The sequence below is a fragment of the Polaribacter sp. M10 genome (genome assembly GCF_054968445.1).
Genome location: NZ_JBSSBG010000006.1, coordinates 1 through 115,343, shown reverse-complemented (window position 1 = coordinate 115,343; position 115,343 = coordinate 1). Strand labels below are relative to the sequence as shown.

Here is a 115,343-nt window from a genome sequence, read left to right as displayed (position 1 = left end):
AAGCGCAATTAAAGACACTACAAAACCTGCAAATAAGTTTTTAGGAATTTCTGATACAAATGTTTTAAACGAACTTTGTTTTTTCATCTATTTTACAATTAAAACATCAGTTGGTAATTCCGATAAAATATATTCGATATCGTGTGGAAAAATTCGATCTAATAAACTTAGTTTTTTTGATGCGTTCATCACCAATAAATCTGCTCTTTTTACTTTGGCATAATGCCCAATGGAATATCCTCTTTTGCCGAAAATACTCTGAATTTTAACTGAAAAATGCTGACATTCAATTTCATTTAAAATTTTATTGACACGTCTGTTTTCTCTGGTTTCTATTCTTTCTTTGGCAATATTTACTCTTCGTAAAGATCTGTCGTCGTTAACCTTAACTTGTAATTCATCTTGTTTTATCTCTTCTACAATTGTGATTTTATTACAGTTTAAATAATTTGCGATTACAAAGGATGTTTTTATAGTTTCTTCGGTTTTTTTATCTTCTAAACCATTCACAACAATGTGTTTGCAAGGTACTCTTGTTATGGCAGGTTTTATCAACAATAATACAGAACAAGGCGCTTTTCTTGTAATTTTTCTGGCAATAGAACCTACATAATACCTGTATAAATTTTCTTGTTGTAAAGCACCTAATATTAATAAATCGATTTGTTGCTTTTTGCAAGTGTTTAGAATTACATCAACAGGATTTCCATCTTGCCAAATTGTAGTAAATTTATTGTTTAAAACGTCTGCTTCTTCTAAAACAGCTTGAATGTTCTTTTCTTTTTCTTCGGATTTTTCTCCTACATGTACACCTACTAATTCCGCATTAAACATATTCGCTAATCGAACAGCTTCAAATAAGTTAGGTTTTAAGTTGGGTGAAAAAGCAATTCCTATGAGGAGTTTATCAAAATTTTGCAAAAAAATTATTTGATTTTGTAGTTATTGGCACAATATACCAAACTTTAAAAGAAAGAAAAAAACTATAGATTTTATTTTTATGATAAATAAACATTCTTAAATTTACTAATTAATCATAGGCACAAAATATGTTAGAATTAGCAGGGATAATTATTTTAGGAATATTGGCACAATGGGTGGCTTGGAAATTTAAAATTCCCGCAATTTTACCTTTAATATTAATTGGTTTATTAGTAGGGCCAATTGCTGCAGAATACCTTAGTGAAGATGGTACAAAATGGATAGAACCCATATGGAATGGCGAAAAAGGACTTTTTCCTGGTGAGAGTTTGTACTACTTTGTGTCTCTTGCAATTAGTATTATTCTTTTTGAAGGTGGGTTAACACTAAAAAGAAGTGAAATAAAAAATGTAGGCCCTGTTATTACAAAATTAATTACTTTAGGTTCTGCCATTACATTTTTTGGAGCAGGTGTGGTTGCCCATTATATTTTTGGTTTAGGTTGGGATTTATCTTACCTATTTGCTGGTTTAATTATAGTTACTGGGCCAACCGTAATTACGCCAATTTTACGAAACATTCCGTTAAAAAAAGACATTTCAACGGTTTTAAAATGGGAAGGAATTTTAATCGATCCAATTGGGGCTTTAGTAGCTGTATTGGTTTTTGAATTTATTAGTGTTGGTGGAGGTGGAGGTTTTACCAAAACTGCTCTAATTGAATTTGGTAAAATATTATTATTTGGTACAACTTTCGGATTCACTTTTGCACATGCTTTGGCTTATGCTGTAAATAAAAAATTAATTCCCCATTATTTATTAAATGTGGTTTCTTTATCTACAGTGCTTTTGGTTTTTGTAGAATCAGAAATATTTGCACACGAATCAGGACTTTTAGCGGTAGTTGTTATGGGAATGGTTTTAGGAAATGGTAAATTAAAAAACTTAAAAGAATTATTGTATTTTAAAGAATCTTTAAGTGTTTTATTAATTTCTATTCTTTTCATATTGTTAGCGGCTAACATCGACATGAAAGATTTATTGCTACTATACACCTGGAAAACTGCCTCGTTATTTGCTATTGTAGTTTTTATTGTAAGGCCTTTAGCTGTTTTTGTAAGTACGTATAAATCAAAATTAAAATTAAACGAAAAACTTTTTATCAGTTGGGTAGGGCCAAGAGGTATTGTAGCTGCAGGTATTGCTTCTTTATTTGGTAGTAAATTGTTAAAACAAGGTGTAGAAGGTGCAGAATATATTACGCCTTTAGTGTTTATGATTGTTCTTGGAACCGTACTTCTAAACGCAACAACAGCAAGGTTATTTGCTAAAATGGTGGGCGTTTTTCTAAAAAGATCGAATGGTATTTTAATAGTAGGTGCTTCTAAACCCGCAAGATTAATTGCTACTTTTTTAAGTAAAAAAGGAAAAAGAGTGGTATTAATAGATTCTAATAAAAACTTTATCGAAAAAGCGACTGAAAATGATTTAGAAGCATTTAACGTAAATATTTATGATGATGAATTAACAGATAATATTGAGTTGAATGATGTTGGTTATTTAATTGCGTTAACAGGTAACGATTCTGTAAACAGATATGCATTAAGTAATTTTTCGAAAGTTTTTGGAGAACATGGTGCGTTTCGATTGGCTTCTTCTACAGAAGTTAAAAAGGCTACTTTAGAAGAAACTTATGGCTTTTTTACTCCCAAAGATGATTATATTAACCTAAGTGAGGCTTTTAGAGAAAATCCAAATATAACAGAAGTTAAAGTTCGTAATGAAGAAGAATATGATAATATTATAGAGATTTTATCGAAAGAAGAAAAGGCAGTTCCTCTATTTATACAAAACAAAAAAGGAATATATTTAATTGCAGAATTCGAAAAAGCCAAGCAAGAAAAGAAAGATTTAATGTTTTCTTATTTGGGTAAAGATATTGGTGATAGCTATAAAATTAAAGAAGAAGAATTAGAAGTCTAATTCAAAAGCCTGACGTAATTTTTCTAGTAAAGGATTTTTTTCTTTCAGTTTATTAAACTTTTCTTGACTTGTGTAAGCAAATTTTTTCTGAATCGTTTCGTTTACAATAGCTTCTATAGAAATTCCGTAATTATTAAGTTTTTCTCTTAAAAAAGCCAATAATTTTGGTCGTCCTTTTAAAAACTCATCTCGCATTAAATTGCTGGGTACAGCATAAATAATTTCGAAATTATTAGACAATTTGGGTGTACCAGATGCAATAATAGAAGCCAAATTATTTTCACCTTTTTTACGCAATAATACAGGATATTCTTTCCAAAGATTGATTAAAGCTTCTTCAGTAAAAACATCTTTTGGATGATTGTCGTAATTTTCTTCAGCTATCGATTTTTTTACTTCCTTTTTCTGATGGATACTTTTTAAAGAAAGTGAAGAAGTACGTCTTTTAACCGATTTTAAAATTGGTTTTACTGGCTTAGGCTCTACAACTTTTTTAGGTTGCTGAGGAGCTACCTGATTTACAATTGGTGGTTTTACTTTTTTAGGAGCAGGAGAAAGTGCCTGAAAAAACGTAGCTGGTATTATGTAGTTAGCTGGCTTTTTTTTTTCTCCATCAAAAGTGATAGAGGCAATCTGCATTAAAGTTAATTCCACCAGCAATCGTTGATTTTTACTAGCTCTATAATTTAAATCGCAGTCATTTGCTTTGTTAATGGCTTGCATTAAAAAAGGAATACTTGCTTTTGTAGATTGCTCTAAATATTTCTTTTTAGCAGCATCACCAACCTCTAGTAAATCTAAAGTTACTTTGTCTTTAGCAACCAATAAATCTCTAAAATGACTTGCCAATCCATTAATAAAATGATGCCCTTCAAAACCTTTACCTAAAATTGTATTGAAGGCATTTAATACATCAGGAATTTTGTTATTTAGCAACAAATCTGTCATATTAAAATAGGTGTCGTAATCTAAAACATTTAAGTTTTCAGTTACTGCTGCACGTGTAAGTTCTTTTCCAGAAAAGCTTACAACTCTATCAAAAATAGACAAAGCATCACGCATTGCACCATCCGCTTTTTGTGCAATTATATGCAAAGCATCATCTTCTGCGGTTATATTTTCTTTTTCGCAAATGGTTTTTAGATAATTTTTGGCATCTAAAACACCAATTCTTTTAAAATCGAAAATTTGACAACGAGATAAAATTGTTGGTATAATTTTATGCTTTTCTGTTGTTGCTAAAATAAAAATAGCATGAGCAGGTGGTTCTTCTAAAGTTTTTAAAAAGGCATTAAATGCAGCTTGAGATAACATGTGTACCTCATCTATAATGTAAACTTTGTATTTTCCTGTTTGTGGAGGTATACGTACTTGGTCTGTTAAACTACGAATATCATCAACAGAATTGTTAGAAGCAGCATCTAATTCAAAAATATTAAAAGCAAAATCTTCATCATCAGAAACCTCAACATCTTGCTGATTTATTTTTTTAGCCAAAATACGAGCACAAGAGGTTTTACCCACTCCACGTGGACCTGTAAACAATAAAGCTTGGGCTAAGTGATTGTTTTTTATAGCGTTCTCTAACGTGTTTGTTATGGCTTGTTGCCCAACAACATCCTCAAAATTTTGTGGTCTGTATTTACGTGCAGAAACGATAAAGTGCTCCATTAATACTTTTAATTTATCTCACAAAAATAGGTATCTCTTCTATTTTTGGCAACTAGGTTTCTTAACAAAATGCTAAAGTTGTAAACAAATTGTATGAAGTTTGGTATAACTACGACTTATAAAACAATTCGAGTTTTTTTATCGAGTTAAAAGTTCAGAAATTTGTACCAAGGAATTTGTTTTTCTTGGTGCAAATTTTATTTATAATTTTTAAGACCATTCATCCAAATAAAAATATATCATATGAAATTATTAAAACCCTTTTTGCCCATTTGTTTTTCATTAGTATTAATTTCTTGTTTAGGCTTTTCTAAAAAGGAAGAAAATAAAGAAAAATTAGCGACTTACAAACCAATGAAAGATACAAAAGTAGCCTATTTTGCAAGTGGTTGTTTTTGGTGTGTTGAGGCTATTTTTGAGAGTGTTAGTGGGGTAGAAGAAGCTGTTTCTGGTTATGCTGGTGGTCATACCAAAAATCCAACTTATCAATCTATTGGTACTGGTAGAACAGATCATGCAGAAACTGTGGCTGTGTATTATAATCCTAAAAAAGTAAGTTTTGAAACTTTGGTAACTGTTTTTTTTGGTTCTCATGATCCTACTACAAAAAATGGGCAACACCCAGATTATGGTTCTCAATATCGATCAATTGCATTTTATCAAACAGAAAAAGAAAAACAAATAATTGAGACTAAAATAGCCAAATTAAACAAAAAGGTTTACAATGGTAACATTGTTACAGAAGTTACCAAACACACTAAGTTTTATGAAGCTGAAGAATATCATCAAGATTTTGAAAAAAGAAATCCCAATCAGAGTTATGTAAAAGCAGTTTCGATTCCTAGATTAAACAAGTTTAAAAAGAAGTTTCCTGAGTTATTAAAGGCAAGCGAACAATTATCACATTAATTTTTGTTTGATAAATATTAAGGCAATATTAGTAATTCATCAACAGTAGAATCTGAAAAAAAAATATAAAATACTTTCGGTTTTTAGAGATAAGGTTGATATTGTAATGCTAATTTTGTTTCTTATGATTAGAACATCAACCTAAAAAAAGGAAATAAAAAAAACTCGAACAAAATGAATTTGTCGAGTTTTTTTATTTTAAAAGTACATCTAAATTTTAGAATTTAAATTCTAAACCACCATAGATTCCAAAAGGATGTCCAGGTCTTAATCCTGCAGGAACTCTAGATACAGCGTAAGTATCATTGAATAAGTTTATAATATTAGCGGTTAAACTTAATGCATCAGTAATAAAATATTTACCAGAAGCATCAACAATAAAATTGCTGTCTACTTTTTCGTTATCAGGAATTTCTCCAGAACCAGCAAGGGTTCTAAATACGCCATTAAAACGTGCATTTAAGTTAATTTCAAAATCAGAATGTTCTACAGAAAAACCGATATTAAATTGGTGTTTAGGGATGTATGGCATTTCATCGCCAGTGGTAACTGTGCCCCATAAATCATTAGAACTACCAAAACTATTTTTAAATTCTGTGTTTGTAAGCGTATATCCAAAAGAAAGTGGTAAGCTTACTGTGGCGTCTTTTTTAGCAAAATTGTAGTTTAATAACAGCTCAAATCCGTTTACATTTACTTCGCCAGCATTAAATTGATCTAAAGAACCAGTTCCACCAGAAGCTGCTAAATCACTACCTAAAAGATTGGAATAATCGTTAAAGAAACCTACAAATTCACCAGTAATACCACCAATATTAAAACGTGTACCAATTTCGTAATTGATACTTTCTTCCGGTTCTTGCCCTTCTTGATTTCCTGGAGGAGAAAATCCTTTGTGTACGCCACCAAAAACTGAAAAATCGTTATTAAATTTATAATTTGCGCCCAAACCAGGTATAAAAACATCTACACTATTTTCTCTTTCAGACAGATTTATACCCGTTCTATTTACATCGCTAGTACCATAATCTTCTCTTTTAAGAGTGATGTTTTCGTAACGAATACCAGGAGTAAATGTCCATTGTTTATACTTTAGTTTATAAGTAATAAAAGAAGCAAAAGCAGTAGCACTAGAAATTCTATTGGCATCTGTACCAGCAACTCCAGCAGTAGTTAAAGCCAAGTTACCTGTATTAGAAATGCTGTATTTATCTACCCACTGAAAACGATCTTCTTCATCATAATGATAACGTAAACCCACTTCTAAATCGTGATAAAAATCGCCTTTAAACCAATGATAATCTAATTTTGTTTGTATTCCTGTAGAATAATATTCTCTATTATTTGCTTTTACACCTAAAGCATCAGCATCAGAATTTACAGAACCATTAGCAATGGCAAAATGATCTGAAAATGTTGTAGGATTATTGATAACATTTGCAATAGACTGTTTATCGCCGTTAAAAGTAATGTCATTTAATTTATACCAATTTCTAGAAAAATTATTCTGATAAGCAGTTGTTGTAACTCTTAGATTATCAGAAAAATCAATTTTATAAGTAAGTGCATATTGCGTATGATCTGTAGTCATTTTGTCTTCGTTAGAAGAAGCGTATCTGGCAAAAGGATCTGTATTAAAATCAGTTTCAGTTAAACCTAAATAAGTCTCATTACTAATTTCATCAGAATATTGAAATTTAAATTCTAACGATTGTTGAATAGTTGCATTCGGAAAAAGATTTGCTTTAATTTTTGCAACCACATCATTTTTATTAAAGCCAGTATCTTTTCCACTTGGTAAGGTTTTAAAACCATCAGAACCATAATTTAAATATTCAATTAGATAACCAAAAGTAGTGTTACCTCCACCAATTTTTGCATGCAATTGATTAGAGTTAAAACTACCATAACTTGCCCTAACTTTACCTCTAAATTCAGTTGGAATTTGAGAAGAAATCATATTAATAGCACCACCAGTAGTAAAAGGGCCATATTGTATTTGGCTACTTCCTTTTAAAACTTCTATAGCTTCCATTCTTGCAATTGTAGGAAAATAATAAGCAGAAGAAGCACTGTAAGGAGCAGGAGCAATTAGAATACCATCTTCCATAAGCGTAATTTTAGCACTTCTTTCTGGCGATGTACCTCTTAAACTAATGTTAGGACGTAAACCAAAACCATCTTCTTCGTAAATACTTACTCCAGGAACACTTCTTAGCGCTTTATTAATGTCTGTAAAACTAAATTTTTGCAATTCTTTTGGCGATAAATAATACGCAGAACCTGTTCTGTTTTTTGCTACATATTTATTGCCAAAAATTGTTGCTGATGAAATAATGATTTGATCTAGTTGTTGCACTGAATCTAAAGAAATAGATTCTTTCTTTTTTTCTTGAGCATTAATTAATATTGTAAATAATAGTGTAGTGAAAACTAAAGTAATTTTCTTCATTTTATTTAGATTAATTATAAATTGGTTTTTTGTCAGATGCAAATATACAACCACACTTTAGTTTTACAAGTTTTATTTAGAATAAATAAAAATAAATTTGAGGTGATGTTAGGACAATATCCTTATTTTTTTAAATTATTTTTTCAACTTACAGCGTAACTTAATTGTTAAGTTTTTTAAAGGAATCTAAATTAATTAGTATAGCTGTAATATAAATCGTAAATTTGCACGCAATTATATCTTAATTGCAAAATGATAGCACACGAAAACAAAATTTTAGGAGAAGGTCTTACTTATGATGACGTTCTTTTAGTACCCGCTTTTTCTCAAGTTCTTCCAAGAGAAGTAAGTATACAAACCAAATTTACTAGAAACATTACCATTAATGTACCTATAGTTTCAGCAGCTATGGACACTGTTACAGAATCTTCTTTAGCTATTGCTATGGCAAGAGAGGGTGGTATTGGAGTTTTACATAAAAACATGACGATTGAGCAACAAGCCCAAGAAGTTAGAAAAGTAAAACGTGCAGAAAGTGGTATGATTTTAGACCCTGTTACGTTACCTTTAACTGCTGTTGTTGCAGATGCCAAAAATAACATGCGCGAGCATAGTATTGGAGGTATACCTGTTGTTGATGAAGATGGAAAATTAGAAGGTATTGTAACCAACAGAGATTTACGTTTTGAGCATAATAACAATAGACCCATAGTAGAAGTAATGACAAGTGAAAACTTGATTACTGCAGATGTTGGAACTTCTTTAAAAGATGCTGAAGCAATTCTTCAAAAAAATAAAATCGAAAAACTTTTAATTGTAGACAAAGACTATGTTTTAAAAGGTTTAATTACGTTTAGAGACATTACTAAAGTTACTCAAAAACCAATTGCTAACAAAGATACTTTTGGTAGATTAAGAGTAGCTGCTGCTTTGGGTGTTACGCCAGATGCTGTAGATAGAGCTGCTGCTTTGGTAAACGCTGGGGTAGATGCTGTAATTATAGATACTGCTCATGGCCATACAGAAGGTGTTGTAAGAGTTTTAAGAAGTTTAAAAGAAAAGTTTCCGAATTTAGATGTAGTTGTAGGTAATATTGCAACTCCAGAAGCTGCACAATATTTAGTAGCTGCTGGTGCAGATGCTGTTAAAGTAGGTATTGGTCCAGGTTCTATTTGTACAACAAGAGTTGTTGCAGGTGTTGGTTTTCCTCAGTTTTCTGCAGTTTTAGAAGTTGCAAACGCTATAAAAGGAAGTGGAGTTCCTGTAATTGCTGATGGTGGAATTCGTTATACAGGAGATATTCCTAAAGCAATTGCTGCAGGTGCAGATACAGTAATGTTGGGTTCTTTGTTGGCAGGTACAAAAGAATCTCCAGGAGAAACGATTATTTACGAAGGAAGAAAATTTAAATCATACAGAGGTATGGGTTCTGTAGAAGCTATGAAACAAGGTTCAAAAGACAGGTACTTTCAAGATGTAGAAGATGATATTAAAAAATTAGTTCCAGAAGGTATTGTAGGTCGTGTGCCATATAAAGGTGAATTGTTTGAAAGTATTCATCAATTTGTTGGTGGTTTACGTGCAGGTATGGGATATTGTGGAGCAAAAGATATCGAAACTTTAAAAGAAACTGGTCAGTTTGTAAGAATTACAGCAAGTGGAATTAACGAAAGTCATCCTCATGATGTAGCTATTACAAAAGAATCACCAAATTATAGTAGAAGATAAAATTGGTTTAAAAATTGCTTTGAAAACAGAATAAATGGAAGTACAAAATTTTGTGAATTTTAAAAAAGTTAGAGGTTTAGGTGATATGCTTTCTGACACTATTAAATTTTTAAGTGTAGAATGGAAACCTTTTTTTGGTACAATTATTAAAATTTCTATAATTCCTGTTTTAATTGCTGTTGGTTTTGCTTTGTATTTTGTAATGAATTTTATGCCATTATATGGAGATTTGTTGCAATTTAATCAATATGAAAACGACATTAATTTTAATTTTTCACAATTATTAATACCTTTTATAGGTTTTATTTTTGCTTATTTAGTAGCTTATGCATTAGTAACAGTGGCTTCTTTATCATACATAAAATCTTACATAGAAAATAAAGGAGTAGTTAATTATAAAGAAATACAAAACATATCTAAAGATAATTTTTGGTCTTATGTAGGCTTGTTTTTTCTAGTTAGTATAATAGTTGGTTTTGGACTATTATTTTGTTTTGTACCAGGTATATATTTAGGTGTAGTTTTATCTTTATCTATCTGCTTACTTATTTTTGAAAACAAAGGTGTTTTCGATGCAATAAATGATTCCTTTGGATTTATAAAAGAACACTGGTGGGAAACTTTCGGAATTTTAATTGTAGTACAAATATTAATTGGAGTTGCAGGTTATATTGTAAATCTACCAGCCACTTTGTACATGGGAATAGATATGACAGCTATGATTCAAAATCAAGAAGCTACTGAATTGATTAGCATATTTTCAGACCCAGTATATTTAGGTTTTCTTGGCTTTGCTTATTTTGCTAAATTTATACTTTATATATTTTCAGTAGTAGTTACCGTTTTTATTTATTTTGATATTAAAGAACAAAAAAATCCTTCTTCTGATATGATTAATGAGATTGGAGTTGGATAATTCAATTAGAGTTTACTCAATATTTTATTTAAATTAAAATTATAACCTTCTCTTTCAAGATAATAATTTCCATTTGGTTTTAGGATTACAAATCCATTTGAACGAATTTTTTTAAACAAAGTTTTAGTTAAATATGAATTATTATCATTAAAGTAATCTAAACCAATGTTAATTTCACTAGGATTAACAGCTATAAAAAGTTGTTGAATATTATCTTTTCTATCGACCTTTTTTAAATACTTCTTGTACCTTTTCTTAAAGTAAATTGCATGTTCATTATTAGGACAATCACAACTTAAATTAATAAAATTTAGTATTATAGTTTTGTTTTGATCAATAGATTTTTTAGTAATATTTTCAATATGATTTTTTATTTTATCAAATTCATTTATACTAAATCTACCAGATTTTATCTTTTTTAATGCAAGTTTAAAAATGATGCTATCATTAGTTTCATCAAATAAAATAGTTGAATCATCTTCTGCTAATTTTTTATAAACTTCAAAGCTAATTTGTTTTAAATCATCATTAAAATATTTTTCTTTCTTGATTACGAAAGGTTTAAAAATATAAGTTTTATTTATTTTATAACTTTTAATGATTTCATTTTTATGATCGTATGTGTTTTTTTCTGTTAAAGTAAAACTATTTTCATCATTAAAAACTCCTTTATAACGAATTGACTTGATGTTATTTTTTTTGATAGGTTCATTTATATATGGAACTATTTTAAATGTAAACACACTATCTTTTATGGTATAAAAAGAGTTGGATTTGAATTTGGAATAATAGTTTAAATACGTTTCTAAAAAATTGATAGAAGCTTCGTAATTATTTTTATTGGATTCAAACAATCCGTAAAAATCATCACTAACACTTATTTTATTGTGTTCCTTAAAAAGTATGGCTTTAACGCTAAAAATATATCCTTTACTATCTAAATTTTTATGATAATTGGTATTTATAAAATCTTTTGTAGCTGTTTTGTTTTTCGTAAAATAGTAACCATTCTGTTTAAATGAATATTCTTGTGAAAATAGACTGAATGAGAATAATAAACATAGGTTTAAGGTCAAGAAAAGTTTCATAGCTTTTTTTTATAATTTTAATTTTTACATATAAATATAAAAATTAAAAATTACTTTCTTCAGCCATTTTAACAACTCCAACTGTAAGTATTAAGTTGGCGAATCTTCTTTGTTCTCCTGTTTGAATGATTAAAGTAGTTAAAGGATCTCTAATTTTATCATAAAATGACCAACGTTCCATTTCATCCCAAGAAACATCACCTAGAAGCTTTTTATAAGAATCATGAATTTCTGCATTTGCTTCAGCTAGTTTCTGCATAACAATTGCACCTTGCATTGGGCAAACCTATAAAATGCCTTCTAAAACTGTTAATGCATCTAATAGACCTGGTTTAAAATTAAGATGAACAGTTGTAGAATTTGGTCCATTCATAGCACCAACAGGCAAATTACCATCTGCAATTACTACTTGAGCAAAATGACCTGAACGTGCCAAAACTGCCATAATTGTTGGATGTATTACTAAGTTTTTAAAATATTGTATAACCAAATATAATAGACATCGTTTTATATTCAGAAAAATTATTTAAATAATTATTAAAAAGGTCTCTATTGGTATGATATCTAAATTCTAAAGAATATTTTTCATGACTTTTATAACCGATTCCAAAACCAAAATTAGAACTAGATTGTATTTCTTGACTTAGGAGTTCTCCATTACTAAAATCAATAATTATAGAACCATTAGCATAAAGTTTAGAGGTTTTATTAAGAAAGAAATAATGTCTTACTCCAATTGGTAATTCAATTGAACTATAATCTACAGAAGTAGAGTTTTTTTGATCAACATCTGCCTTAAAAGATTGGTAAGTTGGCTCTATTATAATACCCCATTTATTTTTATTAAATGGCATAATAAATTCTAATTCAACTCCTAATCTAAGACCTAATTGATTTCCAAAATCAGGAAAATATGGGCTATCAGCATCAAAAGCAGTATTACCAGTTGATAAAGAAGAACTGTTAAGGCCTGCTCTAAGTGTAAGATTAAATAAATCTTGGTTTTTATTCTTTTTAAAAGAAATGTATTCAGATTGTATACAGTTGTAATATCTTTCAAAAAAATGAATAAGATCGTTCTCTTTGTAATCTAAATTTTTAAATGTTTTAAATGAAATATTTTTACATTTTAAACTACCCCACAACTGTTGCTTAAATTTATCATTTACAGCAATTTTATCTTCTATAGTTTTATATTTTTTAAAAATTAATTGCTCTATTTCAGAATTATTTTTGTTGAAAAAGAATCTTACTAAATTTCCGTTCTTATAAGAAAACAAATTGGCATCACCTTCAATTAATACTTTTAAAAAGATTTCTTCTTTTTCGAATTTAGGTTCTTTAAACTCAGTTAATTCTTTTAATAGGTTACTAGATTTATCAATATTAACAATGGCTTTAATATATTTTGACGAATCATAAACACCAAAGCCCTTAACTTCTTTAAGCGTTAATTTTTTTTGTTCAGCATCAATTGTTTTTTTATAAATAAGATAATTAGGGTTTTGTAGCCAGTCATTATTCTTAATAAGTCCTTCTACTTTTTGTCCGTCATTAGTTATAAAATAGCCTTTTTCAAATTTAATTTGTGCTAAAGAATTTAACCCTAAGAATAGGATGATCATAGTAATTTTTAATTTCATAGTTTGTTAAAGATTTGGTTTAATAGTTATGTTTTGTGTTTTAAATTTTTGCTAAGGTTAAATTAGTTTAAATTTTCTCCTTTAACACAGCAATTTCATCACGTAATTTTGCAGCAATAATAAAATCTAAATTTTTGGCTGCAGTTTCCATTGCTTTGCGTTTTTCTCTTATGCGTTTTTCTATTTCTTCTTTTGGTAAATATTGTAAATCTTGTTCTGCAGCAACTTGTTTGGCATTGTCATAATGATAACTAGAAATGGCAGATTTAGATAAGGTATTATCAATTTTTTTGTTAATTTGTGTAGGAGTTATGTTATTTGCAGTATTGTAAGCAATCTGTTTTTCACGTCTACGTTCAGTTTCATCAATGGTTTTTTGCATGCTATTGGTTATTTTATCAGCATACATAATGGCCAAACCATTTACGTTTCTTGCAGCTCTACCTATGGTTTGGGTTAAAGAACGATGACTTCTTAAAAAACCTTCTTTATCAGCATCTAAAATAGCTACTAAAGAAACTTCGGGTAAATCTAAACCTTCTCTTAATAAATTTACTCCGATTAAAACATCAAACAAACCTTTACGCAAATCTTGCATAATTTCTACACGTTCTAAAGTATCTACATCAGAATGTATGTATCTACAACGAATATCAACTCCTGTTAAGTATTTTGTTAGTTCTTCTGCCATTCTTTTGGTTAAAGTAGTTACTAATGTACGTTCGTCTTTTTCTACTCTAACCTGAATTTCTTCAATCAAATCATCAATTTGATTAATGCTTGGTCTAATTTCAATTATTGGATCTAATAAACCTGTTGGCCTTATTACTTGCTCTACAAAAACACCTTCCGTTTTTTCTAATTCGTAATCTGCAGGAGTTGCAGAAACAAAAATGGTTTGATTTTGTAAGGCTTCGAACTCATCGAATTTTAAAGGTCGATTATCCATTGCAGCTGGCAATCGAAAACCATATTCAACTAAGTTTTCTTTTCTACTTCTATCTCCACCATACATTGCGTGAGTTTGTGGCACAGTTACATGACTTTCATCAATCACCATTAAATAATCATCAGGAAAATAATCTAACAAACAGAAAGGTCTTGTACCTGGTTCTCTGCCATCTAAATATCTTGAATAGTTCTCAATACCAGAACAATACCCCAATTCTCGAATCATTTCTAAGTCGAATTCTGTACGTTCTTTTAAACGTTTTGCTTCTAAATGTTTGCCAATTTCTTTAAAATAATCTACCTGTTTCATCATATCTTCTTGAATTTGATGAATGGCATTTTGTAAAACATCTGGAGAGGTTACAAATAAGTTTGCAGGATAAATATTCAGTTCATCAAAGTTTTCTAATACAGTTTGACTTTCTAAATCAAAAGATTCGATTTCTTCAATTTCATCACCAAAAAAATGAATTCTATAACCATTATCGCCATAAGATGGATAAATCGTTACAACATCACCCTTAACCTTAAAAGTTCCGCTTTTTATTTCTATTTCTGTTCTCGAGTATAAACTTTGTACTAATTGATGTAAAAATTTAGTTCTAGAAATTTGCTGATCTCTATGAATAGGAATTACGTTTTTCTTAAATTCTGTAGGATTTCCAATACCATATAAACAAGAAACTGAAGCTACAACCAAAACATCTCGTCTGCCAGAAAGTAGGGAAGAGGTTGTGCTTAAACGCAATCTTTCTATATCATCATTTATAGATAAATCTTTTTCTATATATGTTCCTGTTACTGGAATGTATGCTTCTGGTTGATAATAATCGTAGTAAGAAACAAAATATTCTACAGCATTTTCTGGAAAAAACTGTTTAAACTCAGAATATAATTGGGCAGCTAAGGTTTTGTTATGTGCCAAGACCAAGGTAGGTTTTTTTACTTCTTTTACCACATTTGCCACCGAAAAAGTTTTACCAGAACCAGTAACACCTAACAATGTTTGATATTTTTCTCCTGCTAAAATTCCTGCAGAAAGTTCTTTTATAGCATCAGGTTGATCTCCTGTTGGCGAAAATTCAGATACAAGTTTAAATTCCATCTTGTAAAAATACACAACCTATTCAAAAATTCTATCAATTCGTATGGATTTTACAACTAAAAATAAGTGAAATTTCTATAAAGCACATCAACATTATGTTATAAGTAAAGTATTTTGATAATTACAAATAGTTCTCGATAAAATTTCTCTTAAAATCGAAATCACTCGAACTGACATTTCTTAATTTTGATTATTTTTATACTATGGATTTATTTTCTTCGGATGCAATTACCAATATTTTACCTTTTGATGGTGTTACCAATTATCATGGAATTGTATTGAATAAGCAACAGTGTGATTTGTATTATCATCAATTACTAGATAAAATAAATTGGAAAAATGATGAAGCGATTATTTTCGGTAAAAAAATAATCACCAAAAGAAAAGTAGCTTGGTATGGAGCATCAAAATACTCTTATACCTATTCTAAAGTTACAAAAACAGCAAATCTCTGGATTCCAGAATTGTTAGTACTTAAAGAAATTGTAGAGCAAGAATCTAATGAAACCTATAATTCTTGTTTGTTAAATTTATATCATTCAGGAGATGAAGGCATGGCTTATCATTCTGATGGCGAAAAAATGATGAAAAAAAATGGAGCAATTGCCTCTTTATCTTTAGGGGCAGAACGTAAATTTTCTTTTAAACATAAAGAAAAAAAGCAAAGAATAGATATTGTTTTAGAAAGAGGTAGTTTATTGGTTATGAAAGAAGATACACAAACCCATTGGTTGCATAGATTACCACCTACAAAAAAAGTAAATTCGCCAAGAATTAATTTAACCTTTAGAACTATAGAATTGTAGTTTAATTATCGATCTTTTTAATAAAATCTTCTCTATAATTTAAGCCAATTGGTATCCATTTATCATCTATAATTATTCTGTTACGTTGTACAGAATAGATGTGTTTTAAGCCTACAATATAAGATTTATGAACTCTTAAAAAGTTGGTTTTACCAAGTCTTTCTTCAAAGCTTTTTAAACTACTTAAAGTTAAAATTGGTTTTTCTTTATTGGTGTAAATTTTAATATAATCTTTTAAAGATTCTATGTATTTAATGTCTGATAAATTAATTTTTATGTTTTCGTATTCCGATTTTACAAAAATAAAATCGCTAGGTTCTTTAGGTATTTCTAAAGGCGCAGTATTGGTTTTAGATAATAATAAATTGTTGGCTCTAGTTGCTGCTTTTAAAAATCGATGAAAAGGAATAGGTTTTACCAAATAATCTATTGCATTTAAATTGAAACCTTCTACAGCATAATGAGAATAGGCTGTTGTAAAAATAAACATCGGTTTCTGATCTAACGATTTTATAAAATCGATACCAGAAAAATCTGGCATTTCTATATCTGTAAAAATAAGATCTATTTTTTGATTTTGTAACACAGACATAGCTTCAATTCCACTTGAGCAAGAAGCAACTAATTCTAAAAAATCGATCTTTGAAATAAAATCTTCTAACAATTCTAAAGCTAAAGGCTCATCATCTATAACAATACATTTCATCTATTTTTTTAGTTTTAAGGTTAAGTTGACTTCAAATGATTTTTTTTCATTTTTTATCTCAAGCGTATGCAATTTTGGGTACAATAAATTTAGTCTGTTTTTAATGTTTTCTAAACCAATACCAGAGTTTTTATCGTTGGTTTTTGTTATAAAACAAGCATTGTATACATAAAGATGTAACTTGTCATCATTTACATTGATTACAATTCTAATGTTGGTATCACCCTTATAACTTGTACCGTATTTAAAAGCGTTTTCTATAAAAGAAATCAACAAAAGTGGTTCTATTTTATAGTTTAAATCACCATGAACATTTACGCGAACTCCACTAGAATCTTTTAATCTTAAAAGGTGTAAAGAGATGTAATTTTTAATGTATTCTATTTCTTTTGTTAATGAAATATATTCTTGATTAGTTTCGTAAATCATATAACGCATTAATTCAGATAGTGTTACAATAGCCACTGTAGTGTCTTCGGATTTTTTATTAGCCAAAGAATAAATACTATTTAAAGTGTTGAATAAAAAATGCGGATTTAACTGTGCTTTTAAAAAGGATAGTTCAGAATTCACTTTTTCAGATGCTACTAAAGCTCTTTCTTTTTCGGTTTTATACCATTCAGAAACTAATTTTATAGAGGTACTTAAACCAAAAAATAAAATGACCATAATTGGTGGTCTAAACCCAAATCTTGGACCATTTTCTTTACGATTCAGAATTTTTTCTTCTAAAATTTCATTTGGAGGTTGAAATTCCTTAGACATTAAAATTATTGGACCTAAAACGTATATAAAGAATAAAAAGAAAGCTACAAATGTAATTAGGTATAGGCCAATTTTTTTATTCAGTAATAATTTTGGTACTAAAAAAGAGTAGTTTACATAAAAAACGGTAATTAATACAGCATTTAAAATATAAAACATTGCTGGTATTGCATTGAACCTGTAAAAAAATTGAATGGCAGTTATTAAGATAAAAAACAGCCATAGCAATATGTGTATAATTACTGTGGTAAAAGATTTTTGTTTAATAAAGTTCAATTTATGGTATGTTTAATTGCAAATCTATATAAGATTGTTCTTAAAAACTTACAAAAGGTTGTTGTAATTATCATAAAAAATGTAGAAAAATTAAATAAATTAACCTTTCTACATTTTTGCATTTAGCGAATATGTTGTTGAAGATTAATCATCTTCATTTTCTAATTCGTAAGGTTTAAACTCCCAAACATCATCAAAATAATAACTTCCACTTCTACCCATTAAAACGTATGCAGTAGATCCAAAAGAAAAAGCAGAAGCATCTTGTCTTGCTGTTCCTTCAAAATCAGGAATTTCATCCCAAGTATCTGTAGAAGGGTCGTAAGAATAAGTTGCAGAAGTTACTGCTCCATACACTCCTGTGCTTACATACCCTAAACCATCTAAAGAAAAAGCAACAGCAGAACTTACTAAAATTTCATAGTCATCATCATCATCATCGTCATCATCTAAATCTGTTAATCTTGTCCAGTTTGTACCATCAAATGAATAAAAATCTTCTTCGTAAGTACCATTATGAATTCCTAAACCTAAATAAGCAACATCGTTAATGGTAAATACAGAAGCGTTCTGACGCTTTTCTCCACCAAAACCAACAGATTGTTCCCAAGTATCAGTAGCTACATCGTATTTCCAAAAATCTTTTTGCTCACTACCATCATAACCAGTACCAATATAACCAGAATTACCAATTGCAAAACCAATTGCTCCATATCTTGCAGTACCTCCAAAATCTGCTTTTTGTTGCCAAGTATCTGTAGTAGAATCGTAAGCCCAAAAGTCTTTTAATTCATTATTACCATCATAACCAGTACCAATATAACCAGTTGTACCTATAGAAAAACCAACGGCTCCACTTCTTGGAGTTCCAGGAAAAGGAGCTCTTTGTATCCAGTAATCTCCTTCAGAATCGTACTCCCAGGTATCAGATAAATAATCATCTCCATCATAACCTGTTACCAAATATCCTTTATCTCCAATAGTAAAACTTACTGAGTTTGCTCTAGAATTTCCATCAAAAGTAGAACTTTCAACCCAGTTTCCATATTCATCATCATCATCATCATCACTACCACAGCCTATAAAAAATGTAGAGGTAAATAGAATTGCCATTATATAAAGGACAGCTCTTTTTTGTGTAAAAATTGTTTTTTTCATTCGTTTTAGTTTATTCATTTCAGTATTTATTGGCAAAACTAGAAGCATATAATTGGGTGTAACTATGAAATAGACAAACACGGGTATTTTATAGATGAACGTGTAAAACAAGTGTTAATTTTCTTAAAAGCTGTTAAATAAAGGGTTAAGAGGCGTTTTTTTGTAGTAAATCTATAAAAAAGGGCAGTTTATATATTTTGTGATTTTTTGTGATATTGTCTCTAATACTTTTGCTCTAAAAAGTAAAATGAGGTATTTAATTATAGGTTTTTTAAGTATTGTTTATCTAACATCTTGCACTGAAGATGGAACAACTTATGAAGTTGGTAGTGATTTTATTGATAATAATATACAGATTAGAGTTATAGATACGTTTACCGTAAAAACAGGAACTTTTAAACTAGATTCTTTACAAACAGCGGGTTCTGGTAGAATTCTGTTAGGGAGTTTAAAAGACAGCAATTTTGGTAATACAACTGCAAAATCTTACTTAGAATTGGTGGCGTCTACTTATGATATTAGCAATGATGCTATTTACGATTCTATTGGTATGATTTTAAATTATGATACCTATTATTATGGTGATACTACAAAAGTACAAACTTATAAATTGCACAGAATAACCGAAACTTTTGAGCCCGAAGACAGCGAAAATTTTTACAATAGTTCTTCTTTAGATTACGATACTGAAACTTTAGGCGAAACTACTTTTACGCCAAGACCAAACAGATCTACAGATTCTCTTTTTATTAAAATGGATGATGTTTTAGGTGAAGAGATTTTTGATAAAATTGTAGATAATGATATTAATAATTCTGATGATTTTCTGCAATATTTTAAAGGTTTAGCAATTGTACCAGATGCAACTGTAGATAGCCATATACTAGGTTTTGGGGTTAATCCATCTACCACTTCTACAGAAAAGAATTCGAGCATGCGACTTTATTATACAATTAAAGACGATGATAATGAAGATAATAGTTATTATGTAGATTTTTTAATATCGAGTGCAACACAACAATTTAATCAAATAGAAACAGATTTTTCTAGTTCTGTTTTAGGTGGTTTCGAAGATGTAGAAGAAATAAAATCTAGCGAAGATACCAACAATGCAACTTACATTCAAGCTGGTGTAGGTATAGCATCAAGAGTAGAAATACCATCAATAAAAAAACTTTTAGAATTTTCTAACGAAGCCACTTCATTAAGTGCCACCTTAACTTTTTCGCCATTATTGGGTAGTTATGATAGTGATAATCCATTACCAGAATCGTTGTTAGTTTACGTTGTAGATCATAAAAATAGATTTGTAAAACAACTGGCAGATATTAATGAAACTGCAGCTTATGCTTATTTAAATGACAATCAAGACGAGTTTAGCCAAAACACTTTTTATTCTGTTGATTTAAGCGGATATGTAGAAGAAATTTTACAAACAGAAAGCGATTTAAACTATGCGTTAATGTTCATTTACGAAAGTTACGATCAAAATGTAAGTAATCTAATTATAGAAGATAATCCTGCAACAGATAATCAGGTAAAATTAACCGTAAAATATTTAAACTATTAAGATGCAAAAAAATATATTATTAATAGTATTCATTGCTGCTACACATACTCTATTTGCTCAAAATAATGCCAATACACCATATTCTTTATTTGGTTTAGGAGTAGAAAATAAAATAGCAACAGGTGGTTTAACTGGTTTAGGAAACACAGGTATTGCACAATCAAATCCGTTTGAAATAAATATTTTTAACCCTGCAAATCTTGGTAATTTGCTAGAACAATCCTTTTTATATGAGTTTGGTTTAAATGGTACTTATTCAACCCTAAAAACAGATACTAAAACAGAAACAAGTAACAATGGTAATATTTCTCATATTGCTATTGCATTTCCAATTCGTAAAAGTTTAGGGATGAGCATAGGGCTTTTGCCTTATACGAAAACGGGATATAATATAGATATAGTAGGCCCTGTAGAAGGTTCTTTAGATACTTTTATTACAAGAATAACAGGAGTAGGAGGGTTAAATAAATTTTATATTGCTTCAGGTTTTCAACCGTTAAAAAACTTATCTGTTGGTGTAGATTTTTCTTTTCTTTTCGGATCAATAGAACAAGAAAGTCAAATTTCTACAGACGCTTATGTTTCAATTTTAGATCAAAATTATTACAATGGTGTAAAATTAAAAACAGGTTTTCAGTACAAATTACCGAGTATAAAAAATGTAGAAACTACTATTGGTGGTACTTTTGAGCTGCCTACTTCTTTGTCTGGTAAACAAACAAGAACTTCCACAAAAACAACAAGTACAGGTGCCCAAATTATTATTGAAGATGGTGTAGAAAATGATTTAGATAATTTTGAATTGCCAACAAGTTTTGGTTTAGGAATTACTTCTAAAATTAATAAAACGCTTACCACGAGTATCGATTATAGAAAATTATTATGGAATGATACCAATCAGCAAACGAATAACGAACGTTATACAGACGAATCTATTTATGCATTTGGTGTAGAGTTTTTGCCAAATAAAAACAAATACAATTATTGGTCTAACGTAAAATATAGACTTGGTTTAAATTACAATACTGGTTTTTTAAAAATATCGAATCAACAGATAGATAGTTATTTTATTTCGGCTGGTTTAGGCTTACCAATGAAAAAGAATAGTTTAAATAATTTTAATATTTCTTATTCTTATGGTAAAGAAGGTACTTTAGATAACAACTTAATTCAAGAAAATTTTCATAAAATAACACTGAATTTAAACTTTGTAGGCAGTTGGTTTAGCCAAAAAAGAATTGACTAGTACTGCAATTAAAAAATCTTTAAAGCGTAAAATTATAATCTTATTTTTACTTTTGTTGAAAATATTTTTCTTTGGATCATAAAAATCAACAATCAACTAATCTTAATAAATTTATAAGTTCTACCGGAATTTGTTCGCGTAGAGAAGCCGAAAAATTAATTGTAGAAGGTAGGGTTACCATCAACGGAAAACCGACACAATTAGGAAATCGTGTTTTTAAAAACGATGTAGTTAAGGTAGATGGTAGATTGTTAAAACCAAAACCAAAAACGCTTTATATTGCTTTAAACAAACCTATAGGTATTGTTTCTACAACAGATTCTAGAGAAAGAGACAATATTGTAAGACATATCAATCATCCAGAAAGATTATTTCCAATTGGACGTTTAGACAAACCTTCTGAAGGATTAATTTTTTTAACCAACGATGGTGATATTGTTAATAAAATTTTAAGAGCTGGTAATAATCACGAAAAAGAATATATTGTTTCTGTAGATAAAACAATTGATGATGATTTTATCAGAAAAATGAGCAATGGTATACCTATTTTAGGCACTGTTACCAAAAAGTGTAAAGTAGAAAAAGTATCAGAAAAGGTTTTTAAAATTATATTAGTTCAGGGTTTAAATCGTCAGATTAGAAGAATGTGCGAGTATTTGGGTTACGAAGTTACCAAGCTAAAACGCACAAGAATTATGAATGTAACCCTTGGCAATTTAAAGCAAGGAGATTGGCGAGAACTTACAGAAGAAGAACTTAAAGAAATTAATAAAATGATTGCTTCATCGTCTAAAACCGAAGAAGCTTCTGTGGTTAAAGAAAAGCCAAAAACTACAAAACCGAAAAGAAAATCAGCTCCTACAAAAAATGATTTTAATAGAAAAAGTGCTTCTTTTAGAAAATCATCACCAAAAAATAAAAAGAGAAATGCTGGTTCTTCATCAAAAAAGAAAAGAAGATTTTAAAATCTAATCTTTAAGAATGTTTTAATTTTTCAATTCTTAAATAGTCTTATCTTTGCCGACAATGAAATTCGATTTAAAACTTACAGACCCAAAAAGCAAAGCGAGAGCAGGTTCAATTACAACAGATCATGGAGTTATAGAAACTCCCATCTTTATGCCTGTAGGTACTGTAGGTACTGTAAAAGGCGTACATCAATCAGAACTTAAAACAGAAGTAAATCCAGATATTATTTTAGGAAATACCTATCATTTATATTTAAGACCTGGTTTAGATATTTTAGAGCAAGCAGGTGGTTTGCATAAATTTATGAATTGGGATAGAAATATTCTTACAGATTCTGGTGGTTATCAAGTCTACTCTTTGTCCGGAAGAAGAAAAATTAACGAAGAAGGTGTAAAATTTAAAAGTCATATAGATGGTTCTATGCACTTTTTTACGCCAGAAAATGTTATGGAAACCCAACGTACAATTGGTGCAGATATTATTATGGCGTTTGATGAATGTACTCCTTATCCTTGCGATTATAATTATGCAAAACGTTCTATGCACATGACACATAGATGGTTAGATAGATGTATAAACCACTTAGAAAAATTGCCATACAAATACGGTTTTGAGCAAACTTTTATGCCAATTGTTCAAGGTAGTACTTATAAAGATTTAAGAAGGCAATCTGCAGAATATATTGCAAACTCAAACCAAAAAGCCAACGCTATTGGAGGTCTTTCAGTAGGTGAACCTGCAGAAGAAATGTATGCGATGACAGAGGTTGTTACCGAAATTTTACCAGAAGATAAACCTCGTTATTTAATGGGGGTAGGTACACCCATAAATATTTTAGAAAATATTGCTTTGGGTATAGATATGTTCGATTGTGTAATGCCAACCAGAAATGCCAGAAATGGAATGCTATTTACAGCACATGGAACCATAAATATTAAAAATAAAAAGTGGGAAAATGATTTTACACCTATAGATGATATGGGTATTACAGGTGTAGATACTTATTATACAAAAGCTTATTTACGTCATTTATTTGCTGCTAAAGAAATGTTGGGAAAACAAATTGCTTCTATTCATAATTTAGGATTTTATGTTTGGCTAACTAGAGAAGCTAGAAAACATATTTTAGCTGGCGATTTTAGAGAATGGAAAGATAAAATGGTTGTGCAAATGGATAAAAGATTATAGTTAATAGTTTTTGGCTGATGGTTTTTTTAGTTGATAAAAATAAACCTGAAATTACAAACTACAAAGCACTTACAAAGGTTTGAAAATAATTGATTGGTACATATTAAAACGTTTTTTGGTAACTTTTTTGTTTACCTTACTTATTTTAATACCTATTGCAGTAGCCATAGATATTGCAGAAAAAATTGATAATTTTTTAGAGCATGCAGATTTAGGCTTTTATCAAATTGTAGATGAATATTATAAAAATTTTATCATCTATTACGCCAATACTTTTATGCCTTTGGCATTATTTATAGCTGTAATTTTATTTACTTCTAAACTATCTAACAACACCGAAATTATTGCAATAAATAATGCAAAAGTTTCGTTTACACGTTTTTTATATCCGTATTTTATTGGTGCTACTTTAATTACAGTATTGTCTTTGGTAATGAATCATTTTGTTGTTCCAAACAGTAGTTCTACCAGAAAACAGTTCGAAAAAGAATACATAAATAGCGATAGAAAAAAACACGAGTTCAAATACATTAACGATTTTAGTTTACAGCTAACAGATAGCACGTATATTTTTATCAGAAATTTTAATACAGAAAATAATAGGGGGTATGATTTTTCTTCTGAATTATATGATGGTATTGAGTTAAAAACCAAATTGTTTGCAGATAACATTAAATATTCTGAGAAAGATTCTTCATTTAGAATTCAAAATTGGCGATTAAGAAAAATTTATGAAGGTAGAGATAGTATTTATTCTGGTAATAAAATAGATACAGTGTTTAACTTTACACCTAGAGATTTAATATACAAATCAGCACTGTCTCAAGAAATGCCTTCAGACGAATTGTATAAATTTATAAAAGTCTCAGAAAAAAGAGGTGTTAAAAATTTAAATGCATATTTGGTAGAGTTTCATAAAAGAACCAGTTTACCATTGGCATCTTATATTTTAACTATCATAGCAGTAGCATTAGCCTTTAGAAAAAGAAGAGGAGGTACAGGAGTTAATTTAGCTATAGGTGTTGGTATGATGTTTATGTACGTATTTTTATTGAAAATTTCTGAAGTTTTAGGTGCAGTAGCAGGTGTAAATTCGCTTTTATATGTTTGGATGCCCAACTTCCTATTTGGATGTGTAGCTATATATCTTTACTTTAATGCAAGAAAGTAGATTAAAAAACTATTTGCTCTTACACCTCATTGTTTTTATCTGGGGTTTTACAGCCATTTTAGGAGCATTAATTACCATTGATGCAATTCCGTTAGTTTTCTTTAGAATGATATTAGCAGTTGCTTTTATTGCCATGTATTTTATTGTAAAAAAGAAATCTTTTAGGGTTGATAAAAAAGGATTAACCAAGTTTTTGTTTACAGGTATTATCATTGCTTTGCACTGGATTTTTTTCTTCAAAGCCATAAAAGTATCTAATGTTTCTGTGGCTCTAGTAACCATGAGTACAGCCGCTTTTTTTACATCGTTAATAGAACCCATTTTTTTTAAAAGAAAAGTAAAAGCCATTGAAATACTTTTAGGTGTATTGGTAATTTTAGGCCTTTACATTATTTTTAACTTTGAAAGCGCATATAAATTAGGGATAATTTACGCCTTAATTTCTTCGTTTTTAGGAGCTTTATTTTCTGTTTTAAATGGCTTATTTATAGAAACTTACGACGCCGATCGAATTTCTTTTTATCAATTGCTATCTGGTGCTGTCTTCGTAACTTTATATCTATTGGTAAATCATCAATTTTCGATATCTTTTTTCAATTTGCAGCAATCAGATTGGATTTACCTTTTTATACTAAGTAGTGTTTGTACTGCTTATGCATTTATAATTTCTGTTAAAGTGATGAAACATTTATCACCCTACACTGTAATTATCACTAATAATTTAGAACCTATTTATGCCATTGTTTTGGCCTTGTTTATTTTTGGTGATAAAGAAAAAATGAATCCTGAATTTTATTTTGGAGCAAGTTTAGTATTAGGAGTGGTTTTATTAAACGGTATTATTAAGAATAAATCAGCAATTAAACAAAAAGCCAAATTAAAGTTAAAGGCAAAAAAGTAAAATGAATTTGTTATAAAAGTAATTTTTATAGTATGTTTGTTAATCGAAATAGTATAATCAAAGTAACTACAAAATGGAATATTTAGATTTTGAAATGCCAATAAAAGAGCTTGAAGATCAGCTTCAAAAATGTCAGATTATTGGTGAAGAAAGCGATGTAGATGTTACAGCTACTTGTAAAAAAATTGAAAAGAAATTAGCTGCTGCTAAAAAAGATATTTATAAAAACTTAACGCCTTGGCAAAGAGTTCAATTATCTAGACATCCAAGCAGACCTTATACTTTAGATTATATCAATGCAATTTGTAGAGATACTTTTATGGAGTTGCATGGAGATAGAAATGTAAAAGATGATAAAGCCATGATTGGTGGTTTGGGTAAAATTGGCGATCAATCTTTTATGTTTATTGGTCAACAAAAAGGTTACAATACCAAAACTCGCCAGTATAGAAACTTTGGAATGGCAAATCCTGAAGGGTATAGAAAAGCCTTACGTTTAATGAAAATGGCAGAAAAATTCGGTATACCAGTGGTTACTCTTTTAGATACTCCAGGTGCTTATCCAGGTTTAGAAGCAGAAGAACGTGGACAAGGTGAAGCTATTGCCAGAAACATTTTAGAAATGACTCGTTTAAAAACACCAATTATTACAATAGTTATTGGTGAAGGTGCTTCTGGTGGAGCAGTGGGTATTGGAGTAGGAGATAGAGTATATATGATGGAAAATACTTGGTATACTGTTATTTCTCCAGAATCTTGTTCTTCTATTTTATGGCGTAGTTGGGAGTATAAAGAACAAGCTGCTGCTGCTTTAAAATTAACTGGTACTGATATGAAAAAGTTAAAGTTAATAGATGGAATTATAAAAGAACCAATTGGTGGTGCACACGCAGATAGAGAAGGAGCTTTTGCAAAAGTAAAAGAACAAATTGTCTTAGCTTTCGACGAATTAAAAGATTTATCAGAAACTGATTTGGTGATGCAAAGAATGGATAAATATGCAAATATGGGTGTATATAAAGAGTAAATCTAGTATTAACAATTAAAAAAAAAGCGAAATTCTAATTTGAATTTCGCTTTTTTTTATGTTTCCTCTAAGCTAGTCTTTAGTCGATGATTTTTCGACGACACTAAATTACGGCTTAACTACATTTGTCTATTTAATTCAGAGTAAAATGTGAAATTTGTTTTGTAATACTCTAATAGTTAGAGAATAATACTTAACTTTTAAATCCTGAGTAATGTTTAAAACTACCTTACAACAAATTTTCCTTTTCTTAGTAACAGCAGTATTAATCTACAAAACAGGTCAATATATGATAAAACTAAATGACATTAATTCATTTTTAGATTTTGGTATAATTGCTGTCTTTTTCTTTTCGTTTATTTTATTTATGAATTATTTTGTACGATTAGCAAACAAACTTTTTAGAGGGTTTAGCTTCTAAAAACAAAGTTTATTAAATACCCAAAGACGTAAATAAGGTTCTTAAACTAGGATCTGAAGGTCTAGGTGCATTAGCATCTACAATATTACCCTGTGGATCGATTAAGATAAATCTTGGTATTCCGTTAATTTGATAATCTCTTTGAAAAGTAAAATCTTGTCCAGACCATAATTGTACACCAGACATATTTCTTTTCTTAACAAAATCGCGCCATTTTTTTTCTGCAGCTTCCCAAGAACCACCACTTCTTCTAGATTCATCAGTAGAAATACTTACAAAAGTGATGTTTTTATTATGATACTCTTTCTCTAAATTTTGTAGATAAGGAATTTGTTGTATACAAGGTCCACACCAAGTTGCCCAAACATCAATATAAACGTATTTACCTTTAAAAGAACTTAAAGATTTTGTACCTCCTTTAATGTCTACATAATTTTCGAATGTTGGTGATGGTCTACCTTTAGCCATCATTTTATTTTGCGCGTATGCATTATCAAAATAAGTAACAATTTGTTGATTCTGTTGCTTCATAGAACTATATAAAGCACTATCAATATTGTTATAAGAGTTTAATATACTATCAAAATCAGCTTTAATTTTATCTACTTTTTTTCTGTATTCTTCTTGTTCTAAATCTAAAATTAACTGTGGATTCCCCATTTTTTGACTTCTTTCTATCTGAGCCAAAATAAAGTTACTGTTAGATGCGCCTTCGCCAGAAAATGTAATGCTTTTTAAAAAATCGTTTATATCGCTTTGTAAAGAAATATTAAATCCGTTTTTTAGGTAAATAGGAGCTCTATTGTTAGCGTTGGTAAGTATGGTATAAATTTCTCCTTTATCGTTTTTAAGTTTTAATGTGTCTTTAAAAGTACCATCAGCATTAATTTTTATTGTTTTAATAATACCTTTTCTGTCTGCAATAGAAAAAATAGAATCTATATTATTTTCTAATTTTCCTGATATTGTAAGATACTTTTTAGAGTGTTCTTGGCTACATGCCACCATAATTATTAAACCAAAAAGTATTGTGCTTAGTTTTTTCATTTTTTATTTTAAAATTAGATGCAAATATAAAACAATAAGAAACATAAATACTGTTAAAATAAATGATGTATTTCGTTAATATATTTAAGTTTAACGCCTAGATTTTATGCTAAAAAAAATCCTGATTATGTTATCAGCATTTTTTAAGTTTAATATTCAATTTTGTCTTGTTTTTCGCTCCATTTTTTAAAAGGCTCTAAGGCAATTTCTCTACCTATTTGCTCAAACTTGATGCTTCTTTTATCGTAAGGCAAAGGAATTTCTTTGTAGATAAATTCATCATCAAAACCAATATTTGCTGCATCTTTTTGGTTGCTACCATAATAAACTTTATCGGGTCTTGCCCAATAAATTGCACCTAAACACATGGGGCAAGGCTCGCAAGAAGTATAAATTATACAACCATCTAACTGAAAAGAGCCTAGTTTTTTGCAAGCATCTCTTATGGCAGTAACTTCTGCATGTGCAGTTGGATCATTAGTTGAGGTAACTTTGTTATTACCATAACCAACAATTTTATCATCTTTAACAACAATACATCCAAAAGGGCCACCTTCATTATTTTGCATTCCTTTTAAAGCTGCTTTTACAGCTTCACTCATAAATTCTTCGTGTTTGTTCATCTTCATTATCTAAAATTATGATTTTATTTTTAAAGCCAAAAAAAAGCTGCATTATAATGCAGCTTTTAATATTTGGTAAAATTAATACTTTTATTTTAAACTACCAGTCATAGCAGCAGGTTTAACCCACTCATCATATTGTTCTGAAGTTACATAACCCAAACGTACAGCTTCTTCTTTTAAAGTTGTTCCATTTGCGTGAGCTGTGTTTGCAATTTCTGCAGCTTTATAGTATCCTATTTTAGTATTTAATGCTGTAACCAACATTAAAGAATTGTTTACTAATTCTGTAATTCTTGAGTGATTTGGTTCTATACCAGCAGCACAATTTACATCAAAAGAAACACAAGCATCTCCAATTAATTGAGCAGATTGTAACACATTTGCAGCCATCATTGGTTTAAAAACGTTTAACTCATAATGTCCTTGAGTTCCACCTACAGTAACAGCAACATCATTTCCCATAACTTGTGCGCAAACCATTGTCATAGCTTCGCATTGTGTTGGGTTTACTTTACCTGGCATAATAGAAGAACCTGGCTCGTTTGCAGGTATAATAATTTCTCCAATTCCAGATCTTGGTCCTGAAGCCATTAAACGAATATCGTTGGCAATTTTATTTAAAGAAACAGCAACTTGCTTTAAAGCTCCATGTGTTTCTACTAAAGCATCGTGTGCAGCTAAAGCTTCGAATTTATTTTCTGCAGTTACAAAAGGTAATTCTGTAAATTCTGCAATATATTTTGCTACTAAAACATCATAACCAGCAGGGGTATTTAAACCTGTACCAACAGCTGTACCTCCTAAAGCTAATTGTGATAAATGTTCTAATGTATTATTTAATGCTTTTAAACCAAAGTTTAATTGGGCAACATAACCCGAAAATTCTTGACCTAATGTTAGAGGAGTAGCATCCATTAAATGCGTTCTACCAATTTTTACAACATCTTTAAAAGCTTCTGATTTAGCTTGTAAAGTATCTCTAAGTTGCGTAATTCCAGGAATTGTAGTTTCTACAATTTTTTTATAAGCAGCAATGTGCATTCCTGTTGGAAAAGTATCGTTAGAAGATTGCGACTTGTTTACATCGTCATTGGGTTGAATGGTTTTATCACCTTCACCAATAACTTTACCAGCAATTTCATGAGCTCTGTTTGCAATAACTTCGTTCACATTCATGTTAGATTGTGTACCAGAACCCGTTTGCCAAATTACTAACGGAAATTGATCATCGTGTTTACCTTCTAAAATTTCATCACAAACCTGAGCAATTAAATCTCTTTTTTCTGAGGATAAAACACCAAGTTCTGTATTTGTATAAGCTGCCGCTTTTTTAAGATATGCAAAACCATAAACAACCTCTAAAGGCATTGATGCAGCAGGACCAATTTTAAAGTTATTTCTAGAACGTTCAGTTTGTGCTCCCCAATATTTATCTGCAGGAACATTTACTTTACCCATGGTATCTTTTTCTACTCTATATTTTGTCATTTTAAATGTAATTTATGATGAAACAAATTTACAAAAAACAATTAGCTCCTTTACTTGATAAATATCATTTTTAGATTGTAAAAAAAAATATTTTTTTAATATGAAATTTTAAAAATTAGTATTATTTTTGATGAATTAAAATTTCAAAGTATACCAATGTTAGATTTTTCAGAATTTTCAGGATTAGTTTTATTTATGTTCATTTTTACAGCTGGTTTTTGGTTGTTAATATTTTTATTGACATTCGTGGTTCCTTACTGGATTGGAGGTACTATTTGGGAAAACATGAAATTAAAAAAAGAAGCTAAAAAAGCTGCTGAAGGTAAGTAGTTCTTATACAACATATATATTTTAAAAAAATGCTCGCAATTTGCGGGCATTTTTTTGTGCTAAATTTAAATTTGTAAATACAATTAAATTTTTTTAAAAATAAAATAGATTATAGTACTTCTAAATTTTTATCAAAAAAAAGAGCTTACTTTTTTATTCGTAAACTCTTTTTTAAATTTTATGTTGATGAAAATAGTCTATCCTTCAAATTCTTCTCCACCCATTTCTTCTCTGTTACCACCTCTTTCATTTTTCTTCTTCTGATTGAATCTGTAAACAAAGCTAACTGTAACTTGACGTTCTCTCCACTGAAACTCACTATACTGCTCAAAAACATCTGCAACTGTAGTTGTACTTTGTCTTCTTCGTCCGTTAAAAACATCGCTAACGTTTAAACTTAAAGAAGCTTTTTCGTTCCATAAATCTTTACTTGCTGCAATATTCATGGTAAAAATGCCATCGCTAGTAGATTGTGCATCTTGTGAAGCACCTCTATAATTAGAATTAATTTGTAAATCTGTTTTACCTGGTAGAGTTACTTTTTGATTTAATCTTATAAAAAAGGCAGTGTTTTCAAAATCAAAATTTTGAGTTGCATTTGTAGTTGGGTTGGTGTAATCTCCATCCGTAGTTACGTTATATAAGTTAAAATCACTATTTATATTCCAAATTTTAAACGGTTTGTAATTTAAAGTAAATTCAAAACCAACTCTTTCTTCTAAAGATAAATTTATAGGGAACCTTCTAATTACAGGGTCTCCATTATCTGTAAAATCACCTGTGTTTTCTTGAATTCTTTCCCAGTTGTCATTACTTCTGTTGTAATAGATAGAAGTACTTAAGGTAAATTTTTCCCATCTTTTTAAATAACCTAAATCAAAAGCATCTGTAATTACAGGGTTTAAATCTACATTACCACTGTAAATATTGCTTTCGCTAGAACGACTTGGAAAAGGATTTAAACTTCTTCCTCTTGGTCTTCTAATTCTTCTGTTGTATCCGATTGTCATACTTTCTCCGCCTTCAAATTCTAAACCTAAATTTAGAGTTGGGAAAAAATTATCGTAGCTTTTTTTACTGGTTTCACTACTCGTTTCTTGTTCTATTTCTACAGAAGTGTTTTCGTAACGTAAACCAGCTAATAAAGAAATTTTATTAAACTTTTTTCCATATTGAAAGTAAGCAGCGTTTACAAATTCTTTATAACCAAAGGTGTTATTTAAGCCTGCATCTGGTACTAAAGGTCCATCAGGAAAAACTTGTCTTTCTGCTAAATAAAATTGATTAGAAATATCTCTATAATTACCTCTATAACCAGCTTCGTATTGTGCAGTTTCTCCTAAAGGATGAACATAATCTGCTTGTAAAAGAAAACGATCTTCATCTTGATCTTCTATTACTTGCTCTAAATCATTTAACAAGTTAGTTTGTGTATCTACTTCTGTAATATTATTTAAAATATCTTCTACTTCTGTAGAGTATTGCGTGTTAATAGAAAGTTTTCTTCCATTACCATCAAAATTATTTACATAATCTAAAGTGTATTGAATTCTTTCTTCATCTTCACCTTCATTTTCAGTTCTAAAAGTTGCTTCGTTGATACTTCCATCAGCATCGTATCTTATAATTTCGTTGGTATTTACATCATCATCATTACCAGAACTATAAATAAAATTACCAATGATACTAGAATTTTTTGAGATATAATACTCTGCACCAAAACTTGTAAAAATAGATCTACCTAGTCTACCAAAATTTCTTTGTTCATTTACTCTTGCATTTGGTGCTGTGTCTACTAAATACTCAGTATCACTTAATGCGTTACCAGGAGTTTCGTTATACCTAAAACCAGTATTAGAAAATAAGTTCCATTTTTCAGTTCTCCAGTTTGCATTAAAAGCAGTACCCGCTCTTTCTGGGTAACCTAAATCTAATTGTAAAGAACCATTAAAACCAGTTAGTTTATTTTTTCTTAAGATGATATTTAAAATTCCTGCTGTTCCTTCAGCATCATATCTAGCAGAAGGTGAAGTAATAACTTCTACTTTTTCAATGGCTTCTGCAGGAATTTGTCTTAATGCATCTGCACCATCTAAACCTACTAAAGCACTTGGCCTGCCATCAATTAAAATGGTAACATTCTCATTACCTCTTAAACTTACAGCACCTTCTACATCAACTTGAACAGAAGGTACATTGCCTAAAACATCACTTGCATTTCCTCCACGAATTGATAAATCTTTACCAATATTAAATACTTTTTTGTCTAAACGAATGTCTACAGTTGTTTTTTCTGCAATAATTACAACTTCGTCTAAAGAACTTAGGTCTTCAGAAAGTTTTATGGTACCTAAATTTAAGTTTTTTGTAATTTCTTGTGCTGGGTAATTCTTAGATTTAAAAGAAATAAATTCTATACTTATTACGTAATTTCCTTTAGGAGTTTTTACGTTAAAATTACCATCTATATCCGTAATTCCACCAGATATTTTATTGGTTTTGGTGTTTTTTACAATAATAGTTGCGTATTCTAAAGGTTGATTAGAGTTTGAATCTACAACTTTACCAGTAATAGAAACTTCGTTAGAAGTTGTTGTTTTTTGCGAAAATAGAATTGCTGATGTTAATAAACAGCTAAACAGAATAATTTTTTTAATCAAGACTAGTTGGTTTTTTTTGTTTAGACTGCAAAGTTCTATTTAAGTTTAGTTTATATTAGTTAAAAAAAAGTTAAACAAGTTTTTGAAAAAGTTAAGCTTTATAGAACAGTGGTTATTGCTTCTATTGGTCTACCAATTACAGCTTTGTTTTTATTGATAATTATAGGGCGTTCTATTAATTTTGGATTTTCTACCATAGCTTTTATAATTGCTACATCAGACAATTCTTTGCCTTTATAATTTTCTTTCCAGATTTTCTCGGTTTTACGAACCAATTGAATAGGAGTAATCCCTAATAAATTGATGATTTCTGTTAACTCAGCTTCACTTGGTACAGTTTCTAAATATTTAATAATCTCGAAATCTTTACCTGAGTTTTCTAATAATTGTAATCCTTCTCTAGATTTTCTACATCTTGGATTGTGGTATATTTTTATCATGTTTTTTTTAAGTTTCAAAGTTTCAAAGTTTCAAGGTTGGAAGTGGACTAAACTAGTATTGAAAATAATTTTCAATTTTGCTAACAATTAATCACTTTTCTGTCCATTTAGCATTAAATAAGCTTTTAAAAAGGAATTGATATTGCCATCCATAACAGCATCTACATTACCAGTTTCGTGCGCAGTTCTTACATCTTTTACTAATTTATAAGGATGCATTACATAGTTTCTAATTTGGCTTCCCCATTCATTTTTCATTTTATTCGCTTCAATATCATCTCTGGCAGCTTGTTGTTTTTGCAATTCAATTTCGTACAATTGCGACTTTAACATTTGCATTGCAGTTGCTCTATTATCGTGTTGCGAACGTGAATTAGAACATGAAATCTGAATTCCTGATGGTTTATGTGTTAACTGAACTTTAGTTTCAACTTTATTTACATTTTGACCTCCAGCACCACTAGATCTTGCAGTTGTAATTTCTATATCTGCAGGATTTATATCAATTTCAATAGAATCATCAGCAACAGGATACACATAAACAGAAGCAAAACTTGTATGACGTTTTGCATTAGAATCGAAAGGAGAAATACGCACTAATCTGTGTACACCATTTTCGCCTTTTAGCCAACCAAAAGCATAATCGCCAGTAACTTCTACAGTAACTGTTTTTATTCCTGCAGCATCTCCTGCTTGGTAATTGAGTGTTTTTAATTTAAAGCCTTGTTTTTCAGACCACATTGTGTACATTCTAAATAGCATTTCTGCCCAATCACAAGATTCTGTTCCACCTGCACCTGCTGTAATTTGTATTACCGCTGATAAAGAATCGCCTTCATCAGAAAGCATATTTTTAAATTCAATATCTTCTAAAAAATTGCTTACTTTTTCAAATTGTTCAATTACTTCACTTTCTTCAACTTCACCTTCTTTATAAAATTCATAAAGTACATTTACGTCTTCATTTAAAGTAATGGCTTTGTTGTAATCTTCTACCCATTTCTTTTTAAAACGCAATTCTTTCATAACAACTTCTGCAGCTTTTGGGTCGTTCCAAAAATCTGGATTTGCTGTTTTTTCTTCTTCATTCGTTATTTCTATGAGTTTTTTATCAATCTCTAAATAAGATTTTAATTTCTCAATTCTTGTTGCAATATCTTTAAGTTGGTCTTGTGTAATCATAAATTTTGTTTTGCTACGTACATCATCAATAAAAATAATGAGTAAAAAGTAGCTAATTTTTATACAGTGTAGCTTGTATAAATTCGAAAAACAAAAATAAATGAAATTTTAAGATTTTAGGTTTTTAAAGCTAATACTTATTTTATAGATTTATAAAAATTAATTTTACAATGAAAAAATCACTACTTCTATTACTTTTCTTATCGCTTTATTTTAATGGATTTTCGCAATTTTTTACAGAGAAATCTGGTAAAAATCTTAAAAAAGGAATTACAAAATACGAGGGCTATTTTACTTTTTATTATGATGAAAATCTGGATAAAATCTTTTTACAAATAGATAAGTTAAATCAAGAATTTCTCTATGTGCGTTCGCTTTCTGAAGGTTTAGGTTCTAATGATATTGGTTTAGATAGAGGACAATTAGGAGGTGGAGTAGTTGTTCATTTTAAAAAAGCGGGTAATAAAATTTTAATGGTACAACCAAATTTAGATTTTAGAGCCATTACAGATAATAAAGAAGAAAAAAACTCAGTAAGAGAAGCTTTTGCAAAATCAGTTTTACACGGATTTGTAGTTAAAGAAACTAAAAATGATATGTATTTAGTAGATGCAACTTCTTTTTTTATGAGAGATGCTCATGGAGTTGCTGCAAGATTGGCAAGAAGCAAAGAAGGAAATTACAGTTTAGACAAAAGCAGAAGTGCTTTTAATTTAGAAAGAACCAAAGCGTTTCCTAAAAATGTTGAGTTCGATATTCTATTAACTTTTAAAGGAACTCCTAAAGGAAGAAATATAAGAAGTGTTGTACCAGATGCGAGTGCTGTAACTGTAAATCAGCATCATTCTTTTGTAGAATTGCCAGACAATAAATACAAACCAAGAAAATATGATCCACGTTCAGGTTCTTGGCAAATGAGTTATTTAGATTATTCTACACCCGTAAATGAATCGATTACAAAGCGTTTTATTTACAGACATCGTTTAGAAAAAAAGAATCCAGAAGCTGCAATTTCTGAACCAGTAGAACCTATAATTTATTATTTAGATAGAGGTACTCCAGAACCAGTAAGATCTGCACTGCTAGATGGTGGTCGTTGGTGGAATCAAGCTTTTGAAGCTGCAGGTTATAAAAATGCTTTTCAATTTAAAATGTTGCCAGAAGGTGCAGATATGTTAGATGTACGTTATAATGTTGTGCAATGGGTACACAGATCTACAAGAGGTTGGAGTTATGGTTCTAATATTTCTGATCCAAGAACTGGAGAAATTATTAAAGGACATGTAAGTTTGGGAAGTTTAAGAATTCGTCAAGATTATTTAATTGCGCAAGCTTTACAAGCTCCTTTTAAAAATAAAACGGCTGATGATGATTTTGCAATGCAAATGGCAATTGCTAGAATCAGACAATTGTCTGCACACGAAATAGGTCATACTCTTGGCTTTAGTCATAATTTTGCGGCAAGTACCAATGGTAGAACTTCTGTGATGGATTATCCACATCCGAAGTTTACTTTAAAAAATGGTAAAATAGATTTTTCTAATGCTTATGATGATAAAATTGGTGCTTGGGATAAAGTTACTGTTGCCTATTCGTATCAAGATTTTCCTAAAGGCACCAATGAAAGTGAAGCACTAGATAAAATTTTAAGAGATGCTTATGCAAAAGGTTTAAAATATTTATCAGATTCTGATGCAAGACCTCAAGGAAGTGCAAGTGCAACAGCTCATTTATGGGATAATGGAGGTAATATTTACGACGAATTAAACCATCTTTTAAAAGTGAGAAAAACAGCAATTTCTAATTTTTCTACAGATAATATAAAATCAGGTCAGCCTTATTCTGTTTTAGAAGATGTGTTTGTGCCTTTGTACTTTTTACATCGTTTTCAAACAGAAGCAACCACCAAATTAATTGGAGGTTTAGACTATAGTTATGCTGTTAAAGGTGGTAACCAAACAGTGGTAAAAAGAGTTTCTGGAGATGTAGAAAGAAAAGCTTTAAATGCCATTTTAAAAACGATTTCTGTGGATGAAATTGCGATTCCTAAAGAAAAATTAGTATTATTTCCACCAAGAGCAATAGGTTATTACAGGTCTAGAGAATCTTTTAAAAGTAAGTTAGGTGTTGCTTTTGATGCTTTTTCTGCAGTAGAAACTGCTTCTGAAATGACCTTGAATTTGCTATTAAATCCGCAAAGAATGTCTCGATTAATAGCGCATAAAAGTTTGGATAAAAATCAATTGGGATTAGATGAATTAATTGATGATTTAACTGATGTATCCATCAAAAAAACACACAAAGATACTTATCATCAAGAATTGCAAAACGTAATTAATACTAAAGTTTTAGAGCAATTGTTTTATTTAGGTGCTTATAAAAATCAGTACAAACAAGTAAATGCTATTGTTTTATACAAGTTAGATGAAATAAAAACGTATTTAAAAAATAAAAATGCTTCAGGAATTCAGAAAATTTATGATGCTGCATTAGTAAAAATGATTGATGGTTATCTAAAAAATCCGACTTCGTTTAAAAAAATAGCGGCTCCAAAAATTCCTGATGGATCGCCTATTGGTAGTGATATGCATTAAAAACAGTTTTTTTAAAACATACGAAACACAAAGATTTACAAGGTTTTACTTATAAAAACAGTAAATTTTTGTGTTTTATTTTTGTCGATTTACAAAACCTACAATGCACAGAAAAATAATTATTACTGGCACAACTTGTACAGGAAAAACTACTTTGGGTAAAAAATTGTCTAAAGAATTTTTAATTCCGCAAATAGATTTAGACGACCTTCATTTTTTACCAAATTGGGTAGAAAAAGAAAATGATGTTTTTGTAAATGATGTAAATTTTGAGCTTGCTAAACATCAAGAATGGATTGTTACTGGCAGTTACCAAACGCTTTTAAAAGACTCAGTTTGGCAAGATGCCACGTTAATTGTTTGGTTAGATTATCCTTTACACTTAATTTTAAGACGTTACTTTATAAGAACTTACAAAAGAGTTTTTTTAAAAGAAAAATGTTGTGGCGAAAACTATGAAACATTAAGCAGAACCTTTTCTAAAGAAAGTTTATTTCTTTGGATTTTTAAAACCTATTGGCACAGAAAAAGAAGAATGCATCATTGGCAAACAACACTTTTTGCACATAAAAAATGGTTGATTTTAAAATCTCCAAAAGAAATACATCAGCTAAAAAATATTTTATCAAAAAAGTTAATTTTTACTCCACAGTAATTTTACTTGTGCCATAAATCGGTATTCCTGTTTTGGTAATTCCTTGAATTTCTATTGAATATTCACTTTTTAAATCCGAAGTAAAAAACTCTATATTTACCTTATTGTCTGTTGTAGTTTTAATCTGAGGTTCCCAGTGCAACGTAGTTCTAAGATCCGATTTTGTACTTTCTTCAATTCCGTTAATATGATCTGGAGCATAAAATTCTTTGGCAGTGTAAAAACCAATGGCATTAAAATCTATAATACCTGGTTTTCTTTTTACTTTAGAATTTAATCCATTTCCATTTCCTAGTTTAGAATAGATAGAAATTACTGAACCACTATTCGAAAAGAAAGCTGCATCAGCACCAATTAGTACATCTACAAAAGAAACATCATTTGCATCAATAGTTTGTAAATCGATGATGTCTATTGGCATTTCATCATACAAAAATAAGGGAGATCTATTAGGATCTCTGTTGATGGAAATAGAATCGCCAACCACATTTACACCTGGAATGCTATAAAAAATGTCGAAAGCATTGTTAGAAATTGAAATTTGATTTTCGATATCAAATCTTCTAAAAGAATTTCCGTAAGAAGTTCTGTCATTCATTTCTTCTCTTCGTAAATCTTTGTCCGTTTTTAAATTCGATTTTATAATAATTTCGTTTAAAACGTTCTCTTGATTTTTAAAAGCATTTTCAATTTCTTTAATATATTTTTGATATTTTAAAAAAGCTTCTAGATTGCTTTTGTTGTCATTTATTGTTGATGAATCTCTAACAATAGCCGGACTTTTTTCTTCTTTACCTTTTACAATAAGTACTTTTCTATCTGCATTTTTCTTAGAATTAAAATTGGTTAATCGTGCTTCTACCAAAACCGGAATTGAATCAAAAAAGACATAAGGGCCATAGCTAAAATCTCCTTTTTCATTAGAACGTTGTATAGGTTCTTGTGCTATTACTTTACTGTAAAAAGTAAGTCTTGTTGGTACAGATTTTGGTCTGTAAGGCGATTTCATACTAAAGGTTTTACCGCGAATAAAAAGTCCTTTTTCGGGTTCAAATTCATTTTCTTGAGATTTAAAAAGTAAATCTTGCCAAGTAAATCTACGCCAGCCATTTGTTTTCATAATTAAATCTAACAAATATTTTCTTTCATTATTATCGTCCTTTTCAAAGAAAAAATTTGGGTTTTTAATTTGTCCTTTTAAATCAGAATTTAAGAGCAACCAAGTCTTAATATTTTCGCCATCTGTGCTTTCATCAAAAGTATTTATATCTTTAACAGTTAAAGACAAAAAGCTTTCTACTTGATTCTTTTTAAAATCATTTACATCGATATTTAAACGCACTTTTTTTCTTGATGTATAATAATCTTTCGGTTTTTTAATATTAACATCAACAGTGCTTTTTTTGTTATTTACAAAAACGAGTCTTTCGCAAGTTGGCTGGTTGCTAGAATTAAAAAGTGTTATGTGTAAAACACCATTATCTAATTTGTGAATTGGTAGTTTTAAAACTTTATTATCTGTTTGTGTTTTTAACTGCTTGTTAAATAAAACATTACCTCTTTTGTGAATTACTAAAGTGCTATTTAACAATCCATTTATTTTGTTCGATTTTAGGTTGATGAGAATTTCATCAGTTTTAACAACCGCATTTAAAACATCTCCTGTAGGTAATGCTTTTGGCAAAGGATAAGTGTAATCTCTGCCTTTAAAATTAATTTTGGCAAAATAACTTTCATCCTTTTTAGGGGTTAGGTTAAACATCCCTAAACCGAATTTAGATGATGTAAAAGTTGTAATGAGATTATTTTCTTGATCTAAAATAGTAATGGGTGTATTTACATCATTAAAAATGGAATTTTTTAATTTTATAGTTACAAAATTGCTTAAATCATTTACTAAATAACCACCTTCTGGATAAAAATGAAGATCTGGTTCGTTATCTAGATTAGGTTCGTTTTCTGGGTTTTGTGTAAAAGGATTTTCTTTATCAGACCAAATGGTAATTTCTTTTTTAAAAAAAGAAAGCTCCCCACTATTTTTCATATAGTTGGTATAAGCTCTAATTAAATATTTGCCGGGTTTTACTTTTTTAGAAATGCTAAAATCGCCAGCAACAGAAATGTCTTCTACATAGAGTTTTTTATGATCTAAAATACTATCTCTTTCATTAATTAGTTCAATATGAACTACTTTGCTTTTGTCAGATTTTAAATGATTTGTAGCATCAACTAAATAAACAGCATACCAAATTTGGTCATCAATTTGATAATTGTTTTTGTCTGTATGTACATATATTTTTTCTTGCGGATTTATAGTTGCAAATTGGTTTAGTTTATCTTCTATCACTTTTGTGAAATTAGATTGCTGACCAAATGAAAAGAAATGCACAAAAAGGATGCAAAGTAAAATGGGCTTTTTCATAATAGTGAATTTTGATACCTAGTAAAAATAGCATCAAAAAAGAAATTTTTTAAAAAATATATAGCATAATAACAATTTATTCTATAGTTTAGAACAATGGTTATAGATTTAATTTCAGATACAGTAACTAAGCCAACATCAGAGATGTTAGCTGCAATGATGAATGCAAAAGTAGGTGATGATGTTTTTAAAATGGACCCTACAGTAAATGCTTTAGAACAAAAAGCTGCAAAAATGTTTGGTATGGAAGATGCACTTTTTTTTCCATCAGGAACAATGGCAAACCAAACAGCTATAAAATTGCATACTCAACCAGGAGATTTAATTATTGCTGATAAATATGCACATATTTATAATTATGAAAGTGGAGGAGTAGCATTTAATTCAGGAGTTACTTGTAAGTTAATAGATGGTAAAAGAGGTATGTTTACAGCAGATCAAATTGAAGAAATTGCTGCTGTAAAACCACAAATTTATTTACCTTTTACCAAAATGATTTGTGTAGAAAACACCACTAATAAAGGAGGTGGAGCTTGTTGGGATTTTTCTGAATTAGAAAAAATTAAGCAAGTGGCACAAAAAAATAACTTGGCTTATCACTTAGATGGTGCAAGATTGTTTAATGCTATGGTTGCCAAAAACGAAACCCCAAAACAATATGGAGCGCTTTTTGATACGATTTCTATTTGTTTGTCTAAAGGTTTAGGAGCGCCAATTGGTTCTTTATTATTAGGTTCTAAAAAAGATATTGCTTATGCTTTAAGATTACGAAAATTGTTAGGTGGAGGCATGAGGCAAGTTGGTTTTTTAGCTGCAGCAGGTATTTATGCTTTAGATAATAATGTAGAAAGGTTGGCAGAAGATCATAAAAAAGCTAAAGAAATTGCGGCTGTTTTACAAACCTGTAGTTACATTACTAAAATAGAACCTGTAGAAACTAATATTCTTATTTTTTATGTGGATGATAAAATAGGTGCAGATAATTTTATTGATAAAATGGCAGCAAAGAATATTTTGTTAACGCCAATGGGTGAAGGTAAAATAAGAATAGTTACGCATTTGGATTACACAGATAAAATGCACGAAATTTTATTAAAAGAATTGAAAGCTTTTTAAAAGTAAAAACGTACTACTGGTGAAATTGGTGATGCAAAAATACTTTTGTTTTCATCATACAAAACATCATAACGAATTCCTAAAGCAAATCTTCCTTGGTTATAAGCAACACCTAAATGTAAGGCTGGGAAATTTGTATTTACAGAATTGCCATTAAAAGTAGATTGGTTTGCAAAATAATAATCAAAATCTGTAGAAAACTGAACTCCAAAATTTGTTTGATACAAGCCAATAATACTTGTGCTATAAACATTTGTTGTAAAATCATTAATTTCACTGTATAGATAACCTAATCCTGTACCTAAAGCAAAACCGTTATCAAAATTATAGATTGCACTTGGCGAAATTCCAATAGTTGTTTGGTTACCAAAATTGGCAGTAAAACCACCTCCAAATTGCACATTGTCCCAAAAATCAGATTTTTGTTGTGCAGCAAAAGATATAGATAAACCTAAAAATAATAATAAGAATAACTTTTTCATAAAATTGTTTAATTTAACTCATCTAATCTAGCTAATTCTTTATAATTTTTGTTTAATTTTCGTAAAAGAATTCCATAAACTAATTTGTAAAATAACCAAAGAAGTACTAATATTATGATTAATGCAATTACTTGACTAACAACTGTTATGGTTATTATTTGACTCATGTCTATGGCCAAATGATCAGGATTCATTGTTAGCATTAATTTATCAGAATCAGAAAAAAGCACAACATTTAAAATTATACTGGTTAAAAACACTGTTGCTAAATTGTAAAAGACATAGTATTTAACTGTTTTTCGGATACGTAAAATATTTTTCATCAACTTTCTAGTGCTATCTGTTAAAGATACTCTTTGATGATTGTTGTAAAATAGACACAAAAATATCAGAATTACAATGTAGTGTAATACCATAAAAACCTTTAAAAATCCGGTTAAATTAAGGTCTTCGTAAATTTTATAAAAACTATCAGGAACCATGAAATTTATAACACCCCAGAATAAAAATTCTAAAATACCGATAATAAAAATCCATTTTACAATAGATGAAGATTTTGAATGAGCAAGTTTATAAATCTCTTTTGCAGAGTGTTTGTTTTGCTCTTCTGGCTGATTTTCCCAAGCCTTTTTATAATTATCTAATACATCCATAAATTATGGGTTTAGTATGTTTTTTAATTTTTCTTTAGCTCTGTTCATCTTAACTCTAGCATTTACAGAGGTAATTCCTAATGTTTCTGATATTTCTTTATAAGGTTTATCTTCTAAATACAAGAAAATAAGGGCTTTATCAATATCATTTAATTTATGTATGGCTTTGTATAAAGCTTTTAATTGTTGTTCTTCAGTATCATCATAATCTGTAGCTTTAATTTTATAAGCAAAATCAGAAATATCTTGTGTTTTTACGGTTCTTGTCGATTTTCTATATAAAGAAATTGCTGTGTTTAAAGCCACTCTATACATCCAAGTACTAAATTTAGCATCTCCTCTAAACTTCGGATAATTTTTCCAAAGTTGAATTGTTATTTCTTGAAACAAGTCATTATGAGCATCTCTATTTGTAGTGTAAATTCTACAAATTTTATGCGCAATATTTTGGTTTGTTTCAAAGTCCGATAAAAATTTATTTTCTAAATCTTTCTGCACTTGTAGTTAGTTGGTTTATTTATTAGTACCAAAATAGCATAAAATGTTACATATTTTTTTAATTAATTTCAATTTAAAATAAAATTCATAACTTTGTTGAATAAAAAGTAAATTAAATTGAACAATATAAAGCAAGATTTTACAATTAAAGACCTTGAAAACATTTCTGGGATAAAAGCACACACTATCAGAATATGGGAAAAACGTTACAATCTTTTAGCACCAAAAAGAACAAATACCAATATTCGTTATTATTCTCCAGAAAATTTAACAAAGCTTTTAAACATAGTTTTGTTAAACAACAATAATTTTAAAATCTCTAAGATTGCTGCAATGTCTGATGATGAGATTACCACAAAATCTAGAGAATTAGCGTTTAATATTGCCATTAATGACGAAGCTATCAATTCTTTAAAGGTTTCGATGTTTCAGTTTGATAAAATTCTTTTTAATAATACTTACAACAAGCTTTTACACAAAAAAACTTTTAGAGAAATCTTTAAAGATATTTTTATCCCGTTTTTAGATCATATTGGTTTATTGTGGCAAACAGAAACACTTTTACCAGCTCATGAGCATTTTATCTCTAATTTAATTGCTCAGAAAATTCAGACAAATACAGAAAAATTACAATATAGTATTAGCAATACCAATAAAACCTATGTTTTATTTCTTCCAGAAAACGAAATTCACGAGTTAGGGTTACTTTATTTAAACTACGAATTAGTACTCAGAGGACATCATACCATTTATTTAGGACAAAGTTTACCACTCAATAATTTGAATTATTTCTTAGAAAGTGATCGTGAAATTTGCTTTATTTCATCATTTACAATTCAACCTTATGATGATAAAATAGAAGGGTATTTTAATGAAATAGAGAAGGTTATGAAAAACACCAATAATCAATTTATTGCGGTTGGTAGAAAGGTAGAAAAAGTAAAACATTTAGATTTAATTGATAATATTAAATTGCACAATTCTATAGCAGATTTGTTAAAGGTCTTATAATTTTTACTTCTTTTATCATTATTGTTTAATAAATAACTATATTTGTTCAACAAATTGTTACAATGGATAAAAGTGTTCACATTATTGGTTCAGGTTTTTCAGCGCTAGCTGCATCCTGTTATTTGGCCAAACAAGGTTACAAAGTACAAGTCTTAGAAAAAAATGATACTTTAGGAGGCAGAGCAAGGCAGTATAAAAAAGACGGTTTTACCTTCGATTTAGGTCCTTCTTGGTACTGGATGCCAGATGTTTTTGAAAGTTTCTTTGCAGACTTTAATAAAAAACCATCAGACTATTACACCTTAGATAAATTGAGTCCGGGTTACGAAGTTTATTTTGGTAAAAACGACTCCATAACCATTTCAGATCGTTTAGAAGAAATTTACGAATTATTCGAAAAAGAAGAAAAAGGGAGCAGCAAACACTTAAAAAGTTTTTTAGCTTCAGCAAAATCAAATTACGAAACAGCTATAAAAGATTTGGTGTATAAACCAGGTGTATCTCCTTTAGAGTTGGTAAATTCTACAACAATTGCCAGAGTAAGTCAATTTTTTTCTACCATAAAACAACAAGTCAGAAAAAATATTAAAAATCAAAAATTAATTCAAATTTTAGAATTCCCAGTGTTATTTTTAGGAGCAAAACCTAGCAATACACCAGCATTTTATAATTTTATGAATTATGCCGATTTTGGTTTAGGAACTTGGCATCCAAGAGGAGGAATGTTTAAAGTGATAGAAGCTATGGTAACTTTGGCCAAAAGTTTGGGCGTAGATTTTACAGTAAATGCGAATGTAGAAAAGATTTTGGTTGATGATAGCAAAAACGTAAAAGGTTTAATTGTAAATGGAGAACAAATTGATACAAAATTAGTTTTAAGTGGAGCAGATTATCATCACACAGAAACCTTATTAGATAGTAATTTAAAGCAATACTCAGAATCTTATTGGTCTAAAAAAACATTTGCACCTTCTTCTTTGTTATTTTATGTGGGTTTTGATAAGAAAATAAAAAACGTAAGTCATCATACATTATTTTTCGATTCTGATTTTGATGCGCATGCTGTAGAAATTTATGATGATCCTAAATGGCCTACAAATCCATTATTTTATGCTAACTTTACTTCTATAACAGACAAAACATCTGCTCCAGAAGGTAAAGAAGCTGGCTTCTTTTTAATACCTATAGCACCAGGAATAGAGGATACAGAAGCATTAAGAGAAGAATATTTTAATAAAATTATAGATAGATTTGAGACATTAACAGCGCAAAATATTAAAGATAGTGTACTTTTTAAAAGGTCTTTTTGTGTAAAAGATTTCGAAAAAGAATACAACTCTTACAAAGGAAATGCATACGGAATGGCAAATACTTTATTACAAACTGCATTTTTAAGACCAAAAATTAAAAGTAGTAAGGTAAATAATTTGTATTTTACAGGACAGTTAACAGTACCTGGCCCTGGAGTTCCACCTGCATTAATATCAGGAAAAATAGCATCAGATTTAATCATTAAAAATCACAAGTAAAATGAAAGAATTATTCGACAACGTTTCTAACAAATGCAGCAAAATTGTTACTAAAAGTTACAGTACTTCATTTTCTTTGGCTGTTAATATGTTATCACCAAAAATTAGAGTAGATATTTATAATATTTATGGTTTTGTTCGCTTTGCGGATGAAATTGTAGATACTTTTCATAACTACAATAAAGAAGAGTTAATGGCACATTTTGAGCGTGATTATTATATTGCAAAAGCACAAGGAATTAGTTTAAATCCTATTTTAAATTCATTTCAACAAACTGTAGAACGCTATAATATTCCTGATGAAATGGTTCAAGCTTTCTTAAAAAGTATGAAAGCAGATTTACACAAAACCCAATATCAAACCAAAGCAGAATATGATGAATATATTTATGGATCTGCGGATGTTGTTGGTTTAATGTGCTTAAAAGTTTTTGTTGATGGAAATGAAACATTGTACGAAGAATTAAAAGATGCTGCCATGCGTTTGGGATCAGCGTTTCAAAAAGTAAATTTTTTACGCGATTTAAAAGACGATTATGAAGTTTTAAATCGTTCTTATTTTCCAAATGTAGATTTGGGGCAATTAAATGCAGTGTCTAAGCAAATTATAATCGATGAAATTGAAGAAGATTTCGAATATGCGTATTCAAACGGAATTTTAAAATTACCAGTAGAAGCCAAATTCGGAGTGTATATGGCTTATAGATATTACAGAAGGTTGTTAAAAAAGTTAAAAGCTGTACCTTCAGAAAAAATTATGGACACAAGAATCCGTATTTCAGATCCAATGAAAATAAATTTATTGGCTAGAAGTTATGTAAAATATAAATTGAATATTATTTAAAATGTATTTCTTAATCACTTTAGGAGTTTTTTTATTAATGGAAGGTGTAACTTGGTGTACACATAAATATGTGATGCACGGTTTTGGATGGTTTCTACACGAAGATCATCATGAACCTGGTTATCCTCACGTATTCGAAAAAAACGACGCTTTTTTTATTGTATTTGCAATTCCGAGTATGGCATTATTTTATTTTGGTACGTATACAACTCATACGTATTTATTTTTTATTGGCTTAGGAATTTTGTTTTACGGAATTGCCTATTTTTTAGTACATGATGTTTTAATACATCAACGTTTTAAATGGTTTAAAAGAACCAATAATAGATATTTAAAAGGGTTAAGAAAGGCGCATAAAATACATCATAAAAATATGGGTAAAGAAGATAGTGAATGCTTTGGAATGCTGTTTGTGCCCTTTAAATACTTTAAAAAACCCAAACATTAGTGTTCTTATACCTGCTTTTAAATCTCGGGTCTTTTAGCATACCTTTTGCATATTCTTTCGAAAAAAATATGCGATTTATAAAACATTGGAAAGCAGTTTTTTCTTCCTTAACTATAGTAGCTTCCATTTTTTTAATTTGGGATGCTATTTTTACAGCAAATGGTGTTTGGGGATTTAATCCAGATTATCATCTTAATTTTTTACTTTTTGGAATGCCAATAGAAGAGTGGCTTTTCTTTTTTTGCATTCCTTATGCAAGTATTTTTATTCATTATTCTTTAGCGTATTTTAAACCCAATTTACTGGTGTCAGAAAAAATGACAAGGTGGATTACCCTTTTTTTTATGATAATTCTCTTGCCAGTAATTGTTATGAATTCAAATAAGGCATACACTTTTGTAAACTATACATTTTTAGAATTTGTTTTGTTGATGGGTTTTTTCTTCGGATTAAAATATTTACAAAGATTCTATATTGCTTTTTTAATCATTTTGGTGCCTTTTTTTATTGTAAACGGAATTCTTACAGGCACAGGTTTAGAAGAACCAGTAGTTTGGTATAATAATGCAGAAAACTTAGGAATTCGTTTGTTAACCATACCTATAGAAGATATTGGTTATGCCTTTTCCATGATTTTTGGCAATATTTTGTTGATAGAATGGTTTAAGAAAAAATCATAAAATAGAATTCTACTTCAAGTTGAACTTGTTCAACAATTAAATCCATAGAATTTTTAATTTTTGTAATTCAAACGATTAAATTGAATTATGAAAGCACTTAAACACTTTAGAATTACAATTTTTACTGTAATTTTAATCTCGATTTCAAGCACAGGTTTTGCTCAAATTACAAATGATATTACTCACGAAGAAGCTCTAAAAATACTTTTAGCAGCCAAAAAACATGCAGAAGATTCAAAAGTTTTGGTAAATATTGCTGTTGTTGATGCTGGAGCTAATCTAAAAGCATTTATTCGTTTAGACGAATCTTTTTTAGGGAGCATAGATGTTGCCATTAAAAAAGCAAAAACGGCAAGATATTTTGATATTGATACAGGAAAACTGGGTGAATTAACCCAACCTGGAGGAATTATTTATAATATAGAACATTCTAATGGAGGATTAATTACCTTTCCTGGAGGAATACCGATTAAAAATAAAGAAGGTAAAATTATTGGTGCCATTGGTGTAAGTGGTGGTACTATAGAACAAGATAGAGAAATAGCAACTGTTGGTGCAGCAGCAATTACAGAATAAAAAAAAACAGGAAAATGAATTATATAAAAAAATATCTTTTAATACTTGTATTGTTTTTAACACAAGTTTTGTCAGCGCAAAATGCCGATAATTTAATGTTGTACAGACAAGATTTTAAAAATACAGCAGGTAAAAATACAGTATCAGTTACCAGTTATGTTAAAAATGGAGCTCATTATATTTATGCAGGAGGAATAGGAGATATAGATGTTTTTCAATTAGACAACAAAGGATTACTAACACCTGTTAGCACTCATGAATTGCATATGGAAAAAGGACCTGCAAGAGGCATGGTTGCAGACAATATTAACGGAACCGATTTTCTTTTTGTAGCTAACAAATATGGTAATGTTATAGAAACCTTTAAAATTTTAGAAAATGGAAGTTTAGAAAGAGTGGCTTTGGTAGAAGATACAGATAAAACTCATTTAGGAACTGCAATTACCTTACAAGTAATCCACATGAAAAAAGCCTCTTATTTATTTATTGGAGGTTTAGAAGAAAATCCGGGTTTAAGTAGCTTTAAAATTAATAATGATGGTAAGTTAACACATGTAATGTCTAAAAAAGACAATGACAAAATTCACACAGATGGAATTATTGGCATGTACACACATACTATAAATGGCAAAACATTTTTATACACTGGCGGTTTTCAAGATAATGGTGTAAGTAGTTTTAGAATCTACGAAAATGGTAAGTTTAAAAACATCAATAATATTAGTGATAATGATACAGATCGTTATTTAACAGGTACATATCCAGTAACTGGTGTAACTTTAGGAAACAATAAATATGTAATTGTTGGGCACAGACATCATAAATATTACAAAAGAAAAGGTTTTATCAAAAAAACAGATTTTGTTTACCATGGAGATGCAGTTAGTATTTTTAAGGTGGATAAAAAAGGAGCTTTAGTTCCGCATTTTGTTCTAAAGGATGATGAAAATACCAAGTTAATTGGTCAAACAAGAATCGAAATTGTATCCGTAGAAAATAATGAAGCAGTTTTGGCTGTGGGTACTAGAAACGATGCAAGTATTCAATTACTTAAATTAACAGAAGAAGGTATTTTAAGTCCGATAAATTATTTAGAAACCGGTTTTGATATTTATTACGGATTAAGAGCGCATCAAATTAATAACGAAAACTTCTTAATTGCTGGTGCTTTTAATTGGGGGTTACAAAAAATTGCTACTTATAAAGTTGATGCTAAAATCAATAGAAAAGGAAAGATTTTAAGACATATGGTCAATTTAGCCTATAAAGAAGACGCAACAAAAAAACAAGTTGATGATGCTGTACAAGCTTTTGTAAATCTTAAAAACAAAATCCCAGAAATTATGGATTTAGAATGGGGTTTAAATGATAGTACAGAAGGCCATACAAAAGGATTAACCCATTGTTTTACCTTAACATTTAAAGATGAAAACGCAAGAGAAGTTTATCTTTTTCATAAAGCGCATCAAAATATGGTAAAAAAAATAGGCCCGATTATAAAAGATGTTTTAGTTTTGGATTACTGGACAAATCAAAATAAATAAAAATTTTATGAATACTATTAAAAATAAAAAAGCAATTATAACTGGTGGTAGTAAAGGTTTAGGAAAAGCAACAGCCATTGCTTTTGCAAAAGAAGGTATAGATGTTGCCATTACTGGTAGAACCGAAAGTACTTTAAAAGAAACAGTTGCTGAGTTAGAAACCTATGGTGTAAAAGCTACTTATGCTGCGTTTGATGTTGGTAATTATGATGCTGTTAAAACGAACATTAAAACCATTATAGAAACTTTAGGAGGTGTAGATATTTTAGTAAACAATGCAGGTATTGCAGCTATAGGTTCTTTTATGGAAATGGAAGTAGCACTTTGGAGCAAAATAATACAAACCAATGTTATGGGGATGTATTATGTAACTAAAGAAGTTTTACCGCATTTAATTGATAATAACGAAGGCGATATTATTAATGTATCTTCAACAGCTGGTTTAAATGGTAATGCAAACATTTCTGCATATAGTGCTTCTAAATTTGCAGTTATTGGTTTGTCAGAATCATTAATGAAAGAAGTTCGTAAACACAATATTAGAGTAAATACTTTAACACCAAGTACTATAGAATCTGATTTAACAATCGATTTAGGGATGTTAGAAAAAGGTTCTGATCATGTATTACAACCTCAAGATTTTGCTGAATTAATTTTAGCAGGATTAAAATTACCAAGAAGAGCTATGCTAAAAGGCGCTTCTTTATGGACCACAAATCCATAGTATTTAATTTGATGTTACAAACTCTGTAACCAATCATACAATCTATCTGGCCATGTTGCTAATCTACCTTTGTTAATTGCAAAAGAATAGCCATGGCCACCTTTAGGATAAATGTGCATTTCAGCTTCAATTCCTGTTTTATGCAAAGCTTTATAGAATTCCAAACTATTGGCAACAGGTACTGCTCTGTCATCTGCAGAATGTACTAAAAAAGTTGGTGGAGTATCTTTGGTAACCTGCAATTCATTTGAGTACTTATTTTTAAGTTGATCACTAGCATTTTTACCCAATAAATTATTTTGAGATCCTTTATGTGTTAAGCTGTCTTGCATAGAAATAACAGGATAAATCAACATCATAAAATTGGGTTTAGCAGAAATGGTATCTAAAGCTTGTTCTTTAAAATTATTCGGTTTATCAAATTGAGTTCCTAAACTGGCTGCTAAATGTCCACCAGCAGAAAAACCCATAATACCTATTTTATCAGGATGTATTCCCCATTTTTTAGCGTTATTTCTTACCAATCTTAGGGCTCTTTGTGCATCTTGTAAAGGAGCTTCATGAGGCACAATTAAAGATTTAGAAGTAGGCAATCTCGATTTTAAAACAAAAGCTGTAATACCTTTGCTATTCAACCATTTGGCAATATCTGTACCTTCCCAATCGTAAGATAAAATTCTATAACCACCACCAGGACAAATTATTACTGCTTTGTCTGATGTGTTTTTGTGTGATGGTAAAAAAACTTCTAAAGTAGGTTGTTTAACTAAAGCAATTCTTTTAATTCCGTCTATAGTAGTTTTTTCTTCTTCTTTTGTGGGTTGACTGTTGGGAATTGTATCCCAAAGATTTATAATTTTAGATTGCGAAAAACCATTATTCATCATTAAAAATATAAAAAGAAATACAAATAATTTTCTCATAAAATAGGAGGTAAGTTTTTGGAAATTTACTGCTATTTTTATTTTTCCGCAAACATTTGATAGCTAAAGTAATTTAAAGAATTTCTTTTTTACAGGTATATTTTTACCATTTTTCGCCAATATCTTGCTTTATGAGCTTCATCATCCCATTCGAATAACTCATGAGAAATTCCTTTTTCATTTAAAATATTAGATAAGGTGTAATTACTTTCTAAAAAAGAATCGTCTTTACCAATAATTAAAAGAATATCCATTTTATCTAATTGTGCTATTAAATTAGCATCGTTTAGGTTTTTTAAATATTGATTGGGCATATTAAAGTATACAAAATCGTTATGAAAACCACTTAACAAATCTCTAAAATATCCTTTAGATTCAGTTAAATCGTAACGACCACTCATTCCTAAAACTTTACAAAACAAATGCGGATGACGCATGGCAACATTAACAGCATGATAAGCACCTAAACTACAACCTGCAGAAATAATATTAGGATTGTTGTTAATAAGGTTGGCAAGTGGCAATACTTCTTCTAACACATATTTTTCGTATTGTATGTGTCTGTAAATTCGGTATCCAGGATGAGAAAAACTATTGTAAAAAGATTCTAAATCTACACTATCTACACAGAAAATTTGTAGATCTCCATTGTTAATTTTATCTTCTAAAGATTGAATAACTCTCCAGTTTTCATAATCGTAAAAACGGCCCATTCTAGGTGGAAAAAATAGTACTTTGGCACCAGAATCACCAAAAACTAGCAATTCCATTTCTTTTTCTAGATTAGGACTGTACCACTTATGATATTCTCTCTTCATAAAGAATTTTTTGTGGTAAAGATAGTTCCTTAACTATATTTTTTCAAGAATTTTCTCTGGAAATATTTCTGAATTAGAATTTAAAGTATTTACAATCAATTCGTAACCTAACTCGTTAAAATGTAAACCATCAGATTCAAAATAAATAGCATCTGGGTTTCCATTTTGGTCTAAGAATTTGTCATAAATATCTATAAAAAATAAATGATCATCTTTTGCGGTTAAGTTTTTAATAATTGTATTTGTATAACGAATGCTGCTTAACAAATGAAAACGAGCAATACTAGGCTTTATAGAAATTACTGAACATTTAATATTGCCATATTTATTTCTAATTTTTGCAATTAAATTTTCTAAAAATAAATAAACTTCTTCAGGGTGTCTTCCATCACCTAAATCATTATCACCAGCATAAATTACAATAGAATCTATATCTTCTAAATTTTTAAATACTTTATCAAAATACCAAGTACAGGCCGCTAAAGTAGAGCCGCCAAACCCTAAATTTATAGCATTGTGATCTTTAAATATGGTTGTTAAATTATTCCATAACGTAAATGTAGAGCTGCCATAAAACACCATTTTTGGGGTGTATTCTAAGCTATTTATTTCATTTTCCAAACGCGCTACATCATCATGATACCAAAACATCGACCTTAAATTTTTAAAAATTAGTTTGCAAATATAAAATTTTAAAATTAAAACAAGATTTATCGCACTTAATGGAATGTAAATTAACTTTTTACCCAGTTTTTTACATTTAATTCAATAAAACTGATTTTGGCTAAAATCAATTTAACAAAGTAATTTCATACTTAAAAATGTAAAGTTTTATACTTTTGACGTCTATTAAATAATACAATAATTCAATCACATAAAATTAAAGTTATAATTAATGAAATTTATTAGAAACCTATTTTTTACAGCATTGGTGTTTACACTAACCAATTGCGATAATCTTTTTGAATACAGTGTGTATTCTGCAGATGTAAAATCTGAACAGAAAAATACAACTGCTAAAAATTTGGCATTATTAGAAGACATTATCATTACTGAACAAGATTTTAAATTCGCTTTTGTTACTGATGTGCATTATTCCTACAATAATTTAAGAACGGTTATAGAAGACATTAATAAAAGAGATGATGTTTTATTTGTTGTTTTTGGCGGCGATATTGCAGATCAGGCTTTGTTAAAAGAATTTGAAATTTTTTATGATATTATGCAAAATCTTAATAAACCTTATTTTACTGTAATTGGTAACCATGATTATAACTCAGAAGGGAGCCTTATTTATAGTAGAATGTTTGGCGATTTTAATTACTCTTTTGTATTTAATAACAACAAGTTTGTGTTATTTGATGATATTATTTGGGAAAGTAATAAAGATCCAGATTTCGATTGGTTAGCCAATGAATTAAGCGATCATGCAAATTACAATCAAATATTTGCATTTGCACACATACCCACTTATGTAAGTAGAGATTTAACAGAAGAAATGAGAACAACTTACGAATCTATTATGGGAAATAGTAATGTTTCTCTTTCATTACATGGCCATACACACAGTTATTTTTATAAAGAAGATGTTGTAGATTATTTAATTGTGCCTTCATTAAAAGATCCTGTTTATGCAACAGTTCAGGTTACAGATAAAGATTTTAATGTAGAACTTATAGAATTATAAATCAGGATGAAAAATAAAAACGTTTATATATTAGTATTGTTTTTGCTCATTTTTTCAAAAACATTTGGTCAAGATACCAATTCAGATAAAAAAGATGCTTGGTATGTGCCAGATTACGTAAAAGTTCAGTTTGCAGGTAATATTGGTTTTGTGTCATTAGGTGCAGGTTATCAGATATTTAATAAGGTTTTGTATTCAGAATTATTGTATGGTTATGTACCAGAAGCTGTTTCTAAAACAGATCGAATTCATTTAATTACAATTAAAAATACGTTTCCTATTTATAGAAAAAAAATTGGAGAAGATTTAACCATAACTCCTATTGCCGGACTTACAACATCTTATCAAATAGGTACAAATAGTTTTACAACGCTTCCAGAAATTTATCCAGAAGGTTATTATGTCCCTAATGCATTCCATTTTACACTTTTTGCTGGCGGATTAATTCACAAAGATTTTAAGAAAAAAAGTATTTTTAGTGGAGTAGATTTTTATGCAGAAGTGGGCACAGTAGAAACTTATTTATGGTACACAATTACCTCTAAAGAAGTTGGTTTAAACGATACGTTTAGTGCCAGTTTTGGTTTCAACTTTTATTTTTAAGGTTGATAAAATCCTGAGATTTAACATATAATAATCCTAGTTTACGTTTTGTATACTAGGATTTTTTTTGTTGATGAATTTTATAATCAATTAGGAATTCTTAAATTTAAAGTTCAGATAAAAAATCAACTAAATTATTACAAAATGAAAGTAACCTTAATCAGTATTCCTGTTAGAGATCAAGAAAAAGCATTTCAATTCTACACCAAAAAACTAGGCTTTTTAGTAAAGAAGGATGAACCTTTAGGTGGTGGTAACAGATGGCTAACTTTAGTTTCTAAAGATTGGCAAGATGGACCAGAATTGTTGTTAGAGCCAGCTCCAAATCATTTTGAACCTTGCAAAATATATCAAGATGCATTGTTAAAAGCAGGTTATCCTTACACACAATTTGATGTTGATAATGTAGATGCTGAATATGAAAGATTGTTACAATTAGATGTAGCATTTAGTGTAAAACCTACATTAGCAGGCAATGTAAAATATGCAATTTTTAACGATACTTGTGGTAATAATATTCAATTAGTAGAAACTTTATAATTGCTTAGCATCTTGGTTCGTTTTTTTCAGTTCAAAATTTCTGTAACCTATAGAATTTATCAATCTAAATTTCAGGAATTCTTTGGTAAGCTTTTCTGTATTTTGATGGAGACATGCCCATATGCTTTTGAAACTGACGATAAAAAAATGTCAAATTATTATACCCTACTTTATAGGCAATTTCAGATATAGATAAATCTTCATTAATTAACATTTTACAAACCATACTAACTTTGTATTCATTTAAAAAAGAAAAGAAAGAAGTGTTAAACGTTTTTTTAAAGAATCTAGAAAAGGTATCATTACTCATATTCATTTGATTAGAAATAGCATCAAGCGTAATTTTTTGCAGATGATGTTCTTTTAAATAATTATAAACAACATTAATGCGTTCACTTTCTTTTGATGATAAACTATCAGTAAAACTAGGTCCTGCTAATAAATCAAATTCAACAGTTAAGGCTAGTTTTTGTAAGATTTGCAAAAAAAGGATGAGCCTTTCAAAAGAATGAACTTCTATCATTTTTAACATCATTTTCTTGACTTCTAAAGAAAATGAATCATGAAATTTAATACCTCTTTGCGATCTTTTTAAAAGGTCTTTAATGTGTTTTAATTCTTCTTTATTCAACCAACTATTTAGTAGACTCTCATCCCACTGAATTACAATACATTTTACATTTTCGGTTTGTTCACCAATCGTTTTCCAGCAATGAGGCAAATTGGCACCAACCATTACCAAATCATCATTTTCAAAACTTCCCATATGGTTTCCTACATAACGTACACCAGTACTACTCAGAATATAAGTTAGTTCGTATTCTTTATGAAAATGCCATGCAGCAGGAAATTCTTTATGTTCAAAAAGTTTTACTTTAAAAGAACTTCCAGGTGATGTTCTAATATCATGATATTTTGCTTTCATTTAAATTGATGTTGATGTCAAAATTATATCTTTTTGTGCTATTATTTTTGATAAAAATATAAATAATCCCAAAATAGTGTATAAAAATAGTGTTATTGTGTAAATCTAGCAATGCTATAATCTATAAATTTGTCAGTGTAGAACTTTACCAACCAAAACAAAAGTTAAAAATTATGTCTAAAGACATCAAAATTAGAGACGCAAAAATTTACAAAGCCATAGCACCTTTAAAAAAGCCCATTTCAGATGCAACACATACCATCACTGAAATTTCTTTTTTGGTATTAAGAATTCAATTAGAAAATGGGGTTATTGGTGAATCGTATTTATTATCATTTCAATATTCAACAAATGCAATTATTGGTGCTTTAAAAGATGCTATGCCTCATATAATTGGTCATAAAACCAATGAAATGGGTATTGTATATAATAAATTAGATGATTTAGGAGAGTATTTTGGCAATCAAGGAATCAATAGATGGGCGCAAGCAGCTGTTAATATTGCCATGTGGGATGCTTGGGGAAAAACCTTACAACAGCCAATTCACCAAATTTTAGGGGTAACAAAAGAACAAGTTTCTATTTATGGAAGTGGAGGTTGGATTTCTTACACCATTGATGAATTGATTGAAGAAGTTACAGGTTATGCAGATCGTGGATTTAAAGCTGTAAAAATAAAAGTAGGTTCACCAAAAGTAAGTACAGATGTAGAACGTTTACGTTTAGTTCGTGAAGCTGTGGGTGATAAAGTTGATATTATGATGGATGCTAATCAAGGTATGGATTTACCATCTGCAATGAAACTTTCTAGAGCTGCAAAAGAACTAAATATCAATTGGTTCGAAGAGCCTGTAAATCACCAAAACTTTCAAGCTTTTGAAATTTTAAAAAACCAAGCAGGAATTTCATTAGCAATGGGAGAACGTGAATTCGATACGTTACCACTGAAAGAATTGGCAACAAGAAATGCTTTAGACATTTGGCAACCCGATATTTTAAGAATTGGTGGAGTAGAAAAATGGAGAGAAAGTGCTGCTTTAGCAGATAGTTTTAATCTACCTGTTTTACCTCATTATTACAAAGATTATGATGTACCTTTATTATGTACCATTCCTAATGGTGTTGGTGCAGAATCTTTTGATTGGGTAGATCCTTTAATCGATAATCCAATGGTTATAAAAAACGGATTTGCAAAACCTCATAATTTACCAGGTTGGGGTTTTAATTTTATTGATGATACATTAACAGAAATCAAATTTTAATGAGTTTAGAAGTTTTTTCATTACAAGGTAAACGTGCCTTGGTTACTGGAGGAGGAACAGGAATTGGTTTAGGAATTTCTAAAGCAATAATAGAAGCTGGTGCCAAAGTGATTATTACTGGTAGAAGAGAAGCTGTTTTACAAGAAGCTGTTGCTACACTTGGAGAAAATGCATCCTATAGAGTAAACGATATTACTATAAGAACAAGCATTCCTACTTTGGTTGAATCCATAGAAAACGAAGAAGGTGCTATTGATATTTTAGTTAATAATGCAGGCATTCATCATAAAGCTTGGGCTCAAGATACCAGTGATGATGATTTTGAAAGAATCATACAAACCAACTTAATCAGTGTATTTTCTTTAACTAGAGAGTGCGCAAAATACATGCTAAAACGTAAAAAAGGGAGCATTATTATGATAGGTTCAATGGCTGGTTTATTTGGGATTGATAGAGTAATCGCCTACAGTGCATCTAAAACAGCCTTAACAGGATTGGTAAATAGTTTAACCACAGAATACGCAAAAGACAACGTTCGTGTAAATGCAATTGCACCTGGTTGGATTACCTCTAACATGTTTTTAAATGCTGTAAATAAAGACCAAGCTCGTAAAAAACAAATTACAAATCGAATTGCTATGGATCATTTTGGAACTACAGAAGATATTGGAAACGCAGCCGTATTTTTAAGTTCAGAAGCTGCAAAATATATTACTGGGGTTATTTTACCTGTAGATGGTGGAGCAACCGTAAATTTTTAAAACACTTTTCGATTATTAAAGCAACAAACTGATAAAAAATGAAACCAACTTATATAAAAGGAGACTACACTAAAAGCCCTGCATTTAACAACGGAACTAGATTAGTTTACGGAACTTCTGGTTTAGGTGGAGTTTGGGGTAAAGTAGACCAAACAGATTCCATTGATGCGCTATTGTATGCGTTCGAAAACGGGATTTCTGCTTTAGATACAGCTCCTTCTTACGCAAATGCCGAATATTATGTGGGTTTAGCCTTAAGAGAATGGACAGGAACTAAACCTTTTGTAAGCACAAAAATTGGAAGATTAAAAGGAAAAGATGCTTTTGAAACAAAACTAGATTATACTACTGATGGTATGAAGCGAAGCTTAGACAATAGTCTAAAAACGCTAGGTTTAACTACTATTGATTTACTTTTTTTACACGAACCACAACTTGTTCCTTTAAATAAAATTGAAGAAGTAATTACCACTTTAAAAGATTTTAAATCTCAAGGAATAATAAAATCAATTGGAGTTGGAGGAAATCCTTCAGAAGCATTTAAGCCATTTATCACCAAAGAAAATTTTGATGTAGTTTCTGGTTTTTTACATATGGATGCTTGCAATTTATCAGCTTTTAATGGAGAAATTCAATCGTATCAAAAAGAAGGAATTGCCTATTATGCAGCATCTGCATTGCATTTTTCTTTACTAGGAAATCGTTTTGAAAAATATAATATTGATGGAGTGGATGGTGAATGGATTACACAACTAGATTTAGAAAATGCCATTCGTGTAAAGGCGGTTGCAGACAAATATAAAATGCCTTTACCCACTTTAGCACAACGTTATTTGTTTTCAATTGCAGAAGCAGATAGAGTGGTTATGGGCGCTAGAACTCCAGCTCAAATTAAAGCAACTATTGATGATTGGAATGCAGGTAAACTATCAGAAGAGTTATTTAACGAAGTTACAGCTTGTATTTTAACAGATTAAATACGTCTAAGGCTAAACCTTTCAGGTTTTTAAAACCAAAAGGTTTGATAAAAAAAAGAAAACAAAACGATTTTACTAGCGTAAAAAAGGATTTTATAAAATGAAAGTAATTAGACTTAAACAACCAAGAGTTTGGGAACGTTTAACCATTGATAAACCTAGTGAAGTTTTATCATCAGGAAATGCACTTTTAAAAGTGAATAAAATTGGTGTTTGCGGAACAGATTTACATGCTTTTAAAGGGCAACAACCGTTTTTTAGTTACCCAAAAATTTTAGGACACGAATTGGCTGTAGAAGTTATGGCAGTTGCAGATGATGTTACTAATGTGGCCGTTGGCGATAAATGTTCTGTAGAACCTTATTACAATGATATTATTGGGCAAGCCGTTCGAAGAGGTAAAACCAATTGTGGTGAAAATTTACAGGTTTTAGGTGTGCATGTAGATGGTGGAATGCAAGAGTATTTTGTATATCCTGCAAAATTTTTACACACTACCAATTCTTTATCTGATGATCAATTGGCTATGATAGAACCTTTGGCAATTGGCTGTCATGCTGTGGATAGAGCAGATATTAAAGAGGATGATATTGTTCTGGTAATTGGAGTTGGTCCTATTGGTTTAGGCACTATTCAGTTTGCGCAATTAAGTGGTGCACGAGTTATTGCTATGGATATTGACAATGATAAATTAGAGAAATGCAAAGAAATTACCAAAATAAAAGATACAATTAATGCCTTAGGTGATGTAGAAGTTGAGTTAACAAAATTATTAAATGGCGATTTACCAACTGTTATTTTAGATGCAACAGGTAACTCAAAATCTATGATGAATACCTTTAAATATGCAGCTGCAGGAGGCACCATTGTTTTTATAGGTCTTTTTATGGGTGATGTTGTTTTTCACGATCCATCGTTTCATAAAAAAGAATTAACATTAAAAGCGAGTAGAGCTGCTATGAGTTCCGATTTTGGAAGAATCATCAGATTAATTGAAGCTGGCAGAATAGATGCAACATCATTTATTACACATCGCATTAATTTTGATGATGTACCCTCAGAATTTGAAAAATTATACGAAAAGAAAGATTTAATAAAAGCCATTATAGAGTTTTAATCAACCAAAAAAAACAAGATTTAATGTCATCAAAAACAACAAATAATTCAAAATATTTAGTACCATTAATTATTGTCATGGCATTGATGTTCTTTTGGAATTTAGCCAGAAACATCAACGATGTTTTAATTCCTCATCTTAAAAGAGCTTGTCAATTAACCGATTTTCAATCGTCTTTAGTACAGTCAGCCTTTTTCGGAGCTTACTTTATTGTGGCCTTACCTGCAGGTTGGTATATTCAAAAAAAAGGATATAAAATGGGAATGATTACAGGTTTATTAATTGCAGCTATTGGTGCATTTTTATTTTTTCCAGCAGCAGAAACACGTGTATATTCTTTTTTCTTGTTAGCCTTATTTATAATGGCAGCAGGGTTTGCAATTTTAGAAGTTACTGCCTCTCCTTATATCACAAAATTAGGAAATCCAGAAGGCGCTTCAAGTCGTTTAAGTATGGCTGCAGCCATTGGCTCTGTAGGCGCAACCATTGCTCCAGCTTTAGCTGCCATGTTATTTTTACACGAAGTAGATGTGCCACAGTCTACTATAGATGCCTTTGGTGCTACTGAATTAGAAACCTTTTTAAATGGAGAGGCAGATTTGGTAAAACCTCCTTACATTATTTTAGGAATCATATTGGTTGTTATAGCATTAATAGTTGTGTTTACAAAATTACCAGTTATTGCAGATGAACAAAAAGGAGACAAAAAAAAGCTAATTGATATTTTAAAATTCAAACACACACTGTATGGAGTAGGAGCAGAATTCTTCTATGTTGGGGCAGAAGTAGGTATTGTAAGTTTTATAATTCGTTATGCAAAATGGTTTAATCTTCCAGAACTTACAGAGCAAAAATCAGCACAATACATCACTGCTTTTATGGCTTTGGTTTTGGTGGGTAGGTTGTTAGGTGTATATATTCTTAAAAAGTTTAAACCACAGCATGTGTTAGCATTTTGCAGTATTAGTGCATTTGCCTTGGTTACTTTAGCTATTGTTACTAATGGATATTTCTCGTTAACCTGCTTATCCATAGTTGGATTCTTTACCTCGATTATTTACCCAATTATTTTCAGTTTAAGCATGCAAGATTTACAAGAATATACCAAAACAGGATCTTCGGTTTTCTTATTAGGGATTGTTGGTGGAGCAATTGTACCGCCTTTAATGGGCTATATTTCAGATACAATAGGAATTAAATATTCTTTTATCATTCCATTAATTTGTTATGTATACTTACTATTTTTTGCTGTAAAAGGCTCTAAAGTAAACATAAAGGCATAGTTAAAATGAGTGGCAATCAATTTAGACGATTTACGTTTTACAGTTCTTTTGATGATGAAAAATTTTCAGAACTTTTTACTTCGGATGTTTTGCTTCAGTTAAAATCTATTGATAAAATTCAAGAATTTAATGTTTATCAAAAAGATAAGGATTATTTTTTTGTAATTGATGTTGATGAAACTCTCGATAGTAAAAAAGTATTTGATTTGTTGGCTAAAACTGATGTGTTTAAAAATATCAAAAGTGATTTTCCAAATTCTGAAGAAGCGTTAGAACGAATTTATAAACTAGATCAAAAAGCAATTTATAAATCCACAGAAGGACAATTAAAAACGGCTATTGCACCATACAAACGTTTTGTTTGGACCTTACTTTTAGAACCTAATTTGATTGATGAATACAAAAGAATACACAGTATAGGAATGGCATGGCCAGAAATTACAGCTAACATGAAATCTGTTGGAGTAAAGGATATGGAAATTTACATTCATAAAGAACAAGTAATGTTAATTATGGACACTATACCAGATTTTGATTTAGATAAAGTTGGTCCAAAATGGCAAAAATTACCACGTGAAGAAGAGTGGCAAAAATACGTAGCAAAATTTCAAAAAACCGATCCTGAAAGTTCCATTCAAGAAAAATGGCAGGATATGAAACAGATTTCATAGAAAACAACTACCTACAAGGTTTTAAAAACTTTGTAGGTATATAGTAAATAAAATAATGGATTATAAACCTACCAGGTCTCAAAGACCTATCAGGAGAAGCTAAAAAAAACTTAATTTAATAACAAAAGACTAAACCAAAACAAATGAGTAAACACATTTTATTAGTATTACTTGTAACAGTATGCTGTTTTAATTGTAAAACGAAAGAGGACAAACAAGAAGAAAAGGAGGAAGAGGTAGCTTTCACTTACAAAGAAAACTGGGAAAGTTTACAGCATTATGAAATTCCACAATGGATGAAAGATGTTAAGTTCGGAATTTTTATTCACTGGGGGCCAAATTCAGTGCCAGAAATGCATACAGATTGGTATTCACGTTGGATGTATTTAGATGAAGGCCACGTAAATCATACCACAGGAAAAAAAGTAAATGATATTCCACATCCTGCATCTGTTTTTCACAAAGAAAATTTCGGAGATCCTAAAAATTTTGGTTTTAAAGACTTGATTCCTATGTGGACTATGGAAAAATTCGACCCAAAAACTTGGGTAGATTTATTTAAAGAATCTGGTGCACAGTATATAGTTCCTGTAGCAGAACATCATGATGGTTTTGCGCTTTATGAATCATCAATAACTCCTTATAATGCTGTTGCTATGGGACCAAAACGTGATGTTTTAAAAGATTTAACAGATGAAATAAAAAAACAAGGATTAATTTGTGGAGTGAGTTCTCACTTAGCCTTTAACTGGAATTTCTATACTCAAAAAGATCGTTTTGATACTGGAAATCCACAATATTCAGATTTATATGCACCACAACATGAACCTTATTCTCCTGCAAGTGCAAAGTGGTTGGCAAAAACTTGGTGGCCTAGAACAAAGGAAATTATCGACAAATATCAACCAGATATTTTATGGTTCGATTTTTATTTAGACAGACCAGAATTTGTTCCTTATCACAAAAAATTAGCTGCTTATTATTACAATTCTGGATTAAAAAGAGGAAAAAATGTAGTATTACAAACAAAGAATTTGCATTACGAATCTTATAAACCAGGAACGCATATGTTAGATTTGGAGCGCAGTAAAATGGATTCTTTAAGAACAGATTACTGGCAAACTGATACTTCAATTGGTAAAAATTCTTGGTTTTATACCAAAAACTGGATACCAAAATCTGCTGATAATTTGGTGGCAGATTTAGTTGATATTGTGAGTAAAAATGGGTGTTTATTACTAAACATAGGTCCTAGAAAAGACGGGATTATTCCTGATGATCAAAAGAAAACGTTATTAGATATTGGTGCTTGGTTAAAGGTAAATGGAGAAGCTATTTACGGTTCTAAGTATTATGAAGTTTATGGAGAAGGCCCAACAAAAACAGAAACAGGGCATCTTTCTGAGGATAAAAACAAAGGGTTTACGCAACAAGATATTAGATTTACAACAAATAATGATGCTTTGTATGCCTCTGTTTTAAAGACTCCAACTAAAGATATCAAAATAAAATATTTAAATAAATCAAAACTGAATATTAAATCGATACAACTTTTAGGATATGATGGTACTATAGAATTTGAACAATCTATAAATGGTACAACCATAAAATTACCGAAAGAGGTAGATTTAAAATATGCTTGGGTTTTTAGAATTATTGCTCAACAATAGAATGATTTTTTTATGTAAAAATTGTAGCAACTTAATAATTCATCAATTTTAATAAAAATAGAACCTTATAAAAATTTCACAAAGCTGAGACAACTATTACTAGTACCTGTTTTTTTTATTTTGTTCTACTTTACAAGCATAGTCACCTATATTAAGAGTAAATAGTAAAATATAAATGAATATCATATAAAATAGAAATTTTAAGGTGTCAATTAGATTATTCGTGGTATAAGGAAGAAACATCATCCGTTAATTTTACCATATAATTTTTATCCTATGAAAAAACGACCATTCTTTTCTAAGAGCTATTTTTTATTTTCTACAATCGTGTTGTTATGCACAATACATGCGTATGCAGAAGAAATTCATATTGCCAAAGATGGTGTGAATGCATTATCAGGAAGAGGTACAGTTGCTGCACCATACAAAACCATAATGTATGTATTTAACAATAACTTGGTTAATTCTGGAGATATTATTGTAATTCATCAAGGTTTTTATAGAGAAACAGTAACTGTAAATGTTAATAATATCACTATAAAACCCTATCAAAATGATAAGGTTACCATTTCTGGAGCAAATTGGTATGGCAGTACGAGTTGGACAGCAGACCCAAATAGAGCTGGAGTATTTAAACTAACCTTAAATAGTAATCAAGTAGAAACAGATTTCTCGCAGTTATTTGTCAATGGTATTCACCAACAAATTGCTAGATTCCCTAATAATACAACTCCTTTAAAAAGTTACATCGAAGGTCAAAATCGTGAAATGATGGATCCTTTGAATCAAAAAAGTGGTTTTGCAGTACTTTTAAACGCTAGTAAACCAACAGGTACAAACGCAACTGCTCAAGTTACGTTTTCTAATCACGAGGGCACACCAAATTTGCCCAATGTTACATTTACAAACGAAGCCATTCTAAGAGGTTTTATTGGTAAAGTAAGAAATAATATTTTCTGCTATTCGCAGGATGGTGGTCAGATTACAAAATCAGGAGATCGTTTAGTAACCTTTAAATCTTATAGCACACAAGGAAATTCTTGGGCAACATCAGAAGCGTATTCTGCTCCTGAAGGGTTTGGATATATTATGGATTTATCAGTTTTAGATTATGAAGGTGAATGGTTTTACAAAAAAAATGAAAACACAATATATTATAAGCCAGAAGAAGGAACAGTTGATGGAAAAAACTTTGAAATAAGAAGGCGCAAACATGTGCTTAAAGTAAATGCAGATAATGTTTCTGTACAAAATATAAACTTTAAAGCTGGTGAAGTAGAACTTAAAAACGCCAATGCAACATCGATTACAAAGTGCAAATTTACATATCTAACTCCTTATGTGTACAGAAGAAACTATGGTGTGTATCAGGGAGGAATTGTATTAGATAATGCAGACAATACTATTTTTGAGAGTTGCTATATTGGTCATACTTGGGGTAGTGGTATTATTATAGAAGCTGATTCTGATAATACCATTGTAAATAATTGTTTTATTGAAGATATTGGATGGATGGGACAATTTACGGTTGCCTTGCACAACCAAGGTAAAAACTCTAAAATAACACACAATACATTTGGGAGTGCCTCTCGTTTTCATATCAGAACTACAGAGCACGTATATGCTGAAATTATGGACAATGATTTTTACGAAGCGATGTCTATGGGAGAAGATGCAGGAGCTATCATGTTTACAAGTACAGGCAAATCAAACCAATTGAATATGCAAGGTACTGTTATAGCTTACAATAAAATTCACGATATGACAGGAATTCCAGCATATGACACTGATCCTAATTATAAAAGACAAAAAGTAGTTGCCATTTATTTGGAAGATGTTGATAATTATACAGTACATCATAACCTTGTTTATGATATTAATCTTGGTAATTACGTGAGTAAACGAGTTACAAACGGAATACCTGTAGAAACTGAATACAAAGCGGATGCCATGTACTTAGGGCCAAGAACCAAACAACTCACCAGAAAAATGTATTATTTTAATAATACATTTTGGAACTATAACTATTTCGCTACTTTTTGGCAGTTAGATGGAGGAGGCATAAATGATTTGCATTTTAAAAACAATCTTTTAATGCAGGGAAAACCAAGTTCGGTAGGTAGCATTTCTGAAACAAACCTCAATACTTTTGCGCAGAAAACAGCAAATGAATTAAATTATACTATTACTGTTAACAATAATGAAACCATTGCTAATGCAACAAATCATTATGAAGATGCTAACAATGGCAATTTCAGACTAAAAAGCGGTTCTCCATATAATACAAGTGGTGTCGTTATTCCAGGTATAACTTCCGAAACAACTCCGGCTTTGGGTGCTTGGGAAGGAAACACGAATGCCTTAAAAAACAGGGTATTTAATGCTGGTTCAAATTTAACGAGCTCTTCTTTTGATGATAATAGTTTAAGTACAAACGATATATTTATAGAAGAAAATAAATTGTCATTATTTCCAAATCCTTTTAAGGATGAATTAAAAATAAAAATAGAAAATAGTTCGTCAAATAATAATTTGGTTCGATTGTATGGAATTAGAGGAGAACTAATTTATCAACATACATTTACAGACAATCAAACTACAATAAATTTAAGTAAAATAAATACTGGAATTTACTTTATAGAAGTTAAGACTGATGAAAGTAAGATGATAAAAAAAATTATAAAACAGTAGATTTTAAATGAATTATCTTAACGTGTTTCTTCACCTATTTCTGGTTACATAAAAGTGATAAAAATGATCTTTCAAAACAATAAAACAGTACATCTTTGGTTATTTACAATTTGTTTTTCAATGGCACTTTGTGCTCAGAAAAAAAAGCCAAACATCATCTATATTATGGCAGACGATCATGCAGCAAATGCAATTGGTGCTTATGAAAGTAGATTATCAGCATTAAATATCACCCCAAATTTAGATAAATTAGCCAACCAAGGGTTGCGTTTTAATAATGTGTTTTGCAACAATTCAATTTGTACACCTAGTAGAGCATCAATCATTACAGGTCAATATCCACAAACCAATGGCGTGTTAGATTTAGATCATAAATTAGATACTGATAAACAATATTTACCCATAGAATTAAAAAAATTAGGTTACACTACAGCTGTTGTTGGTAAATGGCATTTAAAAAACGAACCTGTAAATTTTGATTATTACAAAATATTACCAAGTCAAGGAAAGTATTTTAATCCTTCTTTTTTAGAAAAAGGAAAAGGAACTTGGCCGGAAAACATGGTGAAAACCAAAGGGCAATCTTCAGATGTAATTACAGACATTTCTATTGATTACCTCGAAAAAAGAGACAAAAAGAAACCCTTCTTTTTAATGCATCATTACAAAGCACCACATGCTTATTTTGAGTACGCTCCAAGATATGAAGACTTCTTAAAAAACACCGAAATTCCTGAACCATCAAGTTTGTATTATCAACCAAAATGGGGTTCAGAGGCCACTCGTGGTAAAAATGGTTCTTTAGAATGGTATATTGGTTCTTCAGTTTCAGATCGTAATAAATATAGAAATTACAATCACGAATTTCATAAAGATAGCTTAAAAGGAAAACAATCTGCTCATGTGGCTTATCAAGATTATATGAAAAAGTATTTACGCTGTGTAAAAGGAATTGATGATAATTTAGGAAGATTGTTCAACTACTTAAAAAAAGAAGGCTTATGGGAAAATACCATCATCATTTACACTTCAGACCAAGGAATGATGCTAGGTGAACACGATTTTCAAGACAAACGTTGGATGTATGAAGAATCGATGCAAATGCCTTTTATTGTGCACTATCCAAAGATGATAAAAGAATCTAGAGTATCTGATGTGTTGATCAATAATACCGATTTTGCACCAACGATGATTGAATTGGCAGGTGGAAAATCTCCTGATTATATGCAGGGAAAGAGTTTTATAAAAACGCTAAAAGGTGATGAGGAAGAAGGTTGGAGAGAAGTCACTTACTATCGTTACTGGATGCACATTATTCATCATTATGTGCCTGCGCATTTTGGAGTTCGTTCTAAAGATTACAAATTGATTTTTTATTATGGTAAACATTATTTAGATCCGAAAGATTTTCAAAAGCATTATTGGTCTAAAGGATATTTTGGAATTGACAAAGAAACACCTCATACTTGGGAATTTTATGATTTAAAAAACGATCCACAAGAGTTGCACAACAGATATAACGATCCTGCTTACAAAGAGATTATTGCTAAAATGAAAATTCAATTAAAACAACAACGTTTAGAATTGAATGAAACCGATGAAAACTATCCAAAGATAAAAGCTATAGTTGAAAAACACTGGAATGATTAAAGTGTTTTAGTGATTTACAATTGAAAATAATTCAGAAAATACCACATTAAGCAATAATTATCTCTCAAAAGAACATCTATTGTCAAAGAATTTTTCGGTCTCATTTAGTTTTGTGAGAATAATTAACTTGGTTTCTAAACACCCAAAAAATAGTAGAAAAAATATGAAAAAAATCGTCTTTTTAATATTGGTTGCGTCATTTAGCATCACAAAAATTAATGCACAAGTTTCAGTGGATGTCAACCTAAATGTAAAACATATTGTAGGAGACAAATCTGAGTTTGATAGAAATAAATACATCACCTTACATGCAGGTTTAAACGATAAAGAATGGCCAAGTGATATAATAAGAAACCAATTTCTAGAAGAATATGATGTGTATTTGGGCAGAAACAATGGTTCTTTGCCTTTTCGAATTCGTCAAATTGGTGAAGATCCAAATAAAAAAGGATGGCCAAATGTTGCTGATATTAAAACATTAGGTAAAAAAGTACAAAGCACTTGGGCTGATGAAAATACAGCAAATTCTAGTTTACAAAAAAGAAACGATTTTATGATTGGTGGACAGTTTAACAATTATCCTGATGGAAAACCAATCAAAACTTGTTGTGGAAAAAGTCCGTGGACAATGGAAAGTAATGAAGCTTCTGCAGAATTCTATGCACAATTTTTAAAAGAAGCTTTTGGTGATGATGGTGAAAACAAGCCAAAATATTTAGAGGTAATTAACGAGCCTTTTGTAAAAGCCAATAAATACGGAACAACGAGACAAAAGTTGTCAGAATTCCATTCTGCTGTAGCAAAAAGAGTAAAAGAATTGAATCCTGATGTGCTGGTTGGTGGTTATACAGCTGCTTATCCAGAATATTCTGTGCCGAATTCTAATTTCGGACATTGGAAAAACAATTGGAAACGTTTTATTGATGTTGCTGGTGAAGATATGGACTTTTTCTCTCTACATATTTATGATGGAATGGCTAGAAAAGGAACTGAAAATTACTTTAGAAGTGGAGGAAATATGGAAGCCATGCTAGATATTATTGAAACCTACAGCAAGCTAAAATTAGGAGAAGTAAAACCTTTTATCATTTCTGAATATGGATATTTCTGGCAAAATGGAGAGATTGAAAACTACACCAAAGAATTCGATTGGCAGAATTTAAGATCATTTTCAACAATAATGATGCAGCTAATGGAAAAACCAGATGTTATGCTAAAAACAATGCCTTTTATGTTGTTGAAAGCAAATTGGTGGAAATCTCCTGATTATCCTAATGCCAAATATCCTTATCGTTTATTCAGACAAAAAAAGGAGTTAGAAGGCGAAAAAGGCAACAAATGGGTGTTTACAGAATTGGTGAAATTTTATCAATTATGGAGTCAAGTAAAAGGTACAAGAATAGATACGTATGCTAATGATATTGATATTCAGGTTGATGCTTATATTGATGGAAAAAAGATGTATTTGATTCTAAATAATATGGAAACTACTAGTCAAACCATAGCTTTAAACTTAATAAATACTAAGAAAAATAAGATTAAAAGTATCAAAGCAAAACATTTGTATGAAGTAAATGAGTTACCCATTTTAGACGAAAAAGATTTGGATGTAAATACCAAACAAGTTGAGGTTTCGCAAAGTGCAACAATGATTTTAGAGTATACTTTTGCTAAGGAAGTTAAAATTAATGAGCATTCTAAAGAGTCAAAAATTTATGCAGATACTTATTTGCAAAAAATTGAAGCGAATAAAGTAAACACCTTTAAATTTGATACCAAAGAACTTCAAAAAGAAAAATTTGGAGAATTGGTATTGCGTTTAGGTTTTGGTCGAGAGCACCCAAAAGAAGGAGAATCTTTTGAATATCCAGAAGTATTTTTTAACGGAACTAAAATTGATGTTCCAAAAGACTTTAGAGGTTATGACCAAAGCACACGAAAAAACTTTTTTGGTGTTTTAGAAATTCCTGTTGCTTATGATTTAATTGATGAAAATATTCCACAAAATAAAGTAGAGGTAAAGTTCTCAACAACTGGTGGACATATCAGTAGTGTGGTTTTACAAAAATTTGATTTTTCGATAGATTTAAAACGATAACAATTTTAAAGAAATTAGTGTAAAAGAAAATTCCAAAATTAGATACTAAGTTTGGAATTTTCTTTTTTTAAATAGATTTCGAAATATGTTTACTCTGATTTTTTATTGATTAGGGTATTTGGCTCTAATCTTATCCAATCCTAAATTATGAATACTTCCCAAATGCGAATGTTGTTTTCCTAAATCTGGTTGATAAGTTCCTGCTTGTACTTGTCCTCCTATTTTTTGGTAGGCTTCTCTAAAAGACATACCTTCAACTACTAAATTATTAATGCTATCAACCGTAAATAAATATTGATATTTTTCATCATTCAAATCAATATCTTTTACAATTACTTGTTGAATAGAATAATTAAAAATGTCTAAAATATCTTTTACATCTTCAAAAGCAGCAATGATGTTTTCTTTTAACAACTGAAAATCTCTATGATATCCTGTTGGTAAATTGTTGGTAATTAATAACATTTCTGAATGTAAAGCCTGAATTTTATTACATTTTCCACGAATTAATTCAAACACATCAGGATTTTTCTTGTGTGGCATAATGCTACTTCCTGTTGTTAATTCATCAGGAAAGGTAATAAATCCAAAATTCTGACTCATATACAAACAAACATCCAAGGCAAAACGAGCCATAGTATTACACAATCCGCCTAAAGCAGCAGCTATAGAACGTTCACTTTTTCCACGACTTAATTGTGCAGCCACCACATTGTATTTTAAAGTGGCAAACTCTAATTCTTTTGTGGTTAATTCTCTATCAATAGGAAAAGATGAACCATAACCAGCAGCAGAACCTAAAGGATTTTGATCTACTACTTTAGAAACGGCATTTAGTACATAAACATCATCAATTAATAATTCTGCATAGGCAGAAAACCACAATCCAAATGATGATGGCATTGCAACTTGCAAATGAGTATAACCTGGTAATAAAGAATCTTTGTGAGTTTCAGCTAAATTTAATAAAGTATCAAAAAGTGATTTTACTTTATCATTAACAATGGCTAAATTTTCTTTATAATACAATTGTAGTGCTACTAAAACCTGATCGTTTCTAGAACGAGCAGTATGAATTTTCTTACCAACTTCGCCTAATTTGTTGGTCAATTCCCATTCAATTTTAGAATGTACATCTTCAAAAGAAGGTTCAATTATAAATGTTCCGTTTTCGATATCTGATGCTAATTCGTTTAAGCCTTTTTTTAAGTCAGCTAATTCATCAGCAGTAATAATTCCAATAGATGCTAGCATAATTGCATGTGCTATAGATGCTTGCACATCGTATTTTGCAATATGAATGTCAATTTCTCTATCATTACCAACTGTAAAGTTTTCTATTTGTTTGTCTATTGAAAATCCTTTATCCCAAAGTTTCATATTTTTCTTTTTTATCCTGCAAGGTTTTTAAAACCTTGTAGGTATATTATGATTATAATTTAAATACCAACAAGGTTTTAAAAACCTTGCAGGATACTAGCCTTATTATGTTATTACACGATTCAACAAATCCACATAAATTTGTATACCTTCTTCAATTTCTGCAAGATAAATAAATTCATTGGCAGAATGTGAACGTGTACTGTCTCCAGGACCTAATTTTAAAGACTGACAAGATAATACAGCTTGATCTGATAATGTTGGAGAACCATAGGTTTCTCTTCCTATAGAAATTCCGGCTTTTACCAAATCGTGATTTGGATTGATAGAAGAAGAGTTTAATCGTAAACTTCTTGGTATTATTTCTGTACAAGGAGATTGTTCTTGTAAAATATCTGCAATTTCTTGATTAGAATAGGCGTCATTCACACGAACATCAATGACCAAATCTACATGAGCAGGTACAACATTGTGTTGCTTGCCTGCGTTTATTTGAGTAACTGTCATTTTAACATCACCTAAAGCCTTAGAAGTTTTATCAAATTTAAAATCTTTAAACCACTGTAAAACTTCGATGGTATTGTAAATGGAATTGTTGTTATTTGGATGTGCTGCATGACTTGGAGTTCCTTTTACAACTGCATCAAAAACCACCAAACCTTTTTCTGCAACCGCTAAATTCATTAAAGTTGGTTCGCCAACAATAGCAACATCTATATGCGGAATTATAGGCAACATACTATTTAATCCATTTGGTCCAGAGCTTTCTTCTTCTGCAGAAGCCACAATAACCAAATTGTATTTTAAGTTTTCTTGTGCATAAAAATGCGTAAATGTAGCGATTAAAGAAACCAAACAACCACCTGCATCATTAGAACCTAAACCGTACAATTTACCCTCTTCTACAAAGGCTTTAAAAGGATCGTTTGTATAGGCAGAATTGGGTTTTACAGTGTCGTGATGAGAGTTTAACAATAATGTTGGTTTGCCTTCTACAAAATGTTTATTAGTTGCCCAAACATTGTTTTTGGTTCTTTTAAACGGAATTTCAAATTCTAAAAACCAAGCTTCAATTAATGCTGCTGTTTGTTCTTCTTCGGATGAAAAAGATTGCGTTTCAATTAAACTTTTTAAAAGTGAAATTGCTTTTTCAGTTAATTTTTCAATACTTATCATTATAATGTAATTGTTGTAAAATTATCGTTTTCTTTTGTTAGCATGGCTTTATTACCAATATGAACTTTTTTAACTCCGTTGTTTAAAGCATCGAAACAATTGTCTAATTTAGGAATCATTCCATCAGAAATAATACCTTTTTTTAATAAATTTTGATAGGTTTCTGAATTGATATTTTTGATTACCGAATTTTTATCAGCAAAATCTTGTAAAACACCATTTAACTCAAAACAGTAATAAATGGATGTTTCATAAATATTGCTCATTCCAACACCAATTGTACTTGTAATGGTATCTGCATTTGTGTTTAATAATTGCCCATTACCATCATGAGTAATGGCACAGAAAACAGGAGTAAAATCTGCTTTAATCAATTTGTCGATAGAATTAGAAGCCACTTTTTTTACATCACCCACAAAACCAAAATCAATCTCTTTTACAGGTCTTTTATCTGATTGTATACTGTTGATGTCTGCACCAGTTAAACCAATTGCATCCACTTGTAAAGCTTGTAATTTGGCCACAACATTTTTATTGACTAATCCTCCATAAACCATGGTAATTACCTCTAAAGTTTCAGCATCAGTAATGCGTCTACCATTTATCATTTTAGATTCGATTCCTAATTTTGATGCAATATGAGTTGCTCGTTTTCCTCCTCCGTGAACTAAGATTTTATGTCCTTTAAGATTTGCAAATAATTTTAGGAAAGCATTTAAAGAAGTTTCATCTTCTATAATATTTCCGCCAATTTTTATGATTGATAACTGTTCTTTCATAAGTTTCTTTTAATTTTCCTAAAGAGGAAAAAATTTTACTCGATAGTATTTTTTGCAGACCTTTCAGGTTTTCAAAACCTGAAAGGTCTTTTTATAAATCTAATTAAGTCATTACATTAATCAAAAACAAATAATATGTTTTATATAATAAGATTGTTTCACTTTGTTGTCAATGATAAAAAAGGATGAAGCAATCTCATTATTAAATTACAGATTGCTTCGTACCTCGCGATGACTTTAGTTATTTTCTAATATTTTTTTCAATACCAATTGTGCTGCAAAAGTTCTATTATTTGCTTGCTCAATAACCAATGAATTGTCTGAATCTAAAACAGCATCTTCTACCACAACATTTCTTCTAACAGGTAAACAGTGCATAAATTTAGCATCAGCAATTTTATCTTTTGTAATGGTCCAATTGTCATCAACATCTAAAATTTGACCATAAGATTCATAAGAACTCCAGTTTTTTGTGTACACAAAATCAGCATCTTTAAAGGCTTCTTCTTGATTGTGATAAATAGGTGTGTCTTTCGTAATTTCTTTGCTTAAATCATAACCTTCTGGATTTGCAATTACAAAATCAACATTCATTTTTTGCATGGCTTGTGTAAAACTGTTGGCAACTGCATGTGGCAAAGCTTTAACATGTGGCGCCCAACTTAACACCACTTTTGGTTTCTTTTTAGTGGAGTTTTCTGCAATTGTTATGGCATCTGTTAAACCTTGTAAAGGATGTCCAGTTGCACTTTCCATACTTACAATAGGCACAGTTGCAAACTTTACAAACGAATTTAAAATTTGCTCAGATTCGTCTTTTTCTTTGTCTGTTAAACTCGGAAAAGCTCTAACAGCAATAATATCGCAATATTGCGAAACCACTTGTGCAGCTTCTTTAATATGTTCGGCTGTATTTCCGTTCATAACAGTTCCATCACCAAATTCAATTCCCCAAGCATCACCAGAAACATTCATAACAATTGGATCCATACCTAAATTTAAGGCTGCTTTTTGAGTACTTAAACGTGTACGTAAACTAGAATTAAAGAATAACAATCCTAAGGTTTTATTTTTTCCTAAATCTTTATTTTTTAAAGGATTTCTTTTTACTTCTTTGGCTTCTAAAATCCAAGTATCTATATTTTCTATGTCGTTTATGGATGTGTAATGTTTCATTTTGTGATTATTTCTCAGACCTTTCAGGTTTTAAAAACCTGAAAGGTCTAATTGTTATTATATTTTTGTAAACGGAACTTTATTATCAAATGCATTTGTAATAAAATTATCTTCTAATCCGTTTACAATCCATGTTTCTATATTTGCTTTCTGTGTTAAAGAAGCTGCTTCAATTTTAGATTCCATTCCTCCACTTCCATGAGTAGATTTAGAACTGACAACTTCTTTTCTTAAATTCTCAAAATTATCAACCTCTAAAATAGTTTCTGGATGCTTATTTTTGAAGGATTCTTTGGTGTAAATTCCATTGGTATTTGTGGCAATAATCAACAAATCTACTTTTAATAAAGTAGCAGTTAATGCTGCTAATTTATCATTATCACCAAATTTAATTTCATCTGTGGCAACAGTATCATTCTCGTTGATGATAGGAATGTAATTATTATTTACTAGAACATTTATGGTGTTTACAATGTTGGTTTTGCTTTCCTGCTTTTCAAAATCGGAATAGGAGAGAAGACATTGTGAACTTAACAAACCATATTCTCTAAAAATTTCTTGATAAATTCTTATTAAATGAGGCTGACCAATTGAAGCCAAAGCTTGTTTTACAAAGACTTCTTCTTGTTTGCTTTCTAATTTAACAAATTGTTTAGCCACAGCAATTGCACCAGAACTTACTATAATAAACTCGCAAGTGTCTTTCAATTTTGCAATTTGATTTGCAAGATCTTCAATTTTACCTCTAGAGATATTATTAGTTTCTTTGGTTAAGGTATTAGAACCAATTTTTAGTAATATGCGTTTCTTTTTATTCAATTATTAATGATGATTTTTTCTTCTATCATTTTGACTTTAAGGAGAAATCGATAAAGAGATTTTTCGACTACATTTCATTTCGCTCAAAATGACAAAAAAATATTTAAATATTAACTTCCAACTTCTACCTAATCTGTCCATTTCCATGAACATACCATTTATTGGTGACCAAATGTTGTAACCCAATTGGTCCACGTTGATGTAATTTGTCTGTACTAATAGCCAATTCTCCACCCAAACCTAATTGGCCACCATCAGTAAAACGCGTGGAAGCATTATGATAAACAGCAGCTGTATCTACGTTTTCCATAAAAAGTTTTGCTTCTTCATTATTTTTTGTGATGATTGCAGCAGAATGGCCTCCACCATAGGTATTTATCATAGAAATGGCAGCTTCATTTGAGACAATTTCTCCAATTACAATTTTGTAATCTAAAAATTCTTCGTACCAAACTTCGTTGGATGAAATCTGTTCTAATTGATGATTTTTAGCCACAATTTCATCACCTAAAACCTGAATTTTAGCTTCATTTAATTTTGATATCAATTTGTTGATAAATGTTTCTTTATCAGCAAGATTAGCATCAACCAAAACTTTATCAACAGCATTACATGCCGAAATTTTTGATTTTCCGTTGATGATAATATCAATGGCAATTTCTAAATCAGCTTCTTTAGAAACATACACAAAATTGTTTCCACGACCACTAATAATAACAGGACAAGTGGCGTGTTGTTTTACAAAAGCAATTAAACGCTCTCCACCTCTTGGCACAATTAAATCGACTTTTTGCGTTGGTTTTTCTAAAAATGCTTGAGTTTCTGTTCTATTAAATTGCAAATATGCTACCCAATCTGTAGAAGCGTTGTGCTTTTTTAATGCCTGATGCCATAATTCTACAATTTTTAAATTAGAATTTAAAGACTCTTTTCCGCCTTTTAAAAGAATTTTATTCCCCGATTTAAAAGCAATTCCTGCAGCTTCTACAGTAACATCTGGTCTAGATTCGTAAATAATTAAAACCGTACCAAAAGAGGCAGTTTTATTATACACTTGCATTCCGTTTTCGTGGGTAAAACTAAAACGTTCTACACCTACAGGATCTGCTTGAGAAGCCAAATGTTTGGCAGCTTTAATCATTTCATCAACCTTTGTATCATCCGCTTTTAAGCGATCGAACATAGAAATATCATCACCTTTATACCCTTCTAAATCTTTTTTGTTGATGTTGATAATTGCTTCTCTATTTTCATCCAAAAGAGTTGCCATTGTTTGTAAAACTGCATTTCTAGTTTCAATTGATAATAAAGTATTCATTTTTTTATATGCTGTGTTTAGTTGGATTTATTCTTCTTCTAAAGCATCAACTAAAGCTTCAAAAAATTGATTGATATGGTCTTTTTTAACGGTTAAAGGAGGTAAAATTCGTAACAACTTTTTATTCATGGCACCACCAGTAAAAATTTGATAATCGTAAATTAATTTTTTACGTAAATCGCCCACTTCGAAATCAAATTCTAAACCTAACATTAAGCCTTTTCCTTTTATTTTTTTGATTTGAGGTATTGTTTTTGCTAACTTTAAAAAGTAACAAGACATTTCGTTTACATTATCGATTAAATTTTCTTCTTCAATAATTTCTAATACAGATAAACCAGCTGCACAGGCTAAATGATTTCCTCCAAAAGTTGTTCCTAACATTCCGAATTTTGCTTCGATATTTGGGTGAATTAAAATTCCGCCAATAGGAAATCCATTTCCCATTCCTTTAGCTATTGAAATAATATCTGGAGTTACATTATAATGCTGAAAAGCGAAAAACTTTCCAGATCTACCATAACCAGATTGTACTTCATCAGCAATAAATAGGGTATTATTTGCTTTACATAGAGCATCTACTTGTTCGTAAAAATCTGAAGTTGCTTCATCTAAACCACCTACACCTTGTATAAATTCTACAATAACTGCACAAACATCTCCTTTTTCTAGTTCGGTTTTTACGCTATCAATATCATTTAAATCGAGAATAGTTACTTTTTGCTGTGCATTAATTGGTGCAATAATGTTTTTATTATCAGTGGCAGCTACAGCAGCAGAAGTACGTCCGTGAAAACCATTTTTAAAAGCAATAACTCTAGATTTTTCGGTTTTAAAAGATGCTAGTTTTAAAGCATTTTCGTTAGCCTCTGCACCAGAATTACACAAAAATAATTGGTAATCTTTACAACCAGAAAGTGATTCGAGTTTATCTGCTAAAAGTACTTGTAACGGATTTTGAATAGCATTAGAATAGAAACCTAATTTATCGATTTGGCTTTTAATGGCCTTTACGTATTTAGGGTGAGAATGCCCCACAGAAATTACTGCATGACCCCCATACAAATCTAGGTATTCGTTATATTTTTCATCGTAAACATAAACTCCTTTTCCTGAAACTGGGGTTACATTATAAAGTGGATAAACATTAAATAAAGACATAGCATAAAGTTTTATGTAAGGATTTAAAATCCTTGAAGTGTTAGTTTTTAATTTGATTTATTTTTTCGAAAGAAGCATTAATTCCTTTTATTAAAGAAGAACTTAAACCTTGATGTTCCATTTCGTTTAATCCTTCTATTGTACAACCTCCAGGAGTAGTAACTCTGTCTATTTCTGCTTCTGGATGTTTGCCAGATTCTTTTAACAAAGTAGCTGCTCCAAAACAGGTTTGCATCGCTAATTCATGAGCTTCATCTGGCTCAAAACCTAATTGAATTGCACCTTGAGTTGTGGCTCTGATTAATCGCATCCAAAAGGCAATTCCGCTTGCACAAATAACAGTTGCAGCTTGTAATTGCTCTTCAGGAATTTCTAAAGAAGTCCCTAAGCTATTAAAAATAGTTTTGGCAATGGCAACTTTTTCTTTTCCTTTTGTATTAGCAGAAATACATGTCATAGATTGCCCAACAGAAGCAGCTGTGTTTGGCATAGAACGAATGATGTTTTTATCTTGACCAACAATGGCTTCCATTTTATCAATAGAAAAACCGGTGATTACAGAAATTATTACGTGATTGTCTGTAATATTGGGTTTTAGGTTTTCAAGAATTTTATCAAAATGTCTAGGCTGAACAGCAAATATTAAAACATCAGCATTTTTAACGGCTTTTTCATTATCCGAAGTTAAAACTACTTCATTATAAACATTAAAATCGTTTAGAGATTCCAAATTTCGCTTTGTTAAATATATGGATTCTACAGATTTACTTTTTAATAAACCTTTTGCTATAGATTGCCCTAAACTTCCTGCTCCAATAATTGCTACTTTCATTTTTTTATTTTTTTGGACGTTACCACAAGGGTCGCGCTTTACACTATATCTTTTTTGCTTTGTTCTCGATACAAATTTTTTCATGCTTCACAAATTCACTCGAACTGACATCAAAAAAGGTTAAAGCTACATAAGTAGCTGAACGGTTGAAACTGCTAACGTATGCTTAGTTATTACTAAAAATAATTTGCCTTAATGTTTAATCCTAAAGTTTCTTTAAAACCATACATTAAATTTAGATTCTGAATGGCTTGTCCTGAAGCACCTTTTAACAAATTATCAATAGCACTTGTAATTAATAATTTATTTCCGTGTTTTTCTAATTGTACCAAACATTTGTTGGTATTTACTACCTGCTTTAAAAATATACTTTGTTCAGTTACAAAAGTGAAAGCTGCATCTTTATAAAAAGAGGTGTAAAATTCTTTTGCTTCTTCTAAAGTACCATCGAATTTAGTGTAAGTGGTTGCAAAAATTCCTCTAGAAAAATCGCCTCTATTTGGCATAAAATTAATTTCTGAATTAAAATCACTTTGCAATTGATTTACTGTCTGATTGATTTCGCCTAAATGCTGATGATTAAAGGCTTTGTAATGCGAAAAGTTATTATCTCTCCACGTAAAATGCGTGGTTTTTGATAAAGAAGTTCCTGCACCAGTTGCACCTGTAACCGCATTTATATGAACATCATTTTTTAACAATCCGTTTGCAGCCAAAGGTAAAATTGCCAATTGCAAAGCTGTCGCAAAACAACCAGGATTTGCAATGTATTTTGCTGATATAATATCGGCTTTGTTTAGTTCTGGTAAACCATATACAAATTCTTTTCCTTCGAAATTTTTATCAGCAAGTAATCTAAAATCGTTACTTAAATCGATGATTTTAGTATCATCAGAAAACGTGTTTTTTTGTAAAAATGCGGTTGAATTTCCATGTCCTAAACACAAAAATAAAACATCGACATCAGCATTAATTTCACTTGTAAAACTAATTTCTGTATCACCAATTAAATCTTGATGTACTTGGTATAATTTATTGCCAGCATTAGAAGTACTGTATACAAAATTGATATTAGTTTCTGGATGATTTAATAATAATCGAATCAATTCACCTGCTGTATAACCTGCGCCACCAATAATTCCTACTTGTAAATTTTTCATTCTTCAAAATTGTTTAAAAGTTTAATTGTTTAATCGTGTAAATGTCTTTGACAAAATTTTTCAGTTACACAGTTTAACAATTACACAATTCAACTTAATTGTTAACTTGTTGATAAATTTTGTTCTGATTTCCTAGAATTTTGATAAATCCTTTTGCATCATCAGCAGTCCAAGCTTTATTTTCTTCGCCATAAGTACTAAATGCGCTTGACATTAAATCGTGGTCTGAAACAATTCCGTCTAAAGTAAAATGATAAGGTTTTAACGTAACTACAACATCACCAGAAACCATTTTTTGAGAACTTTCTAAAAAAGCTTCTGTATCTCTCATTACAGGATCTAAATATTGCCCTTCATGCAAATGCATTCCGTAAAAACTAGACAAATATTCTTTGTGTTGTAACTGCCATTTTGTTAAAGTATGTTTTTCTAATAAATGATGTGCTTTTACCGTAATTAAAGCAGCAGCAGCTTCAAAACCAACTCTTCCTTTTGTACCTACAATTGTATCACCAACATGAATATCTCTACCAATTGCAAATTTAGAAGCAATAGTATTTAAGTTTTCGATGTTTATTTGTGGTGCATTTTCTTGTCCGTTTAAAGCAATAAACTCACCATTTTTAAAAGTTAACGTTACTTTTTCTTCACCTTCTTTTTCTAATTGCGAAGGATAAGCTTCGTTTGGCAAAGGTTTTTCTGATTTTAAAGTTTCTACACCACCAACACTAGTTCCCCAAAGCCCTTTGTTTACAGAATATTTAGATTTTTCCCAATTCATATCTACACCTTGAGACTTTAAATATTCAATTTCTTCTTCTCTTGTTAATTTTTGATCTCTAATTGGTGTGATAATTTTAATATGTGGAGCTAAGGTTTGAAAAATCATATCAAAACGAACTTGATCGTTTCCTGCACCTGTACTTCCATGAGCAATATATTCTGCATCAATACTTTTTGCATATTCGATAATTTCGATGGCTTGTATAATTCTTTCTGCACTTACAGAAAGTGGATACGTTGCATTTTTTAATACGTTACCAAAAATTAAATACTTTACTACTTTGTTGTAAAAAGTAGCAACAGCATCGATATTTTTATAGGTGGTAACACCCATTTTATAAGCGTTACTTTCTATGTTTTTTATTTCTTCGGATGTAAATCCACCTGTGTTTACACTTACAGCATGTACATCGTATTCTTTTGATAAACTTACAGCACAATACGAAGTATCTAAACCACCACTATATGCTATGACTAATTTTTTCATGATATTATTTTTTATTTTTTTTTAGAAAGTTCTGTTTCATGTCTTTTAATTTTTTAAAAACACTTTCTTTTACTTCTTCTGTAGCTTCTTTATTATTGTTTTTTGGGTCGAACAACATTCCTGTACATAAACACATTTTTCTTTCTGTTCTTGTTAAAACATCGAAGTTTCTACAAGTTTGGCAACCATCCCAAAAGCTTTGATCATCAGTTAATTCAGAAAAAGTAACAGGTTTGTAACCCAAATCGCTATTTAATTTCATAACAGCTAAACCTGTGGTAATACTAAATACTTTAGCATCTGGGAATTTGGTTCTAGAATGTTTAAAAATTACTTTTTTTATTTCTTTTGCAAGCCCAATATTTCTATAATCTGGATGTACAATTAAGCCAGAATTGGCAACAAATTTTCCATGTCCCCATTGTTCTATATAGCAAAATCCGGCAAATTTATCTCCATCTAAGGCAATAACAGCATTACCATTATCCATTTTGGTAGCTATGTATTCAGGCTTTCTTTTTGCAATACCTGTACCTCTAACTTGAGCAGCATCTTCAATGGTTTTACAGATTATTTCTGCATATACCTTATGTGATTCATTTGCAATTACAATTTCCATTGCATTGTTTTTTATTTAATAAAATGTTATTTGTTTTTTTGTTTGGATATGGAATTGGACGCACCTAAATTCCGAAAATAATTAACTACCCCAAAGGGCGAAAAGGAAATCTACAGCGTACATTATTAGCGTTATTGTTAAAAATAACTTGAGATTGATAATAAAGTTGTTTTGATAGTTTCACGATAAAAAATAAAAAGGTTAAGTACTGAAATAGTTTTGATTGTTGCTAATACAAAATCTTAGCGACGAATATAGCGCAAGCGCAAACTGGGAGCTATTGTAGTACATATTTTATTTCCTCTTGTAGTAATCATTGGTGTAAATGTATGTATTTTTTATTTTTCTGAATAGTATAAGAATACTTTTTAGTAATTTTTATTAAAAATTAACCAATTCTTTATTTTCGTTAAGATTTCAATATCGAATTTCTAAAAATATAATTATTCAATAATCATAATAACAGTAAAAGCTTGTTTTTTGTAAGCAATTTTTTAGGTAGAAATATCATTTTGATCTTAAAAAATACAATTCGTCCTAAAAAAAATACAGTTGGGTAGGCTTTACTTTTAAAAACTAGAGTTCAGTTGCATATTTGTACCATAATTAATCAATAAAAAATAAAAATTATGAAACTTATAGTATCTCTTTTAGTAGCAACAGCATTGTTTATTTCATCAACAATTACAGCGCAAAATAAAAAAATTACAGCTACAGTTATTAATGTAACCTCAGACACAGGTAAAGTTGGCTTTGCTTTATATAACAAAACCACTTTTATGAAAAATCCATTGCAATCTAAAAATGCAAAAATTGTAGACGGTAAAAGCACAGTAACTTTCGAAAATTTAGAACCTGGTGTTTACGCTGTTGTATGTTATCATGATAGAAATGATAATGATAAAATGGATTTTAGAGAAAATGGAATGCCTATAGAAGATTATGGTGCTTCTAATAATGTAATGAATTTTGGACCACCAAGTTTTGAGAATGCTAAGTTTGTGGTTGATGATAAAGATGTATCTTTAGATATCAAATTTTAATCAACTTATTTTATAAAATTATACATTAAAAATGTCTACAGCCAACACAAGTATATTTAAAGAACTAAGAAAAGATTTTATAGTTTGTTTAAAACTAACTGTAATACTAGGCGTGATTTTTATACTAATAAATCAGCAATTTACTTTAAAAGGAATGGGGTTGACATTTTTAATTTCTGGAATGTATTCTTTTACTTTAGGTTTAGGAAATGGAATTATAAATGAATTTTTAAACTCTAAGTGGGATTGGGTAGAAGAAACCAATCACAGAGTTTGGGCAGGAATTATATCTACTGTTATTTATACCGTAATTGCTGTTTTAATAATTCATTATGTGCAATACATTTTTATTTTTGGGTATGATGTAGAAGATTTTTTTAGTGAAACTTTAATTTGGATTCATTTATTTGCCATTATTTTTTCTTTAGGTGTTGCTGTTTTTTTCCATGCAAGAGGTTTTATGATCAATTGGAAATCTGCAATGACCAAAGAAACCACAAAACAAGAAATTGTAGCTAAAACAGAAACCGCAAAATTTGAATCCTTAAAAAATCAATTAGATCCGCATTTTTTGTTTAATAGTTTAAATGTATTAACCAGTTTAATTGGCGAAAACCCAAACCAGGCAGAAAAATTCACTACAAAATTATCTAAAGTGTATAGATACGTTTTAGAGCAAAGAAATAAAGATTTAGTACCAGTTGCAGAAGAATTAACATTTGCTAAAACCTATATGCAATTGTTAGCAATGCGTTTTGAAGATGCTGTACAATTTAATATTCCTGATACAGTAAGTAATAAAGAATTAAAAATTGTACCTCTTTCTTTACAATTATTGTTAGAAAATGCAGTAAAACACAATGTGGTTTCGTCCTCTAAACCACTAACAATTACAATTTATGAGGATCAAAATTATTTAATTATAGAAAATAACATCAATCCAAAAGAAGCTATTGGTAAAAGCACAAAAGTAGGCTTACAGAATATAGCTGATAGGTATGGATTAATCACTCAAAAAGGAGTGAAAATAGAAAATAATAACAAAACTTTTAAGGTGAGTTTACCTCTCTTATATAAAATGAACGACATTATGTACACAGACGATTTAGAAAACAACAAATATGTAAAAGCTGTAGAAAGAGTAGAAAAATTAAAAGAATTTTATCAGAACTTAGCATCATACTGTATTGTAATTCCTTTTTTAATATTTATCAATTTAAGATTCTCTCCAGGATTTCATTGGTTTTGGTTCCCGATTTTTGGATGGGGAATGGGCTTAGCTTTTCACTTTTTAGAAGTAAATAATTACAATATTTTCTTAGGTAAAAATTGGGAAGACAAGAAAATTAAGGAGTTAATGGATAATGAAAATCAACAAAAAAAATACAGATAATGGACACTCAATTTACAGAAGAACAGAAATATATTTTAGCTCGTAAAAGAGTAGAGAGAATTAGCAAGTTTTATAAACATTTAGCTGTTTATATTGTAGTTAATACCTTTTTAAGTATCATTTTTATTGTGGGTGATATTAATGATGGAGACTCATTTACACAAGCCGTTTTTTACAATAATAATTATAAAATCTGGTTTTATTGGGGAATTGGAATCGTTTTTAACGCTATAAATGTATTTGGTTTCAGCTACTTTTTTAACAGAGATTGGGAAAAAAGAAAGATTAAACAATATATGGAAGAACAAAATTATAGAAGATAAAAATGGAATCAGAATTAAATAATCAGCAGCGTTACTATAAAGCTCAAAAAAAGGTAAAAGAAATTAAAGGGTTTTATGTGCACTTAACCATTTATTGTATCATAATTCCGATAATTATTTTTGTGAATTTAAAATTTGTACCATACTTCCATTGGTTCTGGTTTTCAGTTTTAGGTTGGGGTATGGGTTTATTTTTTCATTGGTTTGGTGTTTTTGGTTTTAATTTATTAGGCTTAGGCAACAATTGGGAAGAAAGAAAAATTAAAGAATTTATGAACGAGAATAAGTAAAATGAACCAGCAAGAGCAAGTAAATTATCAGCTAAAATTAATAACACAGAAAAGAATAAAAAACATTAAAGGGTTTTACATGCACTTAATTGTAACCCTTTTTACATTGCCAATTATAGTTTTTGTAAACTTAAAATTTGTACCTCAATTTCATTTTTTTTGGTTTGCAGTTGGCGGAATGTGTATTGCCATATTTTTGCATTGGTTTGGTATTTTTGGTTTTAATTTTTTAGGATTAGGCAAAAATTGGGAAGAAAGAAAAACAAAAGAAATTATAACGAATTTTAAATAAAAAATGGAAAGAGATTTTACACAAGAACAAAATTATATTAGAGCCAAAAAAAGGGTAAAAGACATTAAAGCATTTTACATTCATTTAGTGGTGTATGTAATTGTAAACCTATTTATAAGTGGTGTTATTATCTTCGGATTAATGTCTAGTGGATACTCGTTTGCAGATGCATTTACCAATTTCGGAGTCTATTCTACTTGGCTTTTTTGGGGAATTGGAATGTTTTTTCATTGGATGGGAGTTTTCGGTTTTAGATCTATTGGTTTTAGCAAAGATTGGGAAGATAGAAAGATAAAAGAGCTGATGGAAAAAGATGAACAAAGAAGTAAAAAGTTTTAATGATGGATGATCTACAGAAAGTACAATTGCAAAGAGCAAAAAAGAAAGTAGAAACCATTAAGAAATTTTACAAACACGTAATTACGTATATTTTAGTCAATTTATTTTTAACGTTTGTGTGGTCTTTTAAATTTAAAATTTTTGGCGATTTAATTTTCAGCAATCAATACAATTCAGACGGATTTAAACACATTCCTTTTTGGCTAATTTGGGGAATTTTCTTACTTTTTGATGCCTTTAGAACATTCGGTTTTTTTGCTTTTTTTAATAAAAACTGGGAAGAAAGAAAAATTAAAGAATTTATGGAATAGTTTACAAGTAAAATTTCTAAAAACCTTAAAATTTTCAACAAAAACAAACAACTTAAAACGAATTATAATTTTATGAACGTATTAATAATTGAAGATGAAAAGCCAGCAGCAAGAAGGCTAAACAGAATGTTATCAGAATTAGATATCGAAGTTCAGCAAATGTTGCATTCTGTAGAAGAATCTTTAAATTGGTTGCAGAACAATAAACATCCAGATTTAATATTTTTAGATATTCAATTATCAGACGGATTATCTTTCGAAATTTTTGAAGAAATTGAAGTAAAATCAGCCATAATTTTTACCACAGCTTATGATGAATATGCACTTAAAGCATTTAAGCTAAACAGCATCGATTATCTTTTAAAACCAATAGATGATGATGAGTTAACATCCGCAGTAAATCAATTTAAAGAACAACAACCAAAGCAATCTGATGTTCAGGTAAATATTGATGATATTCGTAAATTGTTGATAAATCCTGTTGATCGTAAATTTAAAAAACGATTGTCTATAAAAGTGGGGCAGCACATAAAAATTATTCATATAGACGAAATTGAATGTTTTTACAGCGAAAACAAATCTACCTACATACACACTAAAGAAAACAGAAACTTTTTGTTAGATAATTCTCTAGAAAACTGGCAAGAACAATTAGATCCAGAACATTTTTTTAGAGTTAACAGAACGTTTATAGTTCATATAAATGCTATAAAAGATATTATTGCGTATTCAAATTCTCGTTTAAAATTGGTTTTACATTCGTATAAAGACTCAGAAATTATTGTGAGTAGAGAGCGTGTAAAAGATTTTAAAAATTGGATTGACTAACACAATCAGCTCGAATTTCTTTTTTTTGTATTAAAAATTTATTTTAATACAACTCACTTAGATAAATTAACAATTCACTATATTTCTTTTTTTGTTGATGATGATAAGTTTCATTTTTGATGAAAATTAGAAATTATGAAGAAAATATTAAAATCATTTTTAACAGCAAGTTTAGTTACCATTATTATTCATGTAGTAGGAATTATTATTTTATTAATATTAGATAGTTATAATTATGATGATTTAATTTATATTCTACCTATATCTATCTCAAGTTTAATTTTTCCATCTTTTTTGTCTATGTTATTTTTTGATGAATCAAAAAGTTTATCTACCAATATTTTTATACCCTCAGTTTTTAATTTTGTATTAATTTATATAATTGCATTTATCTTTTTTAAAACTGTTGAAGATAAATCGATTTCATTTTTAGATACAGGTGTGCTCTCTTTGTCATTTATTACATCTGTTATAGCAGTATTTATCACTTTAACACAAAAAATAAAAGCGAATTCTAAATTCATAGTTAACGTAAATTTAAAAGACTTAAAATATTCTTATTTTAAAATATTTTTAATTCCAATCTCGGGTTGTTTTATTTATTTCATAATAATGACTTTTGATCATTTTGATTGGAGTGAAACTGTACAATTATTTTATAGATTTTTACCTATTGGTTTTATTTTTTCGTTAATAAGTATTCATTTCTTCAATTATTTATTTATAAAATATAATCAAACAAAAAGAAATATTTATATAATATTTTATTACATAATTTCAATTTCAATAATCGTTTTTTGGATAATTATTTCATACAATAATTTTGTCATTGTAAAAGATGGTTTAGGGGCAGCTTTAGCTAAGTTTTTTTTATTTCCTTCTATTTTACTGTATACTCCTTTTTTCTTTTATGTGTTAATAGTTACACATTTTTATTTTTTAAGTTTAATCAGCAAACAAGAAAAACAAATATTACACCAACAATCACTAGAATCTCAACTAAACTATCAACAATTAAAAAATCAAATCAGTCCGCATTTTTTGTTCAATAATATTAATGTTTTAACCAGTTTAATTGAAGAAAATCCTAAAAAAGCAGTTTTATTTTCTGAGAATTTATCACATATTTATCGTTATTTTTTAGAACAAGAAAAGCAAGATGTAGTTTTGGTAATAGATGAAATTGAATTCGCTAAGAGTTATCTAGAATTATTAAAAGATAGATTTGAAGTCGGTTTAAATTTTACAATTTCTGTTGATGAAAAAAGCAAAGAAAAATACATTGTGTCAACTATTTTACAGCAAGTTTTAGAGAATGTAGTAAAACATAATGAAATTAGTAACAATACGATTGTTAATGTAAAAATTTCATCCGAAGAAAATTATTTAGTGATTGAGAATAATAAGAATTTAAAACAAAATACAACTTCAGAATCTAAAAAAGGAATAGAGAATATTAAACAAAGAATTGCTTTTTTTACAGATAAAAAAGTAATTATCGTAGACACTGCAACCCATTATATCATTAAATTACCAACTTTAGAAACTGTTTAATGAAAGTATTAATTATAGAAGATGAGTTGCCATCAGCAAGAAGATTAGAGCGTTTGTTGTACGATTTTGAAATAGAAGTTCTAGATAAATTGACTTCTGTAAAGTCAACTATTTTATGGTTTCATAAAAACCAACAACCCGATTTAATCTTTTTAGATGTTCAGCTTTCAGACGGATTATGTTTTGAAATTTTTGATAGAGTAAAAATAACATCAAAAATAATTTTTACAACCGCATTTAGTAATTACAGTATAAAAGCATTTGATTATAATAGCATTTCGTATTTGTTAAAACCCATTAATAAAAACAAACTTGCTAATGCTATTCATAAAGCAAAAGAAGAGCATCAAAAAGAAACAGATTTAAAGGAATTTATAAAGTTAGTTAGCAATTATAAAACTGTACATTATAAAGAATCATTTACCGTAAAATTGGGCAAAAAAATTAAAATATTTACATCTGATGATATAACTTGTTTTTACAGTTTTGATAATGCAACTTTTTTAAACTCTAAAGAAAATAATTATGTCATAAATCAATCTTTAACAAGGTTAGAACAAGATTTGAATCCAATACATTTTTTTAGAGTGAATAGAACATATATAGTGCACATTAATGCTGTAAAAGATATTATTACTTACTCAAATAGTCGTTTAAAATTAATTTTACATGCTTACAAAGACTCAGAAATAATTGTAAGTAGAGAAAGAGTTAAAGATTTTAAAAATTGGATTGGTTATTAATTAATCTATATTATTGACTATTTCAGACATTTTACATTCTCTTATTATCAACTATCATTTTTTTATTAAAATGAATTATTATTAATACAATTAATTGAATAAATTAATTTATATTTGGATAGCCAGATTGGTTTACCAGTTTGGCTGTCCAAATATTTTAAAATGCATCCAAGAGTAATTTTTGTAATCGGAGTTTCAGGAGTAGGTAAAAGTACCATTGGCAAACTTTTATCAGAAGAACTAAAAATTTCTTTTTTTGATGGTGATGATTTTCATCCTGAAAGCAACGTTAAAAAAATGTCTAACGGAATTCCTTTACAAGATGAAGATCGATTTAGTTGGCTTCAAAATTTAAACAAATTAGCAAAAACACAAATCAATGATAATAAAGATTGTGTTATTGTTTGTTCTGCATTAAAGCAATCTTACAGAAATATATTAGAAAATACAATAGAGATAAACTCTGAATGGGTTTTTCTTAAAGGTTCTTTTGCGCTAATTAAAGAAAGATTAGACAATAGAAAAGGGCATTTTATGGGATCTAAGCTTTTAGAATCTCAGTTTAATACTTTAGAAGAACCAAAGAATGCACTGCATATCAATGTAAAATCAACACAAAAAGATATTGTGAAAACCATAAAAGAAAATCTAGAAAATAAGTCAGAATTTGGTCTTTTTGGCTTAGGAGTAATGGGAAAAAGTTTAAGTAGAAACTTAGCAAATAATGGCTTTAAACTGTCACTTTTCAATAGGCACGTAGATGATTTAGAAGTTGATGTTGCTAAGAATTTTACAAATCAGTATTCAGAATTATCAGAAGCACAACCTTTTGATGATTTAGGTGCGTTTGTAAACTCTTTACAAAAACCAAGAAAGATCATGTTAATGGTAAATGCTGGTAAAACTACCGACTTTGTTATTAACGATTTGCTACCCTATTTATCTAAAGGAGATGTTTTAATTGATGGAGGAAACTCGAACTACAAAAAAACATTAGAACGTTTCGATTATTTAAAATCCAAAGACATCGAATTTATAGGAACTGGAGTTTCTGGTGGAGAAGAAGGAGCCTTAAAAGGACCTTCTATCATGCCTGGAGGAAGCAAAAATTCTTACGATAAAATAAAAAATTATTTAGAAGCCATAGCCGCCAAAGATAAAAACGGAAACGCTTGTTGTACATATATTGGTACAGAAGGTAGTGGACATTTTGTAAAAATGGTGCATAATGGAATTGAATATGTAGAAATGCAATTATTGGCAGAAGTTTATATTTTATTAAAAAATCTAGGCAATAATCCTTATGAAATCGCAGATATTTTAGAAACTTGGAAAACTTCTACAAACAGCTATTTATTAGAAATTACTATAGATATTCTAAGAAAAAAAGAAGGTGATGATTGGTTAATTCATAAAATTATGGATAAAGCTGGTAATAAAGGTACAGGAAACTGGACAACCATTGCCACTGCAGAATTGGGCATACCAAGTTCTATGATAACCACATCTTTATTTGCCAGGTATGCTTCCTTTTTTAAGGATGAAAGAGTTACAGCCAGCAAAAGTTTTGATACAAATAATTTTGATGCGCTTTCAATTGATAAAGAAGATATTTTAAAAGCATATCAATTTGCAAGAATTGTAAATCATTACCAAGGTTTTAAGTTGATAAACGAAGCATCAAAAAAACATTCTTGGAATTTAAATTTAAGTGAGCTAGCAAGAATTTGGACAAATGGTTGCATTATTCGATCTGATTTAATGGAAGATTTAGTAGAAGAATTTAAAACTACAGATAACTTATTATTAAGTAAAAAAATAGTTGAAGAATTAATTATTTTAAAACCTAATATTAAAAAAGTAGTTGCAGAAAGTATTTTAAAAGAACAACCAATTCCTGCTCTAACAGATGCAATTAGTTTTTTAAATAACTTTTCTAAAGAAGCATCTACAGCAAATATTATACAAGCACAAAGAGATTATTTTGGAGCTCACACTTATCAAAGAAATGATGATGCTTCTGGGAAATTCTATCACACAAACTGGCAAGAATAAGTAAAATTTAAAGATATATATGGAAACTACAAAACAGAAAAAAACTCTTTTTAAAAGAATACTTGCCTTAATTTTAAGTTTTGGACCCGGTATTTTTGCAATCGGTTATACCATTGGTACAGGTAGTGTTACCTCTATGATTAAAGCAGGGAGTGCCTATGGTATGCAATTAACTTGGGTGCTTTTATTAAGTTGTTTATTTTCTGGAATTCTAATGTTTGTTTATGGTAATTATACCTTAATTACAGGAGAAACAGCATTGTATAGCTTTAAGAAATATTTAAAAGCAGGTAAATTTCTGGCTATTTTAATTATAATCGGAGTTTCTGTTGGGCAATGGGGCTCACTTATGGGTATTTTAACAATTTCTGCTAATATGCTTTATGAAATTTTTGCCTTAAATTTTGAAAGCCTAAAAGCTTATGAATATGAAGCCGTTTTAATTATTTCTATTATTATAGTTAGTGTATTTTACGCAATTATGTTGGTAGGGAAATACACTTTTTTCGAAAAGATATTAGTCATATTTGTGTCATTTATGGGGTTATCTTTTATAATTTCTTTATTTTTTGTTTATCCTCATCCATCAGAAGTTTTAGAAGGATTAATACCGAACATACCAGATTCTAAAGACCCAATGGTTTCAGGAAAAATGATGGTTGCAGCATTTGTGGGTACAACAATGGCTGCAGCAACTTTTTTGTCTAGACCTTTATTTGTTAAAGGAAAAAATTGGGGACTAAAAGATTTAGGAAAACAACGTAAAGATGCAATTACAGCAGCAATTTTGGTTTTTATAATTAGTGGTGCAATTATGGCAGTTGCTTGTGGCGCTTTATATCATCAAGGTAATCCTGTAAATAATGTCTTAGATATGGCAAAACCTCTAGAACCAATTGCAGGTAGTTTTGCAGTAGCCATTTTCTTTTTTGGTACACTTAGTGCAGGTTTGTCATCAATTTTTCCGTGTTTATTAATAGCACCTCTTTTAATAGCAGACTACCAATCAGGTACTTTAGATACCAACTCAAAACAATTTAGAATAATAACAGCAATTGCTTCTTTAGTAGCCTTAATTGGGCCTGCATTTTTTGGAGGTAAACCAATTTTAGTTCAAATTTTATCGCAAGTTTTTAATGTATTTATATTACCAGTAGTTGTTTTAGGTATTATTCTTTTGGTAAATAATAAAAAATTAATGAAAGGGTATAAAACAAGTTTAGGTATTAATATAGGTTTATTTGCAGCCTTATTTTTCTCTTGTATTATATCTTATACAGGAGTAGTAGGGCTTTTAACAAAATATTTTTAAAGTAGTTTAAAAAACAAAATAGTAAGTAGGATTAAAAAAATATAAATCAACAAGAAATGAATAATAAGTTAAAAAATAAAAATGTATTAATTACTGCAGGTGCTCAAGGAATAGGAGAATCAATTACTAGACATTTTATAGATAGTGGAGCTAATGTGTCAATTCATTATTTTTCTAGTGATGCAACAGCAAAAGAATTAAAAGAATATGCTGAATCTAAAGGACAGAAAGCAGTTGTAATTAATGGTGATTTAACCAAAGAAGAAGATGCCAATATTTTAGTTGATAAAACAGTAGAAACTTTAGGTAGTTTAGATATTTTAATAAATAATGCAGGTTCTTTAGTAGCTAGAAGATTGTTAAACGAAATGGAAACAGATTTTTGGCATAAAGTAATGGATATTAATTTAACTTCTATGATGTTTGTAACAAGAGCTGCAGCACCTCATTTGGCTAAAAATGAATGTAGTAGTATTGTAAATTTAGCATCATTAGCAGGTCGTAAAGGTGGGCATCCAGGTTCTTTAGTGTATGCTACAAGTAAAGGTGCAATTTTAACGTTTACAAGAGCTTTATCTACAGAATTAGGTGCACAAGGTATAAAAGTAAATGCAGTTGCTCCAGGTCTAATTTTAGGTACATCTTTCCATAATACACATACAACAGAAGAATCAGCGAAAGAAACTATTGCAGGTATTCCAATTCAAAAACCTGGTAATGCTGCAGATGTTGCACGTGCTGTCTTATTTTTAGCTTCAGAATATGATGGTTTTATTGCAGGTGCAACTTTAGATATTAATGGTGGCGTGTACAACATGTAATACATATAAATTCTTTAAAAAAATATAAAATGAAAAATAGCATTCTAAAAATAATAACAGCAATTTTTGTGCTTTCTATAACTATAATTAGTTGTAAAAAAGCACCAAAAAAAGAAGAAGCTCCAAAAACTGTTTATGCCAGTGATGTAATTCCGTTTTTTAACGATTGGAGTTTAATTTTAGGTGATGGATCTAATGTTGGGCAAGCCATTAATTTCGAAAACAAAGATTACTTTTATACAAGGAAAGATGAAAAAGATACTTGGGTTGTTTTTAAATCGCCAAATGCAGGTGATACTCATGGTACTTCTAACAATACAAGAACAGAATTGGCACAATCTAAAAAATGGTATCCAATGACGGAAGCTAAATTAACGGCTAATTTAAAAGTTATGAATGTTTCATCTACAGGTGATGCAACAGTTGCAGCATCATATTCTGTTGTTGTTGGGCAAATTCACAGTGCAGACAAACACGAAAACGAACCTTTAAAGATATTCTATAAAAAATTTCCTGGGCATACAAAAGGTTCTGTTTTTTGGCATTATGAAATTAATACGTTAGGTGATGATAATTCTAAAAGATGGGATTATTCTTCAGCTGTTTGGGGTAACGATTTTTCTACAGTAGGTCCAGATGCAAATACATATCCAGAAGAACCAGAAGAAGGAATCGAATTAGGTGAAGAGTTTAGTTATTCTGTTAATGTAAAAGACGGAATAATGACTCTAGTTTTTTCAAGCAAAGGTCATGAAACCAAAACATTTACTAAAAATTTAATAAAAACAGATTACGCTACAAAAGCAGACATTTCTCAACAAACTAAAGATATGTTTTTTCCTGTTGGGCAAGATGGAGTAGAAAGAGCAAATGCTTATGCAGATGAAGGTTGTTTTTTTAAATTAGGATGTTATAATCAAACAAATGGAAAATCACCAGAAGTAAATAAAAATTGGTGTTCAGGTGCAGATACTTACGATGGAGATCTTAAAAAACAGTACGAAACTGGTAACTATGCAGAGGTTTGGTTTAACAAAGCAAAAATCTATGTAAGTCCTAATTCTATTTCTAATCAAGAATATTTTACTAAAAATGATTAACTAATCTCTTCTTAGAATCTCAATTTTACTTATTTTTATCGAAATTTTAAATAATGAGTCAAAAAGAGGAATTCTTTGAATACATAAATTCAGGATACTCCACTAAAGGAGATTTTATAGAGCTGGGAGCAGCAATGCTTGGTGAAGAAACTGTAACAAATGCAATTGTAAAAGTTCCTTTAAAAACCTTAAATAGACACGGATTAATTGCTGGTGCTACAGGTACTGGTAAAACAAAAACATTACAAGTATTAGCCGAAAACTTATCAGAAAAAGGAATTCCAGTTTTGTTAATGGACATAAAAGGAGACCTTTCTGGTTTGGCAAAAGCAAGTCCTGGTCATGCAAAAATAGATGAACGTCATCAAAAAATAGGTTTTCCTTTCGAGGCTAAAAAATTTCCAATAGAAGTACTAACAATTTCTGAACAAGATGGTACTAGATTACGCGCTACAATGTCAGAATTTGGTCCAATTCTTTTATCAAGAATTTTAGATTTAACAGAAACACAAAGCGGAATTGTTGCCATCATTTTTAAATATTGTGATGATAATAAATTGCCGCTTTTAGATATTAAAGACTTTAAAAAGGTTTTACAATTTGTTACAAACGAAGGTAAAGAAGAAATTAAAGCAGAATATGGACGAATTTCTACAGCTTCTACAGGCGCAATTCTTCGTAAAATTATAGAAATAGAACAACAAGGAGGAGATCTATTTTTTGGAGAAAAATCTTTTGATGTAGAAGACTTAACTAGAGTAGACGAAGATGGAAAAGGAATAATTTCTGTTTTACGTTTAACAGATATTCAAGATAAACCAAAACTATTTTCAACATTTATGTTGCAATTATTGGCAGAGGTTTACGAAACTTTTCCAGAGCAAGGAGATTCTGGTACACCAGAACTTATCATTTTTATAGACGAAGCGCATTTGGTATTTGATGAAGCATCAAAAGCACTTTTAAATCAAATAGAAAGTATTGTAAAACTAATTCGTTCTAAAGGAATTGGTTTGTATTTTGTAACTCAAAATCCTAAAGATGTGCCAGAAGATATTTTAGCACAATTGGGTTTAAAAGTACAACATGCGTTAAGAGCATTTACTGCAAAAGATAGAAAAGCCATAAAATTAGCAGCAGAAAATTATCCAGATTCTGAGTATTATGATACCAAAGAAGTTTTAACTCAATTGGGTATTGGAGAAGCTTTTGTATCCGTTTTAAACGAAAAAGGAATTCCAACACCTTTGGCAAGAACTATGTTACGTGCACCAATGAGTAGAATGGATATTTTATCAGACAAAGAACTTAAAAATGTGATAAATAATTCTAGACTTTTTTACAAATACAACGAAAATTTAGACAGAGAAAGTGCTTATGAATTGTTAAATTCTAAAATAGATAAGATTAATAAAGCAGAAGAAAAGGCAATAAAAGATGCTGCTGAAAAGAAAGAAAAAGAAAGATTAGCCAAAGAAAAAGCAAAACAGTCTAGAACTAGAGTGTCAACAAGAAGAAGTACTAGACAAGATCCTTTAGTAAAAGTATTAACAAGTGCTACTTTTATAAGAGCCGTTTTTGGAATTTTAAAAAAAGTAATTAAATAACAAAATCAAAAAAACAACGTTTTGTATTTTATAAAATCAAACCAAATGATAAAAAAAAGTATTTTACCAATAATAATGGTATCACTATTAATTATAAGCTGTAGTAATAACAATAAGTTTAAAATAGAAAAAGGTAGAGTAGGGTTAATAGACCAAACCACTACTGTTAAAGATCTTAAAGAGATTTTTAAAAACGATTCTATTGTAAGCAATTTAAGTGAAGGTGCTTTGGGTGATAATTATTTTCAAGATGATGATGAGTATTTAATTTATGAAAAAGGAGGTAAACATTTACTAACAATTGTGCCTCAAGAACAGTTAGATTCTACATCAACCATAAAAAGTATCCAAATTCACGATCCGCGTTTTAAAACCAACGAAGGCATTAATTTAAACTCTAATTTTTCTGAAATAAATTCATCAAATAATTTAAGACCAGAATCTACTTTACAATCTGTTACTTTATTTTTAGATGAGTTAAATGCTACAATTGCCATAGACAAACAAGAGTTGGGTTTAAGAGATTACAGTACGCAAAAGGTTTCTTTAGAACAAATTCCTGATTTGGCAAAAATGAAATCGTTTATCGTTTGGTTTAATTAAAAGTAACTTTTCTGCATTAGAACAACGCTTAAAACTTCTTTTGATTTTTAGTTGAACATTTTTTTGGTTGATAAAAGAGTGCTATTCAACTATAAACTAGTAATCAATTTTATGAAAAAAAAATACACAATTCAGAAAACGCCATTTGTTGTACCAACTACTGATGGCAAATTAATTGAAGAACATTTTGGAAACGCAACTGATAAAAATACAGAGATTAGTATTGCACACATGGTTGCACCTCCAAATTGGAAAGAACCTTTTCAAACGCCTGAATTTGATGAATACACGTATATTATAAAAGGGAAAAAACAATTTATTATAGAAGACGAGGTTGTTGTGTTAGAAGCTGGTCAATCAATCAAAATTGAAAAAAATACAAGAGTTCAATATTCGAATCCTTTTGATGTAGAATGCGAATATTTAGCCATTTGTTTGCCTGCTTTTTCTATAGATTTAGTAAATAGAGAAGAGGAGTAGTGTTCCCCAAAAATAGTATTTGGATTAATTTTAATATTGATATTAACAATTTTAAGTTATAAAATGACTTAAATTGCGGTATGAAAGATAAAGTAATACCTCCAAAAACCATAAGACAAGTTTTTGTCTTACTACTTATTGTTTTATTTGCATTTTTAATCTTTAGAGAATTAATTCCTTATTTATCAGGAGTTTTAGGTGCCATTACATTTTACGTTATTTTGCGTAAATGGATGGTATATCTTGTTAAAAAGAAATGGAATCCACATTTTGCAGCCCTTTTTTTAATGCTTTTTTCATTTATTAGTATTCTTTTACCAGTAGCAGGAATTATACTGATGTTAGGAGGTAAAGTAGGTGAAGCTGTAGAAAATTCTGAAAAAATAGCCAAAGTTGTAAAAACTAAAATGAAATGGCTAGAAGATAATTATAGTTTCGATTTAAGTTCTAGAGTAAATACAGAAGAACTTTCTACTTGGATATCAGAAAACTTAGATAATTTTGCTGGAGGTACTTTTAATATTTTTATAGCAATTGGTTTAATGTATTTTCTGCTGTATTACATGTTAACCAACAGAAATGAATTAAAATCTTCTTTGTATGAATACATTCCTATTAGCGAGGATAATTTAAAAATTATTGGTTCAGAATCTCAAGCCATGGTTCGTTCTAATGCCATCGGAATTCCTTTGGTGGCAATAGCACAAGGAATTATAGCTTTGATTGGTTTTTTAATTTTCGGAATTAAAGATCCGTTTTTCTGGTTTATTATTGTAACAGTAGGTTCTATGATTCCTTTTATAGGTACACTTGTGGGAATTTTACCGGTTTTTATCTTAACATTATCTATAGGAAATAATTTTGCTGCTTGGGGAATTTTAATTTACGGTTTGGTAGTTGTAGGTTCTACAGACAATATTATAAGACTTTTTGTATTAAAAAAACTCGACAATGTACATCCTTTAATTACCTTAATTGGTGTAATTGTAGGTGTACCTTTATTCGGATTTATTGGTCTTATTTTCGGACCACTTTTAATAAGTTTATTTTTAGTTGTGGTAAGGATTTACAAAAAAGAATTTGGTGCTTTAATAGAGTCTAGAAAAATACTTTAAAATTTCATAGACAACTTAAAGTTTAAAACTCTACCAGTCATGTAATTCGGAATACCATATTGCGTTTTAGAATAGACATCTCTAACCCAAGTATTGGTAATTGCGTTCTGAATATCGAACATGTTAAAAAGCTCTAAACCAGCAGTTAACTCTTTAAATTTAGACAACCAACCAGTTGTGAATTGTTTATTGGCATCAGCAAAAACATAAGAAACACCTAAATCTGCACGTCTATAATCTCTTAAACGACTCTGAAAATCGTAAGGATCTGAATAAGCAGGAGATCCACCAGGAACTCCAGAATTGTAAACTAAATTCAAATAGGCTTTTAAATCTGGTAAATTTGGTACATAATCTTGAAATAAGATTCCAAATTTTATACGCTGATCAGAGGGTCTTGCAATATAACCTTGATTATTAATATTTTCTTCCGTTTTTAAATATCCCAAGCTTACCCAACTTTCACTTCCAGGAACAAATTCTCCATTTAAGCGCATATCTAAACCATAGGCAAAAGCTTTAGTTGCATTGTCTGCTCTGTATCTAATTCTAACATTATCAATGGCATATGCATTAACATCAGACAAATCCTTGTAATACATTTCAGTCGTTAGCTTAAAAGGTCTGTCCCACATTGTAAAACTGTAATCCATACCTGTTACAAAATGTATAGATTTTTGAGCTTTAACATCAACATTAACATCACCATTAAAATCTCTTAATTCTCTGTAAGATGGAGGTTGTGCATACAAACCACCAGAAACTCTAAAAAGCATGTCTTTTTCCCAATCAGGTTTTATGGCAAATTGTGCTCTTGGGCTAATTATTGTTTGATTTTTAGATTCGATTCCATTTCCAGTTACAGACCAATTTTGAGCTCTTACACCAATATTATAAAAGATTTCATGATCGTTCCAAAAAGAGCGTTGGTTAAATTGTACAAAACCCGAGAATCTTGTAATGGCAACATTATTGTCTTTTCTGATAGATTGATAAGGTGTAATTTCACCTTCAAAAGCTTCGTAAGGTTGATTGTTTCCTGTATGATGAGGAGGTCTAATTGAAAAACCTAAAGAATCGATTATTTCCCATTCTCTAATTCTGTCTTTAATATCTTCTTTTTGATATTTAACACCAAAATCCCATTGATTGTCTTCTTTTTTTATAGTTCCTCTAACTTGAACATTTGTAATTAAAGCATCTAAATCGTTACGAGCATGATTTAACTGAGAACCAATTCCTTGAGAAAATTCTACTTCTCCAAAATTTTCAGAACCGATATTAGAATCTACTTCACCCAAATTGTATTGTGCAGCAATATCAAAGTGTTCTTCTTCTTGTGTGTTGTACCTAGAAGCTGTAGTTTTTAAAGTAAAATGATCATTAACTTTATAATCTGCAGACAAAGCACCAAATAAAGTTAAATATTTGTCTTGTTCTTGCCCTGAATAAAAAACAACTAATTCTAAAGGATCTGCAACTGTACCAAAACGTGTTCTTCTAGATAAAGGTTGATAATTGTAATCATTTAAAGAAAAGTTACCTAGAAAACTTACTTCCAATTTATCAGAAAAATCATAGGTCAAAAAAGTTTGTACATCCGTAAATTTTGGTCTAAAATTGGTTTCTATTTGTTTGCTATTTACAAACAAACTATTGTCTCTATAACGAACTCCTGTAATTGTACTTAATTTTTTGTTTAAAAACTGACCTTCAAAAGTAACACTTCCACCTAACAAACTTGCATCTATTGTAGTAGCAGTTTCTGTTGGTTTTCTATAAGTAATGTCTAATACAGAAGATAATTTATCACCATATTTTGCTTGAAAACCACCTGCAGAAAAATTAATATTCTGCACCATATTTGTGTTGATAAAACTTAAACCTTCTTGTTGCCCAGATCTAATTAAAAAAGGTCTGTAAACTTCTATACCATTAACATAAACCAAGTTTTCATCAAAATTACCACCTCTAACATTGTATTGTGTACTTAATTCATTGTTGTTGTTTACGCCAGCAAACGTCATTAAAGTATTTTCTACACCAGCATTAGGGCCAATGGTATTTTGTACAGTTTTTATATCTATAGATTCAATTCCTGAAGCTTCTTTTCTAAAGTCTTTTACAACAATTTCGGTTAGATTTTCCGTTTTTAAAATTAAGGTAGGCGAAAAACGAATTATATTTCTGTTTTTTGCTTTAAAACTTTTTGTAATGGTTTTGTATGCAATATGGCTATAAGTAAGAGTTATTTCTATGTCTAAAGGAATTCTTATAGAATAATTACCATTTTTATCTGTTGATGTACCCGTTTTATTAAATTTTATAGATACATTTTCAATAGGTTCTTTTTCACTGTTTTTAATAGTACCTTTTAAAATGGTGGTTTTTTGAGCCAATAAAAAACTAGGGATAAAGAGTAGAAATAAGAATATTTTTTTCACAAAAATTAGTTTATTGTTTCTTAAAGAACGTTGCAGATATCTCATTCGTATTTCCAACATTGTCTGATACTACAAGTTTAAAGATATGTTTGCTACCCACCAATTTTTTATCACTAAAATTATAGGTTAAAATTCTTTTTTTATGATTGTATTGCATTAAAATCCATTCGCCATCTATGGTAGCTCTCCAATTTTTAATGCCAGAACCAATATCATTAATTTTTACTTTTAAGGTTTTTGCACTGCTAATCCATTGTTGATCTTTAAAGTATAACAATTTTATTGTTGGTTTTATAGAATCTGTTGCTAAGGTATAGTTTCCTAAAATTTTAGTTGTTGTATAAAACGTGCTATCTTTTTTTCTAGTGTAATAATATCTTGGGTATTTAGGATACTCTAAATTGGCAATATACATTTGCTGTTTTTCTTTTTCAGAATATTTAGAAACATTAAAAGTAAGGGTATAACTTTTGTTTAGTGGTATAGTCGGATTATGAATTTTCACAACATTTTGCGCTACCTTAAAATCTAAATATAAATCTTGATAAAAAGTGTTTTTTGGAAAAGCCACACTAACATTACCTTTATGAAATCTATAAAATTTATTCGCTATAATTTTATAGGCTGTAGTATCTTTTTGGGCAGAATATATAACGTTACTTTCTCTTCCAGTAACCGGAATTTTTATAGAACTTTTGTTGCCTGCAAAATCTTTGGCTATAATTTCTATGTTATAATTGAATCCTTTTTGAATGTTGATTTTACCATTGTTAATCAACTTATCATAAGTAGATAATTTATTGGCAGTTTCTTTAAATGTTTTTTGATAACGCCTTTTGTACTTTTTATAATGTTCGTAATCGATATGTAAATTTAAATATTTGCTTTCTGCAAAAGAAAATGTTTCTACATCATGATAATAAAAACGTTTTCCGTTAACCAGCATTTCTAAACTATAAATTCCATTTTTATTAGGTACACCATTAAAACGATCAAAAACACTTACACCAAAACTAATAGAGCCACTAGCAGAAATTCTATCTGCCACATAATTACCATTTCCTAAATTTTTTATGGGGATTTGAAAACTTTTTTGTTGTTGATTAATTCTTGCATCAGCACTTAAAGGATACCCTTTTAAAGATTGAAAGGTTGGAGTTGTAGAATCTTGAACTTTTATCCCAAATAATAATGGATTTATAATATTTTCGGTTGCTGTATTTCTGATTTCGAAATGTAAATGTGGTCCTCCAGAACCACCTGTATCACCAGAATAAGCTAAAATTCCTCCTTTTTGAATTGGGAATTTATCTTCTTTAAAAAAGAGATTACCTGTGTTATAATCTTCTTTTTTGTATTGCACACTTTTTACATAGGCTTCAATTTCATCATTAAATTTACTTAAATGTCCATAAACTGTAGTAAAACCATTAGGATGAGTAACGTAAATTGCTTTACCATAACCAAATTGTTGCACTTTAATTCGAGATACATAGCCATCTGCTGCTGCATAAACTTTTAAACCTTCTTTACCTTGAGTTTTAATATCTAAACCTGCATGAAAATGGTTGCTTCGTAATTCGCCAAAAGAACCAGAAAGAAAAATAGGAATGTCTAAAGGGTTTCTAAAATAATCTGTTGGATATTTTTCTTGTGATAAAACAAGAAAATGCAATGATAAAAATAAGAGTAAAAATAAAGGTTTCAAAAGGCAATAATTTTAATGTAAAAATAATAAAAATCATTCTTTTAGTAATTCGTTTAATTTCAATACGTTAGTAAAAAAGTGATAAAATGTTGTAAAATTTAAAACAGAATGTTAACTTTGTAAGAATAGTTTATTCTAATAAGTGAAATGAGTAATACATTAGAAGCAATTGAGTTACTAGAAAAAACGTTGAAAAACTTACTTTCTAATTACGAGTTTTTAAAAAAAGAAAACGAAATATTGCTTCAAAATAATACTGAATTGCAGCATCAACTTTTAGAAATTAAGCAAAATTACGCAAATCAAACCAAAGAATTTGACTTGCTTAAAATTGCTAAAACTATTGAAGGCAGTAGTTCGAATACAAAAGATACAAAACTGAAAATAAATTCGTTAATTAGAGAAATTGATAAATGTATAATTCAGTTACAAGAATAAAGTTCTTTTTATTGTGAGTCATAAACTAAAGATTAATGTTGTAATTGCGGGTAGAACCTATCCTTTAAGTGTAAATAACACTAAAGAAGAAGAAGGTATGCGTAAAGCCGCTAACGCAATTAACAAGTTAATTTCTATGTATGAGCAAAATTACGCAGTAAGCGATAAACAAGATGTTTTAGCAATGTCTGCATTACAATTTGCATCAAAATTAGAAATCTTATCTTTACAAAAATCAGACAATAAAAAGGAAGAAATAGAAAAGCTAAGTGAGCTTACCAATTTGGTAAAATCTCATTTAGAATAAGTTCATTAAAATACATTAACAACACACTGCCTACGTTAGTAATTGTTTATTAAACTCAACACTATTCTATTATGAAGGATGAGTCTTAACTACTATAGCATGCCATAGCTGCTGAACTTGTTTCAGTACCAAGTGGATTCTTGAACAGTTAGTTAGTCCTATAAATGTCATTATGGAGTTTAAAAACCGAAGCTAATGTAGGCTTTTTTTATATATAAATTTTAAATTATGGATGGAATGGTACTACCCGCTATTATGGGAGTTATAGTAGGTATAGTTATAGGTTTTTTAATTTTTAAAGCCTTAGAAAAATCAAGAGGTAAGAAAATTCTTGATGGTACAAGAAAAGAAGCAGCAACAATTTTAAAAGAAGCAAAAATAGATGCTGAATCAGTAAAAAAAGATAAAATTTTACAAGCAAAAGAAAAGTTTATTGAGTTAAAATCTGAGCACGAAAAGGTAATCTTATCAAGAGAAAAAAAGATATCTGATATAGAGAAAAGAATTAGAGAAAGAGAATCTAAAGTAGCCTCTGAGTTTGATAAAAATAAACGTTTAAATCAATCTTTAGAACAAAAAGAAAAAGATTACAATTTTAAATTAGATTTCTTAGAAAAGAAAGAAAACGACTTAGAAAAAATGCATAAACGTCATGTAGATATGCTAGAGCAAATCTCTGGTTTATCTGCAGAAGAAGCTAAAAAAGAATTGGTAGCTTCTTTAAAAGACGAGGCGAAAACAGAGGCTATGGCTTTTGTACAAACTTCTATAGAAGAAGCAAAATTAACAGCAGAACAAGAAGCAAGAAAAGTAGTTTTAGGTACCATACAAAGAGTAGGTGTAGAACAAGCTGTAGAAAATTGTGTTTCTGTTTTTAATTTAGAATCAGATGATGTTAAAGGTAGAATTATTGGTAGAGAAGGTCGTAATATTAGAGCCTTAGAATCTGCTACTGGTGTAGAAATTATTGTTGATGATACACCTGAGGCAATTATTTTATCTTGTTTCGATCCTGTACGTAGAGAAATTGCTCGTTTAGCAATGCACAAATTGGTTACAGATGGTAGAATTCATCCTGCAAGAATAGAAGAAGTTGTTAAGAAAACCGAAAAACAAATTAACCAAGAAATTATTGAAGTTGGTAAAAGAACTGTAATTGATTTAGGAATTCACGGTTTACATCCAGAATTAATTAAAGCTGTTGGTAGAATGAAATATCGTTCTTCTTATGGTCAGAATTTATTACAACACTCACGTGAAGTTGCAAACCTTTGTGGAATTATGGCTTCTGAAATGGGGATTAATGCTAAATTAGCCAAAAGAGCAGGTTTATTGCATGATATTGGTAAAGTGCCAGAAGCAGAAAGTGAACTACCTCACGCTTTATTAGGTATGCAATGGGCAGAAAAATATGGTGAAAAAGGTGAAGTTTGTAATGCCATTGGAGCTCACCATGATGAAATAGAAATGAAGAGTTTATTATCACCAATTGTACAAGTTTGCGATGCAATTTCTGGAGCAAGACCAGGAGCAAGACGTCAAGTTTTAGATTCTTACATACAACGTTTAAAAGATTTAGAAGCTATTGCTTTCGGTTTTAATGGTGTGCAAAAAGCGTATGCTATTCAAGCTGGTCGTGAATTAAGAGTTATGGTAGAGAGTACCAAAGTAAACGATGCTAAAGCCTCTGAATTATCTTTTAGTATTTCTCAAAAAATACAGAATGATATGACGTATCCAGGTCAGGTAAAAGTTACAGTTATTAGAGAAACTAGAGCAGTTAATGTAGCTAAATAATAACTTTACTAACCAATAAAAAAATGAAAACCTTGAGTAATTACTCAAGGTTTTTTTATGTTTTTCAGATAAATTTTTCGGTTATAAACAGAATAGATATTTCTTTTCGGCTAATAATAAATAAAGACTTTAATAAAGTTTTAAAACCAATTCGTTAACTTTTAAAAAACATAGATTTCAATTTTAAATTCTTTTTTTGTAGTTATTATTTAAGATAATTTAAATCTTATTATAACCAATAGAATTGACTAAATTTCTTGACTATTAATCTATTATGAAAAGAAATTTCAGGAAAAGAAGATAATTATTTTTGAGCCTGAAATTAGTGGCTGAAATATAATTTATATGAACCTAATTTTTTTACGGTCTTATTTTTAATTTATTATCACATGAAAAAAAATCATATTTTAAGTTTCACTTTTTTGTTTCTAGCGCAAATTTTATGCGCTCAAAAAATTGAAATAAAACCCTATTTACAGGATGCAGAACCAACTTCAATCAAAATTATGTGGCAAACCGATTTTGGCGAAGAATCTATTGTTTACTGGGGTGCTAGTAAAAATAAATTAAGTAATAAAGCCATTGGTAAAGCTTCAGACATCAATTTTACTCAAAAAAGAATTCACGAGGTTGCTATTACAGGTTTACAAAGATTTACTACATATTATTATAAAGTACAAACAGGCAAAGCTGTATCAGAAGTTTATCAATTTAAAACGCCTCCATTTGCTGGCCATACTAAAAAAATAAATTTAGTAGCTATGAGCGATATGCAATACGATTCTCAATATCCTACTAAATTTACAGAAATTGTAGAAGAAGGTGTGTTAACGTATTTTGATGAAAATTTTAAAGGCGATATTTCAGACAATTTAGCAATGGTGGTAATTCCTGGAGATTTAGTAGTTACAGGTTCTGTATTTAGTCAATGGCAAGAACATTTTTTTAAACAATCAGAAAAATTATTTTCTAATGTTCCTGTTTATCCTGTGCCTGGAAATCATGAAAGAAATTCAGATTTCTATTTTAAATATTTTAGCTTGCCTAAAAACGGAACTCCTGCTTATGCAGAACATTGGTGGTTTAAAGATTATGCAAATACAAGAATTATTGGTTTAGATTCTAATAGTGGCTATAGAAGTATTAAAGAACAACTAGAATGGTTAAAAGAATTGCTAGATAAAACTGCTAAAAATGATACAATCGATTTTGTTTTTGCGCAATTACATCATCCTCATAAATCTGAATTATGGATTCCAGGAGAAGAAGATTTTTCTGGTAAAGTGGTTAAATTATTAGAAGAGTTTAGTAAAAAATCAAACAAACCAAGTTTGCACTTTTTTGGTCATACACATGGTTATTCTAGAGGGCAATCTAAAGAACACAAACATCTTTGGGTAAATGTAGCTTCTGCTGGTGGTGCTATTGACAATTGGGGAGAGTTTGAAGGTAGAGATTATGATGAGTTTACAGTTACTCAAGATGAATATGGTTTTGTGTTGGCAACAATAGATCCAAATAAAGAAAATCCGTCTTTTACCTTAAAAAGAATTAGTAGAGGGAATAATGTGAAATTTAGAAATAATGAGTTAAGAGATAGCATTACTGTTTTTAAGAAAACCATTCAACCTAATGCACCTGTTTTAGTTGATTTTAAGAATACTAATAATCCTATTCATAAAATGTTGGTAAAAGCCAATATTTTTAAGAGTGATAAAAAAGATGCTTTCCATGCAGCTTCTAATTGGCAAGTATCAACAACAGCAGATTTTTCTAAAATTATTTACAATTCTTGGAAACAACACGAAAATTGGTATTACAAAGAAAACAGACAAAAAGACGATGATTTAACTGATGAAATTATCGATAGAAAACTAAATAATGGAGCTACTTATTATGTAAGAGTGCGTTATAGAGATCAGTTTTTAAATTGGAGTAATTGGTCTGAAATGAAGTCTTTTAAAACGGTTAAATAATAGATTGTAAAAGAGTTTTTAATAATAGTTATAAAATTTAATTTATTGTAAGAAAGGCCTTTTTTGTAAAGGTCTTTTTTTATTTTCTAGGGTGATAAGTTTCTACAACTTCTCTTAAATAACTTTTATCTAAATGCACATAAACTTCTGTGGTGGTAATACTTTCATGACCTAACATTTGTTGAATTGCTCTTAAATCGGCTCCGTTTTTTAGTAAATGTGTTGCAAAAGAATGACGCAAAGTATGCGGACTAATTTTTTTATTTAAATTGATTTCTACAGCTAGATTTTTTAAAATGGTAAAAATCATTTGTCTGGTTAAACCATTTCCTCTTCTGTTTAAAAATAAGGTGTCTTCAAAACCTTTTTTAGGATGTAAATGACTTCTAATTTCTGTAATGTAAATAGAAATATATTTTTGGGCATTATAATGTATGGGTATAAAACGTTCTTTATTGCCTTTACCAGTAACTTTTATAAAGCCTTCATCAAAAAATAAATCAGAAATTTTTAGGGTGATGAGTTCACTTACTCGTAAACCACAACTGTACATGGTTTCTATAATTGTTCTGTTTCTTTCTCCTTGAGGATGACTTAAATCTATAGCAGAAATGAGTGCATTTATTTCATCTTCGGATAAGGTGTCTGGTAATTTTCTTCCAATTTTAGGTGCTTCTATTAAATCAGTTGGATTGGTTTCTCTGTAATCTTCAAAAATTAAATAATCGAAAAAACTGCGCAACCCAGAAATTATTCTTGCCTGACTTCTGGGGTTTACTTTTTTAGCAATTTCATAAATAAATTGTTGTACAGTAGTTTCATCAATCACAATAGGAGAGAGGCTCATTTCATTTTTATCTAAAAATAAAGTGAGTTTTTCTAAATCTCGAGTATAACTATCAATTGTATTTTGCGATAAACCTCGTTCTATTTTTAAATACAATTGATAATCTCTTATTGCGTTTTGCCATTTCATAGTTTCAAGATAAGAATTCAATTTAAAATAACTCAAAAAGAGATAAGATTATTAAGAAGAATAAGAAAAGCATCTGAGTTAATTTTTAAATAGTAAGAGCAAAGTTAAAGTTTATCACGCAACTACATTTGCCTTATAATCTTAAAAACAAAAATAATGAAAAAAGTAATTTTAGTATTCGCATTCGTTTTAAGTGCTTTAGCTACAAATGCACAGTTAACGGTTAGTGTAAATGGTGGTGTACCTGTTTCTGATATAGAAGAGTATTCTTCGTTTGCATTGAGTGGAGACGTAGGTTATGCTTTTGAAACGGATAGCGATTTAATGTTTGGGGTTTCTGCTGGTTTTTTAAATTATTTTGGAAAAGACTATGAAGTATTAGGGTCAACTATAGAGGCTGAATCTGTACAATTCTTACCTGTAGCAGGTTTTGCATTTTACAGATTGTCAGATAATTTTTCAGCAGGTTCTAAAATTGGTTACGCATTCGGAATTAATGATGGAAATGATGGTGGATTCTATTACAAACCCATGTTAAATTATATGGTGGGTAATGCTACAAGTTTATCTTTATTTTACGAAGGTGTAAGCGATGATGGTATTAATATGAACAATGTAGGCTTAGGACTTACATTTGGTTTATAATTTAAATGAAATATAAAATGTAGAAGGAGGCAATTTTGCCTCCTTTTTTTATATAAATAATTGTATTTTTGAGATATGAAAATAATTATTATAAACGGACCCAACTTAAACCTTTTAGGAAAACGTGAACCAGAAATTTATGGTTCTGAAACTTTCGAAGATTTTTTTAGAGACTTGCAATTAAAGTTTAAAAACGTAGAATTGTCTTATTTTCAGTCGAATATAGAAGGTGATCTTATCAATAAATTACACGAAGTTGGTTTCGATTACGATGGAATTATTTTAAACGCTGCTGCATTTACACACACTTCTGTAGCTATTGGTGATGCTGTAAAAGCCATAAATACTCCTGTTATAGAATTACATATTTCTAATACACATGCTCGCGAAGATTTTAGACATAAAAGTTTTATTGCATCTTCAGCAAAAGGAGTGTTATTTGGTTTTGGCTTAAAAGGCTATGAATTAGCCATTCAGAGTTTTTTATAAAATAGAAAATTATAAGCTTATATCTTAGTTGTACTGTATTCTAAAATTTATGTACACAAAAAGAAGTTTTACCACTGTAAATCAGAGACGTCTTTATTGATGTCAATTCCAAAATATTTTACCAAAGGATAAGCTACCCGAGTTCTAACGACTTAAAACCGAGCCACTGATTTCTCAGTTTGACTCGGTTTTTCTATAAGATTGATGGTTACTTCTGTGTTATCGAATTATTATTTTTCGCTTGGTAGAAAATTTTTCGTTTTGAACACTAAGCACATAAATACCAGGCGATATACTAGAGACATCGATTGTGGTATGTTCAGTCTGCGCATCTACAGTTGCGATAAGCTGACCGGATAAAGCGATAATGCTAATCTTTGAATTTACGAACTCAGGGCAACTAATATTTAGGATATCTTTAGCTGGTGATGGGTATATATTCAAAGTTTTATAGTCTGGTTTATCAACACTTAAACTGCTTTCGACTATATTAAAATTGTGTGTTTTTTTAGCAATGTTGGTTTGCCAACCACCATTTACAGGGCGAATAGATAAAATGGCGCTATAACCATTAGCAACTTCTAAAGGCGCTGCCAATTGTACCACTATTGTTGTTTCACCTTCACCCGCAGGCACTGTTATTTTTTTGTTGGTAATGTATAAAGGCTGCAGGTCTTTAAGCTCAATGTTAAGGTCTCGCTCCTGAGTTGCAGCATAACTAACCTTAAAGGATAATTCTAATAAATCCTTTGAAAATTCTACTGGGGCATCAATAAAATCAACTACATCTTCAGTAGGCAATAAAGGGCCATCAACCACATCAAACAAATGCTCTTTGGTCATAATACTAGACGCTATGCCTTCACCTACAGGACAAAGCGCTGAAATCAACTTGTAGCCATCAGCAACAGCAAGAGCAGATGCCAAAGTAAAAATTACATTTGTTGATGATACTCCTCTTTCAACAAGTATTGTTTTGCTATCTATAGTCGTTCCATCAGGATTTTGAAGTTCTACTTTAAGATCTCTTTGCTCATTAGCTCCATAGCTTACGGTTATTGGTATCTCTAACGAAGCATTTGATACTTTATCCGCAGGACTTACAAAACCCACTTTTTCGGTAATGTCAAAATCATTCTTATCTACGCACACCTCTAAGGCATACCATCTACCACGAGCAGTAGCAGTACTATTCCCTTCTGGTACTTTTCCGTTGGTAACTTGATTCGATGTTACCCTAATGATATCGCCTGGCTTTATAGGCGCCTTAGTGTCTATAATCAATTCCTCAATTTCATTCCTTAATTTTTCATCCTCTATATCGTGCGTAGCTTCATAAGAAGAAGAAATTTGCTTTTCGCCAACTTTCGTTCCGTTTACATAAACGGAGTAGGTGCATTCGCCATCGGGTTCTTGCATAGCATGTACCTTAAAACGGGCATTACCTTGTGGAGTGCCATTATAAACCACCTCTGCAGCAATAGGACGATTAATACCATTAGTTCCGTTACATTTTATAACTTCTTTGGCAGCTCCTTCCCAAGTTTTACTCACTCTCCACTCTAATGTTGCTGGGTCAAACCCCTCAATATCTAGGTCTGTAAAGTCTTTAGCGAATAGCGTTTCGCAGCCTTCAACAACAAGGTTTTCGCAATTAGGGTCAACGGTTCCTGTTTCTGACCAATACTTATTCGCTTGTGCTTCTGTTTTATTTGTATAGTCTCCTAATTTAGCAGCAGCACCAGTTGCCATTACAATTTTATCGATTTGATAGCCATGTGAGCGACCACAAATGTCCATGGTATAAGTTCCGGCTTGTTCTACTTTTATATATACCCAGTTGTGTGCGTGGTTTTTTTCGCCAACACCGTGCAACCAGAAGCCTGGATCACTACGTCCATAAAACTTTAACCAAGAGGTTGTTTGCTCAGCACCCCAATAGGCAATACCATCAGAAAATTTTAGCCATGCATCATTACTTAAATCAGTACCTTGTTGGCCATCTACTTTTCCTCGTTCTTCTTCATTTTGACGACCAAACCATTTTACGGTATATGTACCGGGTGTGTTAATGGTAAAACTATACGATAAGATGTTATTGGCATTCTGATTTTGGTAATTGTTAGGTCCGTCGTAATAAATGTATTTACCACCTGAGGCATATTCTTCATCTGTTCCAAGTTTCCAGGCTCCTTTTAGCGGTATTCTCTCAGCTTCAAATACAAGTAAACCATCTGTTTCATATACATCAATCGCAGGGCAGTAGCCATCAGCTTCAGGAATGTTATCGGGTTTTACACCACTAATAAATTTAGTTTTTAATTTGCTTGGGTTTCCATATTCGTCATTGTTCAAAAGAAACCAAATCATACCTGCATCAGAAATGTCTGGTTTACTTTTGGCATCAATATTTAATCGATCCCATAGATACTTACAACTAGGATCAAAATGATCTCTTAAGAAATAATAAGGCGTCCAATTCTTTACGCCGTTTATTGAAGACGAACTCCAACCATTATTCAGATTAGCAGACTGGTTTTGATCTATAATACGTTTAAAGTTGGTACCCTCACTTACTGGAAAATCATTTAATATATGCTCAACTCTGTGATGCTCAGCTCTACGTATATGATTATCGTTATAATTACTATGGGATAGAATGTAAAGGTGATTTATAGCATCTTCTTTACCATCTGCTTTTACTTTTACTAAGGCTTGATATAAAAATTCGCTAGGGCCCATTTGTACAAAATACAAAGGGTTACTTGCTGTTGATATCTTAATCTGTTCAGCTAAATGATTAATGGCTGCTGAATTATTAGCCGAAACATCGAAAAAAATAGAGGGATCAAACTCGGTAAAGAATTCTAAGGCGCCTTCTACACCTTCTTTCATAACATTTGTTTCGGTGGTATGTGCTGGAGAGCCTATAAAATTATTATAAGAATAATGCACCAAATTAGCCTCTAGATTGGCATTGGCCAACATGGCTAAAGCTGCAGGTGTTGCACTCCAATCGTCTTCGTCTCCACGTTGCCATGCTGAGTTATAGGTAAAAGTTTTACCGGCATCTGCAGCTGGTGCATTTGCAGTAACTGTGCCACCCCAAGTATTTGGGTCTGGTTGGTTATTACCATCTGCACTAATGGCTATACGGTTATTGTTGTAGCCCCAGCCTTGTGAAAAAAGCTGTGTTGCTAAAAATAGCAGGGGTATAAATAATCCAATTCTTTTCATTGTAATAATAGTTTTTAGTTACGCACTTTTGTGTGTTGGGTTATTATTTGGTTTACTACTTGTTTTAAATTACCCTAAAAGTATGCTATCTTCACTTTAAAATATAAAAAACTATATTTGTTTTATATTTACAATCGGGCTAATTGATATGTATATTATATTTACAATAAAAGAATTTGTAGTTTTTAAAACCTTTAAAATCAGTGATTAAATGAAAATGCCTCAACTATTTATATTAGTATATGCTATAAGCACTATATTTACTTTTAGTAGTGTTTATGGTATGGATAGCATTACAGCCCAAAACCATAATGCTGTTTATCAAGAGGCGAATAGGATGTTAGATAGTAATGCAGATAGTGCCTTGACCTTATTTAATAAACTAATTCCTTATTATACTAAAAGTCTAGATACTGAAAAACTAATTCAGTGTCATATTGGCTTGTCTGATGCTTACAAAACTAATGGACAATACAGCAAGGCTTACGATCACCTGTGGGATGCCCTTCTTTTGGGCGAAAAGGAAAATAATCCGCTTCTACTAATTGATATTTATATAGACTTATCTGGGCTATACAGCATTTATAAACGTTATGATAAATGCCAGCAGTACTTAAAAACTGCATTACAATTTTCAAAAGAAAATAGCATGAATAAGGGGTATCGTCTAGCGAATATCTACTATGGTTTGACTATCGTAGAACGTAATTTTAAGAATTATGACAAAGCCCTAGACTATCTGAACAGTTGTATACTGATTAGAAAGAAGGAACAAAAAGGGCAATCTGAATTTAGTTATATAGACTCAGAACGTGGCAACATATATTTGGAGATGGGCCAACTGGACAATGCTGAAAAATACTTAGTTCGATCGCACAAGTACTTTATAAAAAACAACTTAAATTTTGTTGTTAAATCTAGTCTAAGTCTGGGTGATCTTTATGCTAAAAAGAAGAACTGGTTTAGAGCAAATGAGTATTATACCGAAAGTTTATCTCAATTGCAAAAGTTGAATTCTCATACCGATGTGCATAGTGAGTTACTTGCCAAACTAGCAAAAACGAACAGAATTCTAGGGAATATTAGTATAGCATATGATTTTTTGGAGGAAGCCAATGTGCTTATAGATAGCTTGTTTAATGCCAGAACCTCAGTTAACAATAAATTGTTTCAAATAAAGAATAAACACGAAGAAACCATTCGTAAAAAAGATGAAGAAATTAAAACACACCTTTTAGAGATAGAGCGTAACAAATTAATTCAATCGAGGTTAAAAATTTTAATTGCTTTTATATTGTTTGTAATAGTAGTTGGCATTGTCGTAATACGCATGCGCTTAAAACTTAGAAAGTCTGATATTGTAAAAAAAGAAATTGAATTACAAGCAAAGTTTGATCATGATAAAGCTGAAGCCATCATGAAAATGAAAAATAGAGAGCTTACTTCTAATACCTTGCAGATGATTGAAAAAGACAAACATATTTACATGATGTTAGAAAAACTAAAAAGTGTATCTGTAGCAGAATATAAAAGCATGAAGCGGTTTATTGCGCAGGGGAAAAACGGAATGTGGGAGCAATTTAATAAACGTTTTATAGAAGTAAATGAGGGGTTTTATGAACGCTTAAGAAAGCAACACCCAAATTTAACACCTACTGAGCTTAAACACTGTGCGCTTATTAAACTGAATTTTAACAGTAAAGAAATGTCTCGTTTGTTAAGTATTTCACTAAACAGCGTTAATATTTCAAGACACCGCATTCGCAAAAAGATGTGCCTGCAACGAGAAGATAATTTAAGTAGTTATATTGCTGCGATTTAATATTGAGTAACAAACGGCCAACTTTTGCAAATAAAGAAATTAGAACCACATAGGGGAAGCCATTTACAAAAATGAAGTCCTACACTTTTAAAAAAACAACATAGAAAAAGCCTGTTGGTGTATGGCTGTAAGCTTTAGGCTTTAGGCAGTAGGCAGTAGGCAGTAAGCAGTAAGCAGTAAGCAGTATGCGGTATGCGGTATGCAGTCTATTTATTTAACATCAAACATCTAACCATCTAACCCTTTAAACTCTAGTAGGCTGTAAGCTTTAGGTTTTAGGCAGTTGGCAGTAAGCAGTAAGCGGTAGGCAGTATGCAGTAAGCGGTAAGCAGTTGGCAGTATGCAGTCTATTTATTTAACATCAAACTTCTAACCATCTAACCATCTAACCATCTAACCACCTAAACCTCTAACCATCTAACTACTGCATTTTTAAGGTGATAAGAGGTTGCCAAATTAGAACGAGATTTATCGACTTGCGGACTCCCAAAATAATGACTTAAGATCTCTACAATAGGACTCAAGAAAGAGATTACTTTTTTAAACTTTTCGCGCTAAGATTAATATGTTTCAAACTTAAAATATAAAAGCCTGTAAACCAAAATCTTGATACTTCCTAACGCTAATTGACGCTCCTGACACTCCCTGAACTCCATTGACACTCCCTGACACATCGTGACACACATTAACACTCCCTGATACTCATTGACACTCCCTGACACAAATTGTCGGTTTTTAGGGGGTTTTGTTCGAGTCTTGTTCGGGTTTCCTTCGGGTGAGGGTAGGGTGTATTTTTCAAAAATGCATGCT

At 30.0% G+C, this 115,343-nt stretch carries 102 protein-coding genes and 1 pseudogene (1 of these 103 running past the window's edge); 62 read left to right on the top strand and 41 right to left on the bottom strand.

The annotated features are described in order from the left end of the window. Together ACWYN7_RS08130 and ACWYN7_RS08125 are read right to left on the bottom strand one after the other, a co-directional pair. Nucleotides 1–87 carry the beginning of a SulP family inorganic anion transporter gene (locus ACWYN7_RS08130; RefSeq protein ID WP_462859431.1) on the bottom strand. It extends 2,118 nt beyond the left edge of the window, so 87 of the gene's 2,205 nt are visible here — the first part of the coding sequence; the start codon lies at nt 85–87; the stop codon falls past the left edge of the window. After that, complete coding sequence (locus ACWYN7_RS08125) at nt 88–921, bottom strand: universal stress protein (protein WP_462859430.1); 834 nt, start codon at nt 919–921, stop codon at nt 88–90. It abuts the gene before it with no gap. 128 nt (nt 922–1,049) lie between these two features. Here ACWYN7_RS08125 and ACWYN7_RS08120 point away from each other — a divergent pair, with 128 nt between their 5' ends. Next, nucleotides 1,050–2,903 carry a cation:proton antiporter gene (locus tag ACWYN7_RS08120; protein ID WP_462859429.1) on the top strand — a complete coding sequence of 618 codons (1,854 nt, stop codon included), beginning with the start codon at nt 1,050–1,052 and terminating at the stop codon, nt 2,901–2,903. On the opposite strand, the gene dnaX is transcribed toward ACWYN7_RS08120, so the two are convergent. Beyond that, on the bottom strand, nt 2,892–4,574 hold the full coding sequence (gene dnaX, locus ACWYN7_RS08115) for a DNA polymerase III subunit gamma/tau (protein ID WP_462859427.1): 1,683 nt from the start codon (nt 4,572–4,574) through the stop codon (nt 2,892–2,894). The two genes, ACWYN7_RS08120 and dnaX, sit on opposite strands and share 12 nt — an antisense overlap. Before the next feature lie 243 nt (nt 4,575–4,817). Between dnaX and msrA the strand changes: the two genes are divergently transcribed. Beyond that, nucleotides 4,818–5,483 (top strand): peptide-methionine (S)-S-oxide reductase MsrA, encoded by a 666-nt coding sequence (gene msrA, locus ACWYN7_RS08110; protein ID WP_462859426.1) that lies wholly within the window; start codon nt 4,818–4,820, stop codon nt 5,481–5,483. Between the two features lie 217 nt (nt 5,484–5,700). On the opposite strand, the gene ACWYN7_RS08105 is transcribed toward msrA, so the two are convergent. Further along, on the bottom strand, nt 5,701–7,935 hold the full coding sequence (locus ACWYN7_RS08105) for a TonB-dependent receptor family protein (protein WP_462859425.1): 2,235 nt from the start codon (nt 7,933–7,935) through the stop codon (nt 5,701–5,703). Between the two features lie 252 nt (nt 7,936–8,187). Here ACWYN7_RS08105 and guaB point away from each other — a divergent pair, with 252 nt between their 5' ends. Together guaB and ACWYN7_RS08095 are read left to right on the top strand one after the other, a co-directional pair. After that, a complete protein-coding gene (gene guaB / locus ACWYN7_RS08100; RefSeq protein WP_462859424.1) occupies nt 8,188–9,663 on the top strand; it encodes an IMP dehydrogenase in 1,476 nt (491 codons plus the stop codon). 34 nt (nt 9,664–9,697) lie between these two features. Further along, nucleotides 9,698–10,579, top strand: a complete 882-nt coding sequence (locus ACWYN7_RS08095; RefSeq protein WP_462859422.1) for a YciC family protein — start codon at nt 9,698–9,700, stop codon at nt 10,577–10,579. A gap of 5 nt (nt 10,580–10,584) precedes the next feature. On the opposite strand, the gene ACWYN7_RS08090 is transcribed toward ACWYN7_RS08095, so the two are convergent. From ACWYN7_RS08090 to uvrB, 4 genes and pseudogenes are all read right to left on the bottom strand, one after another. Continuing rightward, on the bottom strand, nt 10,585–11,322 hold the full coding sequence (locus tag ACWYN7_RS08090) for a hypothetical protein (RefSeq protein WP_462859421.1): 738 nt from the start codon (nt 11,320–11,322) through the stop codon (nt 10,585–10,587). Between the two features lie 388 nt (nt 11,323–11,710). After that, nucleotides 11,711–12,157, bottom strand: a pseudogene (locus ACWYN7_RS08085) (RbsD/FucU domain-containing protein). Further along, a complete protein-coding gene (locus ACWYN7_RS08080; RefSeq protein ID WP_462859420.1) occupies nt 12,138–13,310 on the bottom strand; it encodes an outer membrane beta-barrel protein in 1,173 nt (390 codons plus the stop codon). Before ACWYN7_RS08080 ends, ACWYN7_RS08085 begins: the two are co-directional and overlap by 20 nt. 67 nt (nt 13,311–13,377) lie before the next feature. Beyond that, on the bottom strand, nt 13,378–15,366 hold the full coding sequence (gene uvrB, locus ACWYN7_RS08075; RefSeq protein WP_462859419.1) for an excinuclease ABC subunit UvrB: 1,989 nt from the start codon (nt 15,364–15,366) through the stop codon (nt 13,378–13,380). A gap of 203 nt (nt 15,367–15,569) precedes the next feature. On the opposite strand from uvrB, the gene ACWYN7_RS08070 reads away from it, so the two are divergent. Further along, nucleotides 15,570–16,172, top strand: a complete 603-nt coding sequence (locus tag ACWYN7_RS08070; RefSeq protein ID WP_462859418.1) for an alpha-ketoglutarate-dependent dioxygenase AlkB family protein — start codon at nt 15,570–15,572, stop codon at nt 16,170–16,172. A gap of 1 nt (nt 16,173) precedes the next feature. Here the strand turns inward: ACWYN7_RS08070 and ACWYN7_RS08065 are convergent, their stop codons facing one another. From ACWYN7_RS08065 to ACWYN7_RS08055, 3 genes are all read right to left on the bottom strand, one after another. Then, nucleotides 16,174–16,878, bottom strand: coding sequence for a LytR/AlgR family response regulator transcription factor (locus tag ACWYN7_RS08065; protein ID WP_462859417.1), 705 nt, complete (start codon nt 16,876–16,878; stop codon nt 16,174–16,176). Continuing rightward, nucleotides 16,879–17,919: a sensor histidine kinase gene (locus ACWYN7_RS08060; RefSeq protein ID WP_462859416.1), complete on the bottom strand. Its 1,041-nt coding sequence runs from the start codon at nt 17,917–17,919 to the stop codon at nt 16,879–16,881. Nucleotides 17,920–18,063: 144 nt separating this feature from the next. Further along, nucleotides 18,064–19,077 (bottom strand): Kelch repeat-containing protein, encoded by a 1,014-nt coding sequence (locus ACWYN7_RS08055; RefSeq protein ID WP_462859415.1) that lies wholly within the window; start codon nt 19,075–19,077, stop codon nt 18,064–18,066. 247 nt (nt 19,078–19,324) lie between these two features. Between ACWYN7_RS08055 and ACWYN7_RS08050 the strand changes: the two genes are divergently transcribed. The 7 genes from ACWYN7_RS08050 (at nt 19,325) to ACWYN7_RS08020 (ending at nt 27,149) form a co-directional block, all read left to right on the top strand. Continuing rightward, complete coding sequence (locus ACWYN7_RS08050) at nt 19,325–20,647, top strand: DUF4270 family protein (RefSeq protein ID WP_462859414.1); 1,323 nt, start codon at nt 19,325–19,327, stop codon at nt 20,645–20,647. Between the two features lies 1 nt (nt 20,648). After that, nucleotides 20,649–21,893, top strand: a complete 1,245-nt coding sequence (locus ACWYN7_RS08045; protein ID WP_462859413.1) for a hypothetical protein — start codon at nt 20,649–20,651, stop codon at nt 21,891–21,893. Nucleotides 21,894–21,964: 71 nt separating this feature from the next. Next, nucleotides 21,965–22,858, top strand: a complete 894-nt coding sequence (gene rluF, locus ACWYN7_RS08040) for a 23S rRNA pseudouridine(2604) synthase RluF (RefSeq protein WP_462859412.1) — start codon at nt 21,965–21,967, stop codon at nt 22,856–22,858. A gap of 61 nt (nt 22,859–22,919) precedes the next feature. After that, nucleotides 22,920–24,050: a tRNA guanosine(34) transglycosylase Tgt gene (gene tgt, locus ACWYN7_RS08035; RefSeq protein WP_462859411.1), complete on the top strand. Its 1,131-nt coding sequence runs from the start codon at nt 22,920–22,922 to the stop codon at nt 24,048–24,050. Between the two features lie 79 nt (nt 24,051–24,129). Next, on the top strand, nt 24,130–25,221 hold the full coding sequence (locus tag ACWYN7_RS08030; protein ID WP_462859410.1) for an LptF/LptG family permease: 1,092 nt from the start codon (nt 24,130–24,132) through the stop codon (nt 25,219–25,221). Further along, on the top strand, nt 25,208–26,122 hold the full coding sequence (locus tag ACWYN7_RS08025; RefSeq protein WP_462859409.1) for a DMT family transporter: 915 nt from the start codon (nt 25,208–25,210) through the stop codon (nt 26,120–26,122). The genes ACWYN7_RS08030 and ACWYN7_RS08025 overlap by 14 nt, the downstream gene beginning before the upstream one ends. Before the next feature lie 73 nt (nt 26,123–26,195). Beyond that, entirely contained in the window at nt 26,196–27,149 is a 954-nt protein-coding gene (locus tag ACWYN7_RS08020; RefSeq protein ID WP_462859408.1) for an acetyl-CoA carboxylase carboxyltransferase subunit alpha, read from the top strand. A gap of 433 nt (nt 27,150–27,582) precedes the next feature. Here the strand turns inward: ACWYN7_RS08020 and ACWYN7_RS08015 are convergent, their stop codons facing one another. From ACWYN7_RS08015 to fumC, 3 genes are all read right to left on the bottom strand, one after another. Further along, complete coding sequence (locus ACWYN7_RS08015) at nt 27,583–28,617, bottom strand: TlpA family protein disulfide reductase (protein ID WP_462859407.1); 1,035 nt, start codon at nt 28,615–28,617, stop codon at nt 27,583–27,585. Nucleotides 28,618–28,766: 149 nt separating this feature from the next. Beyond that, nucleotides 28,767–29,240, bottom strand: coding sequence for a nucleoside deaminase (locus ACWYN7_RS08010; RefSeq protein ID WP_462859406.1), 474 nt, complete (start codon nt 29,238–29,240; stop codon nt 28,767–28,769). A 90-nt stretch (nt 29,241–29,330) separates the two neighbouring features. Further along, nucleotides 29,331–30,731: a class II fumarate hydratase gene (fumC, locus tag ACWYN7_RS08005; protein WP_462859405.1), complete on the bottom strand. Its 1,401-nt coding sequence runs from the start codon at nt 30,729–30,731 to the stop codon at nt 29,331–29,333. Nucleotides 30,732–30,887: 156 nt separating this feature from the next. On the opposite strand from fumC, the gene ACWYN7_RS08000 reads away from it, so the two are divergent. Then, nucleotides 30,888–31,061, top strand: coding sequence for a hypothetical protein (locus ACWYN7_RS08000; protein ID WP_165733463.1), 174 nt, complete (start codon nt 30,888–30,890; stop codon nt 31,059–31,061). A 197-nt stretch (nt 31,062–31,258) separates the two neighbouring features. Here ACWYN7_RS08000 and ACWYN7_RS07995 read toward each other — a convergent pair whose 3' ends face one another. The 3 genes from ACWYN7_RS07995 to prfB all read right to left on the bottom strand — a co-directional run bounded on the left by ACWYN7_RS07995 (nt 31,259) and on the right by prfB (nt 35,343). Continuing rightward, entirely contained in the window at nt 31,259–33,721 is a 2,463-nt protein-coding gene (locus ACWYN7_RS07995; protein ID WP_462859404.1) for an outer membrane beta-barrel protein, read from the bottom strand. A gap of 98 nt (nt 33,722–33,819) precedes the next feature. Beyond that, nucleotides 33,820–34,161 (bottom strand): arsenate reductase (glutaredoxin), encoded by a 342-nt coding sequence (arsC, locus tag ACWYN7_RS07990; protein ID WP_462859403.1) that lies wholly within the window; start codon nt 34,159–34,161, stop codon nt 33,820–33,822. A gap of 87 nt (nt 34,162–34,248) precedes the next feature. Beyond that, nucleotides 34,249–35,343, bottom strand: a complete 1,095-nt coding sequence (gene prfB / locus ACWYN7_RS07985; protein WP_462859402.1) for a peptide chain release factor 2 — start codon at nt 35,341–35,343, stop codon at nt 34,249–34,251. A gap of 170 nt (nt 35,344–35,513) precedes the next feature. On the opposite strand from prfB, the gene ACWYN7_RS07980 reads away from it, so the two are divergent. Continuing rightward, complete coding sequence (locus ACWYN7_RS07980; RefSeq protein WP_462859401.1) at nt 35,514–37,937, top strand: zinc-dependent metalloprotease; 2,424 nt, start codon at nt 35,514–35,516, stop codon at nt 37,935–37,937. A gap of 103 nt (nt 37,938–38,040) precedes the next feature. Then, a complete protein-coding gene (locus ACWYN7_RS07975; RefSeq protein WP_462859400.1) occupies nt 38,041–38,592 on the top strand; it encodes an AAA family ATPase in 552 nt (183 codons plus the stop codon). On the opposite strand, the gene ACWYN7_RS07970 is transcribed toward ACWYN7_RS07975, so the two are convergent. Next, on the bottom strand, nt 38,579–41,014 hold the full coding sequence (locus ACWYN7_RS07970; protein ID WP_462859399.1) for a hypothetical protein: 2,436 nt from the start codon (nt 41,012–41,014) through the stop codon (nt 38,579–38,581). The genes ACWYN7_RS07975 and ACWYN7_RS07970 overlap by 14 nt on opposite strands. 96 nt (nt 41,015–41,110) lie before the next feature. On the opposite strand from ACWYN7_RS07970, the gene ACWYN7_RS07965 reads away from it, so the two are divergent. After that, complete coding sequence (locus ACWYN7_RS07965; protein WP_462859397.1) at nt 41,111–42,130, top strand: threonine aldolase family protein; 1,020 nt, start codon at nt 41,111–41,113, stop codon at nt 42,128–42,130. Here the strand turns inward: ACWYN7_RS07965 and ACWYN7_RS07960 are convergent. The 3 genes from ACWYN7_RS07960 to ACWYN7_RS07950 are packed head-to-tail and all read right to left on the bottom strand — an operon-like array spanning nt 42,127 to nt 43,763. Beyond that, complete coding sequence (locus tag ACWYN7_RS07960) at nt 42,127–42,612, bottom strand: hypothetical protein (RefSeq protein WP_462859396.1); 486 nt, start codon at nt 42,610–42,612, stop codon at nt 42,127–42,129. The two genes, ACWYN7_RS07965 and ACWYN7_RS07960, sit on opposite strands and share 4 nt — an antisense overlap. An 8-nt stretch (nt 42,613–42,620) precedes the next feature. Further along, nucleotides 42,621–43,265, bottom strand: a complete 645-nt coding sequence (locus ACWYN7_RS07955) for a hypothetical protein (protein WP_462859395.1) — start codon at nt 43,263–43,265, stop codon at nt 42,621–42,623. A 3-nt stretch (nt 43,266–43,268) separates the two neighbouring features. Next, nucleotides 43,269–43,763 carry an RNA polymerase sigma factor gene (locus ACWYN7_RS07950; RefSeq protein WP_462859394.1) on the bottom strand — a complete coding sequence of 165 codons (495 nt, stop codon included), beginning with the start codon at nt 43,761–43,763 and terminating at the stop codon, nt 43,269–43,271. 117 nt (nt 43,764–43,880) lie between these two features. On the opposite strand from ACWYN7_RS07950, the gene ACWYN7_RS07945 reads away from it, so the two are divergent. From ACWYN7_RS07945 to ACWYN7_RS07910, 8 genes are all read left to right on the top strand, one after another. Next, the gene (locus tag ACWYN7_RS07945; RefSeq protein WP_462859393.1) at nt 43,881–44,774 is read left to right on the top strand and encodes a MerR family transcriptional regulator; all 894 of its coding nucleotides are present in this window, start codon (nt 43,881–43,883) and stop codon (nt 44,772–44,774) included. Nucleotides 44,775–44,836: 62 nt separating this feature from the next. After that, nucleotides 44,837–46,303 carry a phytoene desaturase family protein gene (locus ACWYN7_RS07940; protein WP_462859392.1) on the top strand — a complete coding sequence of 489 codons (1,467 nt, stop codon included), beginning with the start codon at nt 44,837–44,839 and terminating at the stop codon, nt 46,301–46,303. A gap of 1 nt (nt 46,304) precedes the next feature. After that, complete coding sequence (locus ACWYN7_RS07935; RefSeq protein WP_462859391.1) at nt 46,305–47,147, top strand: phytoene/squalene synthase family protein; 843 nt, start codon at nt 46,305–46,307, stop codon at nt 47,145–47,147. 1 nt (nt 47,148) lies between these two features. After that, nucleotides 47,149–47,595 (top strand): sterol desaturase family protein, encoded by a 447-nt coding sequence (locus ACWYN7_RS07930; RefSeq protein ID WP_462859390.1) that lies wholly within the window; start codon nt 47,149–47,151, stop codon nt 47,593–47,595. After that, nucleotides 47,595–48,275, top strand: a complete 681-nt coding sequence (locus tag ACWYN7_RS07925; RefSeq protein ID WP_462859389.1) for a lycopene cyclase domain-containing protein — start codon at nt 47,595–47,597, stop codon at nt 48,273–48,275. The genes ACWYN7_RS07930 and ACWYN7_RS07925 overlap by 1 nt, the downstream gene beginning before the upstream one ends. Before the next feature lie 87 nt (nt 48,276–48,362). Beyond that, a complete protein-coding gene (locus tag ACWYN7_RS07920) occupies nt 48,363–48,851 on the top strand; it encodes a GlcG/HbpS family heme-binding protein (RefSeq protein ID WP_462859388.1) in 489 nt (162 codons plus the stop codon). A 14-nt stretch (nt 48,852–48,865) separates the two neighbouring features. Continuing rightward, complete coding sequence (locus ACWYN7_RS07915; protein WP_462859387.1) at nt 48,866–50,395, top strand: Dabb family protein; 1,530 nt, start codon at nt 48,866–48,868, stop codon at nt 50,393–50,395. Between the two features lie 7 nt (nt 50,396–50,402). Then, on the top strand, nt 50,403–51,119 hold the full coding sequence (locus ACWYN7_RS07910; RefSeq protein ID WP_462859386.1) for a 3-ketoacyl-ACP reductase: 717 nt from the start codon (nt 50,403–50,405) through the stop codon (nt 51,117–51,119). Nucleotides 51,120–51,133: 14 nt separating this feature from the next. Here ACWYN7_RS07910 and ACWYN7_RS07905 read toward each other — a convergent pair whose 3' ends face one another. From ACWYN7_RS07905 to ACWYN7_RS07895, 3 genes are all read right to left on the bottom strand, one after another. Next, nucleotides 51,134–52,042 (bottom strand): alpha/beta hydrolase, encoded by a 909-nt coding sequence (locus tag ACWYN7_RS07905; protein WP_462859385.1) that lies wholly within the window; start codon nt 52,040–52,042, stop codon nt 51,134–51,136. Nucleotides 52,043–52,131: 89 nt separating this feature from the next. Next, nucleotides 52,132–52,860 carry an esterase family protein gene (locus ACWYN7_RS07900; RefSeq protein WP_462859384.1) on the bottom strand — a complete coding sequence of 243 codons (729 nt, stop codon included), beginning with the start codon at nt 52,858–52,860 and terminating at the stop codon, nt 52,132–52,134. Nucleotides 52,861–52,893: 33 nt separating this feature from the next. Continuing rightward, nucleotides 52,894–53,511 carry a GDSL-type esterase/lipase family protein gene (locus tag ACWYN7_RS07895; RefSeq protein ID WP_462859383.1) on the bottom strand — a complete coding sequence of 206 codons (618 nt, stop codon included), beginning with the start codon at nt 53,509–53,511 and terminating at the stop codon, nt 52,894–52,896. 244 nt (nt 53,512–53,755) lie between these two features. On the opposite strand from ACWYN7_RS07895, the gene ACWYN7_RS07890 reads away from it, so the two are divergent. The 3 genes from ACWYN7_RS07890 to ACWYN7_RS07880 all read left to right on the top strand — a co-directional run bounded on the left by ACWYN7_RS07890 (nt 53,756) and on the right by ACWYN7_RS07880 (nt 55,690). Then, nucleotides 53,756–54,547, top strand: a complete 792-nt coding sequence (locus ACWYN7_RS07890; protein WP_462859382.1) for a metallophosphoesterase family protein — start codon at nt 53,756–53,758, stop codon at nt 54,545–54,547. 6 nt (nt 54,548–54,553) lie between these two features. After that, the gene (locus ACWYN7_RS07885; protein WP_462859381.1) at nt 54,554–55,150 is read left to right on the top strand and encodes a hypothetical protein; all 597 of its coding nucleotides are present in this window, start codon (nt 54,554–54,556) and stop codon (nt 55,148–55,150) included. A 144-nt stretch (nt 55,151–55,294) separates the two neighbouring features. After that, nucleotides 55,295–55,690 (top strand): VOC family protein, encoded by a 396-nt coding sequence (locus ACWYN7_RS07880; RefSeq protein ID WP_462859380.1) that lies wholly within the window; start codon nt 55,295–55,297, stop codon nt 55,688–55,690. 64 nt (nt 55,691–55,754) lie between these two features. Here the strand turns inward: ACWYN7_RS07880 and ACWYN7_RS07875 are convergent, their stop codons facing one another. Beyond that, nucleotides 55,755–56,615, bottom strand: a complete 861-nt coding sequence (locus ACWYN7_RS07875; protein ID WP_462859379.1) for an AraC family transcriptional regulator — start codon at nt 56,613–56,615, stop codon at nt 55,755–55,757. 173 nt (nt 56,616–56,788) lie between these two features. Between ACWYN7_RS07875 and ACWYN7_RS07870 the strand changes: the two genes are divergently transcribed. The 10 genes from ACWYN7_RS07870 (at nt 56,789) to ACWYN7_RS07825 (ending at nt 70,795) form a co-directional block, all read left to right on the top strand. Next, nucleotides 56,789–57,877, top strand: coding sequence for a mandelate racemase/muconate lactonizing enzyme family protein (locus ACWYN7_RS07870; protein WP_462859378.1), 1,089 nt, complete (start codon nt 56,789–56,791; stop codon nt 57,875–57,877). After that, a complete protein-coding gene (locus ACWYN7_RS07865) occupies nt 57,877–58,638 on the top strand; it encodes an SDR family NAD(P)-dependent oxidoreductase (RefSeq protein ID WP_462859377.1) in 762 nt (253 codons plus the stop codon). The genes ACWYN7_RS07870 and ACWYN7_RS07865 overlap by 1 nt, the downstream gene beginning before the upstream one ends. Before the next feature lie 38 nt (nt 58,639–58,676). Next, complete coding sequence (locus ACWYN7_RS07860) at nt 58,677–59,615, top strand: aldo/keto reductase (RefSeq protein WP_462859376.1); 939 nt, start codon at nt 58,677–58,679, stop codon at nt 59,613–59,615. A gap of 100 nt (nt 59,616–59,715) precedes the next feature. Beyond that, entirely contained in the window at nt 59,716–60,732 is a 1,017-nt protein-coding gene (locus ACWYN7_RS07855) for a zinc-binding alcohol dehydrogenase family protein (protein WP_462859375.1), read from the top strand. Between the two features lie 23 nt (nt 60,733–60,755). After that, entirely contained in the window at nt 60,756–62,015 is a 1,260-nt protein-coding gene (fucP, locus tag ACWYN7_RS07850) for an L-fucose:H+ symporter permease (protein ID WP_462859374.1), read from the top strand. Between the two features lie 5 nt (nt 62,016–62,020). Then, on the top strand, nt 62,021–62,686 hold the full coding sequence (locus ACWYN7_RS07845) for an L-rhamnose mutarotase (protein ID WP_462859373.1): 666 nt from the start codon (nt 62,021–62,023) through the stop codon (nt 62,684–62,686). Nucleotides 62,687–62,829: 143 nt separating this feature from the next. Further along, nucleotides 62,830–64,356 carry an alpha-L-fucosidase gene (locus ACWYN7_RS07840; protein ID WP_462859372.1) on the top strand — a complete coding sequence of 509 codons (1,527 nt, stop codon included), beginning with the start codon at nt 62,830–62,832 and terminating at the stop codon, nt 64,354–64,356. Nucleotides 64,357–64,632: 276 nt separating this feature from the next. Next, nucleotides 64,633–67,047, top strand: coding sequence for a T9SS type A sorting domain-containing protein (locus tag ACWYN7_RS07835; RefSeq protein ID WP_462859371.1), 2,415 nt, complete (start codon nt 64,633–64,635; stop codon nt 67,045–67,047). A 120-nt stretch (nt 67,048–67,167) separates the two neighbouring features. Continuing rightward, nucleotides 67,168–68,697 carry a sulfatase family protein gene (locus tag ACWYN7_RS07830; RefSeq protein WP_462859370.1) on the top strand — a complete coding sequence of 510 codons (1,530 nt, stop codon included), beginning with the start codon at nt 67,168–67,170 and terminating at the stop codon, nt 68,695–68,697. 163 nt (nt 68,698–68,860) lie between these two features. Next, a complete protein-coding gene (locus ACWYN7_RS07825) occupies nt 68,861–70,795 on the top strand; it encodes a hypothetical protein (RefSeq protein ID WP_462859369.1) in 1,935 nt (644 codons plus the stop codon). Between the two features lie 102 nt (nt 70,796–70,897). Here ACWYN7_RS07825 and argH read toward each other — a convergent pair whose 3' ends face one another. The 11 genes from argH to ACWYN7_RS07770 form a co-directional block, all read right to left on the bottom strand. Next, the gene (gene argH / locus ACWYN7_RS07820) at nt 70,898–72,175 is read right to left on the bottom strand and encodes an argininosuccinate lyase (protein WP_462859368.1); all 1,278 of its coding nucleotides are present in this window, start codon (nt 72,173–72,175) and stop codon (nt 70,898–70,900) included. 105 nt (nt 72,176–72,280) lie between these two features. Further along, complete coding sequence (locus ACWYN7_RS07815; RefSeq protein WP_462859367.1) at nt 72,281–73,351, bottom strand: M20 family metallo-hydrolase; 1,071 nt, start codon at nt 73,349–73,351, stop codon at nt 72,281–72,283. Continuing rightward, nucleotides 73,351–74,130 (bottom strand): acetylglutamate kinase, encoded by a 780-nt coding sequence (gene argB, locus ACWYN7_RS07810; RefSeq protein ID WP_462859366.1) that lies wholly within the window; start codon nt 74,128–74,130, stop codon nt 73,351–73,353. The genes ACWYN7_RS07815 and argB overlap by 1 nt, the downstream gene beginning before the upstream one ends. A 237-nt stretch (nt 74,131–74,367) precedes the next feature. Continuing rightward, nucleotides 74,368–75,306 (bottom strand): N-acetylornithine carbamoyltransferase, encoded by a 939-nt coding sequence (locus ACWYN7_RS07805; protein ID WP_462859365.1) that lies wholly within the window; start codon nt 75,304–75,306, stop codon nt 74,368–74,370. A 57-nt stretch (nt 75,307–75,363) separates the two neighbouring features. Next, nucleotides 75,364–76,125, bottom strand: a complete 762-nt coding sequence (proB, locus tag ACWYN7_RS07800) for a glutamate 5-kinase (RefSeq protein ID WP_462859364.1) — start codon at nt 76,123–76,125, stop codon at nt 75,364–75,366. Between the two features lie 124 nt (nt 76,126–76,249). Further along, entirely contained in the window at nt 76,250–77,443 is a 1,194-nt protein-coding gene (locus ACWYN7_RS07795) for a glutamate-5-semialdehyde dehydrogenase (protein WP_462859363.1), read from the bottom strand. 27 nt (nt 77,444–77,470) lie between these two features. Next, nucleotides 77,471–78,604 (bottom strand): aspartate aminotransferase family protein, encoded by a 1,134-nt coding sequence (locus ACWYN7_RS07790; protein ID WP_462859362.1) that lies wholly within the window; start codon nt 78,602–78,604, stop codon nt 77,471–77,473. A gap of 40 nt (nt 78,605–78,644) precedes the next feature. Continuing rightward, nucleotides 78,645–79,520: a pyrroline-5-carboxylate reductase gene (gene proC, locus ACWYN7_RS07785; protein ID WP_462859361.1), complete on the bottom strand. Its 876-nt coding sequence runs from the start codon at nt 79,518–79,520 to the stop codon at nt 78,645–78,647. Between the two features lie 92 nt (nt 79,521–79,612). Continuing rightward, nucleotides 79,613–80,596: an N-acetyl-gamma-glutamyl-phosphate reductase gene (gene argC, locus ACWYN7_RS07780; protein ID WP_462859360.1), complete on the bottom strand. Its 984-nt coding sequence runs from the start codon at nt 80,594–80,596 to the stop codon at nt 79,613–79,615. Nucleotides 80,597–80,690: 94 nt separating this feature from the next. Then, on the bottom strand, nt 80,691–81,866 hold the full coding sequence (locus ACWYN7_RS07775; protein WP_462859359.1) for an argininosuccinate synthase: 1,176 nt from the start codon (nt 81,864–81,866) through the stop codon (nt 80,691–80,693). Between the two features lie 4 nt (nt 81,867–81,870). Beyond that, nucleotides 81,871–82,485 (bottom strand): GNAT family N-acetyltransferase, encoded by a 615-nt coding sequence (locus tag ACWYN7_RS07770; RefSeq protein ID WP_462859358.1) that lies wholly within the window; start codon nt 82,483–82,485, stop codon nt 81,871–81,873. Nucleotides 82,486–83,114: 629 nt separating this feature from the next. Between ACWYN7_RS07770 and ACWYN7_RS07765 the strand changes: the two genes are divergently transcribed. The 18 genes from ACWYN7_RS07765 to ACWYN7_RS07680 all read left to right on the top strand — a co-directional run bounded on the left by ACWYN7_RS07765 (nt 83,115) and on the right by ACWYN7_RS07680 (nt 98,694). Continuing rightward, nucleotides 83,115–83,528: a DUF2141 domain-containing protein gene (locus ACWYN7_RS07765; RefSeq protein ID WP_462859357.1), complete on the top strand. Its 414-nt coding sequence runs from the start codon at nt 83,115–83,117 to the stop codon at nt 83,526–83,528. A gap of 31 nt (nt 83,529–83,559) precedes the next feature. After that, nucleotides 83,560–84,921 carry a 2TM domain-containing protein gene (locus ACWYN7_RS07760; RefSeq protein WP_462859355.1) on the top strand — a complete coding sequence of 454 codons (1,362 nt, stop codon included), beginning with the start codon at nt 83,560–83,562 and terminating at the stop codon, nt 84,919–84,921. Further along, a complete protein-coding gene (locus ACWYN7_RS07755) occupies nt 84,921–85,244 on the top strand; it encodes a 2TM domain-containing protein (protein ID WP_462859354.1) in 324 nt (107 codons plus the stop codon). The genes ACWYN7_RS07760 and ACWYN7_RS07755 overlap by 1 nt, the downstream gene beginning before the upstream one ends. A gap of 2 nt (nt 85,245–85,246) precedes the next feature. Further along, nucleotides 85,247–85,534, top strand: coding sequence for a 2TM domain-containing protein (locus tag ACWYN7_RS07750; RefSeq protein WP_462859353.1), 288 nt, complete (start codon nt 85,247–85,249; stop codon nt 85,532–85,534). Between the two features lies 1 nt (nt 85,535). Beyond that, the gene (locus ACWYN7_RS07745; RefSeq protein ID WP_462859352.1) at nt 85,536–85,826 is read left to right on the top strand and encodes a 2TM domain-containing protein; all 291 of its coding nucleotides are present in this window, start codon (nt 85,536–85,538) and stop codon (nt 85,824–85,826) included. Nucleotides 85,827–85,829: 3 nt separating this feature from the next. Further along, the gene (locus tag ACWYN7_RS07740) at nt 85,830–86,165 is read left to right on the top strand and encodes a 2TM domain-containing protein (RefSeq protein WP_462859350.1); all 336 of its coding nucleotides are present in this window, start codon (nt 85,830–85,832) and stop codon (nt 86,163–86,165) included. A 2-nt stretch (nt 86,166–86,167) separates the two neighbouring features. Beyond that, nucleotides 86,168–86,476, top strand: coding sequence for a 2TM domain-containing protein (locus ACWYN7_RS07735; protein ID WP_462859349.1), 309 nt, complete (start codon nt 86,168–86,170; stop codon nt 86,474–86,476). Between the two features lie 72 nt (nt 86,477–86,548). After that, nucleotides 86,549–87,304 (top strand): LytR/AlgR family response regulator transcription factor, encoded by a 756-nt coding sequence (locus tag ACWYN7_RS07730; RefSeq protein WP_462859348.1) that lies wholly within the window; start codon nt 86,549–86,551, stop codon nt 87,302–87,304. A gap of 135 nt (nt 87,305–87,439) precedes the next feature. Next, on the top strand, nt 87,440–88,858 hold the full coding sequence (locus ACWYN7_RS07725) for a sensor histidine kinase (protein WP_462859347.1): 1,419 nt from the start codon (nt 87,440–87,442) through the stop codon (nt 88,856–88,858). Beyond that, on the top strand, nt 88,858–89,601 hold the full coding sequence (locus ACWYN7_RS07720) for a LytR/AlgR family response regulator transcription factor (protein WP_462859346.1): 744 nt from the start codon (nt 88,858–88,860) through the stop codon (nt 89,599–89,601). The genes ACWYN7_RS07725 and ACWYN7_RS07720 overlap by 1 nt, the downstream gene beginning before the upstream one ends. Before the next feature lie 162 nt (nt 89,602–89,763). Next, on the top strand, nt 89,764–91,656 hold the full coding sequence (gene gndA, locus ACWYN7_RS07715; protein ID WP_462859345.1) for an NADP-dependent phosphogluconate dehydrogenase: 1,893 nt from the start codon (nt 89,764–89,766) through the stop codon (nt 91,654–91,656). Nucleotides 91,657–91,675: 19 nt separating this feature from the next. Continuing rightward, the gene (locus tag ACWYN7_RS07710; RefSeq protein ID WP_462859344.1) at nt 91,676–92,968 is read left to right on the top strand and encodes an Nramp family divalent metal transporter; all 1,293 of its coding nucleotides are present in this window, start codon (nt 91,676–91,678) and stop codon (nt 92,966–92,968) included. Nucleotides 92,969–93,024: 56 nt separating this feature from the next. Further along, nucleotides 93,025–93,789 carry an SDR family NAD(P)-dependent oxidoreductase gene (locus ACWYN7_RS07705; protein ID WP_462859343.1) on the top strand — a complete coding sequence of 255 codons (765 nt, stop codon included), beginning with the start codon at nt 93,025–93,027 and terminating at the stop codon, nt 93,787–93,789. Nucleotides 93,790–93,818: 29 nt separating this feature from the next. Then, complete coding sequence (locus ACWYN7_RS07700) at nt 93,819–94,889, top strand: polysaccharide lyase family 7 protein (protein WP_462859342.1); 1,071 nt, start codon at nt 93,819–93,821, stop codon at nt 94,887–94,889. 53 nt (nt 94,890–94,942) lie between these two features. Next, nucleotides 94,943–96,496 (top strand): helicase HerA-like domain-containing protein, encoded by a 1,554-nt coding sequence (locus tag ACWYN7_RS07695; protein WP_462859341.1) that lies wholly within the window; start codon nt 94,943–94,945, stop codon nt 96,494–96,496. 45 nt (nt 96,497–96,541) lie between these two features. Further along, complete coding sequence (locus ACWYN7_RS07690; protein ID WP_462859340.1) at nt 96,542–97,099, top strand: hypothetical protein; 558 nt, start codon at nt 96,542–96,544, stop codon at nt 97,097–97,099. Between the two features lie 111 nt (nt 97,100–97,210). After that, complete coding sequence (locus tag ACWYN7_RS07685) at nt 97,211–97,579, top strand: cupin domain-containing protein (protein ID WP_462859339.1); 369 nt, start codon at nt 97,211–97,213, stop codon at nt 97,577–97,579. An 80-nt stretch (nt 97,580–97,659) separates the two neighbouring features. Next, entirely contained in the window at nt 97,660–98,694 is a 1,035-nt protein-coding gene (locus ACWYN7_RS07680) for an AI-2E family transporter (RefSeq protein WP_462859338.1), read from the top strand. Here ACWYN7_RS07680 and ACWYN7_RS07675 read toward each other — a convergent pair. Both ACWYN7_RS07675 and ACWYN7_RS07670 read right to left on the bottom strand, forming a co-directional pair. After that, nucleotides 98,691–101,138: a TonB-dependent receptor gene (locus ACWYN7_RS07675; protein WP_462859336.1), complete on the bottom strand. Its 2,448-nt coding sequence runs from the start codon at nt 101,136–101,138 to the stop codon at nt 98,691–98,693. The genes ACWYN7_RS07680 and ACWYN7_RS07675 overlap by 4 nt on opposite strands. Before the next feature lie 10 nt (nt 101,139–101,148). After that, complete coding sequence (locus ACWYN7_RS07670; RefSeq protein ID WP_462859335.1) at nt 101,149–102,846, bottom strand: M23 family metallopeptidase; 1,698 nt, start codon at nt 102,844–102,846, stop codon at nt 101,149–101,151. 147 nt (nt 102,847–102,993) lie between these two features. On the opposite strand from ACWYN7_RS07670, the gene ACWYN7_RS07665 reads away from it, so the two are divergent. The 4 genes from ACWYN7_RS07665 (at nt 102,994) to ACWYN7_RS07650 (ending at nt 107,364) form a co-directional block, all read left to right on the top strand. Then, nucleotides 102,994–103,284: a hypothetical protein gene (locus ACWYN7_RS07665; protein WP_462859334.1), complete on the top strand. Its 291-nt coding sequence runs from the start codon at nt 102,994–102,996 to the stop codon at nt 103,282–103,284. Between the two features lie 13 nt (nt 103,285–103,297). Next, the gene (locus tag ACWYN7_RS07660) at nt 103,298–103,591 is read left to right on the top strand and encodes a cell division protein ZapA (protein ID WP_462859333.1); all 294 of its coding nucleotides are present in this window, start codon (nt 103,298–103,300) and stop codon (nt 103,589–103,591) included. A 228-nt stretch (nt 103,592–103,819) separates the two neighbouring features. Further along, entirely contained in the window at nt 103,820–105,388 is a 1,569-nt protein-coding gene (rny, locus tag ACWYN7_RS07655) for a ribonuclease Y (RefSeq protein WP_462859332.1), read from the top strand. 389 nt (nt 105,389–105,777) lie between these two features. Continuing rightward, entirely contained in the window at nt 105,778–107,364 is a 1,587-nt protein-coding gene (locus ACWYN7_RS07650; protein WP_462859331.1) for a purple acid phosphatase family protein, read from the top strand. Between the two features lie 79 nt (nt 107,365–107,443). Here ACWYN7_RS07650 and xerD read toward each other — a convergent pair whose 3' ends face one another. After that, nucleotides 107,444–108,340 (bottom strand): site-specific tyrosine recombinase XerD, encoded by an 897-nt coding sequence (gene xerD / locus ACWYN7_RS07645; protein WP_462859459.1) that lies wholly within the window; start codon nt 108,338–108,340, stop codon nt 107,444–107,446. 156 nt (nt 108,341–108,496) lie between these two features. On the opposite strand from xerD, the gene ACWYN7_RS07640 reads away from it, so the two are divergent. Both ACWYN7_RS07640 and aroQ read left to right on the top strand, forming a co-directional pair. Further along, a complete protein-coding gene (locus ACWYN7_RS07640) occupies nt 108,497–108,985 on the top strand; it encodes an outer membrane beta-barrel protein (protein WP_462859330.1) in 489 nt (162 codons plus the stop codon). A gap of 75 nt (nt 108,986–109,060) precedes the next feature. Further along, nucleotides 109,061–109,474, top strand: a complete 414-nt coding sequence (gene aroQ / locus ACWYN7_RS07635) for a type II 3-dehydroquinate dehydratase (RefSeq protein WP_462859329.1) — start codon at nt 109,061–109,063, stop codon at nt 109,472–109,474. Nucleotides 109,475–109,693: 219 nt separating this feature from the next. On the opposite strand, the gene ACWYN7_RS07630 is transcribed toward aroQ, so the two are convergent. Beyond that, entirely contained in the window at nt 109,694–112,711 is a 3,018-nt protein-coding gene (locus ACWYN7_RS07630) for a T9SS type A sorting domain-containing protein (RefSeq protein ID WP_462859328.1), read from the bottom strand. 211 nt (nt 112,712–112,922) lie between these two features. Between ACWYN7_RS07630 and ACWYN7_RS07625 the strand changes: the two genes are divergently transcribed. Then, nucleotides 112,923–114,533: a tetratricopeptide repeat protein gene (locus tag ACWYN7_RS07625; protein WP_462859327.1), complete on the top strand. Its 1,611-nt coding sequence runs from the start codon at nt 112,923–112,925 to the stop codon at nt 114,531–114,533. A 401-nt stretch (nt 114,534–114,934) separates the two neighbouring features. Here the strand turns inward: ACWYN7_RS07625 and ACWYN7_RS07620 are convergent, their stop codons facing one another. Then, nucleotides 114,935–115,057, bottom strand: coding sequence for a hypothetical protein (locus ACWYN7_RS07620; protein WP_462859326.1), 123 nt, complete (start codon nt 115,055–115,057; stop codon nt 114,935–114,937). Nucleotides 115,058–115,343: the final 286 nt, after the last annotated feature.

What these genes read in the sequence shown, in the direction of transcription:
- ACWYN7_RS08120 (WP_462859429.1), top strand. Translation starts at nt 1,050, where the DNA reads ATGTTAGAATTAGCAGGGATAATTATTTTAGGAATATTGGCACAATGG.
- dnaX (WP_462859427.1), bottom strand. Translation starts at nt 4,574, where the DNA reads ATGGAGCACTTTATCGTTTCTGCACGTAAATACAGACCACAAAATTTT.
- msrA (WP_462859426.1), top strand. Translation starts at nt 4,818, where the DNA reads ATGAAATTATTAAAACCCTTTTTGCCCATTTGTTTTTCATTAGTATTA.
- ACWYN7_RS08105 (WP_462859425.1), bottom strand. Translation starts at nt 7,935, where the DNA reads ATGAAGAAAATTACTTTAGTTTTCACTACACTATTATTTACAATATTA.
- guaB (WP_462859424.1), top strand. Translation starts at nt 8,188, where the DNA reads ATGATAGCACACGAAAACAAAATTTTAGGAGAAGGTCTTACTTATGAT.
- ACWYN7_RS08095 (WP_462859422.1), top strand. Translation starts at nt 9,698, where the DNA reads ATGGAAGTACAAAATTTTGTGAATTTTAAAAAAGTTAGAGGTTTAGGT.
- ACWYN7_RS08080 (WP_462859420.1), bottom strand. Translation starts at nt 13,310, where the DNA reads ATGAAATTAAAAATTACTATGATCATCCTATTCTTAGGGTTAAATTCT.
- uvrB (WP_462859419.1), bottom strand. Translation starts at nt 15,366, where the DNA reads ATGGAATTTAAACTTGTATCTGAATTTTCGCCAACAGGAGATCAACCT.
- ACWYN7_RS08070 (WP_462859418.1), top strand. Translation starts at nt 15,570, where the DNA reads ATGGATTTATTTTCTTCGGATGCAATTACCAATATTTTACCTTTTGAT.
- ACWYN7_RS08065 (WP_462859417.1), bottom strand. Translation starts at nt 16,878, where the DNA reads ATGAAATGTATTGTTATAGATGATGAGCCTTTAGCTTTAGAATTGTTA.
- ACWYN7_RS08055 (WP_462859415.1), bottom strand. Translation starts at nt 19,077, where the DNA reads ATGAAAAAAACAATTTTTACACAAAAAAGAGCTGTCCTTTATATAATG.
- ACWYN7_RS08050 (WP_462859414.1), top strand. Translation starts at nt 19,325, where the DNA reads ATGAGGTATTTAATTATAGGTTTTTTAAGTATTGTTTATCTAACATCT.
- ACWYN7_RS08045 (WP_462859413.1), top strand. Translation starts at nt 20,649, where the DNA reads ATGCAAAAAAATATATTATTAATAGTATTCATTGCTGCTACACATACT.
- tgt (WP_462859411.1), top strand. Translation starts at nt 22,920, where the DNA reads ATGAAATTCGATTTAAAACTTACAGACCCAAAAAGCAAAGCGAGAGCA.
- ACWYN7_RS08025 (WP_462859409.1), top strand. Translation starts at nt 25,208, where the DNA reads ATGCAAGAAAGTAGATTAAAAAACTATTTGCTCTTACACCTCATTGTT.
- ACWYN7_RS08020 (WP_462859408.1), top strand. Translation starts at nt 26,196, where the DNA reads ATGGAATATTTAGATTTTGAAATGCCAATAAAAGAGCTTGAAGATCAG.
- ACWYN7_RS08015 (WP_462859407.1), bottom strand. Translation starts at nt 28,617, where the DNA reads ATGAAAAAACTAAGCACAATACTTTTTGGTTTAATAATTATGGTGGCA.
- ACWYN7_RS08010 (WP_462859406.1), bottom strand. Translation starts at nt 29,240, where the DNA reads ATGAACAAACACGAAGAATTTATGAGTGAAGCTGTAAAAGCAGCTTTA.
- fumC (WP_462859405.1), bottom strand. Translation starts at nt 30,731, where the DNA reads ATGACAAAATATAGAGTAGAAAAAGATACCATGGGTAAAGTAAATGTT.
- ACWYN7_RS08000 (WP_165733463.1), top strand. Translation starts at nt 30,888, where the DNA reads ATGTTAGATTTTTCAGAATTTTCAGGATTAGTTTTATTTATGTTCATT.
- arsC (WP_462859403.1), bottom strand. Translation starts at nt 34,161, where the DNA reads ATGATAAAAATATACCACAATCCAAGATGTAGAAAATCTAGAGAAGGA.
- prfB (WP_462859402.1), bottom strand. Translation starts at nt 35,343, where the DNA reads ATGATTACACAAGACCAACTTAAAGATATTGCAACAAGAATTGAGAAA.
- ACWYN7_RS07980 (WP_462859401.1), top strand. Translation starts at nt 35,514, where the DNA reads ATGAAAAAATCACTACTTCTATTACTTTTCTTATCGCTTTATTTTAAT.
- ACWYN7_RS07975 (WP_462859400.1), top strand. Translation starts at nt 38,041, where the DNA reads ATGCACAGAAAAATAATTATTACTGGCACAACTTGTACAGGAAAAACT.
- ACWYN7_RS07970 (WP_462859399.1), bottom strand. Translation starts at nt 41,014, where the DNA reads ATGAAAAAGCCCATTTTACTTTGCATCCTTTTTGTGCATTTCTTTTCA.
- ACWYN7_RS07965 (WP_462859397.1), top strand. Translation starts at nt 41,111, where the DNA reads ATGGTTATAGATTTAATTTCAGATACAGTAACTAAGCCAACATCAGAG.
- ACWYN7_RS07960 (WP_462859396.1), bottom strand. Translation starts at nt 42,612, where the DNA reads ATGAAAAAGTTATTCTTATTATTATTTTTAGGTTTATCTATATCTTTT.
- ACWYN7_RS07955 (WP_462859395.1), bottom strand. Translation starts at nt 43,265, where the DNA reads ATGGATGTATTAGATAATTATAAAAAGGCTTGGGAAAATCAGCCAGAA.
- ACWYN7_RS07940 (WP_462859392.1), top strand. Translation starts at nt 44,837, where the DNA reads ATGGATAAAAGTGTTCACATTATTGGTTCAGGTTTTTCAGCGCTAGCT.
- ACWYN7_RS07935 (WP_462859391.1), top strand. Translation starts at nt 46,305, where the DNA reads ATGAAAGAATTATTCGACAACGTTTCTAACAAATGCAGCAAAATTGTT.
- ACWYN7_RS07930 (WP_462859390.1), top strand. Translation starts at nt 47,149, where the DNA reads ATGTATTTCTTAATCACTTTAGGAGTTTTTTTATTAATGGAAGGTGTA.
- ACWYN7_RS07920 (WP_462859388.1), top strand. Translation starts at nt 48,363, where the DNA reads ATGAAAGCACTTAAACACTTTAGAATTACAATTTTTACTGTAATTTTA.
- ACWYN7_RS07915 (WP_462859387.1), top strand. Translation starts at nt 48,866, where the DNA reads ATGAATTATATAAAAAAATATCTTTTAATACTTGTATTGTTTTTAACA.
- ACWYN7_RS07910 (WP_462859386.1), top strand. Translation starts at nt 50,403, where the DNA reads ATGAATACTATTAAAAATAAAAAAGCAATTATAACTGGTGGTAGTAAA.
- ACWYN7_RS07905 (WP_462859385.1), bottom strand. Translation starts at nt 52,042, where the DNA reads ATGAGAAAATTATTTGTATTTCTTTTTATATTTTTAATGATGAATAAT.
- ACWYN7_RS07900 (WP_462859384.1), bottom strand. Translation starts at nt 52,860, where the DNA reads ATGAAGAGAGAATATCATAAGTGGTACAGTCCTAATCTAGAAAAAGAA.
- ACWYN7_RS07895 (WP_462859383.1), bottom strand. Translation starts at nt 53,511, where the DNA reads ATGTTTTGGTATCATGATGATGTAGCGCGTTTGGAAAATGAAATAAAT.
- ACWYN7_RS07890 (WP_462859382.1), top strand. Translation starts at nt 53,756, where the DNA reads ATGAAATTTATTAGAAACCTATTTTTTACAGCATTGGTGTTTACACTA.
- ACWYN7_RS07885 (WP_462859381.1), top strand. Translation starts at nt 54,554, where the DNA reads ATGAAAAATAAAAACGTTTATATATTAGTATTGTTTTTGCTCATTTTT.
- ACWYN7_RS07880 (WP_462859380.1), top strand. Translation starts at nt 55,295, where the DNA reads ATGAAAGTAACCTTAATCAGTATTCCTGTTAGAGATCAAGAAAAAGCA.
- ACWYN7_RS07875 (WP_462859379.1), bottom strand. Translation starts at nt 56,615, where the DNA reads ATGAAAGCAAAATATCATGATATTAGAACATCACCTGGAAGTTCTTTT.
- ACWYN7_RS07870 (WP_462859378.1), top strand. Translation starts at nt 56,789, where the DNA reads ATGTCTAAAGACATCAAAATTAGAGACGCAAAAATTTACAAAGCCATA.
- ACWYN7_RS07865 (WP_462859377.1), top strand. Translation starts at nt 57,877, where the DNA reads ATGAGTTTAGAAGTTTTTTCATTACAAGGTAAACGTGCCTTGGTTACT.
- ACWYN7_RS07860 (WP_462859376.1), top strand. Translation starts at nt 58,677, where the DNA reads ATGAAACCAACTTATATAAAAGGAGACTACACTAAAAGCCCTGCATTT.
- ACWYN7_RS07855 (WP_462859375.1), top strand. Translation starts at nt 59,716, where the DNA reads ATGAAAGTAATTAGACTTAAACAACCAAGAGTTTGGGAACGTTTAACC.
- fucP (WP_462859374.1), top strand. Translation starts at nt 60,756, where the DNA reads ATGTCATCAAAAACAACAAATAATTCAAAATATTTAGTACCATTAATT.
- ACWYN7_RS07845 (WP_462859373.1), top strand. Translation starts at nt 62,021, where the DNA reads ATGAGTGGCAATCAATTTAGACGATTTACGTTTTACAGTTCTTTTGAT.
- ACWYN7_RS07840 (WP_462859372.1), top strand. Translation starts at nt 62,830, where the DNA reads ATGAGTAAACACATTTTATTAGTATTACTTGTAACAGTATGCTGTTTT.
- ACWYN7_RS07835 (WP_462859371.1), top strand. Translation starts at nt 64,633, where the DNA reads ATGAAAAAACGACCATTCTTTTCTAAGAGCTATTTTTTATTTTCTACA.
- ACWYN7_RS07830 (WP_462859370.1), top strand. Translation starts at nt 67,168, where the DNA reads ATGGCACTTTGTGCTCAGAAAAAAAAGCCAAACATCATCTATATTATG.
- ACWYN7_RS07825 (WP_462859369.1), top strand. Translation starts at nt 68,861, where the DNA reads ATGAAAAAAATCGTCTTTTTAATATTGGTTGCGTCATTTAGCATCACA.
- argH (WP_462859368.1), bottom strand. Translation starts at nt 72,175, where the DNA reads ATGAAACTTTGGGATAAAGGATTTTCAATAGACAAACAAATAGAAAAC.
- ACWYN7_RS07815 (WP_462859367.1), bottom strand. Translation starts at nt 73,351, where the DNA reads ATGATAAGTATTGAAAAATTAACTGAAAAAGCAATTTCACTTTTAAAA.
- argB (WP_462859366.1), bottom strand. Translation starts at nt 74,130, where the DNA reads ATGAAAGAACAGTTATCAATCATAAAAATTGGCGGAAATATTATAGAA.
- ACWYN7_RS07805 (WP_462859365.1), bottom strand. Translation starts at nt 75,306, where the DNA reads ATGAAACATTACACATCCATAAACGACATAGAAAATATAGATACTTGG.
- ACWYN7_RS07795 (WP_462859363.1), bottom strand. Translation starts at nt 77,443, where the DNA reads ATGAATACTTTATTATCAATTGAAACTAGAAATGCAGTTTTACAAACA.
- ACWYN7_RS07790 (WP_462859362.1), bottom strand. Translation starts at nt 78,604, where the DNA reads ATGTCTTTATTTAATGTTTATCCACTTTATAATGTAACCCCAGTTTCA.
- proC (WP_462859361.1), bottom strand. Translation starts at nt 79,520, where the DNA reads ATGAAAAAATTTGTATCGAGAACAAAGCAAAAAAGATATAGTGTAAAG.
- argC (WP_462859360.1), bottom strand. Translation starts at nt 80,596, where the DNA reads ATGAAAAATTTACAAGTAGGAATTATTGGTGGCGCAGGTTATACAGCA.
- ACWYN7_RS07775 (WP_462859359.1), bottom strand. Translation starts at nt 81,866, where the DNA reads ATGAAAAAATTAGTCATAGCATATAGTGGTGGTTTAGATACTTCGTAT.
- ACWYN7_RS07770 (WP_462859358.1), bottom strand. Translation starts at nt 82,485, where the DNA reads ATGGAAATTGTAATTGCAAATGAATCACATAAGGTATATGCAGAAATA.
- ACWYN7_RS07765 (WP_462859357.1), top strand. Translation starts at nt 83,115, where the DNA reads ATGAAACTTATAGTATCTCTTTTAGTAGCAACAGCATTGTTTATTTCA.
- ACWYN7_RS07760 (WP_462859355.1), top strand. Translation starts at nt 83,560, where the DNA reads ATGTCTACAGCCAACACAAGTATATTTAAAGAACTAAGAAAAGATTTT.
- ACWYN7_RS07755 (WP_462859354.1), top strand. Translation starts at nt 84,921, where the DNA reads ATGGACACTCAATTTACAGAAGAACAGAAATATATTTTAGCTCGTAAA.
- ACWYN7_RS07750 (WP_462859353.1), top strand. Translation starts at nt 85,247, where the DNA reads ATGGAATCAGAATTAAATAATCAGCAGCGTTACTATAAAGCTCAAAAA.
- ACWYN7_RS07745 (WP_462859352.1), top strand. Translation starts at nt 85,536, where the DNA reads ATGAACCAGCAAGAGCAAGTAAATTATCAGCTAAAATTAATAACACAG.
- ACWYN7_RS07740 (WP_462859350.1), top strand. Translation starts at nt 85,830, where the DNA reads ATGGAAAGAGATTTTACACAAGAACAAAATTATATTAGAGCCAAAAAA.
- ACWYN7_RS07735 (WP_462859349.1), top strand. Translation starts at nt 86,168, where the DNA reads ATGGATGATCTACAGAAAGTACAATTGCAAAGAGCAAAAAAGAAAGTA.
- ACWYN7_RS07730 (WP_462859348.1), top strand. Translation starts at nt 86,549, where the DNA reads ATGAACGTATTAATAATTGAAGATGAAAAGCCAGCAGCAAGAAGGCTA.
- ACWYN7_RS07725 (WP_462859347.1), top strand. Translation starts at nt 87,440, where the DNA reads ATGAAGAAAATATTAAAATCATTTTTAACAGCAAGTTTAGTTACCATT.
- ACWYN7_RS07720 (WP_462859346.1), top strand. Translation starts at nt 88,858, where the DNA reads ATGAAAGTATTAATTATAGAAGATGAGTTGCCATCAGCAAGAAGATTA.
- gndA (WP_462859345.1), top strand. Translation starts at nt 89,764, where the DNA reads ATGCATCCAAGAGTAATTTTTGTAATCGGAGTTTCAGGAGTAGGTAAA.
- ACWYN7_RS07710 (WP_462859344.1), top strand. Translation starts at nt 91,676, where the DNA reads ATGGAAACTACAAAACAGAAAAAAACTCTTTTTAAAAGAATACTTGCC.
- ACWYN7_RS07705 (WP_462859343.1), top strand. Translation starts at nt 93,025, where the DNA reads ATGAATAATAAGTTAAAAAATAAAAATGTATTAATTACTGCAGGTGCT.
- ACWYN7_RS07700 (WP_462859342.1), top strand. Translation starts at nt 93,819, where the DNA reads ATGAAAAATAGCATTCTAAAAATAATAACAGCAATTTTTGTGCTTTCT.
- ACWYN7_RS07695 (WP_462859341.1), top strand. Translation starts at nt 94,943, where the DNA reads ATGAGTCAAAAAGAGGAATTCTTTGAATACATAAATTCAGGATACTCC.
- ACWYN7_RS07690 (WP_462859340.1), top strand. Translation starts at nt 96,542, where the DNA reads ATGATAAAAAAAAGTATTTTACCAATAATAATGGTATCACTATTAATT.
- ACWYN7_RS07685 (WP_462859339.1), top strand. Translation starts at nt 97,211, where the DNA reads ATGAAAAAAAAATACACAATTCAGAAAACGCCATTTGTTGTACCAACT.
- ACWYN7_RS07680 (WP_462859338.1), top strand. Translation starts at nt 97,660, where the DNA reads ATGAAAGATAAAGTAATACCTCCAAAAACCATAAGACAAGTTTTTGTC.
- ACWYN7_RS07665 (WP_462859334.1), top strand. Translation starts at nt 102,994, where the DNA reads ATGAGTAATACATTAGAAGCAATTGAGTTACTAGAAAAAACGTTGAAA.
- rny (WP_462859332.1), top strand. Translation starts at nt 103,820, where the DNA reads ATGGATGGAATGGTACTACCCGCTATTATGGGAGTTATAGTAGGTATA.
- ACWYN7_RS07650 (WP_462859331.1), top strand. Translation starts at nt 105,778, where the DNA reads ATGAAAAAAAATCATATTTTAAGTTTCACTTTTTTGTTTCTAGCGCAA.
- xerD (WP_462859459.1), bottom strand. Translation starts at nt 108,340, where the DNA reads ATGAAATGGCAAAACGCAATAAGAGATTATCAATTGTATTTAAAAATA.
- ACWYN7_RS07640 (WP_462859330.1), top strand. Translation starts at nt 108,497, where the DNA reads ATGAAAAAAGTAATTTTAGTATTCGCATTCGTTTTAAGTGCTTTAGCT.
- aroQ (WP_462859329.1), top strand. Translation starts at nt 109,061, where the DNA reads ATGAAAATAATTATTATAAACGGACCCAACTTAAACCTTTTAGGAAAA.
- ACWYN7_RS07630 (WP_462859328.1), bottom strand. Translation starts at nt 112,711, where the DNA reads ATGAAAAGAATTGGATTATTTATACCCCTGCTATTTTTAGCAACACAG.
- ACWYN7_RS07625 (WP_462859327.1), top strand. Translation starts at nt 112,923, where the DNA reads ATGAAAATGCCTCAACTATTTATATTAGTATATGCTATAAGCACTATA.